The following is a 111,836-nucleotide window of genomic DNA, read 5'->3' on the forward strand; positions in this document are numbered from 1 at the left end:
CGCGGCCCGGCTTTGGTCCCACGCCTTTGTTTTATTCAATCGCTAAATCATGGGCGGGCGGGGGGCCTATCTGGCCCCGGGGGGGCGCCCGGGCGGCCCCAAATTTTGGGGCGGGGCCGCTTTGGCCGGCCCCCCCACCGCCGATGAGGAAGGTCAGTGTCTTGCGATCAGGCAAAGCTGTCGCGCAGGCTGGTCGCGGTGCCGGTGAAGCGGCCACGCACCACACCGACGACCGCGCCGAGCACCAGCCAGAACACCAGATTGGTCACGGTCACCGCCACCACGAACTGGTGATGCAGCCCTTCCGGAATGGCCGTCTCGTAACTGCCGGGCTGCGGCGCACCGACAATATGCGGCGCGACGATCAAAAGGACGGCAAGGATCGCCAGCGGCAGCGACTTGCGGAACGCGATCAGGCCGAGACCGGCGGCGGTCGCCGCCACCGTTGCCCACCACCAGATCTGGCGCTGGGTGAGATCGGCGGCCGGCATGGCCGGCAGTTCCGGCGGCAGGCCGAGGCCAGGCGCCAGCGTGAACACGGCGAAGCCGGCCAGGCCCCAGAACACGCCCTGGCGCCAGCCACCGATGCCGCCGGCGAATTCGGAGACCGCGACCAGGATCAAGGCGAAGCCGATGCCGGTGACGATGTTGGCAAGCACGCTGAAGGCGAAACGCTCGAAACCATCTGCCGGCGCCCAGCCTTCGTCTGCCGGAGCGGCTTCCGCAGCCGGGGCAGCAGAGCTCATGGCATCTCCCGCCGGTGCAGTTGTGCTCATGGCATTGCTATCCGTTGCGGCCGGAGCGGCATGGTCATGGTGATGCCCGCCGCCCGCCTGTTCGTAGACTTCCGCCTTCAGGATCAGCGGCACGGTGGCATAGGCTTGCAGGCAGGCGAGGACGACGCCGGCCACGAGCCCTGCGATCGCCGCGATGAACACGACGTTGCGAAACAGGTTCATGATGTCAGCCCCTCGTCAGTGGCAGGGAAACGCCATCGAATGGCGATAGTCGTGAGCCGCATTGTGGACCGCATCGATATGCGAGAAGCCGACAAAGCCCATCACGAAAACGCCGAGCAGCGCGGCAAGAGCGAGCTGCATGAAGCGCGACTGCGAGGAGACGGAGGTGCCGAGGGAGACGGAAGCGGTAGTCATGTCTTGTCCTTTCGCCCTCCACCCGAGGGCATCGAAGTCAGTTTCCTGTCGCCGGCAGGTCTCCTGGCTCACGGATCAGCGTCCTTCCCCACCTTCCCGAAGAAAAATCTTCAGTGGTTTATGGAGAGGACTACCGCACACAGTTGCGGGGGCAGCCACGGCATTGGGCGAAATTCGCCCTCACCGCATTCCCTCTTGGCTCCAAAATGGAACCGGCGACACCGGTGACTATAGGCAGAATCCTCGCTTCCGGCAAACCAAATTCCGCCGGTGACCATTGCGAATGCGCCATGAAGGTCAAAGTGATTTCGGCAGATAGCGCCACGTCACAAAGCCGCAGACCGCCGCCAGCAGGCCGAGCGTGACGAACACCGAGCCCAGGCCGAAGAAGGCCAGCGCCACCGAATAGACCAGCGGCGGCGTCAGCTCGGAAAAATCGAGATAGGTGCGGTAGACCGCTGCCATCTGCGGTCTTTCATAGGAGCGCACCGAGCGCATGAAGGCGGTCGAGCCGAGGGCGTCGAGCGCAATGGTGAAGAAGGCACCGCAGAGCAGGAAGGCGCCGGTAAGCAGCGGCACGGTTTCGCCGACGAAGCCCGCCGCCAAAAGCGCGGCCGACATGGCGAAATAAGCGAATGTCATGGTCCCGCGGCCACCAAAGCGCTTTCCTGCCTTGCCCCAGAAAATCGCCATGAACAACAGCGCGTTGCCGGCCGAAACCAGCAGGCCGCCGGCCAGCTTGCCCTCACCTGTGATGACCATGAACAGCGGCCCATAGACGAAGAACGTCGTCCAGAAGCAGGAGCGCCCAAAGGCGATCAGCCAAGCCAGCCTGAGCCTGGGCTGCGCCACGAAGCGGCCGATATTGGCGAGCGGATTGACGGGGCGCGTCTTGCCCGGACGGATAGACTGGTTGTCGCCGAGGCGGTAGGTCCAGAACAGCGCCAGCAGGCCAAACGCGAACACCGCGACCGTACCATGCGCGGCATAGATGCCGAAGCGCGTGTAGAGGAAGATGCCGAGCGTCGGCCCACCGGTCCAGGCCAGCATCGACCACGCCATGCGCAGCGATTCGGCCTGCATGAAGTCGGTCTTGCGGATGTGGTCCATGATGTAGAGGTTGAGCGTGATCGACAGCGCGCTGGCGCCCATCACCCGGCACAGCATGCCGGCCAGTTGCCCGGCAAGCGTGTCGGTGACGAAGAACAGCGAGCCGACGGCCAGCAGGCAGGCGCCTGCCGTGTAGACCCAGCGCCGGGCAAAACGGCGGATCAGCATCGGCATGAACAATGTCACCGACAGCCCGAGCATCGCCACCACTGTGTAGAGCATCGACACGATCTGCTCGTTGTGCAGGATCTCGTAGGCCTGGATCGGGATGACGCTCGACACCGTGGCGCGGGCGAAGGATTCGACCGCATAGAGCGACGCGAAGGTGCGCGCGTCCGCGGCCTTGAGAGCCGGCAGCCAGATCGGATGGCGCACATGGGTGGACATTGCTTTCCCCGAAGCAGATTCACCGGGTCAAATCTGACGTGGCGATCCCAGCGCCAATAAGAGGAAACCGACGCGCATCCGGCAAAAGCGAAGCCGGCCAAAGGCTTCCCTGCACTGGCCCAATGCCGCGGCTGATCCGGGTTGTCGGCAGAGTTGCCGGTCTTCTTTTGTGCCGGGCAACCGTGATAGTCCTCCAGCGGGGCTGAATCAGAATGCGAGACCATGAGCATCCAAACGCCGACCGCACCCGTTCCGGATCGACCAAAGCGCATCGTCGCCATCGACATCGTGCGCGGCATCGCGCTGATCGCCATGGCGAGCTACCATTTCACCTGGGATCTGGAGTTCTTCGGCTACACCGATCCCGGCCTGACCGCCTTCGGCTGGTGGAAGATGTACGCGCGCTGCATCGCCTCGACCTTCCTGTTCCTGGTCGGCGTCAGTCTGTACCTCGCCCATGGCCGACAAATCCGCTGGAACGGCTTCTGGAAGCGGTTCGCCATGGTCGCGGGAGCCGCGATCGCGATATCGGTCGTCACCCGTATCGCCACGCCGGATGGATTCATCTTCTTCGGCATCTTGCACGAGATCGCGCTGGCCAGCCTGCTCGGCCTCGCCTTCCTGCGCCTGCCGGCTTTGTTGACGCTGGTCGTCGCCGGGCTCGTCATCGCGGCGCCTGTCTATCTGCGCCTCGAGGCGTTCGATCACCCATGGCTGTGGTGGGTAGGCCTGTCGGCGAACAATCCACGCTCCAACGACTACGTTCCGTTGTTTCCATGGTTCGGCGCCGTGCTTGCGGGCATCGCGGTGACGAAACTCGCCGCCGGTTCAGGCGTACTTGCCCGGCTTGCCGAATTAGCGCCCGGTCGCTGGGCCAACCCGCTGGTCTTTATCGGCCGGCACAGCCTGGCGTTCTACCTGATCCACCAGCCATTGCTGATCGGCTGCATGTGGCTGTTCTCGCAGATCATGCCGGCACAGGTCGAAACCCCGCAGGTGAATTTCCTCAAAACCTGCCAGCTGTCCTGCGAGCAGTCGCGCGACACCGAGTTCTGTACGAGCTACTGTGTCTGCATGCTCGAAACGCTCGAGGGCGAGGCAACGCTTGATCGGCTCTACAACAACGACCAGACTGCGGAATGGAAGACGCATCTGTCCGATCTCGCCGGCATGTGTACCGCCAAGACCGACAGCAAGTTGATGGAGGAAGGGGTCAAATGACCGAGAACCAGCCTAAGCCGGGGCTCATACCGTGGCCGCCGCTGATCTACACCGCCGCCATCGCCATCAGCATCGCGCTGGGCCTGCTCTATCCCCTGCCCTGGATCGGTGACCTCCTGGGCGATATTCTTTTCGCCACCGGCTGGGTGGCGCTGTTTGCCGTCGCCGCGCTCTGGGTCACCGCGATCCGCACCATGGTCCGCGCCAAGACCACGCTGAACCCGAACGCTGTGCCCGATCACCTGGTCACCACGGGTCCCTTCGGCATCACCCGCAATCCGATGTATCTGGCCAACACCCTGCTGTTGATCGGCGTCGCCTTTGTCTCGGGCATCGTGTGGTTCCTGCCGCTCGCATTCATCGCCGCCTATGCCACGCAGAAAATGGCGATCGAAGGCGAGGAAAAGGTGCTGGCGGCAAAATTCGGCAAGAAGTACCGCGACTACGCCAAACGCGTGCGCCGCTGGATCTGAGCTGGCGCCCCTGGTTTCCATCGCGGAGAGGTTTGACAGGTGCACACTTCGGCGATTAGCCTAAGTCTTGCGAACTTCGTCATCCTAGGGCGAAGCAGGAGCGCAGCTCCGTCGCGGAGACCCTAGGATGACGAAGGAATAGACGTCTCCGCTAATTCCGAACGCTAACGCGCGACAGAATCCAGTCCGCTCAGGTATTCACGCCAAGCTCAACCAGCCGCTCCACACAAGATTCCTCGGCCTGGTCGAGTTCAGCCAGCGTCTCCTCGAGATCGCGGCGCTTCTGCCGGAGATCCTCGCGCTTTTCCTCGATGCGCTTGATCATCAGGTTGAGCTGGCCGACTTCGCCGGGCGGCTCCTTGTACATCTGGATGATTTCGCGGATTTCGTTGATCGAGAAGCCAAGCCTCTTGCCGCGCATGATCTGACGGATGAGGTGCCGGTCGGAGGGGCGAAACAGCCGCGTGCGGCCACGCCGCACCGGCTGCACCAGCCCTTCGTCCTCGTAAAAGCGAAGCGTCCGCGTCGACACGTCGAACTCGCGGGTCAACTCGGTGATCGAATAATATTCTCGCATTGCCACTCCCGCACGCCGAAACCAAGGGGCGATCGCCATGCCGGCGTCACCCTTATGTCCCGAACCAAAACCCGTGCCATGCCGGAATCGACATGGCGCCCCGCGCAAGCCTCGCACGGCATTTACGTAAAAGTCAATTAAGCCAAAAGGCGTGCCTTCAGGGCACACCGAACCACCAGGTGGCAATGCCGAGAAATGCAAAGAAGCCGACGACGTCGGTAACCGTGGTGACAAAAACTGCCGAAGCGACCGCCGGATCGATCTTGAAACGATCGAGCAGCAGCGGGATCAGGATGCCGGCCAGAGCGGCCACGAACATGTTGATGATCATCGCCGCCGCGATGATGCCGCCCAGATTGGGGTCACGGAACCAGGCTGCCGCAACGATGCCGATCAGGATGGCGAAGACGATGCCGTTGATGAAGCCGACACCCATCTCGCGGCGAATGATGCGGCCGGCATTGTAGATGTCGAGATCCCTGGTCGCCAACGCCCGCACGGTGACGGTCATGGTTTGCGAGCCGGCATTGCCGCCCATGCCGGCGACGATCGGCATCAGCACCGCCAGTGCGACGATATGTTCGATCGTGCGGTCGAACAGACTGATCACCGACGCCGCCAGGAACGCGGTCAGAAGGTTGATCAGCAACCACGGAACGCGTGAGCGCGAGGTCGAAAAGATGCTGTCGGAAAGCTCCTCGTCGCCGACGCCGCCCATGCGCATCAAGTCTTCTTCGGCCTCCTGCTGTATGACGTCGACAACATCGTCGATGGTCAGAACGCCAACCAGCCGTTCGTTCTCGTCGACGACTGCGGCCGACAAAAGATCGTACTGCTCGAATTCCCGTGCAGCCTCTTCCTGGTCCATGGTGGCCGGAATGGCGTGCCGCGTCTCGTGCATCACTTCCTCGACCTTGACCGAACGCTTGGTGCGCAGGATCTGGTCGAGGTCGATGGCGCCGAGCAGCTTGAAGCTCGGATCGATGACGAAGATCTGGCTGAAGCGCTCGGGCAGATTCTGGTCGTCGCGCATGTAGTCGATGGTCTGGCCGATCGTCCAGAACGGCGGCACCGCGACGAACTCGGTCTGCATGCGGCGGCCGGCCGTCTCTTCGGGATAGTCGAGCGAGCGGCGCAGCCTGATCCGCTCGGTGAACGGCAGCTGCGACAGGATCTCGTCCTGATCCTCCTTCTCGAGGTCTTCGAGAATGTAGACGGCGTCGTCGGAATCGAGCTCCTGTACCGCCTGCGCGATCTGCGCATTGGGCAGACTGTCGACGATCTCCATACGGATCGCCTCGTCGACCTCGGTCAGCGAGGAGAAGTCGAAATCGGCGCCCAGGAGCTCGACCAGCGCGTGGCGCTGTTCGGGATGCAGCGCCTCGAGCAGGTCGCCGAGTTCCGACTGGTGCAGGTCGTCGACTTCATGCTTGAGGGTCAGCGTGTCGCGGTCGGCGATCGCCGCGCCAATCCGCGCCAGGAAGGACGAAAGCACGGCGCCGTCCTCGCCATAGATGTCGGCGTGGTGCTCCTCGGCGGCCCTGGCGCCAATCGTCCGTTCGTGCTCGCCTTCCACCAGCGCCTCCCGCCACAAGAATCCCGGAAAAGGTGCAAATCAGGTCTAGAGCATCGGACCCAAAGGGGAAACCGGTTTTGGGAGAATCCGACGCTCAAAAAGAAAGTGGCGTAAAGCGCGGGAATATCAAACGAAATGCGCCCGGCCCGCAGCGGGCGGAGCTTGCACAATCGGGATCTGGGAAGGAAAATGGTGCGGTCGAGAAGACTCGAACTTCCACGGGTTGCCCCACAGCGACCTCAACGCTGCGCGTCTACCAATTCCGCCACGACCGCACGTGGTAGAGCCGGAACCGACCGGCTCGCGGCGTGTAGCAAATCGTTTCCGGCGAAACAAGTGCACGGCAAGCAATAATGTCAGGCGATTGGCATAATGCTCCACAGGGTCCGAACGCAGCGCCGGAACTGGACGTTTGCGCCTGATATCGCCATATGGAAGGCAAGTTGATGTCACCCAAAGGTGCGAGGCGGTTTTGGGACGCGACATGCATAAGCGAAAAGACGATACGCCATGCCCGAACGCAGCCAGATCGCCACGTCGTTCCTGCCGCTCCCCGGTTCAGCACCGGTCGAATGGCTGATCGAGCCCGGCCTTACCGCCTATCCCGAAGCACTTGCCTTCATGGAGGCGCGCGCCGAGGCGATCCGCAGCGGCGCTGCCGGCGAAATGGTCTGGCTGGTCGAACACCCGCCGCTCTACACGGCCGGCACCAGCGCCCGCGGCGAGGATCTGATCGACGCCAGCCGCTTCCCGGTATTTGCGGCCGGCCGCGGCGGCGAATACACCTATCATGGGCCGGGCCAGCGGGTCGCCTATGTCATGCTTGATCTGAAGCGGCGGCGTGAGGACGTCCGCGCCTTCGTCGCGGCGCTCGAACAGTGGATCATCGGCACGCTCGCCGCCTTCAACGTGCAGGGCGAACGCCGCGAGGACCGGGTCGGCGTCTGGGTCGTGCGGCCGGATCGCCCTGCCCTGCCGGACGGCTCGCCGGCCGAGGACAAGATCGCGGCCATAGGCATCCGGCTGCGGCGCTGGGTGAGTTTTCATGGCATCGCCATCAATGTCGAGCCCGATCTCGACCATTTCAGCGGCATCGTGCCTTGCGGCGTGCAGGACCACGGCGTCACCAGCCTCGTCGACCTAGGCCTTCCCCTGGGAATGGCCGACCTTGATCTCGCGTTGAAATCCGCCTTCGAGGATGTGTTCGGTCCCGCCACGGTCTTGCCTGTCGAAGCCGAGCGCAAGGCGGGCTGATCCTTCCGGATCCGGTACGGCTCAAATCAGTTGGGCGGAGGCCCACAACACGCCATAGCCATGGATGGCGAATACCGCCAGCAACGCCGCGGCCATGGCGAGGCGGTCGATGGTGCGGATCGGCTTCAGCTCGTAACGCGGCTTGACCCCGCTGCTCATCGTCAGCAGGCTGAGGATCGAAAACACCGCTCCCGTCGCGAGCAGGAAATTGGAGGAAAAGCCGGCCTGCCAACCGACAGCCAGGAAAGCCGAGAGCAGGAAGAAGGAAGCCAGCGCCAGTGCGACCGGTCCCGGACAGATCTGGCGCAGCACCTGACCGCCGTCGAACTTCCACACCGGCACCAGATTGGCGATGTTGAACAGTGCGGCGAAGCCCGCCAGGGTCGCCAGCAGGGCCGCCGCCAGCCGGTGACCTTCCGCGCCGGCAAAGGTGCTGGCAGCGATCACAACCGGCACCAGGAATGCGGAGAAGCCGGCGCCCATCAGCGCCACGAAAGCGACCTCGAAACGGCTGTCATAGGGCCGCCCGCCAATGGCGATGCCGCCGAGCAGCGGAATAAAGATCATCCGTGCCCGGTTGTGGCCCATAAGCCGGAACGCCGCCATATGGCCAAGCTCATGCAGGGCGACCACCGATGTGAGGATCGCGGCCAGTGCCAGGCCGCCGAAATGAAGGCCGAAGAATGGCCACAGGATCAGCGCCGAAAGCCCGGCGAAACCGACCTGGCTGAGCGGATGCTCGAACCAACCGCCCTTGCGATACTGCCCGGTCCGCGCCCAGCGCTGCAGCTTGGAGAGTTCGCGGCGCAGGGCGAAATAGCGGAACACCAGGAAGGCGACGCCGCGATAGCGATCCGTCTGGCTGAGCGTCACCCGCGTGCCGTTGCCCTCGGAAACGAGTTCGGCGGTTTCGGAAAAGTCCTTCCAGAACGAAGCATCGAGCGCGGTGTCCTCGATGACACGCATCGAGAAGCTGATACCTTCGACGACGTCTTCAAACCGCGACTTGCGTTCGATCGGCTTGCCGTCGCGACCTTCCCACGACAGCGTGATGCGGGCCACGCCCTCGCCGTCCGGCGCCTCGGCGGAAAGGATCTCACCGGACCAGCCGGCATCGCTGCCGAGCGGCCACAGCGCCTGCCAGAGGCGCTGGCGGTCCATCGCCACCAGACGGGTCAGCCGCACCGTGCGCAAACCAAGCGGCGCGGTCATCAACAGAAAGATCAACCCGAGATTGCTGGCCACCAGAATGGCCGTGACGATGGGCGACACGCGACGCTGCTCCCTGTCTTTCAGGCACCCTAACGTCGCGGCGGCAAGAAAAGCTTAACGGCGGAACGGCCTTCCACCGCGTAGGACCCGCGGCGGCGAACGCCGCCAAATCACATGGCTCCGATCCAGATCGCCATGGAAACAAGGAACGTGCTCATGCAAACCAGTGAGATGACATCCTGAACCAGATCGGTCATAACTCTCTCCTGTTGTTGATATGTTCGCATTTTGTTCTAATTTTGTTTCAAAGTCAACGGGCACGATCCGCCCGCGCCCGGAATTTCCGGGCGATCAAATCGGCAGGGTTAAGGAAAGGTTGATGAGGGCGGGCGGTTGGCCAGCGCCGACCCAGGGCACGGCGAAACTGGGGTCAGGCCGAGCCGAGAATGGTGGATTTCGAGAACCGGAGCGGAGCGTACTTTTGGGTACGTGAGCACCGGAAGCGCAGGAAGCCGCCTTTCGCAGGCCGGCCTCACCCCAGTATCGCCGTGCCCTAAAGCGGCACCACTTTGCCGTCGGCCAGCGTGACGCGCCGGTCCATGCGCGATGCCAATTCGTGATTGTGGGTGGCGATCAGCGCCGCGAGGCCCGATTGCTTGACCAGCGCCGCCAGCGCCTCGAACACATAAGACGCGGTGACCGGGTCGAGATTGCCGGTCGGCTCGTCCGCCAGCAGCACCAGCGGCGCATTGGCGACCGCACGCGCGATGGCGACGCGCTGCTGTTCGCCGCCGGAGAGTTCGGACGGCCGGTGCGACGCGCGCTTGCCGATCTGCATGTAATCGAGCAACTGCGCCGCGCGCTCGGCCGCGTCCTTGCGGCTGAGCCCCTTGATGAGCTGCGGCATCATGATGTTTTCCAGCGCCGAGAATTCCGGCAGCAGATGATGGAACTGGTAGACGAAGCCGACATCGTTGCGGCGGATCGCCGTGCGCTCGTCATCGGAGAGCCGCCCGCAGGCACGGCCGGCCAGGATGACGTCGCCGGCGTCGGGACGCTCCAGCAAGCCGGCAGTGTGCAGCAGGGTCGACTTGCCGGTGCCCGACGGCGCCACCAGCGCCACCATCTCGCCGCGCTTCAGCGAGAAATCGGCACCGTTCAGGATGGTGAGCTTGCGCGGCCCCTGGACATAGTGCCGCTCGACGCTCTTCAGCTCGATAATGACCTCGGCCACTATTCGTACCTCAAGGCTTCGACCGGATCGAGACGCGCGGCGCGCCATGCCGGAAACACGGTTGCCAGGAAGGACAGGCCGAGCGCCATCAGGACGACATAGGTCGTCTCGCGCGGATCCATCTTCGCCGGCAACTGGCTGAGGAAATAGAGCTCCGGATTGAACAGCACCTTGCCGGTCATCCATGAGAAGAACTGGCGGATGGACTCGATGTTGGTGCAGATCAGCACGCCGAGCAGCACACCGGCAAGCGTGCCGGTCACGCCGATCGCCGCACCCGTCATCAGGAAGATACGCAGGATGGCGCCGCGCGACGCCCCCATGGTGCGCAGGATGGCGATGTCGTGGCCCTTGTCCTTCACCAGCATGATCAGGCCGGAGATGATGTTCAGCGCCGCCACCAGCACGATCAGCGTCAGGATCATGAACATGACGTTGCGCTCGACCTGCAGCGCGGAGAAGAAGGTCTCGTTGCGCTGGCGCCAATCGACCATGTCGATCGGCCGCTGCGCCGCCGCCTCCACCTTCGGTTTCAGCGCATCGACATCGTCTGGATTGTCGACATAGATCTCGATCGTTTGCGCCCGCCCGTCCATGTTGAAATAGAGCTGCGCTTCGGAAAACGGCATGTAGACGATGGAGGTGTCATATTCGGACATGCCGACTTCGAAGATCGCCGCGATCTTGTAACCCTTCATGCGCGGCGTGGTGCCGATCGGCGTCACGTCGCCGTCGGGCGAAATCAAGGTGATGGTATCGCCAAGCGTCAGGCCGAGATTCTCGGCCATGCGCTTGCCGATGGCAACGCCGTCGCCAGAGTCGAAATCGGCGATCGAGCCCTGCTTGATGTTGCTGGCAACGATGGCGATCTTGCTCAGATCCTCGCCGCGTATGCCGCGCACCAGCGCTCCGGTTCCACCGCCGACATTGCCTTGCGCGAGCACCTGGCCATCAATCAGCGGGATGGCGTATTTGACGCCTGACACACCGTTGATGCGGCTGGCGACCTGCGCGTAGTCCTCCAGTGGCGAATCGAGCGGCTGCACGATCAGGTGGCCGTTGACGCCGAGGATGCGCGTCAAAAGCTCCGCCCTGAAACCGTTCATCACCGCCATGACCACGATCAGCGTGGCGACGCCCAGCATGATGCCGAGGAACGAGATCGAGGCGATCACCGAGATCACCGTCTCCTTGCGCCGCGAACGCAGATAGCGCCAGGCGACCATGCGCTCGAAGATGGAAAAGGGTCCGGCGCCGACCGGTCTTGCCGCCACCGCCTCGTTCATGCGGCGACACCGAAGCGCTTCTTCGCGTCTGCGATCGGCAGCGTCTCGCGCTCGCCGGTCTTGCGATTCTTGATCTCGATCTCGCCGGCTGCGACACCACGCGGCCCGACGATCACTTGCCAGGGCAGGCCGATCAGGTCGGCGGTGGCGAACTTGCCGCCGGGCCTCTGGTCGGTGTCGTCGTAGAGCACGTCCTTGCCGGCGGCGACGAAAGCGGCATGCAGCTCGTCGCAGACGCGGTCGCACTCGGCGTCGCCCGCTTTCATGTTGATCAGCCCGATGTCGAACGGAGCCACCGCCTCCGGCCAGATGATGCCGTTGTCGTCATGGCTGGCTTCGATGATCGCCGCGACCAGCCGCGACGGACCGATGCCGTAGGAGCCGCCGGAGACGAAATGATCCTTGCCGTCGGGCCCGGTCACCTTGGCGCCCATCGGCTTCGAATATTTGTCGCCGAAATGGAAGATGTGGCCTACCTCGATGCCGCGCGCCGAAACCTTGTCGCTCTCGCCGATCTTCTCCCACGCCGCCTCGTCGTGCATCTCGTCGGTGGCTGCGTAGGGTGTCGTCCAAGTCTTGACTATATCGCCGATCTCGGCGGCATTGGCGAAGTCGGTCTTCTCTCCGGGCACATCGAGCGAAAGATAGTCGCGGTGGCAATAGACCTGGCTCTCGCCGGTGTCGGCCAGGATGATGAATTCATGGCTGAGATCGCCGCCGATCGGCCCGGTGTCGGCCCGCATCGGTATCGCCTGCAGCCCCATGCGCGTAAAAGTCCGGAGATAGGACACGAACATCCTGTTGTAGGCCGCCCTGGCGCCCTCGAAGTCGAGGTCGAAAGAATAGGCGTCCTTCATCAGGAACTCGCGCGAACGCATGACGCCGAAGCGCGGCCGCACTTCATCGCGGAACTTCCACTGGATGTGGTAGAGATTGAGCGGCAGGTCCTTGTAGGACTTCACATAGGCGCGGACGATCTCGGTGACCACTTCCTCATTGGTCGGGCCGTAGAGCATGTCGCGGTCCTGCCGGTCCTTGATGCGCAGCATCTCCTTGCCGTAGTCGTCATAGCGGCCGCTTTCGCGCCACAGATCGGCCGACTGGATGGTCGGCATCAGGATTTCCAGCGCCCCGGCGCGGTTCTGCTCCTCGCGAATGATGCGGCAGACCTTGTCCAGCACCCGCTTGCCGAGCGGCAGCCACGAGAAACTGCCCTGTCCCTGCTGGCGGATCATGCCGGCACGCAGCATCAGCCGGTGCGAGACGATCTCGGCCTCGCGCGGGTTTTCTTTGAGGATCGGCAGGAAATAGCGCGACAAACGCATGGACAGGTCCGTGAGTGAGGAGGGCCGCGCCAGAATCGGCGCGACTTTGGCTTGCTTGACCCGGCTTCATAGCCATTTCAAGGCGGAATGGGAACCCGGACGCTTCGGCCCGAAAAGCGGCAATCGATTTCAGAAAGCACGGGATAGCCGGGATCAGAAGCGTCGCACCGTCCTTCGCCCGCCCAGAAGACCCACGGCGCTGCAAGGCCTCCCGGTCACCGCGCGCGTCTTGATGATCGTTCGCCAAGCAACGCCTGCCACACTATTGTGCAGTGCAGCACGAGAATGCCCGTTTCAAGGCAAAATTCTTCGTGACATTTTCATTCGCCTTAGGCTAATGTACCTCGATAACCGAGAGGGTAGAAAAAAATCTGCTCTCCTACGCGGTCAAAGTCTTGGGAGGATGCGATCTAGGCGCGGTTACTCGCTGCCGCCGGAAACCGGAAACAGATCGGACGCGTTTAAATTGCAAGGCCTCGTGCCTTGCATTTTTTTTGTGCAATCATCTGCTTAGCGCAACGCGTTGCCAAACCACCTTACCCAGCGTCAGCGCTCGTCCGGCCGCAAAACGGCACGGCATTCCTGTCTGGAACCAAGCTGTTCCGAAGGATGAAAACGTCTTTGCCGGACAAATCTTCTTGGGCCGGGGCCGGCTATTTGGCTAAGGTTTGGCTGAATTCCGGCACGATGTGCGGGATGTCGTTGAGGCTGTATCCAAGCCCATGCGTCAGGCCATAGAAAATGCCCATCAGGATCGCGGTGGCGATGGTGGTGCGGATCACGGCGCGCAGCATGTGGGGACCGCGCGGCGCGCTCGGAACCGTGCCCAGCGTCACGTCACGATCGTCGTCCTGCGTCCTCACGCTGAACGGCAGCACGGCGAACAGCACCACCCACCAGGTCGCGAAAAACAAGGCGGTGAACGAAACCCAGCTCATGATTGCTCCAGTTCGATCAGCGTTCCGAAAAAATCTTTCGGATGCAGGAACAGCACCGGCTTGCCGTGCGCGCCGATCTTCGGATTGCCGTCGCCCAGCGCGCGGGCACCGGCGGCCTTGAGCTGATCGCGTGCGGCCAGGATGTCGTCGACCTCATAGCAAAGGTGATGCATGCCGCCGGAAGGGTTCTTCTCCAGGAAGGCGGCGATCGGCGACCCCTCGCCCAATGGCTCCAGAAGTTCGACCTTGGTGTTGCCGACATTGACGAACACCACCGTGACGCCATGCTCCGGCAGCGCCTGCGGCGCCGTCACTTCGGCACCCAGCGTGTTGCGATAGGCGGCGACGGCGGCCGCCAGATCCGGCACGGCAAGCGCGACATGGTTGAGACGTCCGAGCATTGGCACTCCCAAGTAGGGGAATACGGGAGTAGGGGAAAAGACAGATATGTCAGCTGTTTGCTCTTCCTACTCCCCTACTCCCGTACTCCCTTTCGTCATCTTGTGACGAATACAGTCACCAGCGGCTTCTTGCCCCAGGCTTCGTTGGCGGCGCCGCGCACGGCGCGCCGCACTGCTTCTTGCACGAGGTCGAGGTCTTTTCGGCGCTGACGGGGGATCGAGTCCACCGCGCCGATTGCCGCATCGATCATCAGATCTTCCAGCGACTCGCCACGGCCATCGGCCTCGGCGACGCCGATGGCGACCAGGTCGGGGTCGCCGGCAAGCTCATATTTGTCGTCCAGGACGACATTGACCGCCACGTGGCCGGCAAAGGACAGTTTGCGCCGGTCGCGAATGCCCATCGCCTGATCGGTGCCGATCAGTCTGCCATCCTTGTAGATACGGCCGAACGGCACCTGATCCATGATGGTGGCTGGGCCGGGAGCAAGCCTGAGCATGTCGCCGTCGCGCACCTGCGCCACCTGGCCGATGCCCGATGTCGACATCAGCGAGCCCTGCGCCACCAGATGTGCCGCCTCGCCATGCACGGGAACGCCGATCTGCGGGCGCACCCATTCATACATCTTGCGCAATTCGCTGCGCCGCGGATGGCCGGAGACATGCACCAGTGCATCGCCGTCCTCGATGATCTTGACGCCGAGGTCGATGAGGCGGTTCTTGATCTCGAGGATCGCCTTCTCGTTGCCGGGAATGGTACGCGAGGAAAACACCACCGTGTCGCCCGCCGTCAGTGACACCGACTTCATCTCTTCGCGCGACAGCTTGGCCAGTGCGGCCAGTGGCTCGCCCTGGCTGCCGGTGCAGATGATGACCAGGTTCTCGCGCGGGATGAAACCAAAATCCTCCTCGGCGATGAACTCCGGCAGACCGTCCATGTAGCCGAGTTCGCCGGCCACATCGATGACCCGCTTCAGCGAACGGCCAAGCACCAGGCACTGGCGTCCGGCATCGCGCGCCGCTTTGGCGATCGAGACGATGCGTCCGACATTGGAGGAGAATGTGGTGACGGCGACACGGCCCTTGGCAGCCTGGATGACGCCCTTGAGGCCCTCGCCCACAGCCACTTCCGAAGGCGACTCACCTTCGCGCAGCGCATTGGTCGAATCGCAGATCAGCGCCAGAACGCCCTTGTCGCCATAGGCCCGGAAACGCGCCTCGTCGGTCTTCGGCCCGATCGTCGGCTCCGGATCGATCTTCCAGTCACCGGTATGGATGACGGTGCCGGCCGGCGAGGTAATCGCCAGCGACATCGGCTCGGGAATCGAGTGCGCGACCGGAATGGCTTCGATCTCGAACGGGCCGACTGTGAATTTCTCGCCCGCCCGGTAGATCGTCACCGGTATTTTCGGCGCGCCCTGCTCGCCTTGCCGCTTGGCTTCCAGCAGGCCGGCGCTGAACGGCGTCATCCAGACCGGCGCCTTCAGCTTCGGCCATGTGTCGAGCAGCGCGCCATAATGGTCTTCATGCGCATGCGTGATGATGATGCCGCGCAGATTGGCGAGGTTCTCCTCGATGAAGCGCGTGTCGGGCAGCACAAGGTCGACGCCCGGCAGGCTGGCATCGGGGAAGGTCACCCCGACATCGATGACGATCCATTCGCGCGCATTGGGCGGCCCGTAGCCGTAAAGAGCGAAGTTCATGCCGATCTCGCCGACGCCGCCGAGCGGCACGAAGACGAGTTCGGCGGTTTCCGCTTTCGCCATGATTTTTCCCTTCCTGGCCCTCAGGCCAAGCCTAAAAAGCAATTCCGGGAAAAGTGTGTAACGGTTTTCCCACCGGAGTTGCGCAAAAACAAACAGTTAGAACCGTTCATGAACGGCCCTATGCCCTGGCCGAAGCGACCGCGCCGAAATGCACATCGCCGGCGGCGATCGTCCGAACCGAACCTTCATCGTCGCGGATCACGAAACGGCAGTCCTCGTCAATGGTCTCAAACACCCCACGCACCACATTACCGTCAATTCTGACAGCAACTTCGCCGCCGAGCCCCGCAGCACGATCAAGCCAGCGTCGCCTGACGGCGGCAAGTCCGCGCCCCTCGTCCCACAATCGGGCATTCTCGCTCCATGCATCCGACAGCGCCAGGAACAGTGTTTCCGCATCACATGCCGCGCCCAGCGCACTGAGTGATGTTGCGGGATAGGGCAAATCCTCGGGGTATGCCACCACATTGACGCCTATGCCGACCGCCACCGCGAAACGGCCGCCATCCAGGATTGCCGATTCCAGCAGGATGCCGGCCAGCTTGGCGCCGGAGGCAAGCACGTCGTTCGGCCATTTGAGTTCGAAACGGTTCTTTCCTTCGCTGCCACCGTCGGGGCCGATGGCGATCCGGCCCTTCGGCACCACGGCGTCGAGCGCATCGGCCAGCGCCAGTCCGGCGACGAAGCCCAGCGTCGCGGCAAGGCGAAGCTCTGCCTTGGTGATGACGAGCAGCGTCGCCGCCAGGTTGCCTTCGGGGGTCGCCCAGACGCGGCCGCGTCGGCCACGCCCGCTTTCCTGCTTCTTGGAAACGACCCACAATCTGCCGGGGTCGCCTGCCCTTGCGTGGTCCAGTGCCAGCGCATTGGTGGAGCCGACGCTCTCATGCGCCTCGAGCCGGAACCCTTCCGACGCCGAGGTTGGAGCCAGCCGAAATGCCATGCCGACTAGAAAAACGTCTTGGCGGCGGCTTCGGCGTAGGTGCCTATCGGCCCGCCGATCAGCACATAGAACAGCACGAAGGCGCCGGAGACGCCGAGCACGACACGCAACTCCGTCGCCATCGGCACGAAACCGCCGACCGGTTCGTCGAACCACATGATCTTGATGATGCGCAGGTAATAATAGGCGCCCACCACCGAGGCCAGCACGCCGATGATCGCCAGCGCATAGAGATTGGCGTTGATGGCGGCGAGGAAGACGTACCATTTCCCCCAGAAGCCGGCGAGCGGCGGAATGCCGGCCAGGGAGAACATCAGGATGGTCAGGATCGTCGCCATGATAGGATTGGTCGACGACAGGCCGGCCAGGTCGCTGATCTGCTCGACATTGCCTTCCTTGCGCCGCATGGCGAGGATGAAGGCGAAGGTGCCGAGCGTCATCACCAGATAGATCAGCATGTAGATGGCAACGCCGCGCACGCCGGCCTGGCTGTTGGCGGCAAGGCCGACCAGCGCGTAGCCCATATGGCCGATCGAGGAATAGGCCATAAGCCGCTTGATGTTGGTCTGGCCGATGGCGGCGAAAGCACCAAGTGCCATCGAGGCGATCGAGATGAAGACGATGATCTGCTGCCAGTCGGAGGCGATCGGCTTGAACGCACCCATGGTGACGCGCACCATCAGCGCCATCGCCGCCATCTTGGGCGCCGCCGCCAAAAAGGCCGTCACCGGCGTCGGCGCGCCCTCATAGACGTCTGGCGTCCACATGTGGAACGGCACCGCCGAGATCTTGAAGGCCAGGCCGGCCAGCACGAAGACGAGGCCGAAAACGAGGCCAAGCTGGCGCTCGCCGCTGCCGAGCGCAGAAGCGATTTCCTGGAAGCCGGTGTTGCCGGTGTAGCCATAGACCAGGCTGATGCCATAGAGCAGCATGCCCGACGACAGCGCGCCGAGGACGAAATATTTGAGGCCAGCCTCAGTCGAACGCAGATTGTCGCGGTTGATCGCGCACAGCACGTAGATCGCCAGCGATTGCAGTTCGAGGCCGAGATAGAGCCCGATCATGCCATTGGCGGAGATCATCAGCATCATGCCGAGCGTGCACAGCAGGATCAGCACCGGATATTCGAACTTGTCGAAGCGTTCAGCCTTGGCAAAGCGCATCGACATCACCAGCGTCACCGCCGAGCCGACCAGCGCCAGCACCTTCATGAAGCGGGCGAAGGAATCCTGGATGAAGGCATTGCCGTAAGCGCTGCCCTGCCCGGTCCGGAAGATCAGCCAGGCGCCTGCGATCGCCAGCACGGCCACCGCAAGGCCGGTTACCGTGTTGGCCGTGTTGGCGCGCGAATAGGCTCCGACCATCAGCAGCGCCAGCGCGCCGACGGCAAGGATCAGCTCTGGCGTCGAGAGCGACAGGCTGGAGAGAAGGTCCGGCGTCATGGTTCGCAAAACCTCTGGTCAGTTCGCCGCCGCGGTCTGCGCGGCGCCGATGGATGCAGTGACATTGGTGACGAGCGACTTGACCGATTCGGCCGTCGCGTCGAAGACCGGGGCGGGATAGACGCCGAAGAAGATGACCAGAACGACCAGCGGGTAGATGATCACCTTCTCGCGCAGCGACAGGTCGAGCAGGCCCTTCAGGCTGTCCTTGGTCAGCGCACCGAAGATCACCCGGCGGTAGAGCCAGAGCGCGTAGGCGGCCGACAGGATGACGCCGGTGGCGGCGAAGAACGCCACCCAGGTGTTGACCCGGAACACGCCGAGCATGGTCAGGAACTCGCCGACGAAGCCGCTGGTACCGGGCAGGCCGACATTGGCCATGGTGAAGATCAGGAACACCGTGGCGTATTTCGGCATGTTGTTGACCAGGCCGCCATAGGCCGCGATCTCACGTGTGTGCATGCGATCGTAGATGACGCCGACGCACAGGAACAGCGCGCCGGAGACGAGGCCGTGGCTGAGCATCTGGAAGATCGCGCCCTGCACGCCTTCCTGGTTCATGGCGAAGATGCCCATGGTGACGAAGCCCATATGAGCAACCGACGAATAGGCGATCAGCTTCTTCATGTCCTCCTGCATCAGCGCCACCAGCGAGGTGTAGATGATGGCGACGACGGACAGCGCGAAGACCAGCGGCGCGAACATTTCCGACGCCAGCGGGAACATCGGCAAGGAGAACCGCAGGAAACCGTACCCGCCCATCTTCAACAGGATGCCGGCCAGGATGACGGAGCCCGCCGTCGGCGCCTCGACGTGCGCGTCGGGCAGCCAGGTGTGCACCGGCCACATCGGCATCTTCACCGCGAAGGAGGCGAAGAAGGCAAGCCATAGCCATGTCTGCATGTTGGCCGGGAAGTTGTGGGTCAGCAGCGTCGGGATGTCGGTTGTGCCGGACTGGAAGAACATCGCCATGATGGCGAGCAGCATCAGCACCGAGCCGGCGAGCGTGTAGAGGAAGAACTTGAACGAGGCGTAGACGCGCCGCTTGCCGCCCCAGACGCCGATAATGATGAACATCGGGATCAGGCCGGCTTCGAAGAAGACGTAGAACAGCACGATGTCCAGCGCGCAGAACACGCCGATCATCAGCGTTTCGAGCAGCAGGAAGGCGATCATGTAGGCCTTCACGCGCTTCTCGATCGATTCCCACGACGCCAGGATGCAGAGCGGCATCAGGAACGTCGTCAAGATGACGAACAGCATCGAGATGCCGTCGACGCCCATATGGTAGGAAATGCCGGAGTCGAGCCAGGCGACCTTCTCGACGAACTGGAAGCCGGACTGCGAATTGTCAAATCCGGTCCAGATGAACAGCGAGATGATGAACGTGAAAGTCGTCGTCAACAGCGCGATGGCGCGGATGTTGCGGCGTGCATTTTCGCTGTCGTCATTGATGAACAGGATAAGCAGCACACCAACCAGCGGCAGGAAGGTGACCAGCGAGAGGATTGGCCAGGCGGTCATCAGAGCATCATCCAGGTGACGAGTGCGGCAACGCCGATCAGCATGGCGAAGGCGTAGTGGTAGAGATAGCCGGTCTGCAGCTTGACGACGCGGTCGGTGACATCGACGACGCGCGCCGCAATGCCATCCGGGCCAAGGCCGTCGATGATGGTGCCGTCGCCGGTCTTCCACAGGAAATGGCCGAGGCGCTTGGCGGGCCGCACGAACAGGAAGTCGTAGAGCTCGTCGAAATACCACTTGTTGAGCAGGAAGGCGTAGAGCCCGCGATGCTGCGCGGCGAGGTTGACCGGCATTTCCGGCGAGCGGATGTAGAATTTCCAGGCCAGCGCGAAGCCGATCAGCATGGCGATGAAGGGCGACAGTTCGACCCACAGCGGCAATTCGTGGATGTCGTGCAGGATGTGGTTGTCAGGCAGTGTGAACAGCGATGCCTTCCAGAACTCGGCATAGCCCTCGCCGATGAAGGCACCGTGGAAGATGACGCCGGCAAACAGCGCGCCCGCGGCCAGGATGAACAGCGGCACCAGCATCACCGGCGGCGATTCATGGACATGGTGCATCACCTCATGGCTCGCCCGCGGCTTGCCGTGGAAGGTCATGAAGATCAGCCGCCAGGAGTAGAAGGAGGTGAAGCAGGCGGCGATGACCAAAAGCACGAAGGCCATGCCGGCAACCGAATTGTGGCCGGCAAAGGCGCTCTCGATGATGGCGTCCTTGGAGAAGAAGCCGGCGGTGCCGATGACCGTCACCGGAATGCCGACGCCGGTCAGCGCCAGCGTGCCGATCACCATCATCCAGTAGGTGGTCGGGATCAGTTTCCTGAGGCCGCCCATCTTGCGCATGTCCTGCTCGTCGGACACGGCATGGATGACCGAGCCCGAGCCGAGGAACAGCAGCGCCTTGAAGAAGGCATGCGTGAACAGGTGAAAGATCGCCGCGCCATAGGCGCCGACGCCGAGTGCCACGAACATGTAGCCGAGCTGCGAGCAGGTCGAGTAGGCGATGACGCGCTTGATGTCGTTCTGGACGAGACCGACGGTGGCCGCGAAGAAGGCCGTGAAGGCACCGATGAAGGTCACCACAGTCAGCGCCGAATGCGACAGTTCGAACAGCGGAGACAGCCGTGCCAGCATGAACACGCCGGCCGTCACCATGGTGGCGGCATGGATCAGCGCGGAAACCGGTGTCGGGCCTTCCATGGCATCCGGCAGCCAGGTGTGCAGCGGCACTTGCGCCGACTTGCCCATGGCGCCCATGAACAGGAGCAGGCAGACGATCGTCATGGCCGCCTGCTTGTCCAGCGCATAGCCGAGGAAGGTCAGCACCGCGGCGCCGTGCGGGGCGCCTTCGGCCGGAATGAACGTCGCCGCATTGGCGAAGATGGTGCCGAGATTGACCGAGCCGAACAGCACGAACAGGCCGAAAATGCCGAGCGCGAAGCCGAAATCGCCGACGCGGTTGACGACGAAGGCCTTGATTGCCGCGGCATTGGCCGACGGCTTCTTGTACCAGAAGCCGATCAGCAGATAGGAGGCGAGGCCCACCCCTTCCCAGCCGAAGAACATCTGCACCAGATTGTCTGATGTCACCAGCATCAGCATGGCGAAGGTGAACAGCGACAGATAGGCGAAGAAGCGCGGCCGGTTCGGATCGTGGTGCATGTAGCCGATCGAATAGATGTGAACCAGCGCCGACACGGTGTTGACCACCACCAGCATCACCACCGTCAGCGTGTCGATCCTGAGCGCCCAGGCCGCTTCCAGCCCGCCTGACTGGATCCAGCGCATCACCGGCACGGTGAACACCTCGCCATGGCCGAAACCGACGGTGAAGAAAGCGACCCACGACAGCACCGCCGCGATCACCAGGAAACCGGAGGTGATGTATTCGGACGCCTTGGCGCCGAGCGACGTGCCGAACAGGCCGACGATCAGGAAGCCGAGGAGGGGAAGGAAGACGATGGCCTGATACATGGTGGTTCCGTCAACCCTTCATCATGTTCACGTCTTCGACCGCGATCGAGCCGCGGTTGCGGAAGAAGACGACGAGAATGGCAAGCCCGATGGCGGCCTCAGCCGCCGCGACCGTCAGCACGAACAGCGCGAACACCTGGCCGACCAGATCGCCGAGTGCTGCCGAAAAGGCGACGAAATTGATGTTGACCGCCAGCAGGATCAGCTCGACCGACATCAGGATGACGATGACGTTCTTGCGGTTCAGGAAGATGCCGAACACGCCGAGCGTGAACAGAACAGCCGATACGGTCAGATAATGCGCGATGCCGACAACCATCTCAGAGTCCCTCGCCTGTCTTGACCTTGCGGATTTCCATGCCGGTCGCCGGCGTGCGGCCGACCTGGGCCGCGATCGACTGCCGCTTGACGCCTGGCTTATGGCGCAGGGTCAGCACGATGGCGCCGATCATGGCGACCAGCAGCACGAGGCCCGAAATCTGGAAGTAGTAGAGGTAGTCGGTATAGAGGATGTCGCCGAGCGCGGCGGTGTTGGTCCGCGTGGCGAGATCCGGAATGGGCTTGGAGACCGTCGAAGCGAGCTGCGGCGCGAAAGTGTAGCCGCCGAGAACGACGATCAGCTCCGCCGCCAGGATCAGCCCGACCAGCGCGCCGATCGGCGCATATTGCAGAGCGCCTTCCTTCATCTCGGCGAAATCGACGTCGAGCATCATGACGACGAACAGGAACAGCACCATCACCGCGCCGACATAGACGACGAGCAGGATCATCGCCAGGAACTCGGCCCCGGTCAGCATGAACAGGCCGGCGGCGTTGAAAAAGGTCAGGATCAGGAACAGCACCGAATGCACGGGGTTGCGCGACGAAATGACCATGAACGCCGACGCCACCGCGACAAAGGCGAAGAGGTAGAAAAAGGCCGCCTCTAGTCCACTCAACATTGGGGATCCCCCGGGTTCCTGTACGAACAGGACGCTCGTCCTGTTTGTTGTCTCTGGCCTGGTTCCGCCTCCGGTTCCAAAGCCGCGTTGTCCTAGCCCATGTTCCGATCGGGTTGAAAGGCCCGATCGAAAGAAACATGGGCCACTCTGTATTCCGGAGCATGATCTGGTCCGAAAAGTCCGCAACTTTTCGGGATCATCCTCTGGACGAGGCCCCTGCCCCGCCCATGCGTCAAATATCAGCGGTAGGGCGAGTCCAGCGAGATGTTGCGCGCCAGTTCGCGCTCCCACCGGTCGCCATTCGCCAACAGCTTGTCCTTGTCGTAGTAGAGTTCCTCACGCGTCTCCGTCGCGAATTCGAAATTCGGCCCCTCGACGATGGCGTCGACCGGGCAGGCTTCCTGGCAGAAGCCGCAATAGATGCACTTCACCATGTCGATGTCGTAGCGAACCGTGCGGCGCGTGCCGTCATTGCGGCGCGGGCCGGCCTCGATGGTGATGGCCTGCGCCGGGCAGATTGCCTCGCACAGCTTGCAGGCGATGCAGCGTTCCTCGCCATTGGGATAGCGGCGCAGCGCATGCTCGCCGCGGAAGCGCGGACTGGTCGGCCCCTTCTCGTGCGGATAGTTGATCGTCTCCTTCGGCGCGAAGAACTGGCGCATCGACAGGAAGAAGGCGCTGACGAAATCCTGCAGCAGCAGCGATTTGGCGGCTTGGGAAAGAGCGGACATCACGCAAACCCCGTGATCTTGAGGAAGGCGGCGGTGGCGACCACCATGAACAGCGAGATCGGCAGGAACACTTTCCAGCCAAGCCGCATCAGTTGGTCGTAGCGGTAGCGCGGCACGAAGGCCTTCACCATGGAGATGCCGAAGAACACGAAGCAGACTTTCAGCACGAACCAGATGACGCCCGGCACCCAGGTGAACGGCGCGAAGTCGAACGGAGGCAGCCAGCCGCCGAGGAACAGGATGGTGGCCAGCGCGCACATCAGCACGATGGCGACATACTCGCCGAGGAAGAACAAAAGGAACGGCGTCGACGAATATTCGACCATGTGGCCGGCGACCAGTTCCGATTCGGCTTCCACCAGATCGAAGGGCGGCCGGTTCGTCTCGGCCAGCGCCGAGATGAAGAAGATGATGAACATCGGGAACAGCGCCAGCCAGTTCCAGTCGAGGAAGGTGTTGGGCAGGCCAAGCCGCGTACCAATTCCATCATGCTGCGACAAAACGATATCGGTGAGGTTGAGCGAGCCGGCGGTGAGCAGAACGGTGACGATGACGAAGCCGATCGAGACCTCGTAGGACACCATCTGAGCGGCCGAACGCAGCGCGCCGAGGAACGGATATTTCGAGTTGGAGGCCCAGCCGCCCATGATCACGCCATAGACCTCAAGCGAGGAGATGGCGAAGACATAGAGGATGCCGACATTGACGTTGGCGATCGCCCAGCCCTGATTGACCGGAATGACCGCCCAGGCCGAGATCGCCAGCACGGCCGAGACCAGCGGCGCCAGCAGGAACACGCCCTTGTTGGCGCCGGACGGGATGACCGGCTCCTTGAAGACGAATTTCAGCAGATCGGCGAAAGCTTGCAGCGTGCCCCAGGGGCCGACGACGTTCGGGCCACGGCGCAGTTGCACCGCCGCCCAGATCTTGCGGTCGGCGTAGAGGATGTAGGCAACGAAAATCAGCAGGATAACGATCAGCACGACCGATTTCAGCAGAATGATCAGCGCCGGCAGCACGTAGAAGGAGAAGAAAGTGTCCATGCTTATTCCGCCGCCTGCTTGAAGCCGCTCTTGGCCAGTGCCGAGCATTCCGCCATCACGGCCGATGCCCGCGCGATCGGGTTGGTCAGGTAGAAATCCGTCACCGGCGAGGTGAAGGTGCCCTTGTTCAGCCGCCCGCCGAGCTTCGCCACCCCGGCGATGTCCTCGGCATTGCCGGCCGCGACCTGATCGATACGGGCCAGATGCGGGCATTCGCCATAGAGCTTGGCGCGCAGCTGCGGCAGCGAATCAAACGGCAGTTTCTTGCCCAGCACATCTGACAGCGCCCGCAGGATCGCCCAGTCCTCGCGCGCCTCGCCTGGCGCGAAGCCGGCGCGGTTGGTCTGCTGCACGCGGCCTTCGGTGTTGACATAGGTGGCCGACTTTTCCGTGTAGGCGGCCGCCGGCAGGATGACATTGGCGCGGTGCGCGCCCTGGTCGCCATGCGTGCCGATATAGACGACGAAAGCGCCGCCGGTCTTGGCCATGTCGATCTCGTCGGCGCCGAGCAGGAACAGGAGCTCCATTTCGCCCAGCATGCCGGCGACGTTTCTGCCGCCCTCGCCCGGCACGAAGCCGAGGTCGAGGCCGCCGACACGTCCGGCCGCGTTGTGCAGCACGGCAAAGCCGTTCCAGTCAGCGCGGGCAGCGTTTACGGCGGCGGCGAGCTTGGCCGCCTGTCCGAGCACGGCCGCGCCATCGGCACGCGCCAGCGCGCCCTGGCCAACGATGATCAGAGGGCGTGTCGCCTTCTTCAGCGTCTGGAAGAACTTGCCGTTGCCGTCGGCCAAATCCTTCAGCGAATCCGGTCCGGCGCCCAGCTGTTCGTAGTCGTAGCGGGTATCGCCAACATCGCCGATGACGCCGACCGGCAGATTGCCGATCCGCCAGCGCTTGCGGATACGGGCGTTGAGCACCGAGGCTTCATAGCGCGGATTGGCGCCGATGATCAGCACCGCATCGGCCTGCTCGATTCCTTCGATGGTCGGGTTGAAGATATAGCTCGCCCGGCCGAGCGCCGGGTCGAGTGCGGCGCCGTCCTGGCGGCAATCGGTATTCTTCGAGCCGAGCGAAGCCATCAGCAGCTTGAGCGCATAGGTTTCCTCGACGGCGGCGAGATCGCCCGCGATAGCGCCGATCTTTTCGGGCGCCGTCTTCGATACCGCGTCCTTGATCGCGGCGAAGGCCTCGGCCCAGCTGGCGGCAACCAGCCTGCCGTCCTTGCGCACATAGGGGCGGTCGAGACGCTGCGTGCGCAGGCCGTCCCAGATAAATCGGGTCTTGTCGGAGATCCACTCCTCGTTCACCGCCTCGTTGACGCGCGGCAGGATGCGCATCACTTCACGGCCCCGGCTATCGACACGGATCGCCGAGCCGACCGCATCCATCACATCGATGGACTCGGTCTTGGTCAGCTCCCACGGCCGCGCCTGGAAGGCGAATGGCTTCGAGGTCAACGCGCCGACCGGGCACAGGTCGATGACATTGCCCTGCAGCTCCGAGGTCATCGCCTGTTCGAGATAGGTGGTGATCTCTGCATCCTCGCCGCGGCCGATCAGGCCGAGCTCGGAAATGCCGGCGACTTCGGTGGTGAAGCGGACGCAGCGCGTGCAGTGGATGCAGCGGTTCATCACCGTCTTCACCAGCGGCCCGATGTATTTGTCTTCGACCGCGCGCTTGTTCTCGTGATAGCGCGAGGAATCGACGCCGAACGCCATCGCCTGGTCCTGCAGGTCGCATTCGCCGCCCTGGTCGCAGATCGGGCAATCCAGCGGATGGTTGATCAGCAGGAACTCCATCACGCCTTCCCTGGCCTTCTTGACCATCGGCGTGTTGGTGAAGATTTCCGGCGCCTCGCCATTCGGCCCAGGACGCAGGTCGCGCACGTTCATGGCGCAGGAGGCCTGCGGCTTGGGCGGCCCGCCCTTCACCTCGATCAGGCACATGCGGCAATTGCCGGCGATCGAGAGCCGCTCATGGAAGCAGAAGCGCGGCACTTCCGCGCCAGCGTCTTCCGCCGCCTGCAGCAGCGTGTAGTGGTCGGGTACAGTGATCTCTTTCCCGTCGACCTTGAGCTTTGCCATTCGCCTCAAACCCCTGCGGAGTTCCCGCAATCTCTTTGTCCGGACGCGGTCGAGACCACGTCAGGCATTTCATTCACTTGACGGCGAGCGCCGCCGCTTGGGCTGTCCAATCGTCGCGGCCGATACGGCCGCCGAGCGACAGATAATCCTCGACCCAGGCAACCTCTTGCGGCGTCCATGCCGCGATCTGGGCATAGGTCCAGATACCGAGGCCGTTGAGAACCTTTTCCAGCTTCGGCCCGATGCCCGAGATGGCCTTGAGATCTGCCGGAATGGCCGGCTTCTCCATGGCGTTGGGCTGCCTGAAATCATCGGGCATCAGCGCATCGCCGGCGCCGCTTGTCGCCGGAGCGGCGTTTGCGGCCGGCACGGCAGTGGCGGCTTCCTTGGCGGCAATATCGGTGACCTCCCGGGCGAAGGACTGCGCCTCGGCGATCATGGTTTTCGCCGTCGCCCGTGCCTTGGTGGAGGAAGGACTTGGATCTTCGAACTGCGCGACGCGCGCCTCGAAATCATCGACGATCGGCTGCAGCAGCCGCTGCGAGGCTTCTGCTGCGCCTGAAAGCGCGCCCAGCCAGACGCCGAAAGCATGATTGGCGAGCCCGAGGCCAAGCGCCGACATCGCCGCCGCACCCGCCACAGGATGCACGAAAAGGTTGACGGCGCTGGCCATCTCCTTCGGCATCATCCTGGTCAAGTCCTGGTTCATCTTCTCGATCTGGTCCAAATTGGGCATCAGCGGGTTCGAATACGGCGCCATAGAGTTCTCCTGGTCGTTTCTTCGTTCGCCCCGCCCTTCGCTGCGGACTTCCGCCCGCGTAAACATTCTTCTATTCCGCCGCCACCATCACAGGCTCGGCCCGGTGCGCATTGCGCGAAAACTCGTCGATGCGCCGCTCCACTTCGCCGCGGAAATGCCGCATCAGTCCCTGGATCGGCCATGCCGCCGCGTCGCCAAGCGCGCAGATCGTATGGCCCTCGATCTGCTTGGTGACGTCGAGCAGCATATCGATCTCGCGCTTCTGCGCCTCGCCGCGCACCAGCCGTTCCATCACCCGCCACATCCAGCCGGTGCCTTCGCGGCATGGCGTGCACTGGCCGCAGCTCTCGTGCTTGTAGAAGTAGGAAAGCCGCGCGATCGCCTTCACGACATCGGTCGACTTGTCCATGACGATGACAGCCGCGGTTCCAAGGCCGGATTTGAGGTCGCGCAGCGCGTCGAAATCCATCGGCGTGTCGATGATCTGCTCCGCCGGCACCAGCGGCACCGAGGCGCCGCCCGGTATGACCGCCAAAAGATTGTCCCAGCCACCGCGAATGCCGCCGCAATGCGTCTCGATGAGCTCGCGGAACGGGATCGACATCGCCTCTTCGACCGTGCACGGATTGTTGACGTGGCCGGAGATGCAAAACAGCTTGGTGCCGACATTGTTGGGCCGGCCGAAGGACGAGAACCAGGCCGCTCCTCGGCGCAGGATGGTCGGCGCAACCGCGATCGATTCGACATTGTTGACCGTGGTCGGGCAGCCATAGAGGCCGACATTGGCCGGGAATGGCGGCTTCAGCCGCGGCTGGCCCTTCTTGCCTTCGAGGCTTTCGAGGAGTGCAGTCTCCTCGCCGCAGATATAGGCGCCGGCGCCGTGGTGCATGTAGATGTCGAAATCATAGCCGGAGGTGTTGTTCTTGCCGATCAGCTTGGCCTCATAGGCCTCCTCGATCGCGCGCTGCAGCGCCTCGCGCTCGCGGATGAACTCGCCGCGCACATAGATGTAGGCGGCAATCGCGCCCATGGCGAAGCCGGCAAGCAGCGCGCCCTCGACCAGCGTGTGCGGGTCGTTGCGCAGAATGTCGCGGTCCTTGCAGGTGCCGGGCTCGGATTCGTCGGCGTTGATGACGAGATAGCTCGGCCGGCCATCGCTCTGCTTGGGCATGAACGACCATTTGAGACCGGTCGGGAAGCCGGCGCCGCCGCGGCCGCGCAGGCCCGACGCCTTCATCTCGTTGACGATCCATTCGCGCCCCTTGGCAACGATGCCGGGCGTGTTGTCCCAGGCGCCGCGCGCCATCGCGCCGGCCAGCGACTTGTCGAACAGGCCGTAGATATTGGTGAAGATGCGGTCTTTGTCCTGAAGCATTTTTCGTCCCTCAGACCGGCTTCTTGCCGAAGACGCGGATGTATTCGGCGACGCCACCCTTGGCGAGCGCCTTGGCCTGCTTGACCCAGTCGTCGCGATCGATGCGGCCCTGGAAAGAGAGATAGCCATCCACCCACTCGCGTTCGGCCTTCTTCCACGACGCGACCTGCGCGAAGGTGAAAATGCCCAGCGTATGCAGGATGCCCTCGATCTTGGGGCCGACGCCGGAGATCAGCTTGAGGTCGTCGACCTGTGCCGGTTTATCGATTCCGGCCGGACGGTTTTTGTCCCCGAGCGACGGTTTGGCCGGCTTGGCCGCCGGCACCTTGACCTCCGGCGCCTTGAAGGCGGATGCCGGCTCGGCCTTGGTTATCGGACCGCTGCGCTGCTTGGAAACCTGCTCGACCTTGGAGTCCGCCTTGTTGGCGTTGGCGGCCGAATGCAGCGGCGCGGCAACGCTCGCCGCCTTTTCAACCGCCGGCGCGACCTTGGTTTTTGAAGGCGTCTTCAATGCCGGGCTGGTTTCAGGGGCGTCGGTCTTCGGCTTGCTGGTGTTGGACGGTGCGACAGGGGCCGCGGCCGGCCCCGGCACAGGCGCCGCGATGATCGCGTCGGGCGCCGCCCTGGCGGCCTTGGCGGCCTCCCTGGCCTCCCTTTCGCGGGTCGACTTGAGGATCGCCTTTTCGCTCTTCAGCGTGGTGAGGCCGGAGGCCGGCTCGGAGCCGGTGCGGCCGTTCTGCGGCCCCGGTTCCACCGAAGCACCCTTGCCGGCGTCATAGAGATCGATGATTTCAGCCAGGCGTTCCGGCGTCAGATCCTCGAACGTGTCCTTGAAGATCATGACCATCGGCGCGTTGACGCAGGCGCCAAGGCATTCGACCTCTTCCCAGGACAAGGTGCCCTTGTCGTTGGCGTGGAACTGGTCGTGATGGATTTTGGAGCGGCAGACATCCATAAGCGCTTCCGAACCGCGCAGCATGCAGGGCGTGGTGCCGCAGACCTGGATATGCGCACGCGTGCCGACCGGATTCAACTGATACTGCGTGTAGAAGGTCGCGACTTCGAGCCCGCGGATACGCGGCATGCCGAGCATGTCGGAAATCGTCTCGATGGCCGCCTTCGTCACCCAGCCTTCCTGCTCCTGCGCTATCATCAGCAAGGGAATGATGGCCGACTGCTCACGGCCCTTCGGGTACTTCTTGATCCATTGCTTCGCCGCAGCCGCGTTCGCCCGGTTGAAGGCGAAGGATGCTGGCTGGACGCTGGCTTCTGCGAGACGGCGGACTGACATTTAGCGATCGACCTCACCAAACACGATGTCGAGGGAGCCGAGAACGGCGGTGACGTCGGCCAGCATGTGGCCGCGGCAGAGGAAATCCATCGCCTGCAGATGTGCGAAACCCGGCGCGCGCAGCTTGCAGCGGTAGGGCTTGTTGGAGCCGTCGGAAACCAGATAGACGCCGAATTCGCCCTTCGGCGCCTCGACCGCGGCGTAAACCTCGCCGGCCGGCACGCGATAACCCTCGGTGTAGAGCTTGAAGTGATGGATCAGCGCTTCCATCGAGCGCTTCATCGCCTGGCGCTTGGGCGGCACCACCTTGCCGTCGAGGTTCGACACCGGCCCGGTGCTTTCCTTGCCGAGCAGGAGATCGACGCACTGGCGCATGATCTTCGCAGACTGGCGCATTTCTTCCATGCGTACGAGATAGCGGTCGAAGCAGTCGCCGTTCTTGCCGATCGGAATGTCGAAATCCATTTCCGAATAGCATTCATAGGGCTGCGACTTGCGCAGGTCCCAGGCAGCGCCCGAACCGCGCACCATCACGCCCGAAAAACCCCAGGCCCAGGCATCGGCCAGCGAGACGATGCCGATGTCGACATTGCGCTGCTTGAAGATGCGGTTGCCGGTCAGCAGCTGATCGAGGTCGTCGATCGACTTCAGGAACGGGTCGATCCACTTGCCGATGTCCTCGACCAGTTTCTGCGGCAGGTCCTGGTGGACGCCGCCGGGACGGAAATAGGCGGCATGCATGCGCGAACCCGAGGCGCGCTCATAGAACACCATCAGCTTTTCGCGCTCGACGAAGCCCCACAGCGGCGGCGTCAGCGCGCCGACGTCCATCGCCTGCGTCGTCACATTGAGGATGTGCGACATGATGCGGCCGATTTCGCAGTAGAGAACGCGGATCAGCTGGCCGCGCTTCGGCACTTCGATGCCGAGCAGGCGCTCGGCGGCGAGCGCGAAGGCGTGCTCCTGGTTCATCGGCGCGCAATAGTCGAGCCGGTCGAGATAGGGAATCGCCTGCAGGTAGGTTTTGGCCTCGATCAGCTTTTCGGTGCCGCGATGCAAGAGCCCGATATGCGGATCGACGCGATCGACGACTTCGCCGTCCAGCTCCAGCACAAGGCGCAAAACGCCGTGCGCCGCAGGGTGTTGCGGGCCGAAATTGATGTTGAAGTTGCGGACCGAGGTTTCAGCCATTTACTGCTTTACCTTCTCGTCACCCGGCAGCACGTAATCCGTACCTTCCCACGGGGACAAAAAATCGAAATTGCGGAATTCCTGCTTGAGCTCGACCGGCTCATAGATAACGCGCTTGGCCTCGTCGTCGTAGCGCACCTCGACGAAGCCGGTCAGCGGGAAATCCTTGCGCAGCGGATGGCCTTCGAAACCATAGTCGGTCAGCAGGCGGCGCAGATCGGGATGGCCCGAAAACAGCACGCCGTAGAGATCATAGGTCTCGCGCTCGAACCAGTCGGCGCCTGGGAACACGCCGGTGATCGACGGCACCATGGTTTCCTCGTCGGCCTGCACCTTGACGCGGATGCGCACATTCTGCTTCGGCGACAACAGATGATAGACGACGTCGAAACGCTTGGCCCGCGACGGATAGTCGGCGCCGCAGACGTCGATGATCGAGATGAACTGGCAGCGCGCATCGTCGCGCAGGAACGTCATCACCTCGACCAGATCGCGCGGCTCGACATGGATGGTGAGTTCGCCATAGGCGATATCAGCCTCGTCCACGCGGCCGATCAGCTTCTCGCCGAGATAGTTCGACAGTTCGCTCAGGGATGCGGTCATGGATTTACCGTTCGATCGTGCCGGTGCGGCGGATCTTCTTCTGCAAGAGAAGAATGCCGTAGAGCAGCGCTTCGGCGCTCGGCGGGCAGCCGGGCACATAGATATCGACGGGCACGATGCGGTCGCAGCCGCGCACCACCGAATAGGAGTAGTGGTAGTAGCCGCCGCCATTGGCGCAGGAGCCCATCGAGATGACGTAGCGCGGTTCCGGCATCTGGTCGTAGACCTTGCGCAGCGCCGGCGCCATCTTGTTGGTCAGCGTGCCGGCGACGATCATGATGTCGGACTGGCGCGGGGACGCGCGCGGCGCGACGCCGAACCGCTCCGAATCATAGCGCGGCATCGAGGTGTGGATCATCTCGACCGCGCAGCAAGCGAGGCCGAACGTCATGAACATCAGCGACCCGCTGCGCGCCCAGGTGATGAGCGCCTCGGTCGAAGTGACCAAAAAGCCCTTGTCGGCCAACTCATTGTTGATCTCGAGGAAGAAGGGATCGTCCTCCCCCACCGGCCTGCCGGTGTTGGGATCGATAATACCCTTGGGCTTCGGCGCGACGAGGGTGCCTGAACTGTCGTTCAATCCCATTCCAGCGCTCCTTTTTTCCATTCATAGGCAAAGCCGATGGTCAGCACCGCCAAAAACACCATCATCGACCAGAAACCGAGCATGCCGATCTTCGAAAACGACACCGCCCACGGAAACAGGAAGGCCACTTCCAGGTCGAAGATGATGAACAGGATCGACACCAGGTAGAAACGGATGTCGAACTTCATGCGCGCGTCGTCGAACGAGTTGAAACCGCATTCATAGGCGGAAAGCTTTTCGGGATCGGGATTGCGGTAGGCCACCAGGAAGGGCGCGACCAGCAGCGCCAGGCCGACAACCAGCGCCACGCCTATGAACAGGACGATGGGCAGGTATGAGCTCAAGAGTGCGTTCATGCTCGGCTTTCCGTTGGCGCCAATCCACTTTGATTACAGCACCGGACCCTAATGCGGAAGCGTGACAGTTTAACCGCTGAACCGTTTTAAGGGCCTATGCTGCAACGCGGCGAGGGTTAGCGCAGCACTTCCAGCGAAGCAAGTCAAACCTTGTTCAAAACACCGACCTGGACGGCATATCGCGGCAAACTGGTCCGATCCGCTCCTGTTTGATTTCCTTCGCTTTTCACTCCACTTTTCTCTCCTGACATGGATGCCGCCAAAACCCTGCTAGCATGGGTTGGAATCAGCCATTCGACCCTCGGTCAAAACACTTCAAAGTGATGCCTGCATGAAGGAAAAGATCTCGCTCCCCACGGCCCGTCGCATCGCGCTTGCCGCCCAGGGGTTTCTCGATCCCCGCCCGACCGGCACGCCCGACCGCCGGCATTTTGCCCGCACCCTCTCCCGCACCGGCCTGCTGCAGATCGATTCCGTCAGCGCGGTGGTGCGCGCTCATTATATGCCGCTCTATTCGCGCCTTGGTCCCTACCCGTTCTCGCTGCTCGACAACGCGGCCGTGACGCGTAAGCGCACGGTTTTCGAATACTGGGCGCACGAGGCGTCCTTCCTGCCGGTCGAGACCTACCCGCTGATGCGCTGGCGCATGCAGCGCGCCGAGCGCGGCGACGAAATGTATCTGGGCCTCGCCAAATGGGGCCGCGAGCACGCCGCCTATATCGAAGAGATTTACCGCCAGGTCGCCGAGCGCGGCCCGATTGCCGCTTCCGCGCTCGAAGGCCAGAAAGGCTCGGGTGGCTGGTGGGGCTGGAGCCATGCCAAGCACGCATTCGAATGGCTGTTCTGGGCAGGCCGCATCACCACGGCGCATCGTCGCGGGTTCGAGCGCTTCTATGATCTGCCCGAGCGCGTGCTGCCGCAGGCGATCCTCGACCTCCCAGTGCCGACGCCTGAGGACGCGCACCGCGAATTGCTGCGCATTTCCGCCCGCGCCCACGGCGTGGCGACTTCAGGCGATTTGCGCGATTATTTCCGCCTGTCGCCGGCCGACATGAAAGGCCGGCTGGAGGAACTGGTTGAAACCGGCGAGTTGCTGCCGGTGCGTGTCGAAGGCTGGGACAAGCCGGCCTATCTTCACCGGGACGCCCGCCTGCCGCGCAAAATCGGGGCCCGCGCCCTGCTGGCGCCCTTCGATCCGGTTGTCTTCGAACGATCGCGCACCGAGCGGCTGTTCGATTTCCATTACCGCATCGAGATCTACACGCCGGCCGACAAGCGGCAATACGGCTATTATGTCCTGCCGTTCCTGCTCGGCGACAGGATCGTGGCACGCGTCGACCTCAAGGCCGACCGTCCGGCCAGTATACTGCGGGTCCATGCGGCCTATGCCGAGCCGGGTGCGCCGCCTGAAACCGCTGCAGAACTGTTAGAGGAATTGAAGCAGATGCAGGGCTGGCTTGGCCTAGAGCGCATGGAAGTGACCCAGGCCGGCGATTTGGGTCCGGCGCTGGCCGACATCGCCATGTCGTAAGCTCGCGTTGACACCGCCGCTCGCAAAAGCCTAAATCCGGTTCAGATGGTCTCTTGCCCGCAACGGCAAGAGCTAAGAGGGAATGCGGTGAGGGGCAAAATCCCAAATCCGCGGCTGTCCCCGCAACTGTAAGCGAAGAGCCAAGGCCGAAAGCCACTGGGAGTTCCCGGGAAGGCGGCTACCCAAGGCGATGACCCGCGAGCCAGGAGACCTGCCGTCTGCGACTTTAGAATCCGATCGCCCGGCGGGTTTCCGGGCAAGGAGCCCGATCTTTGGACCACGACAGCAGTTTTTCGGCTGGCACAGCGGATATTTCGTCCGGCCATGATGATGCGTTGGCCGGCGTCACCATCATCGTCTGCGCCTCCTGTCGCGACGAGACCGGCTCCGACGCTCATCCCCGCGCCGGCGAATTGCTGGCGGAGGATACGCGCCGCGCCGCATCCGGCGACGACATCCGCATCCGCAGTGTCGAATGCCTTGGCAATTGCAAGCGGCGCCTCAGCGCCGCCATCCTGCGCGACGGCTGCTGGAGCTATGTCTTTGGCGACCTGACCGAGACCAGCGGCGCCGACCTCGTCACGGGCGCCAAGCTTTTCGCCACCTCGACCGACGGTCTCATTCCCTGGCGTGGCCGCCCCGATAGCCTGAAGCGCGGCCTCGTTGCCCGCATCCCTCCCCTCGACCTGCTGAAGGACTGACCATGACTGCCCCAGATTCGTCTGCGAACCTCTCCCGCGTTCCCTGCACCGTCGTCACCGGCTTCCTCGGCGCCGGCAAGACGACGCTGGTCCGCCATCTCCTGGAAAACGCCGGCGGCAAGCGCATTGCCATCATCGTCAACGAATTCGGCGACATCGGCATCGACGGCGAGATTCTCAAGGGCTGCGGCATCGACACCTGCCCGGAGGAAAACATCGTCGAACTGGCCAATGGCTGCATCTGCTGCACCGTCGCCGATGATTTCGTCCCGGCGCTTGACAAGATCCTGTCGCTGACGCCGAGGGTCGACCACATCCTGATCGAGACTTCGGGCCTGGCGCTGCCCAAGCCGCTGGTCCAGGCCTTTCAGTGGCCGAGCGTGAAAAGCCGGGTGACTGTCGATGGCGTCATTGCCGTGGTCGACGGGCCGGCCTTGGCCGAAGGCCGCGTCGCCAACGACATGGATGCCCTGCAGGCGCAGCGCGCCGGGGACGAGACGCTCGACCACGACGACCCGGTGGAAGAACTGTTCGAGGATCAGATCGCCTGCGCCGACCTGATCATCCTGTCGAAGAGCGACCTGATGGACGCCGCCGGCACCGCCCGCGCCAATACCATCATTGGCGAACACTCCGCCCGCGCGGTGAAGATCGTGCCGACATCGCATGGCAAGGTCGATCCCTCGGTGCTGCTCGGGCTCGGTCTCGCCGTCGAGGACGACATCGAGAACCGCAAGTCCCATCATGACGGCGCGTTCGACCACGAGCATGACGACTTCGACACCTTCATCGTCGACATTGCCTCGATCGCCAATCCGGACGAGCTGGCAAAGCGCGTCGCCACCGTCGCAGAAGAAGAGAACGTGCTGCGCGTAAAAGGCTTCGTCGAAGTCGGCGGCAAGCCGATGCGGCTCTTGCTGCAGGCCGTCGGGCCGCGCGTCAATCATTACTATGACCGCGCCTGGACCGCGCAGGACGACCGCCGCTCGCGCCTCGTCGTCATCGGCCTGAAGGGGCTGAACCGCCCGGCGATCGAGCGTATACTCGCCGGCTGATTTCGGACACGGGTCGCGATGCACATCCTCACCACGACATCCGCCTCGCTCGACGACCTCGCCGAGCCGGTCGATCTGCGGCAGACGCCGGCGGATATCGTGGCCCTGTCCTTCACCGACAGCGACCTCGCCGGACTGGCGGCAGCCTGGAAGGCCGATGCCGGCCGCCTGCCCTCGATGCGGCTGGCCGCACTGCGTGACCTGCGCCATCCGATGTCCGTCGACCTCTGGGTCGACAGCGTCGCCCGCCACGCCAAGATCATCCTGGTGCGCATCCTCGGCGGCTACGACTGGTGGCGCTACGGCTGCGACCAGCTCGCCTCGACTGCCCGCGAACGCGGCATAAAACTGGCGCTGCTGCCCGGCGAATGCCGCGACGAGGATTTGCGCCTGATCGAAGCCTCGACGCTGCCGCGCGAAGAGTTGGACGGCCTGCTCGACTATTTCCGCGAGGGCGGCCCGGCGAATATGAGCGCGCTGGTGCGGAGATTGGCGCGGCTGGCGGGACAGGATGCGCCTTTCGTCGAACCGGTCGCCGTGCCCAAAGCTGGCTACTACGAACCCGGCCGCGGCGTCGTCCCCCTCCCCCTCGAGGGGAGGGTCCGGCCGCAGGCCGGGGGTGGGGTCCTCTCCGAGGCGCGCCGGCCTAAAGAAACGCCGCGTCCGGTCGTACCGACCCCACCCGGCCCTGCGGGCCACCCTCCCCTCGAGGGGGAGGGAAAGGTCGTGCCTATCCTGTTCTACCGCTCGATGCTGCTGGCCGCCGATGTCGCGCCGATCGACGCACTTTTTGAAGCTCTGCGACAGCGCGGCATCAACCCAGTCCCCATCTTCGTCTCCAGCCTCAAGGACCCGGCATCCCTGGCGTTCGTGGAAACAGCACTCGCCTCACTGAAACCCGCCGCCATCGTCACCGCTACCGCTTTCGCGTCCGGTGCCGAACCGGGCGTCGAAACCTTGTTCGACCGCGCCGGCGTGCCGGTCTTCCAGGTCATCGTCGCCACCACCCGCCGCGACATCTGGGAGAACAACCAGCGCGGCCTGGCGCCCGCCGACCTTGCCATGCATGTCGTGCTGCCCGAGCTCGACAGCCGCATCCTGGCCGGCGCCATTTCCTTCAAGGGCGAGAGCGAGATCGATCCAGCACTTGGCCACCGCGCTTTCGCCAACCGGCCGGAACCGGATCGCGTGGCGCAAGTGGCTGACCGCGTCGCGGCCTTTATCCGCCTGCAGGAGACGCCCCGCGCCGAGCGCAAGCTGGCGATCCTGATGCCGGATTATCCCAGCGCCCCCGGCCGCACCGGCTATGCCGTCGGCCTCGACGTGCCGTCCAGCGTGCTGGCCATTCTGCAGGACCTGCGGGATCAGGGCTACGGGGTTGAGGGGATTCCGGAGACGCCGCGTGAGTTGCTGGGGCTGCTGGGGCTGCTGGGGTTGAGCGGCGATGGGCTGAGGCTGGACGATTATCTCGCTCTTTCGACAGAATTGCCGACGGGTGCGATTACAGCGGTAGAAGCCGCTTGGGGGACAGCAGAAGATGACTTAGGGCTGTGCGAGGCCCCCTCGCGCGGAAGCTTCCCCTTCCGCGCCGCCACCTTCGGCAACATCACCATCGCCCTCGCCCCGGATCGCGGCCGCTCCGCCGACCGCCGGGCCGACTACCACGACCCGACTTTACCCCCACGCCATGCGCTGATCGCCTTTGGCCTATGGCTGCGCAAGTCGCTCGGCGTCCACGCGCTGGTCCATGTCGGCGCGCATGGCACGCTGGAGTGGCTGCCGGGCAAGACCGTTGCGCTTTCGGAGAACTGCTTTCCCGAGATCGTCACCGGCGCCTTGCCAGTCGTCTATCCCTTCATCGTCTCCAACCCAGGCGAAGCGGCGCAAGCCAAGCGCCGCATCGCCGCCGTCACCCTTGGCCATCTGCCACCGCCGCTGACCGGCGCCGGGCTCGACGAAAACCAACACAAGCTCGAGCGGCTGGTCGATGAATATGCCCAGGCCGACGGGCTAGACCGCCGCCGCCGAGACCGTCTGGCGAAACTGATCGTCGACACCGCGCAAAAGACCGGTCTCGCCTCCGAAGCCGGCGTCGGGAAGACCGACGCCCCGGACGAAGCGCTGCGCCGCATCGACGCCTGGCTCTGCGACCTCAAGGATTTCGCCATCAAGGACGGGCTGCATATCTATGGCCGCGCGCCCGATGACGAGCCCGACGCCATGCGCCGCCAGAGCGCCGACGCCGAGAAGACGGCGCTGCTCGCCGCGCTCGATGGCCGCCACATTAAGGCCGGCCCGGCCGGCGCGCCCGCGCGGAGCCGTTCCGACGTCTTGCCCACCGGCCGCAATCTGTTCACCTCGGACCCGCGGACCATGCCGACGCCGACCGCCTATGACCTGGGCAAGGCGGCGGCGGAGGAAGTCGTGCGCGGCTACATGCAATCGCATGGCGACTGGCCGCGCTCGCTGGTCATCGATCTCTGGGGCTCGGCCTCACTGCGCACCGGCGGCGAGGAAATCGCCCAAGGCCTGGCGCTGATGGGCTGCCGGCCGCAATGGGATTCGGCGACCGGCCGCATCACCGGCATCGAAGTGCTGCCGCCGGCCACGCTCGGCCGGCCGCGCGTCGACGTCACCTGGCGCATTTCGGGCCTGTTCCGCGACATGTTCCCGACCCAGATCGCACTGATCGATGCCGCCGCCAACGCGGTGGCCGCCCGCGACGAGGACGATACGGAAAACCCGCTCGCGGCCAAAACCCGCGCTGACGGCAAGATCAGCCCGCGCATCTTCGGCACCTCACCCGGCACATACGGCGCCGGCGTCGAGGATCTCATGTCCTCCGGCGACTGGAGCGCGCGCGAAGAGATCGGCCGCGCCTATCTCGACGCCACCTCGCATGCCTATGGCGGCGCCGAGGGCGAAGGCGTCTCCGCGCCCGGCGCCTTCGAAACCCGCATCGCCGAGGCCGATCTTCTCGTCCACACCGGCGACGACCCAGGTCGCGACATCCTCGAAGGCTCCGCCGATGTCGCCTTTATCGGCGGCTTTTCCGCAGCCCTTGCAGCGCTTGGCAGGAATGCCGACGTCATCGTGCTCGACACCACGGACCCGCAAAAGCCCAAGCCGCGTTCGCTCAGTGAGGCCGTATCGCGGGTGGTGCGCGCCCGCGCCGTCAATCCACGCTTCATATCGGGACAGATGCGCCACGGCCCGCGCGGCGCCTCCGAATTTGCCGAAACCGTCGACCGGCTGGTCGGCTTCGCCGAAACCACGCATGCCATTTCGGGCACGCTGATCGAGGCAGTGCACGATGCCTATCTCGGCGATCCACTGGTCCGGGCCTTCATCCTGCGCGAGAACCCCGCCGCTGCCAAGGTCATCGCCGAGCGCTTCCTGTCGGCGCGACGGCGTGGCCTGTGGCATCCCCTGCGCAACTCCATCGACGACGATCTCACGGCCATGATTGCCGAGGCCGAGGCGCTTGGCGTGGCGGCATGAACGCCTTCTCTCGTCGCGGCGCCTGCCCGGCTTTGTCGGTGCCAATGCAAACCGGCGACGGGCTTTTGGTGCGGCTCAACCCGGTTGCTGGAGGCCCATCTTCTGGAGGCCCGACTTCTGGAGGCCCGACTTCTGGAGGCCCGACTTCTGGAGGATTGTCGCCGAAGCTTTTGATCGGGTTAGCCGAATCCGCCTTGCGGCATGGCAATGGCATCATGGAAGTCACCGCGCGCGGCAGTCTGCAGATACGTGGGCTGACGACGGACAGCGCCACACGGCTGGCGGCGGAGGTCGATGCGCTTGATATCGCGGTGCGCACCGGCGTGCCGGTCGAGACCGGCCCGCTGGCCGGCATCGACCCGCAGGAGATTGCCGATCCCCGGCCACTGGCTGAACGGATCAGAGCTGCAATCGAAGAAGCTGGGCTTGCGCAACGGTTGGGGCCGAAGGTTTCGGTGATTATCGATGGCGGTGGGCAGTTGACGATGGATTCGGTGACGGCCGATGTGCGGCTTGCTGCAGTGCGGGTCGATGCAGGAGTTCGGTGGCGGGTGTCTGTCGCGGGTGATGGGTGGAATGCGAAGCCGCTAGCGTTTGCTGATGAAGGTGCGGCTCGCGACATCGCCGTCGCGGCTCTAAGAATGATTGCCGAAAAAGGCCGCGAGGCTCATGCGAGGGATTTGACTGAGAGGCAGTTGGTGTCTCTGGCGGGTTGGCTATGCTCGACAAGTTTGCGCGAGGCGCCCCCCTCTGTCCTGCCAGACATCTCCCCCTCAAGGGGGGAGATTACGCTGCCACCGATGGTTTCGCCAATCTCCGGTGTTGGTAAGGAAAAGCCGGCGCCTAAGCTGCCGATCTCCCCCCCTGAGGGGGAGATGTCCGGCAGGACAGAGGGGGGCGCCTCGCGTAAACCTATCGGCCTTTTCCCCTTAGCCGGCGACGCCACCGCCCTCGGCATCGCCCTCCCCTACGGCAGCATGCCAGCAGAGAAGATCATCGCTCTCGCCCAACACGCCCTCGCCCTCGGCACCTCAGAAATCCGCCTAGCCCCCGGCCGCGCCCTGCTCTTCCTCGGTCAGCCACCGGCAGCCAACCAACCCCTCCAACACACCGCTACCGCCCTCGGTTTCGTCACCGCTCCCACCGACCCGCGCACGCGCATAGCCGCTTGCCCCGGCACGCCGGCCTGCGCCTCCGGCCGCATTGCCACGCGCGAGATCGCCGAGACGATTGCCGCTGAAACTGCGGACATCCCGGACTTCACCCTGCACATTTCCGGCTGCGCCAAGGGCTGCGCCCACCCCGGCCTGGCGACGCTGACGATTGTCGGCGGCGAAAACGGAGCCGGACTTGTCGTGAACGCGACGGCAAAGGCCCTTCCTGCGGGCTACAGGCCGGGCTATGACGCCGCGCGCGGCATCGGCCGCGTCGCGGCAATGATCCGCAGCGCACGATATCAAGGCGAGACTGCCGCTGCTTGCCTGACAAGGCTCGGGCCGGCCGGTATCGCCGAGGCTTACCGACAGGCCCAAACTGAAAAACGGAAATGAGCATGGCCGCCTACGACTACATCCATGACGGCACGGCGATCTATGAGCGCTCCTTCGCCATTATCCGCGCCGAGGCTGATCTTTCGCGCTTCTCCGAGGCCGAGGCCGATGTCGCTATCCGCATGATCCATGCCTGCGGCCAGGTCGAAGCCGCCAGGCACTTTGTGTTCTCCACCGATTTCGTTGCCGCTGCTCGCACCGCTTTGGCGGCCGGCGCGCCGATTTTCTGCGACGCGGAAATGGTCTCGCATGGCGTCACCCGCGCCAGGCTGCCGGCCGGCAACGAGGTGATCTGCACCTTGCGCGACCCGCGCACGCACGACATTGCCAAGGAAATCGGCAACACCCGTTCGGCCGCCGCGATCGATTTGTGGGGCGAGCGCATGGCGGGCTCGGTGGTTGCCATCGGCAATGCACCGACCGCGCTGTTCTATCTATTGGAAAAACTGCGCGATGGCGCGCCGAAGCCTGCGGCCATCATCGGCATGCCGGTCGGCTTCGTCGGTGCTGCCGAATCGAAGGACGCGCTGGCCGAGAATTCCTACGGCGTTCCCTATGCCATCGTGCGTGGCCGTCTCGGCGGCAGCGCCATGACCGCCGCAGCGCTCAATTCATTGGCGAGGCCGGGCCTGTGAACGCGCTTCCCAAAGGCCGTCTCGTCGGCGTCGGCACCGGCCCCGGCGACCCCGAACTGCTGACCCTGAAAGCCGCGCGGGCCTTGGCGGAAGCCGATGTCGTGGCCTATTTCGCCAAGCGCGGCAACAACAGCAATGCGCGCGCCATCGTCGAAGCGCAGTTCCGGCCTGAAATGACGGAATTGCCGCTGCTCTATCCCGTCACCACCGAAATCGACAAGGACCACGACGACTACCGCTCGCAGATCACGGCTTTCTACGAGGAGTCCGCCGAGAAGGTCGCCGAGCACCTTCAGGCAGGCAGGATGGTTGCGGTGCTGTCCGAGGGCGACCCGCTTTTCTACGGCTCCTACATGCATCTGCATGTGCGCCTCGCCCATCGCTTCCCGACCGAAGTTATTCCCGGCGTCACCGCCATGTCCGGCTGCTGGTCGCAGACTGGTGTTCCGATCGTCCAGGGCGACGATGTGCTGACGGTGCTGCCCGGCACGATGAGCGAGTTCGAGCTGACGCGCCGGCTGGCTGACACCGATGCCGCCGTCATCATGAAGGTCGGCCGTAACCTGCCAAAGATCAGGCGGGCGCTGGAGGCTACGGCCAAGCTGTCGCGCGCCGTCTATGTCGAGCGCGGCACCATGGCCGGCAGCGTGTCGATGAAGCTGGCCGACAAGCCGGACGACAAGGCGCCCTATTTCGCCATCGTGCTGGTCGCCGGCTGGTCCGGCCGCCCCGGCGCCGTGGGAGCGCAGGCATGAGCGGCCGTCTCACTGTCATCGGCCTTGGGCCCGGCAATGCCGATCAAGTCACTCCGGAAGCCAGCCGCGCCGTCGCCGAGGCGAAATTCTTTTACGGCTACAAACCGTATCTCGACCGGCTGGAATTGCGCCCGGAACAGACCCGCGTCGCTTCCGACAATCGCGAGGAACTCGCCCGCTCCAAGGACGCACTGATCAAAGCCGCCGAGGGCCACGACGTCGCGGTGGTTTCCGGTGGCGATCCCGGCGTGTTCGCCATGGCGGCGGCCGTCTGCGAGGCGATCGAGGCCGGCCCGGCCGAATGGCGCGCGGTCGATGTCGCTGTGGTGCCCGGCATCACCGCCATGCTGGCGGTCGCCGCCCGCATCGGCGCGCCGCTCGGCCATGATTTCTGCGCCATCTCGCTGTCCGACAATCTGAAGCCATGGGAGCTGATCGAACTGCGCCTGCTGGCGGCAGCCGGCGCCGGCTTCGTCATCGCGCTCTATAACCCGATCAGCAAGGCGCGCCCCTGGCAGCTCGGCCGCGCCTTCGAGTGCCTCACCGCGATCCTGCCCGGCACCACACCGGTGATTTTCGGCCGCGCCGCCGGCCGCCCGGATGAGCGCATCGAGGTCTACCTGCTGGCCGATGTCGAGGCTGAAAAAGCCGATATGGCGACCTGCATCATCATCGGCTCACCGGAAACCAGGATCATCAAGCGCGCGGAGAAGCCGGCGCTGGTCTACACACCGCGCTCGTCCACGGGGCGGACAAAATGATCGACCATCATGGTCAGCGCTTCAACGCTTTCAGCCGCTGGAACATCCGGCAAGACTGGCCGTTGGATCATGACCACCTCGAGGCCAAGCGCCCGCGCCGCGGCGATCTTGCCATAAGTCGCTTCGCCGCCGCTGTTCTTGGACACGACGACATCTATGCGTTGCTTTTCGAGCAGCGCGCGTTCCTCCGCCTCACGAAACGGGCCACGGGCCAGAAGATAGCTCGCATCCGGCACGGCAAGCTTGGGCTCGATCGCGTCGACGCTGCGGACGAGATAATGATGCTGGGGCGCAGCTTCGAAAGCAGCGACCTCTTGCCGGCCCAGCGCCAGGAAAACACGGCGCGGCGCCAGTCCAAGCGCTCGCGCGGCATCGCCGAATGTAATGACCTCAGTCCAGCGGTCGCCTTCGACAGGCTCCCAGCCGGGGCGTCGCAGCGCAAGGATCGGCACACCGGCCACGCGGGCGGCTTGCGCCGCATTGGCGGAGATCTGCGCCGCATAGGGGTGCGTCGCGTCGATCAGCAGGTCGATAGGCTCTTTCCGCAAATAATCGGCCAATCCATCGGCACCGCCAAAGCCCCCCGTTCGCACCGGCACGCCTTGCGCGACGGGGCTTTCAGTGCGGCCAGCCAGCGACAGCGTGACCGAGGCGCGCGCCGCCAGTTTTCCGGCCAGTTGCCGGGCTTCGGTGGTGCCGCCGAGGATCAGAATACGGTGGGTCATCATGCCTGCTGAAGGTCCGCGCGGTGCCAAGCTCACCCCAAAATGGCTCACAATCGTCGGCATCGGCGAGGACGGTTTAGCGGGTCTCGGCGACGAGGCCAAGCAGCGGATTGCCGAGGCGGAGATCATCTTCGGCGGCAAGCGGCACCTGGCGCTGGTCGCTTCCTTCGCCAAGGGCGAGGCGCGCGCCTGGCCGGTTCCTTTCGATGCCGAGATGGCTGACGTGCTGGCGCTTGCCGACAGGCGCGTCTGCGTGCTCGCTTCGGGCGATCCGTTCTTCCACGGCGTCGGTGCCACCCTCGCGCGCAAGGTCAAGCCACAGGAGATGCATGTCATCCCCGCGCCGTCGGCCGTTTCGCTGGCGGCCGCGCGCCTTGGCTGGGCGCTGCAGGACATCGAGACCGTCTCGCTGCACGGCCGGCCGCTCGACCTGATCCGGCCGCTGCTGCAGCCACGCGCGCGCATTTTGGCACTGACGTCGGATAGCGATGCGCCGGCGGCAATAGCGCGCCTGCTCACCGAACTCGACTTCGGCGCATCGCGGCTGACGATCCTGGAGGCGTTGGGTGGGCCAAGCGAGGACCACCGCACGATCCGCGCCGATGCCTTCGATCTCGAAAACATCAATCCACTCAACGTTCTGGCGATCGAAGTTGAATCCGGTCCGGACGCGCGCGTCCTGCCGCTCACATCAGGCCTTGCCGATCATCTGTTCGACCATGACGGCCAGATCACCAAGCGCGAAGTCCGCGCCATCACACTGTCGGCGCTGGCGCCGCGGCGCGGCGAATTGCTGTGGGACATCGGCGCCGGTTCCGGTTCCATCGGCATCGAATGGATGCTGGCCCACCCTTCCATGCGCACCATTGCCATCGAGGCCGATCCGATCCGCGCCGCCCGCATTGGCCGCAACGCGGCCGTCTGCGGCGTTCCCGGCCTTGTCGTGGTGGAAGGCAGCGCGCCCAGGGCACTTGCCAGGCTGGACACGCCGGACGCGATCTTCATCGGCGGCGGCGGCAGCGATGCCGGCGTGCTGAATGCTGCCATCAAGGCGCTGCGCCCGGGCGGCCGTCTCGTGGCAAATGCGGTGACGCTGGAGATGGAAGCCTTGCTCCTCGCCCAGCATACCAAGCTCGGCGGCGATCTCACCCGCATCGCCATCTCTCGCGCATCGCCGGTCGGCGCGATGCAGGCCTGGCGGCCGGCCATGCCAGTGACCCAATGGAGCTGGGTCAAGCCATGATGGTCGCGGGCATCGGCAGCCGAAAAGGCGTGAGCGTCGAAGACGTGCTTGCCGCGATCGAAACCGCGCTGGAGACTCATGGCCTGACGATGACGGCGCTTTCGGCACTGGCGACTGCCGAGTTCAAGAAGGATGAAGAAGCGATCGCCGCCGCTGGCCGCGTGCTGAGTCTTCCGGTCATCGTCGTCGATGACGCCACGCTTCAGGCCGCCTCGTCGGACACGCTCAGCCATTCCGACCTCTCGCAGGATGTTGCCGGAACCCCATCGGTTTCCGAGGCATCCGCCCTTGCCGTCGTCGGCAAAGGCGCCAGACTGCTTGGCCCGCGCACGGTGCTCGGCCCGGTCACCTGCGCCATCGCCATCAGTGGAGATGCGCCATGACCGTCCATTTCATCGGCGCCGGTCCCGGTGCCGCCGACCTCATCACGCTGCGCGGCGCGAGGCTGCTGGCAAGCTGCCCGGTCTGCCTGCATGCCGGCTCGATCGTCGCGCCCGAATTGCTGCAGCACTGCGCGCCGGGAACAAAGCTGATCGACACCGCGCCGATGTCGCTCGACGAGATCGAGGCCGAGTATGTCGCGGCCCACAAATCGGGCCATGATGTCGCCCGCCTGCATTCCGGCGACCTGTCGGTGTGGAGCGCCGTCGCCGAGCAGATCCGCCGGCTGGAAAAGCATGGCATTCCCTACACGCTGACGCCGGGCGTCCCCTCCTTCGCCGCTGCCGCCGCCGCATTGCGCCGCGAACTGACCATTCCTGAAGTCGCGCAAAGCCTGGTGCTGACCCGCATCTCCGGACGCGCATCAAAAATGCCGCCCGGCGAAACGCTGGCCGGCTTCGGCCGCACCGGCGCCACGCTGGCCATTCATCTGGCCATCCACGCCATCGACCGCGTCGTCGCCGAACTGACGCCGCACTATGGCGGCGATTGCCCAGTGGCGATCGTCTTCCGCGCCTCCTGGCCGGACGAGCGCGTGCTGACCGGCACGCTGGCGACCATTGAGGCGCTGTTGGCCGCCGATCCGATGGAGCGCACGGCGATCATCTTCGTCGGCCGCTCGCTGGCGGCGCAAGGTTTTGGCGAGAGTTCATTATACGACGCCCACTATCAGCGGCGTTTTCGCGGACGGGACGGATTGTGAGCGGCAGCACCAAAAACACCGGCGAAAACGCCACGCTCGAAAAAGCCTTGTCCCGGCTGAATTTCAAGCCGCGCCGGCTGGAATCGGGTCACGTCTGGCTGGCCGGCGCCGGCCCCGGCGACTCCGGCTGCCTGACGCTCGAAGTGTTGGCGGCGCTGGCCGACGCGGATGCACTGGTCTACGACGCGCTGGTCTCATCGGATGTCGTCGCCGTTGCCGAAAATGCCGAGCTTTTCTTTGCTGGCAAGCGCGGCGGCAAACCGTCGATGAAACAGGATGACATCACCGCCCTTTTGGTGCGGCTGGCGCGCGACGGCCGCCGCGTCGTCAGGCTGAAGGGCGGCGATCCCTATATTTTCGGCCGCGGCGGCGAAGAAGCCCTGGCGCTGGCGCATGAAAACATCCCGTTCCGCGTGCTGCCAGGCCTGACCTCGGGCCTCAGCGCTCTGGCCGCGACCGGCATCCCGGCCACCATGCGCGGCATCAACAAGGCGGTGATCCTGGCCACCGGCCACGCCGCCGGCACCGATGACGATCTCGATTGGGCGGCAATCGCCCGCACCGGCCAGCCTGTCGTCGTCTATATGGGCATGGCCAACCTGCCTTTGATCGCGGCGGCACTGCTCGACGGCGGGCTGGCGCCGTCGACACCGGCGGCAGTGATCGTCGCGGCGACCACGCCGCAGGAACGAACCGTCGTCGCCACGCTCGCCACCATTGCCGAGGAAGCCGCGGCCGCCGGTCTTGCCTCGCCGGCGCTGATCGTCGTTGGCGGCATCGTTGCCATGCGCGCGGCACTGGCGGGACAAGCATGACGGCCCGCGCCATCATCGTCGGCGCGCCGCGCTCCGGCTCCGGCAAGACCAGCGTCACCATCGGCATTTTACGCGCGCTCACCCGGCGTGGGTTGAAGGTGCGAGGCGCCAAATCCGGCCCCGATTATATCGACCCCGGCTTCCACACCGCCGCCACGGGACTGTCGGGCGTCAATCTGGACAGCTGGGCGATGCCGCCATCGCTGCTCAACGCACTCGCCGCGCAAGCCGCCGACGTCACCGATTTCGTCATCCTCGAAAGCGCCATGGGCCTGTTCGACGGCATTCCGGCCTCGCCGGGGCGCACCGGGTCAGCCGCAGACTTGGCTCGGCTCTACGGCCTGCCGGTATTGCTGGTGCTCGACGTCTCCGGCCAGTCGACCACCGCGGCCGCCGTCGCCAAGGGCTTTGCCACCTACGATCCGGATGTACGCATGGCCGGTGTAGTGCTCAACCGGTTGGGCAGCGAGCGGCACCGCCGGCTGTCGGGCGACGCCATCGAGGCGATCGGCCTGCCGGTCGTCGGCGCCATCCTGCGCGATCCCACGCTGAACCTGCCCGAACGCCATCTCGGCCTCGTCCAGGCCGGCGAATATGACGACCTGATGGCGCATCTCGACCGGCTGGCCGACATGGCGGAGAAATCGCTCGACCTCGATGCGATCATGGCCCTGGCGACACCCCTCACCCCGGCGTCTGGCGGCTTCACCGACGCACTGGCGCCGCCCGGCCAGCGGATCGCGTTGGCCGAGGATGCCGCCTTCACCTTCCTCTATCCGCATGTCGCCGCCTACTGGCGCAAGGCGGGTGCCGAAATCGTCCCGTTCTCGCCGCTCGCCGATGAAGCGCCCGACGAGGCTTGCGATGTCTGCTGGCTGCCGGGCGGCTATCCCGAGCTTCACGCCGGCAAGCTCGCCGCCGCCGCGAATTTCCGCGCCGGGATGGCGCGTTTTGCCACGACAAAGCCCATCCATGGCGAGTGCGGTGGCTTCATGGTGCTGGGCGAAGCGCTGGAGGACGCATCGGGCGACACGCATGCGATGCTCGGCCTGCTCGGCCATTCCACCAGCTTCGCCAAACGCAAGATGAATCTCGGCTACCGCGAGGCGCGGTTGCGCGCCGACTGCCCGCTGGGCTCACAAGGTGCGCTGATCCGCGGCCACGAATTCCACTATGCGCAGATGACCTCTACCGGCAATGACGACCCCTTGGCCGACCTTGCCGACGGTCTGGGCAATCCGATCGGCGCCTCGGGCTACCGGCGCGGCCATGTCAGCGGCACCTTCTTCCATGCGATTGCGAGGGGCTAGAGCATGAAGTTCAGGAATCTGGCCCTTTCACCGCGGCAGGTCGTCGACGACATCGCGCTATGCCTGGTCTTCTTCACCCGTCTGCCGCTACCCGTCTTCGATTTTCGCGGCCGCAGCCTTGCCGCCGCAATCTGGGCAGCCCCCATCGCCGGACTTGTCGTCGGCCTGATCGGCGCTATCGTCTTTGCCACGGCCGAACGGTTTGGCCTGGCCATGGGGCCAGCGGCGGCCCTTGCTCTCGTGGCAACCGTGCTCACCACCGGCTGCCTGCATGAGGACGGGCTATCCGACGTCGCCGACGGCTTTGGCGGCGGCAAATCACGCGGCCGCAAACTTGAGATCATGCGCGACAGCCGCATCGGCGCCTATGGTGCCATGGCGCTGGGCCTGTCGCTGCTGATCCGCTGGAGCGCGCTGTCGGAGTTCGTCGATCCCACTCAGGCCCTCTTCGCCCTCATAGCCGCACATGCGGCCTCGCGCGGCCTGCTTGGCGCCTTCATGCATCTCTTGCCTCCAGCGCGCGTCGACGGCCTCTCGGCCGATGCCGGCACCGTCTCGCAGGAAACCGCCGTGGCCGGCGCCGTGCTCGGCGCGATCCCGCTGCTCCTGCTTGGACTGGGCGGAGCCATCTTCGCGCTGATCCTGCTTGGCCTGCTGTTTGCCGCTTTCCGCGCCCTTTGCCTCAACCAGATCGATGGCCAGACCGGCGACACGATCGGGGCCTTGCAGCAAGCGAGCGAGATCGCGGTGCTGCTCGTCGCTTCCATAGCGCTTTCCTGATCCCTTGGCCTGATTCTCTTGGCCTGATTCCTTTTCGGAGACTTTGCCCCCATGCCCTTCAAATCCCTTAGTGAATTGCGCGCCGCCTGCCTCGACCTGACGGCCGGCAGCGATGCCGCGGCCAATGCGGTCGCCCGCCGCCAGGATACGCTGACCAAGCCGCAAGGCAGCCTTGGCCGGCTGGAGACGATCGCTGCCTGGCTGGCGCGCTGGCAGGGCCGCGACATGCCGAAACTCGACCGCGTAAAAGTCTTCGTCTTCGTCGGCAACCACGGCGTCACCGCCCAAGGCGTGTCAGCCTATCCCTCGGAAGTCACCGTGCAGATGGTGGCGAACTTCGCCGGCGGCGGTGCCGCCATCAACCAGCTTGCCCGCATGGCCGGCGCCGAACTCGACGTCATCCCGCTCGATCTCGACCATCCGACCGGCGACTTCACACAAGGGCCGGCAATGGACGAAGCGGCCTTTCTGGCGGCGGTCTCGGCCGGCTATGATGCGGTGACGAAGGATCTCGACCTGATCTGCTTCGGCGAAATGGGCATCGGCAACACAACGCCGGCGGCTGCCATCTCAGCAGCCCTGTTCGGCGGCGGCGCGGAAAAATGGACCGGGCGCGGCACCGGTGTCGACGACGCCGGCCTCAAGCGCAAGGTGGTTGCCATCGAGGCCGGCCTGAAGCGCCATGCCGCCGCCCTTGCCGATCCCCTTGCTATCGCTGCCGCACTCGGCGGCCGCGAACTCGCCGCCATCTTCGGCGCGACGCTGGCGGCCCGCCATCTCGGCGTACCCGTGCTGCTCGACGGCTTCGTCTGCACCGCCGCCGCGGCCCCGCTGGCAAAGCTGCACCCGACCGGCCTCGCCCACACCATCGCTGCGCACGTTTCGGCTGAGTCAGGTCATCGCGGCCTGCTCGAAGCGCTCGGCCTGCCGCCCCTGCTCGATCTCGGCATGCGGCTCGGCGAAGGTTCTGGCGCTTGCCTGGCCGTCAACATCGTCCGCTCGGCGCTGGAGTGCCATGTAAGGATGGCGAGTTTTGCAGAGGCTGGCGTTTCGGAGAAGTAGTTATTCATTCCCCGTGTCGGGCCGACAAAGATGCCGTTGTCACGACAAAGGACGCATCTTCCCGTAACGGCGATTCTCAAATAGATTTTGCAGATGAAGAAATTTCATCCTGCCGCGGCTGCGGTGTTTATCGCCGGGGCGGTCGCTGTTGTGTTCCGTCACAGCAGCTATTCAAGTCATGGCCCGATCGACACCGGCATTTTCGTTGTCTTCCTGGTCTTCTTCTGGTGGCTCATCAGCGATTTCTCCGGGGGAAAAGACGGAATTGGCGCCAGCGATGCTGCAGCCGGGGAAAAGAGCCATGCTTTTCGATTCGGCCGGTTTCTGAGCCGCATTTTCCAACGCGACTGAATCGCCACGAGATCCGGATAGCGCGGTAAAGAATCACAGTCAGACAGCCTGCCCGAGACGCGCCAAACGCGTCTCGCTTTCAGGGTCTTTCCACCAACTCTTCTAGGAATTTGGTGGGTGCGCACAGGATTGAACTGTGGACCCGCTGATTAAGAGTCAGCTGCTCTACCAACTGAGCTACGCACCCACTCGGCCGGCAAAAACCGGCGTTGGCGGGCATATAGCCGCCACCACCGGTCCTGTCCAGCCCTGCCGGAATCATTTCCCGACAAATCGACCGAGCATGCGTTCGATCAGATGAACAGCTTGCCCTCCGCCACCTTGATCGCGTTGCCGCCAATGCGCGCCGAGGCCAGTTTTCCGCCTTGCACGGTCAGTTCGAGGCGGATGCGCGAAGGCCGGCCCATCTCCAGCCCCTGCTCGATCCACAGCTGCGAAATGCCGTCGGTCGGCGCGTCGAAATGCATGATGGCGCCGGCAAAGGCCGCTGCCGCCGAGCCGGTTGCCGGATCCTCATAGGAAGGCGTGCCGGGCACGATCATGCGCACATGGAAGGCGCTTTCGTGGTTCACCGTCTCGCGGCAGTAGACATAGGGGCTGGCGAAGGCCCACTCGCTCTTGCGCGGCGCCAGTTCCGACCAGGCCTGGTTGTCCAGCCTGATCCGGCCCGCCGCTTCGAGATTGGCAACCGGGATGGTGACGTAGGGCACACCCGCCGACCAGAACGCGACGCGGTGATTCTCGAAGCCGATCTCGTGCGGCGTCAACCCAAGGGCGGCACCGATCGCCTCCGGATGGGCCTCGAGCTTCAGCGGCTCCGGCAGCTTGGCCAGGTCGAACTCGGCAAAAGTGTTGCCGTCATGCTTGCTGACGGCGCACCGCACCGGGCCGATGTTTTCCTCCAGCACGAAGATGCCGGCGCCGCCCTCCTCAGCCAGTTCGGCCAGCGCGATCGCGGCGCCAACGGTCGGATGGCCGGCGAACGGCATTTCATAGTCGGGGGTGAAGATGCGGATGCGGTTTTTGTGCTTGGGATTGTCCGGCGGCAGCACGAAAACCGATTCCGACAGATTGAACTCACGCGCGATGGCCTGCATCGCCGCCGTGTCCAATCCCTTGCTGTCCAGCACGACGGCCAAGGGATTGCCGGCCAGTCGCTCGGTCGTAAACACATCGTAGAGCAAGTAATTCCGTGTTTTCATTCCTGCCTCAATCCCAACATGGGCGAAATTTAATTTGATATTTGAACCAGTAAGCCTGATCTGTGCACAGATAGGGACATTGCGCATTATAGGGGTCCAGCGTGGACCAGATTGTCAATCTGCCAAAGACGGAATCGGATTCCGCCATCGAGACGGCGCTCGGGCTCGACACGACGGGTCGGCGCAATTCGCGCCGGCGCGGCTGGATCTATGCGCTGCTGGCGCTGATCGTGGTCGTCGCCGGGCTTGGCGTCTATCAGTGGTATGCCGGCTCGCCGGCCAGGATCGACTACACCACCGTGCCTGCCGCCAAGGCCGACCTCACCGTCGCGGTATCGGCAACCGGCACGCTGCAGCCCCTGACCCAGGTCGACATTTCAAGCGAACTGTCCGGCATCATCCGCTCGGTCTCGGCCGAGGAGAACCAGCAGGTCAAGAAGGGTGACGTGCTGGCGACCCTCGACACGGTGAAACTCGAAGTCCAGATCGAGCGCGCCGAAGCTTCGGCCAAGGCCGCCGCCGCCAATGTCGAGGACGCCACGGTTACGCTGGCCGAAAACGAGAAGGCGCTTGTACGCGCCGCGGAACTGACCAGGCGCGGCATGGCGACCGACCAGTCGCTTGAAGCAGCAACCGCCACGCGCGACCGTTCCAAGGCAGCGCTGGACAGCGCGCAGGCCAACCTCGCCATCGCCCAGGCCGACCTCAAGGCGCAGCAGACCGACCTTGCCAAGAGCACCATCTATGCGCCGATCGACGGCATCGTGCTGACGCGCTCGGTCGATCCCGGCCAGACGGTCGCCTCTTCGCTGCAGGCGCCGGTGCTGTTCATCATCGCCGCCGATCTCAGGAACATGGAACTGGTGGCGGCCGTCGACGAGGCCGACATCGGCGCGGTCAAGTCAGGCCAGCATGCCCGCTTCACCGTGGATGCGTTCCCCGAGCGGCCGTTCGATGCCGAGATCCGCGACATCTCCTATGCCTCGGTCACCACCGACGGCGTCGTCACCTACAATGCGCGGCTCGAGGTCGACAACAACGAGCTGTTGCTGCGGCCCGGCATGACCGCCACCGTTTCGGTCGTCACAAAACAGGCCAAGGGCGTGCTCACCGTACCCGCCACCGCCTTCCGCTATCGCCCGGCGCAGCAGGCCGCCCGCGGCTGGAGCCTGAGCGACCTGTTCACCGGCCGCATGGGGCGCCCCGGCGGCAATCGCCAGCGCCAGGCCGCCACAGTCCCCACCGACGGCTCGCGCACGCTCTACGTGCTGGAGAACGGGCGTCCGCACCCGGTCAATGTCAAGATCGGCTCCACCGACGGCGAACTGACCGAGATCATCTCTGGCCTGGACGAAGGCGCTCAAATCATCACCGCGTCGCAGCAGCGGAGCTGATGCCGTGGCTGCGGGCGCGACCCTCATCACCTTCGACAAGGTCTGGAAGAGCTACGGCCAGGGCGAGGCCAAGGTGCATGCGCTGGCCGGCGTCGACCTTGCCATCCGGCGTGGCGAATTCGTCGCCATCATGGGTCCGTCCGGCTCCGGCAAGTCGACGGCGATGAACATCATCGGCTGCCTCGACACGCCGACGGCCGGAACCTATTCCTTCATGGGCATCGACGCCGGCCGGCTCGACCGCAACCGCCGCGCCATGCTGCGCAACCTTTATGTCGGCTTCGTCTTCCAGGGCTACAATCTGCTGGCCCGCACCACGGCAGCCGAAAATGTCGAACTGCCGCTGATCTATCGCGGTGTTGCCGCGCGCGAGCGCCGAGACCTTGCCATGCAGGCGCTGGCGGAGGTCGGCCTTGTCGGCCGCGAGCACCACACGCCGGCCGAGCTGTCCGGCGGCCAGCAGCAGCGCGTGGCGATCGCGCGCGCCATCGTCACCCGCCCGACACTCCTCGTCGCCGACGAGCCGACCGGCAATCTCGACACCGCCCGCACGCACGAGATCATGGAGCTTCTCACCCGGCTCAACACCGAGCTTGGCCTGACCATCGCCATGGTCACGCATGAGGCCGACGTCGCCGACTATGCCGAACGCACCATCCGCTTCCTCGACGGCCATGTCGCTTCGGATTCCAGGAAGCTGGAGATCGCACAGCCATGATCTGGGAAACCGTCCGCCTCTCGCTGCGCTCGATCCGCCGCAATGTGCTGCGCTCGTTCCTGACGCTGCTCGGCATCGTCATCGGCGTTGCCGCCGTCATCGCCATGCTGACCATCGGCTCGGGCACCACAGCAAAGGTCAAGGCCGACATCTCCAAGCTCGGCAGCAATCTGCTGGTCGTCCGCTCCGGCCGCCCGGCCGGCCCCGGCGGACCGGGCGGGCTCGACCAGGTGGTGCGTCCGCTGGCCGAGAAGGACCTGGCGGCGCTGGTGGCGCATCTCAGCGGCGCGCGCGCGATTTCGCCTGCCTCCCAAAAGCAGGTGCGTGTCATCTTCGGCACCGAGAGCCTGACCTCGGGCGTCACCGGCACCGACAGCGCCTATCTCGATGCGCGCGACTGGAAGCTGGTGTCGGGCCGCCCGTTCAGCGATTCCGAAACCCGCTCGGGCACAGGCGTGTGCCTGATCGGCGAGACCGTGCGCCAGCAGTTCTTCGGCGCCGGCGATCCCGAGGGCGAGATCATCCGCGTCAACCGCACCTCCTGCAAGATCATCGGCCTGCTCGAGCCCAAGGGCTATACCGGCTTCGGCCAGGACCAGGACAATGTCGTGCTGATGCCGCTGCATGCCTATCAGCGCCGCATCGCCGGCAACCGCGACATCGACAACATCTACATCGCCGCCGACGACCGCACGCCGACCAGCGAGTTGCAGCCGCGCGTCGAGGACATCTTGCGAGACGCGCGCCGCATCACGCCCGACCGCGAGAGCGATTTCGCCATCCGCGACATGACCCAGATCGCCGACGCCATGGCCAGCGCCACAACCACCATGACCGGCATGCTGGGCGCGGTGGCCGGCGTCAGCCTTTTGGTCGGCGGCATCGGCATCATGAACATCATGCTGGTGTCGGTCACCGAACGCACCCGCGAGATCGGCATCAGGCTGGCCATCGGCGCGCATGAAAAGCACATCCTCATCCAGTTCCTGGTCGAGGCCACGGTGCTGTCGCTGCTCGGCGGCATTATCGGCATCCTGATCGGGCTGGCGCTGGCCGGCCTCGCCGCGGTGACGCTGACCATCCCGTTCGCGCCGAGCCCGGCGGTGATCCTGCTCGCCGTCGGCTTTTCCGCCCTGATCGGCATGGTGTTCGGCTTCTTCCCTGCGCTGCGCGGCGCCAGGCTCGACCCGATCGACGCGCTGCGGCACGAGTAGGATGGCGGCCTCGGTCGCATCCGGCACTCTGTCCGGATTTGCACAACCTTTGCTTGTTCGTCCCGCGCCGGCACTGTCATTGCGAGGTTCGCGATGGTAGGGCAATTCACCTTGGGCGGAGGAATGGCGGATGAGCAAGAAGGCGCGACTGGTCCTGGCGATGGTGATCATCGAGGCAGGTCTTGCAGGCATCTGGTGGTATCTCGCCCGCTTCGGCATGGCCAATCCCGATCGCGTCACCGCTGACTTCCAGGCAGTCGTCGGCCAGACCATGGGAATGGCGATGGGCGGCTTGCTCGGCATCGGCTTTATCCTGTTCCTCGTCGCCGCACGCAACGATCGCAACGCGGCACAGAATAAGACGCGCCCTTAATTCCCGTTTGCGAAATGCCACTCGATCAGCGGCTTCATGTGCGGTGACAGCCCGACCGGCAGGTCGGCGGCATGGCGGATGATCACCGGTCCCTCGATCTCCGGCTCGGTCTCGGTGGCGACGAAGGCTGAGATGCGCCTGGCGATCTCGTCGGCAGGCGCCGCCGCGTGGTAGCGGCGAAAGATCACCGTGCCGCTGCTGGTCGACATGGCATGGTAGCGCTTGCCGCGTTCCGCACCTGACAGGTCGAGCCCGGTTTCCTCGCGCACCTCACGGATCATGTTGAAATCGACGTCGACCAGCCCATCGCGAAAATCGATCGGCTCGAACGAGCCGGCGGCGAAATAGACGCGGCCGGCGTTGACTGTGTGAGGACCCATGCGGATCGCCACCAGCGCATTGTCGCCGGCCACCAGCATGGCATGGGCATAGGCATGCTCGGCGCCCGAATTCTCGCGCCGTTTCCGCCACAGCATGAACGTCGAGTAATTGACCGCATGGCAGCGGCCGATGAGACGGCTGTCGCGGTAGGCAAGTTGCGACAGCAGCACCACCATGCCGTCGAACAGCGCCGGATTGGCGGCGATTTCGTGCTGCCAGTTCTCGGCGATCGCCTCTGCATTGTCCCTTGCGAAAGGGTGCGGACCGGGATCGAGCCGGACGTCGATGTCGTCGACCGGCAGGATGACGTTGCGCGGGAGGTCGAAACTCATGCGTCAGGTCATGTCCAGCGTGATCGCCACTGGGCAATGGTCCGATGCCTTCGGCCGGTCCCAGCCGGCGCGCGGAAACCGCTCGACCTCCTGCCCCGGCGGAAAGATGGTGCGCCAGGGCTGGCCGTTGCGGATGATGTCGGGAACGGCCGTTGCGTTGCTGGCGGCAAGCCCCTTCGACAACAGGATGTAGTCGAGCTGGCACAGATGCCGCTCTTCGGGTCCTCGCGTGTGGTAGAAGCTCCAGCGGTTCATCTCCGGCCGCCTCTCGACGACATTTTCGCAAAAGCCGCCTGCCGTCAGCACGTTGATGCAGGACAGGGCTTCGTCGACCACCTCGAAGCGATAGCCGTCGATCGCATCGCCGGCCACCTTCACGCGCTGGCGATAATCATTCATGTCGCCGCAGATCGCCCAGCTCTTGTCGGCGGCATAGTCCTTGCCGAAGCGCTCCTCGATGATGCGGCGCACGGCCTGCGCTTCGGCGATGCGCACCGGCATCGTCGCCTCGCGCCCGTCGAGCCCGTTGCGCGGCGAGCCCATCGACTTGAAATGCACGAGATAGAGCGTCAGCGGCACGCCGCCCACGGTGATGTCGATCTCCAGGCAGTCGCGCCGGAAAATGCGCTCATTGGCCTGATTGCCCAGTGCCTCGAGTTCCGGCGTGTGCAGCCCGAACTGCTCGTAGGTGACATAGGCGTGGCTGGTCATGCGCACGAATTCGATCGGCTGGCCCTGCGCGGTTTCGTTGCGCATCATCACGGCCACGTCGATGCCGCGCGAATCATTGCCCGATGTGGTGTATTTCTGCCGGTAGCCCTGCCCCACCATTTTGAACAAATAGCCGTATTCGAACGCCTTTAACGCCTCGATATTGTCGACTTCCTGCATGCAGATGATGTCGGCGCGGGTGGCAGCGATCGCCAGCGCCGTCAGTTGGCGCGTGTCGTCGGACTGGGCGATGGCGCGGGCCTGCTCCAGGATCCTGTATTCCGCCTCGCTCTGGATATCGAACAGCGCCAGCGTTCGATCCTCGTTGAGCTGGTTGCGATAGCCGGAAAAATCGAACCTGTTCATCAGGTTCTCGACATTGAAGGTGGCAAGGCGCAGCGACATGCCATGACCTTTGCCCGCAAGTGCTTCGGAAAACAAGCGCGCAAGACCACCATCTGAGATCGATTGGTCCTGGGTGCGTTCGCGTCATGGTTGACGGAACCTTTCCGTTCATCCGCCGTTCAGATGCAAACATCCATTGTTGCCCCATTCCTCGGGTGGGCGCGGGGCCTGTAACTCTTGGAGAGTGCAATGAATTCGCTCTTTTCTTCCGCGGTCAAATCGGGGCTGATAGCCCTCGGTATCCTTTCCGGCGTCACGGCACCGTCCGCCGCCGGACCGATCATGCAGCCGGATCTGTCGATACCCACCAGCACGGCGGCGCCGAATGTCACGCCTGTCCGCGACAGCTGGGCGGGCGGCAACAACCGTCAGTTCAACAATGATTGGAGATGGCGCCGGTCGGGCAACTGGAACGGCGGCCGTCGACACTGGCAGGGCGGCGGCGGTCACTGGAATGGCGGAGACAACTGGCGTTGGCGCCATGGTCGCCATCACTATCGCGGCGGCCGTTATTACGATGATGGCGCGAGTGCCGCGATCCTTGGCCTTGGCCTGGGGCTCGGCCTCGGCAGCATGTACAACAATTACGACTACTACGATCGGCCGGCGCCGCGCCGCTACTACCGCGCGGGACGGCTTTCGAGCGCCCATGTCCAATGGTGCTACAACCGCTACCGGTCGTACCGGGCCTACGACAACACCTTCCAGCCCTACAACGGCCCGCGCCAGCAGTGCTACTCACCCTATTGAGCTGACCTGTAGCTGAGCTGACCGACAGAATGAAAAACGGCGCCACTTGGCGCCGTTTTTGTTCATGGAAGCCGCTGTTTTCGAGCGCTTGTGGATTTCGCTCAGTTCTTGGCCTTGTCGACCAGCTTGTTCTTGGAAATCCAGGGCATCATCGCGCGCAGCTTGGCGCCGACTTCCTCGATCTGGTGGCTGTCATTGTTGCGGCGGATGCCCTTGAAGCGGGACATGCCGGCGCGGTATTCCTGCATCCACTCCGAGGTGAATTTTCCCGTCTGGATGTCCTTCAGCACGCGCTTCATCTCGGCCTTGGTCTCGGCGGTGATGATGCGCGGGCCCGAGACATATTCGCCCCATTCGGCGGTGTTCGAGATCGAGTAGTTCATGTTGGCGATGCCGCCTTCATAGATCAGGTCGACGATCAGCTTGACCTCGTGCAGGCACTCGAAATAGGCCATCTCAGGCGCGTAGCCGGCTTCCACCAGCGTCTCGAAGCCGGCACGGATCAGTTCGACCAGACCGCCGCACAGCACGACCTGCTCGCCGAACAGATCGGTCTCGCATTCCTCGCGGAAATTGGTCTCGATGATGCCCGAACGGCCGCCGCCGACGCCGCAGGCGTAGGACAGGGCCAGGTCGAGCGCATTGCCCGAGGCGTCCTGGTTGACGGCGACCAGGCACGGCACGCCGCCGCCCTTCTGGTATTCGCCGCGCACCGTGTGGCCGGGACCCTTCGGCGCGATCATGACGACGTCGACCGTCGACTTCGGCTCGATCAGGCCGAAATGCACGTTGAGGCCGTGCGCGAAGGCGATAGCGGCGCCGTCACGGATGTTCGGCGCGATCTCGTTCTTGTAGATGTCGGCCTGCAGTTCGTCCGGCGTTGCCATCATCATCAGGTCGGCCCATTTGGCGGCGTCCGCCACGCTCATCACCTTGAGCCCGTCGGCCTCGACTTTGTTGGCGGTCGCCGAGCCGGCCTTGAGACCGATGGCGATTTCCTTGGCGCCGGAATCCTTGAGGTTGAGCGCATGCGCCCTGCCTTGGCTGCCATAGCCGATGATGGCGACCTTCTTGCCCTTGATCAGATTGAGATCGGCATCACGATCGTAATAGACGCGCATTTTGTCTTCCTTCCCGTTTTACAAATCAGAGGGCCTTGCGGCCGGTTGTTGCTCCATGAAGAGCGAGAAACTGCTGCGTCGCGCGCGCGGCATCGCCGCCGATCGCCGCCTCAGTCAATTCCAGCCGGTCGCCGAGCAGCAGACGGATCTGCACGTCGCGGGCGACCAGCCCGAAAAAGGTGCGGAACGCCGTCTCGGCATCCGCGAAGTCCAAAAGCCCGGTCCGTCGGCCGGCCTCAAGCACCGGCTTCAGCCGTTTGGCCAATGCGAAGCGGCCGTTCTCCAGCACGACGGCGCCGAGATTGTCCTTACCGGAACCGGCATGGCTGACCGCCACCCGATTGAGCGCGATCGACGTGTCGCTGGAAATCACCTTGAGCCAATCCGAGGCGAAGCGCTCGAGGCTCGCGGTCAGCGAGGCAAGATCGAGCCCCTTGCCGTCAACCGGCGCCACCCGCACTTTGGAGGCCTGCCATTGCACCGTCGCCGTCAGCAGCCCGTCGCGGTCGCCGAACCATTTGTAGAGCGTTTCCTTGGAGCAGCTGGCGCGGCGCGCCACGGCGGTCATGGTCAGATGATCGCCCTCTTCGACCAGCAGCCGCAACGCTGCGTCGAGCACGGCCTTCTGCCGCTCTGTCAGCGCTTCGCTGGTGTCGATCTCGGGCACGCTGTGCAACACGCTCTTCTCTCGAAAGGTCGGGCCACCGGTCATTCCGATATGCCGTACCGTACGTTACGGTTCGGCATATTGCGCAATCCAAGGCCGCGCGCAAGAGGGCGGGCGCAAAATATCTGCCAAGTGATGCGTTGCCGCGCGACAAGCCTCGCTAATCGGAGGCTGGCGGATGGCGCAATCGTCCAAGCAGTGCGGAGACCCTGGTCAATTCATCCGCCGACAGTTTGACGCCAACCAGTTCGGTGATCGACCGTCCGTAGACAGCCCACATCTGGCGGCGTGTCTCGCGGCCCTTGGCGGTGATGCGGATGGTCTGGCCGCGACCATCATCGGCCACCGTCAGTTTCTCGACGAGCCCATCGGCCTCGAGCCGGGCCAGCAGCCGCGAAATGTTGTATTGCGCGAACAGAGTGCGCTCGATGAGCTGGAACGGCCGCAGCCCGCCCTCGCCCGCCTCAGCGAGCTCATGCAGCACGTCGTACCAGGCAAGCGGCGGCAGGCCGGCGGCCTTCAACGCTTCTTCAGCGCTTTCCATCAGTTGGCGCGAAACGCGCATCAGGCGAGCCCAGGCCTTGATGGCTTCTGGCGAAGGCGTGGCTTTCTCGGTCATGGCCAAGCATAGGCAGTAGATGCATATGCATCAAGCTTGACGATCGATGCATATGCATCCATATAGATGCAAATGCATTAACTTTGGAAAACCCATGAACCACAAGCTTATCCTCGTCAGCCATCACCTCTGCCCCTATGTGCAGCGCGCCGCGATTTCGCTGGCCGAAAAGGGCGTGCCGTTCGAGCGCGTCGATATCGACCTCGCCAACAAGCCGGACTGGTTCAAGGCGATCTCGCCGCTCGGCAAGGTGCCGCTGCTGCGCGTACAGCGAAATGGCGAGGAAACAGCGATCTTCGAATCGGCCGTCATCCTCGAATTCCTTGAAGAGACGCAAGCCAATCCCCTCCACCCTGCCGACCCCTATGCCCGCGCCCGTCATCGCGCCTGGATCGAGTTCGGTTCGGCAACCCTCAACGCCATCGGCCGGTTCTATTCAGCCTCGACCGAAGCTGGCTTCCTGGCCGAATCCAGCGCGCTGTCCGCCATGTTCGATCGCCTCGAAGCCGAGCTGGCGGACGAGCCCGGCGGACCCTGGTTCGCCAGCAAGCACTTTTCGCTGGTCGACGCCGTTTACGGTCCGGTCTTCCGCTACCTCGATGTCTTCGACCGCATCGGTGATTTCGGCATTCTGGACGGCAAGCCGCTCGTTCGGGCCTGGCGCAAAGCGTTGAGTGAGCGCCCGTCGATCAGGCAAGCCGTGGCGCCGGACTATCCGCAGCGCCTGCATGCTTTCCTGCAAGCGAAGGGATCACACCTTTCAGGGCTCATCCGGCAAAACAATCCGGCCACCGCGCTTCGGCCAGCCCGATCCGCTTGAACGGATCGATCGCGGGCAAGCGTTGGCTCGCGGCCGTCAGTTTTCGAACATGACGAAGGCGGCCCACACCCGAGGGTCCTGCGCGCCTGATATCTCGCCGTCGCGGCATCGCGACGGGCCTGGCGCAGCGCTTCCGGATAAGTCCGCCCGGCGGCGAGATGGCCGTAGAAGCTCACCATGAAGGCAGCGGTTCCCGCATCGTCCACAGGCCAAAGGGCTAGCAACGAGCGCTTCGCACCGGCAATGTTGATTGCCGTCGGCAGGCCGCGCAAACCGCCGACGAATGTCTCCTGGCCACGGGCCGTCTCGCAGGCGGAGAGCACAAGCAGGTCGAGATTCGACAGGTCCCACATCATCAGCTCCATGCCATAGAGCCGGCCGTCATCATCATCGCGCTTCATCGATTGCCGGTTTCCCGACCGGGACAGCACGACCTCACTCTGCCACAGCGCATTCACGGCGCCGACGCCGCCTTCTTTCTCGTTGCGGTAGGCACCGTGTGTGGCGAGATGCGCAACCGTGGCCTGCTCCATGTCTTTGCGCAGCGCCCGTTCGCCGGCAGTGGTTCCGGTAAGGGTCTCGACCGAATAATGATCGCCGTGCAGGATCGAAGCGATCGCGTCGACCTCCTTGCGGGTACCCGGTAGCGGTTCGGCACCCTTCTCCGCACCCCGTGCGTAATCCAGGCCGCCGGCCAGCAAGGCCTTGCCGGACTTGGGAAAACTCTGATCGACGCCTGCGTTCAACAGCGATTCCGGTCGGGTCAGCATGCGCACCAGGAAGCGATCATCGAGCGACGCGCCCTTGCTGTCCTGCAGCAAGGGGAATGGCACCGAAAACAGCTTGCCGTCCGGCACCACGAAAAGCGTGTCGGCGCCGCCAAGCGACGGCTCCAGAGGTGCGATCAGACCGGCGTAAAGCCTGTGAATGTCGCGTTCAGATCGACCAGGGTCACAGCGCCACGCTCCTGCGCGGAGCGGGTCGACCTGAGGTTTGCCATGCGGGTTTCCCGGGCGGCTGGGATGAGCCGGCGCGGATCGCCGAGGTCATAGAGCGACGGCTGCTGGTCCTTGCGCGTGACGATCGCGTAGAGCCGTTCGTCTTCCAGCGGATCGGCGCTCTCGCGGTCCGCCCGCCACTTGCGAGTGATGAAATAATCGATCAGCGCCTCGTTGGGCTTCAGCAGCGTGTTGGCCGTCGGCAGAGGCTTGTCCACCACGCTTTGGTCGAAGCTGTACTTGGTCGTAACTCTCGTGATCGCCTTTTCGTACGCCGCCTGAGCCTGGTCGGGCTGTACCGCACCTGGATCGTCGGCACTGTCGCCACTGGAAGCAGCCTCCTGGTAGGCCAGGGACAGCCGTATCCCGGCCTGGATCAAATGCCGTGTCTCCATATCGTTCGGATCGATCAAACGCGACAGTCTGCGCAACTGATCCCGTTTGTCGTTTTCGAGTGTCGGCCAGCGACGCACCGCTTCAGCGAATGCCGGCACTGCCGATGCGTTGTTTTTTGCCAGCCGCGCATAGTCGTAGAGCATGTCATCGGCCAAGGCGCGGCTGGCTTCAGCGACGACCGGGTTGGCGGCCGTGCTCACCTGGAACCAATTCCAACGCAACATGTCATCGTTGAGAGCCGCAAAATCGGTGGCTGCAGCCTCGGGATTCGACTTCGCCTTGAGGTTGGCCATGGCCTGCCGCGCGGCAAAGGTCAGCGGGTGCACCGAGCCGTATGTCGATCCGGCGATGCTATAGGCCCGATCGAGTTGGTTCATGCTGTTTTCGGTATCGCCCATCGCGGCGAAATACGCGGCGAGCAGGTTGGCGATCTTGATTGCCAATATCTCGGGATAACTCGCGTCGTTGGTCAGCGGCAGCAAGCGTGCGAGCGTCGGCGCGTCGAGCGGCTGTGCACCGGAAAGAGCCCTGGTGTAGAGCAGCCACGCATCGGCCTGCTCAATCAAATTGCCTTCCTGCTTGAGAACGACGGCGATATCCCGGTCCTGCTGAAAATAGCGCAAGGCCTCGTCGTACTTGGCGAGGTCGAGATAATCCTGAGCCGTGTTGTTGGCGCTGACCAGAACGTTGAAGTGATTTGGCCCGTAGTAGCCGATGCGTTTCTCGAGCACATTCAGGTCGTACTGTAAGGCGCGTGTCGGTGACCCGATCTGACGCAGCATGTCGGCCAGATTGTTCTGCAGCTTCCAGGTGAAGCGATCATCCTGGCCAAGCACCCGCCCCGCAATCTCCAGATTGCGCTGGTCGACGTTGATCGCCGCAGCGATTTGACCGAATGCAGCGATCCCTGTCGCCAGCACATCGTTGGCATACATGAGTTCCAGGGATTCCGTGCCTTGGTAGTGGGCGTAGAGATTGGTTGCCGTAGCGCACATGGAAACGAAGCCCTGATAGTCTTTCTCGGCCTGTTTCAGCATTGCGTAATTGAGATAGAAATCGGCACGCTTCGCGACATCCTGCTGCATCGCCCTGGTTTTCAGGCCTTCGGCAAAAATCTCCTCGGCGTTGTCGAGGATCTGGTTGTTGAGAAATGTCGCGCCGGCGTTCGAGTAACTCTCGACCGTAAATTCATAGAGGTCGCTCCTGGCCGCATCGAGCAGCGCTGCCCGCAACTGCACGTAACCGTCGTCGAAACGCGCCACCTCCATCATCAGCTTGTAGGCCGCATCGATCCGAACTTTCAGCGCCTCTTCACTGCCTGCTGGAGCCTGCTGACCGGCTTGGCCCGGCGTCTGAGCTTGCGCCGTCGGCAAGGGCGGCGCCACGACCGACGTGGCCAGGACAGATGCAACGACCTGCATCAGGCTTAGCGATTTTCGGACTATGGACATGACAACGTTCATGCGGATCGGTCTGAGGCGAAAACTCTAGGATGCGGTCGTATCATGACCCGGATTTTGTTCGAAATCCCACCGTGTTTCCTTGAGTCCGATCCGCTTGAAGGGATTGGTCACGGTTCCAGCCACCATCGAGGCAAGGAATTGCGGCGCCGGCGGGATTTTTGCCACCGTCGCCACCAGCCTGTCGCGGATGAAGGGCAGCGCCACCGAATCCGACTGGTAGAACGGCGTGAATGCCAGCGACAGCGCCTGGAAGATGCGGACATGCCAGCGCCGCGCCTTCGCATAGGCCTCCAGTGCTGCCTCGACACTCGTTGTCCGCACCAGCGCATGGCTGAGCGCCGCCGCGTCGAGCAGCGCCATGTTGCCCCCTTGCCCGAGTTGCGGACTGGTGGAATGCGCCGCGTCGCCGATGACGGCCAATCGCCTACCGGCCGGAAGCTTCATCGTGTGGTGGCCGTAGCGGGCCAGCGAGAGCTGGTCGAAACTGTCGATCTGGCTGGTGTATGCCTCGCTCTGCGGCCACAGCCGGACCACCCTCTCCTTCCAGGCGTTCAGGCCGCGAACGCGCACCTCATCGGCATCCGACGGCTTCAGGCTCCAGAAGAAGGCCGCCATCTTTTCAGCGCCCGGCTGCGGCCGGCCGATCGGCAGCACGCCGATCATCACGCTCGCTTTGTCGTAGCGTTGCAGCAGCGCGTGCTCGTCGAAACCATCGCCGCGCCAGCCGAGCGAGGCCCAGAACGCGCCATAGGTGAGTGGCCGCGGCTCGCCTGGAGCGCTTTCGCGGCGCAGTTTCGAGCGCGAACCGCTGGCGTCGACGACCAGATCGAATGGCCCTGCCCTCCGCCCGTTGCCACAGATCAGCGTCGCCCGTTCGCCGGTCTCCAGGGCCTCGATCTCGACGCCGGTCTCGATGGCGATCGCCTCGCTCTGCGCGGCGCGGAAAAGCACGCCGAACAAAGCCGCCCGGTGCACCGCCAGCCCGAAGCGGCCACCGCGTTGCGCATCGTAGCGGACATCGAGCACGGTACGGCCAGTGGAAGCATCGGCGCCATGCAGGCGGTCGATGCGGCTGCCCAGCGCCAGTATGTCGGGAAGCAGGCCAAGATCGGCCAGCACCGTCAGCCCTGTCGGCTGCAGGATCAGCCCGGAGCCGACCGGCTTCGGTTCATCGAAGCGCTCGAAGACCGTGACCCGATGCCCGGCACGCTTGAGATAGAGCGCCACGGCCAGTCCCGCCGGCCCGGCGCCTGCAATTGCGATATCATAGGAAATGCCAGTGCCCCCAAAGCCGGATTGGCCGGACAATCCTTCAGCGGCGGGACGAAATCAAGCCGTCACCAACGGCTTTGCGCCGCAGGTCAGCCCTGGGCGGCATCAAAATCGGCGCGTGCGCCGCGCACCGCATCATGATTGAGCTCGGCCCACAGGATCAGCTGATGCAAGGCGCCGAACATCGAATGCCCGAGATCGGTCAGGCTGTACTCGACGCTCGGCGGCTTGGTCGGGAACACCTCACGATGCACATAGCCGTCGCGCTGCAAATCGTAGAGCGTCTGCGTCAGCATGCGCTGGGAAATGTCAGGCACCAGCCGCCGCAACTCGCCGAAGCGATAGGGCTGCTCGGCCAAAGCCATCATCAGCAGCGAGCTCCATTTGCCGCTCACGCCCTGTATGACCTCGCGGACCGGACAATTGGAGAAGTTGCCGCCGCCGGAGACCGCCTTGTAGACCTCCAACTTCGATCTCAGATTGACAATCTTGCTGTCCACCGCTGGTTCCCTGCGCGTGCCTACCTCCCGAAAACCTGCCTTCTTTACGGCTCTGGGTCAATTCCTATTTTAGTGCTGGTCTCTTTTTGAGACCACCACTCGAACCGCCTTAGCGGCGCAACGTCAGGATCTTCCATGACCCAAACCCTTCTCGTCACCGGCGCTTCCGGCCAGCTCGGCCGCGGCGTCATCAACCACCTGCTGGACACGTTCAAGGTCCCCGCGGGCCGGATCATCGCCGCCACCCGCAATCCGGACAACCTCGCCGAGTTGGCGGCGCGAGGCGTCATCACAAGGGCGGCTGACTTCGACGACACACTATCGTTGGAGGCTGCTTTCAAGGGCGCCGACAGGGTGCTGATCATCTCGACCGGCGAGATCGACCTGCTACACGGCAAGCGCCTGAGGCAGCACCAGAACGCGGTTGCCGCCGCTAAAAAGGCCGGTGTTTCCCACCTTCTCTACACCTCGATGCCCAACCCGGAACCGGTTTCGCCGGTGCTGTTTGCCAATGATCACTACGGCACCGAGCAGGCGATCAAAGCGAGCGGCATCCCCTACACGATCTCCCGCAACGGCTGGTACCAGGAGAACCTGTTCATGGCCCTGCCGCACGCGATCGCTTCGGGAAAATGGTACACGTCCGCCGGCGACGGCCGCATGGCGCACGGTGCGCGCGACGACATGGCGGCAGCGATCGCCGCCGGCCTCGCTGACGCATCAAGCGAAAGCGAGACCTACACCTTGACCGGCCCGCAGGCCTACACGACGGCCGAGATCGCCGCCCTGGTAAGCGAGGTCACCGGCAAGCCGCTCGATGTCGTCCAGGTTTCGGATGAAGCCTTGACCGAAGGCGTGAAGGCGGCTGGCGTTCCCGAGGACTTTGCCCGCATCATCGTGTCGTTCGACGCCAACACGCGTTCCGGCCGCATCGCCATGGTGACGGACGCGGTCGAGACGCTTTCCGGCCGCAAGTCGAAGACGCTGAAGCAGTTCCTCGAGGCAAACAAGGCCGCGCTGGCCGGCTGAAGCGGAGTGACATGGACTGTGCCGGACGGCACAGTCCATTCGCCGATCCGGCAGGTGCCTAGATCGCCACCTGCGTGCCGATCTCGACCACGCGCCCGGTCGGGATCTGAAAGTACTCCGTCGCGTCGGCCGCAGTGCGGGCCAGGCCGATGAACAGCCGGTCCTGCCACACCGGCATGCCGGAATTGGGCGAGGCCTTGAGCGAACGCCGCGACAGGAAGAACGAGGTCGTCATGATGTCGAACTTCCAGCCCTGCTTGCGGCAGATCGCCAGTGCGCGCGGGATGTTGGGCTGCTCCATGTAGCCGAAGGTCAGCGTCACCCGCATGAACAGCTCGTTGACCGTCTCCATCTTGACCCGATCGCTGTCGGGCACCACCGGCTGCGGCGCGGTCACCACCGAAAGGATGACGTTCTGCTCATGCAGCACCTTGTAGTGCTTCAGGCTGTGCATCAGCGCGGTTGGCGCGCTTAGCGGATCGCTGGTGAGGAAGACGGCGGTGCCGGAGACCAGCTGCGGCTTCTTCTTCAACAAATTGCCGGCAAGGAAGTCGAGCGGGATCTCGTTGCGGCGGGTCTTGTCGAACAGATAGCGGCTGCCGCGCACCCAGGTCCACATGGCCAGCACGACGGTGAAGGCCACGGCCAGCGAGGCCCAGCCGCCCTCGAAAACCTTGACGATGTTGGAAGCAAAGAAGCCGACATCGATGAAGCCGAACAGCGCCGTAAGCGAGATTGCCACCCACAGCCGCCATTTCCAGATGCGCGTCATGACGACATAGAGCAGCACCGTCGTCACCAGCATGTTGCCGGTCACCGAAATACCGTAGGCCGACGCCAGCCTGCTGGACTCGCCGAAGCCGACCACCAGCATCATCACCACCAGCGCCAGCAGAAGATTGACGCGCGGCATGTAGATCTGGCCGGACTGTTTCTCCGACGTGTGCAGGATTTCGAGCCGCGGCAGCATGTTAAGCTGCACCGCCTGCCTGGTCAGCGAGAACGCGCCTGATATCACCGCCTGGCTGGCGATGACGGTAGCGGCGGTCGCCAGCACGACCATCGGGATCAGCGTCCAGCCTTCGTTCATCTCGAAGAACGGATGGCCGACGACGCCATTCTTGGCCAGCACGAAGGCACCCTGCCCGGCATAATTGAGCAGCAGGCAGGGAAACACGATCGCCAGCCAGGCCAGCACGATCGGCTTGCGGCCGAAATGGCCGAGATCGGCATAGAGCGCTTCGGCGCCGGTCACGGCGAGAAAGATGGCGCCGATGGTCACGAAGGCGACATCGGGCGAATTGATCAGGAAGGCGACGATATAGTGCGGGCTCACCGCCCACAGGATTTCCGGATCGGCGATGATGTGGTTGAGGCCGGAAAGGCCGATGGCCAGGAACCATACCGCGGTCACCGGGCCGAACACCAATCCCACCCCGCCCGTGCCAAAGCGCTGCACCGCGAACACCATGGCAAGGATGACCAATGTCAGCGGCACGACATAGGGCTGGAAGGTCGGCGTGACGACATTCATGCCCTCAACCGCCGACAGCACCGAAATCGCCGGTGTGATGACGGCGTCACCGAAGAAAAGCGATGCCCCGACGATGCCGATAGCGAGCATCAATGCTGAACGCTTGGGGAAACTGCCGCGCGCCAGCGCCATCAGCGACAGCACGCCGCCCTCGCCGCGGTTGTCGGCGCGCAGCACGAACATGATGTATTTGATGGTGACGATGATCGTCAGCGACCAGATGATCAGCGACAGCACGCCGAGAATATCGCCGCGCTGGGCGACATTGCCGCCCGACGACGCCACCAGCGCCTCGCGAAAGGCGTAGATCGGGCTGGTGCCGATATCCCCATAGACGACACCGAGCGCGCCCAGCATCAGAACCTTGGTGCTGTGCTGTTCGACTTCCGAATGGCTCGATTGTTCGACGGGTTCTGCCTCACTACCAGTGTTGGTAAGGGCCATGGACGACACTCCGATAAGCGCGCGGTGCTCTACGCTTGCTGCGATGCAATATCAAGTGCCGTCGCGTAATGGCTGCCATGCCTGCCGCGCCAGGCTGCCCATCGCTACCATCCGCAGGCCTTGAGGAACCGACCCACCGTGCCGGCCATGCCATACTCCAACGCGTCGGCTGTCAACCCATGTCCGATCGACACTTCGGCCAATGCCGGAATGCGCTTGACCAGCGCCGGCAGATTGCCGACCACCAGATCGTGCCCGGCATTGACCTGCAGCCCGGCGGCAAGCGCAGCGTCAGCGGTTTTTCCCAATCTTTCCAGCTCTTTGGCCGCTTTGGCGGAATCTGTGTGATAGCTGCCATATGGACCAGTATAGAGCTCGATGCGATCGGCACCGGTGTCGCGTGCGGCCGCCACCCAATCGGGATCAGGGTCGGAAAACAGCGACACGCGAAAGCCCCCTTTTTTCAAGCGTTTGACGATCGGTGTAAGGAACGCGGCCTGGGTGGCGAAGTTCCAGCCATGGTCCGATGTCGCCTGGGCTGGATCGTCCGGCACCAAAGTCACCTGTTCAGGCTGATGCTTTTCCACAAGCAACAGGAAATCCTCGGTCGGATAGCCCTCTATGTTGAATTCCGCGCGCGGAAACTCGTCGTCGATCAGCGACCGGATCTCAGGCAGATCGGAGTTTCTTGTGTGCCGCTCGTCGGGGCGCGGATGCACCGTCAGCCCATGCGCGCCGGCCGCCAGCGCAATGCGGCCGAGGCCGGTCACGCTTGGCCACGGCAGGTCGCGCCGGTTGCGCAGCATGGCGATGGCATTGAGGTTGACGGAGAGCTTTGCAGGCATGCGGGCGGCCTCGGAAATCATTCAACGCGCCCACCTATAATGCCTTTGACGGGAACAGTAATGCCTTTGGTGGGAACAGACTGGGGGTTTCGGGTGTTCCAAGCCTGATGAACGAGCCGGGAAAGGAAAGCGCCGATGAATTTTCTCGATGAGGTTCCGGCAATTCGCCGTATCGAGACCAGCCGCGACGACCTTTTCGCCATCGATGTCGTCGGGCACGTTTCCGCGGCCGACGGTGAAAATCTTTTCGGGCTGCTGGAGGCAGCCTATGCCCTGCATCCGCGCATCGATGTGCTGGTGCGCCTCGTCGACCACGATGGCGTCGACTGGGCCGACATCGCGGACGAGACCCTGAAGCAGGGCGCCATCCATGCATTAGAACATGTCGGCCGTTGCGCAACCATCGGCGAACCGGACTGGATAGCGGACGCACAACGCTTTCTGCCGTCCTCACCGCCCGTTGAAATCAGGCACTTCAAGGCGGAGGACGAGGCCGCCGCCTGGCAATGGCTTACCGCGCAGCCTATCGGGGCAACAGCCTCCGGCGCCCCTACCTGACGATCGTCAGCCGCTCGGCCGCCCGCGTGATAGCGGTGTAGAGCCAGCGCTGGCGGGTTTCCTTGAAGGCCCAGCTTTCATCGAACAGCACAATCTCGTTCCACTGCGAGCCCTGCGCCTTGTGCACGGTCAGCGCGTAGCCATAGTCGAAATCGTCGAAGCGCTTCTTCTGCTGCCACGGGATGTCGGCATCGGGATCCTCGAACGCCGCCTTGAGCAGCTTGATCTTGGCGACGCCGCGATCCGGATCGTCCTCTTCCGGCGACACCAGAAGGTTGATGCCCGGCTTCACCGTCTCGCGCGACGAGGTCATCACCTTCCACAGCGAGCCGTTGAGCAGGCCCTTGGCCGGATCGTTGCGCAGGCAGACGAGCTTGTCGCCGGCCTGCGGATAATCGGCGTTGAAGCCCTTGAGCTCGCGCAGCCGATGATTGTAGCGGCGACGCGTGCGGTTGGTGCCGACCAGCACCTGGTCCGCCTTCAGCACCAGCTCCTGGGTAACGTCTTCCTTGCCGATCACCTGCGCCGTGCCATAGTCGCCACGCATGAATTCACGGCCCTCGCGCACATCGAGCGCCAGCCGCAGGATCGGGTTGTCGCGCGCCTGCCGGTGGATTTCGGTCAGCAAAAAATCCGGCTCGTGGTCGGTGAAGAAGCCGCCACCCGAGATCGGCGGCAGCTGGCCGGGGTCGCCCAGCACCAGGATCGGCGTGCCGAAACTCATCAGGTCGCGGCCGAGCTGCTCGTCGACCATCGAGCATTCGTCGATGACGACCAGTTTCGCCCGCGTAATCGGGCTCTGGCGGTTAAGCGAGAAGGTCGGCGACATCGAGGTCTTGCCGGTGACCTCGTCCGATACCGATTCCTCGCCCTTCGGCCGATAGATCAGCGAATGAATGGTGCGCGCATTGACCGCGCCCTTGGAGCGCAGCACCTGCGCCGCCTTGCCGGTGAAGGCGGCGAACTGCACCTGGCCGTCGACATGTTCGGCGAAATAGCGCGCCAGCGTCGTCTTGCCGGTGCCGGCATAGCCGAACAGCCGGAACAGCTGCGGCTGGCCGGTCTTCAGCCATTGGGCGACCGCCTTCAGCGCGTCGTCCTGTTGGGGAGAGAATTCCATCAGCGCGAGAGACCGGATTCGCAAGGGAAAGACAAGACAGCCGCCACCATCATCGATGCGCCGGGACGCTTCAATGCCGCCGACGGGTCAGGCTATCAGGCGCAGACAAGAACGTAAAGGGAACATACAAGCTCACCCCACACCTTATCGAATCGGCTGGGGATCGTTTTCCAGCAGGATCGGCTTGCCGTGCGGCGTAGCATGCGCGGCGCGCTCCCAGGCCTCAGCCATGGCGTCGACGTCGGACTTGGCTGCCAGCCCTTTGGTGGCAAGCAGGCTTTCCAGCGCCGCCAGCCAATGTTCGTAATAATCATGGCCGTCCGCTGCGGCGCCCGGTCTCTTCACTTCTTCCGACAGTGCCTGCGCCCACTCGCTCCACGAAAACAGGCCCTTGTCGTGCAGCGCCACCGTCATGGCGAAGGCTTCGGCCTGCCATGGCTCGGCAAACACCGGCGCATCGACGCCCGGCGGCAGCTCGGGCAGATCCGTATCACGCCGGCTCAAGATAGTTCTCCCAGGCGTCTATCGACACGCTTAGCGTCGGGTCGGCGCCCTCGCCCCAGATTTCCGGCCCTTCGAAAACCACGGTGTAGACCCATTGCGGATTTTCGCCGTGTCCATGCGCGTTGCTGTCGGGGAACACGAAACCGTCGTGCACCGTCTCAATCACCCCCTGCTTGGCGCGCGCATAGCGCGGCAGCCGCGTGTGGCCGGTCGGGTTGAGGTTTTTGGTCCGTACGGGGTCGCCGGCCTTGAACCGCGCCGGCCGCGCCACCGGCCGGTCGCAAGGACCACCCTTGGCCAGCACTGCGGGCACGTTTTCCGCCTTCAGCACCCTCTTGGGGGTCGCTGCCGGATCGACTGCCTTGCCCGCTTCGAGATCGCGCTCGCTGACGAAGCCATGGCGGTTCAACAGCACCTCCAGCGCCTTGATCCATATCTGGTAGTAGCTCGATGAATAGTAGACAGCCGGATGCAGCGATTCCCGTGCGTGCCGGCTCTCGTCGATGTTCCACGCGCCCATGGCGCCGGCAGTCAGCGTCACGCCGAGCGCCCGCCTTTCCCAGGCGGCATGGAAATACGGCTCGTCCTTTTCGGGCGCGACGGGGCCGAACCCCATCTGCCCGCCGAGATCGTGCGGCCCGTTCATGCCGGCTGCCCCTCTATTTCAGGTCTTTGGGCCAGGCCGGTCCCGATCATCGCGTCACGGCTGACCAGCTCCGCCAGCCGCTCCTCGCTCCAGCCCTCGGTGCACTCAGGCCGCATCGGCACGACGAGATAGCGCAGCTCCGCGGTCGAATCCCAGACGCGTATTTTTGTCCCGGCCGGCAGCGTCAGTCCAAATTCTTCCAGCACGCCGCGCGGATCGATCACCGCGCGCGAACGATAGGGCGGCGCCTTGTACCAGACCGGCGGCAGGCCGAGCACCGACCACGGATAGCAGGAGCACAGCGTGCAGACGACGAGATTGTGCGTCTCCTCGGTGTTGAACACCGCCTGCATGTGCTCGCCTTGGCGGCCGGTATAGCCCAGCGATTCGATCGCCGCCGTCGCGTCGAGCTTCAGCCAGTCGGCAAAGCCAGGATCGCTCCAGGCTTTCGCCACCACCCTGGCGCCATTGCGCGGGCCGATCTTCGTCTCGTAGGTGTCGACGATGACGTCGATCGCGGCCGGATCGATCAGCCCCTTCTGAGTGAGGATGGTTTCCAGCGCGCGCACGCGGGCGGCAAACGGATCGAGTTCGTTGTCGTGGTCATGATCGTGTGACATGGCCGCAAACTACGTTTCCAGTGATGCCGCCGCAAGCGCAACGGCTTGGGCCAACGGCACATGGCGCTGGCCCTGTCACATCATTCGGCCGCCGCCTGCTGCGGTTCTGGCAGCATGTCTTCCCTAGGCTTGAACAGCGAGGGCTGATCCCCCGCTTCGACCGGGCCCGTCTCGCCCTTGCGCTTCGACCAGAGCCCGACCAGCCAGCCCGAGAAATTCTCCATGTAGACATAGATCACCGGCGTCACGAACAGGGTCAGTGCCTGCGAGGCAAGCAGGCCGCCGACAACGGCAACGCCCAGCGGCTGGCGCAGTTCGGCGCTGGCCCCGGTGCCGAGCGCAATCGGGAACGTGCCCATCAGCGCCGCCAGCGTCGTCATCATGATCGGCCTGAACCGCATCAGGCAGGCCTTGTGGATGGACTCGGTCGCGGACATGCCTTCTCGTCGCAGTTCAAGCGCGACGTCGACCATCATGATGCCGTTCTTCTTGACGATGCCGATCAGCATCAGGATGCCGATCACCGCGATAACAGACAGATCCATGCCGGCGAAGCGCAGCGCAACGACCGCTCCCAGCACGGCCGATGGCAGGCCGGTAAGGATGGTCAGCGGGTGGATGAAGCTCTCGTAGAGGATGCCGAGCACGATATAGATGGTCAGGATTGCGCCGCCGACCAGAAAACCCTGGTTGGCAAGAGAATCCTGGAAGGTCTTGGCCGTGCCGGCAAAGGTCGTCGAGATCACCGTCGGCATGCCGATCTGCTCCTTGAGCGCATTGATGCGCGTCACGCTGTCGCCCAGCGCCACGCCCTGCGGCAGATTGTAGGAGATGGTCACGGCTGGAAGCTGGCCGAGTTGGTTGACCGTCAGGGCGCCGGCAGTGCGATCGACCCGGGCGAAGGCGCCGAGCGGAACAAGACTGCCGCTCGCCGTCCTCATCTGGATGGCCAGCATCCGCTCGGGCGACCACTCGATTTTGGGGTCGAGCTCGGTGATGACTTCGTAGCTGTCGGCCGAACCGAAGATTGTCGAAACCTGGTCGGTGCCGAACCCGCCATAGAGGGCGGAGCGCAACGTGTCGGTGTCGATACCGAGCTGGGCGGCCTTGTCGCGATCCACCACCAGCGTAGCCTGCAGCGCATTGTTCTGCAGGTCGCTGGTGACGTCGGTGAAGTTCGCATGATCGGCGGCCATCGCGTCGTTCAGTTTCTGCGCCCAGATATCGGTCAGGCCGGTATCAAGGCCCTGAACCACGAGCTGGTAGGCGCTGGCCGACGACCGCGAGCCCAGCCTCAAATTCTGCACCGGCTGCATGTAGGTCTCGATGCCCGCCACGCCGGCCAGTTGCTTGCGCAGGTCCGAAAGCACCTTCTCGATATCGGGGCGCTGGTCCTTGCCCTTAAGCTGGACGAAAAGCTGCCCCTGGTTGAGCGCATTGTTGCCGCTGCCCGCCGACCACGCCACATGGTCGACATAGGGCGAATGCGAGAAGACACTGGCGACCTGTCCTTGCAGCCTGGACATGGCGTCGAAAGAGATGTCCTGACGTGCGATGGTGGTCACCGATATCTGGCCGATGTCCTCCTGCGGGAAGAAACCCTTCGGCGAAGTCTGGATCAGCCACACCGACGCTGCCGCGGTGCCGACGAAGACGAGGAACACCAGGAAGGTGTGCCGCAGGCAGAAGCTCAAGACCTTGTCGTAGCCGCGGGTGACGAGGTCCGGCTTGTGGCCGGGGCCATGCTTGTCGCGGTCGGCTTTGGTCACCGACAGCAGCCGCGAGCACAGCATCGGCGTCAGCGTCAGCGACACGAACATCGACGCCAGGATGGCGACTGTCACCACGACGGCGAACTCGTTGAAGATGCGCCCGATGACGCCACCCATCAGCAGCACGGGGATGAACACCGCCACCAGCGAGATCGAGATCGAGATGATGGTGAAGCCGATTTCGCGCGCGCCCTTCAGCGATGCGTCGAAGGCCGACAGCCCGTCCTCCTCCATATGGCGGAAGATGTTTTCAAGCATCACGATGGCGTCGTCGACGACGAGGCCGACCGCCAGCGTCAGGCCCATCAGCGATATGTTGTCGATGGAAAAGCCGAACAGGAACATCGCGCCGAGCGTGGCGATGAGCGAGATCGGCACCGCCACGGCCGGGATGATGGTCGCCGTCACCCGGCGCAGGAACACGAAGATCACCATGACCACCAGCGCGATGGTCAACAGCAGCGTGAACTGGACGTCATCGACGGCCTGACGGATCGAACTGGAGCGGTCGTTAAGCAGCTTGATGTCGGCGGCGGCCGGCATCTGGTCCTTGAAGGACGGCAGCATGGCCTTGACCTTGTCGACGACGTCGACGGTGTTGGCGTCGGGCTGGCGCTGCACCGCCATGATGATCGCGCGCGTACCGTCATACCAGCTCGCCGTCGTCGTCGTCTGCACCGAATCGACCACACGGGTCACCTCGCCCAACCGCACGGGGTGACCGTTTTTGGTGGCGATGATGATGTTGGAGAAGCCGGCGGCGTCAGTCAGCTGCGTGTTGGCGGTGATGGTAAGCTGCTGCTTGTCGTTCTGCAGCACGCCGAGCGGCGTGTTGCTGTTGGCCGAGGCGACCGCCGCCTGCAGCTGATCGATCGAGATGCCGCGCGCGGCAAGCGCGGTCGGGTCGATCTGGATGCGCACCGCGTATTTCTGTTGGCCGAAGATCGAGACCTGCGCCACGCCGTCTATGGTCGACAGCGACGGCGAGATGACATTTTCCGCGAAAGCATCGAGATCGGTCAGCGGAACCGTGTCGCTGACCAGCGACATCAAAAGGATCGGCGCGTCGGCCGGATTGACCTTGCGATAGCTCGGCGGCGCCGTCATCTGCGGCGGCAATGATTTCTGCGTGCGCGCGATCGCCGCCTGCACGTCGGCTGCTGCCGCGTCGATGTCGCGGTTGAGCACGAACTGGATGGCGATCGAGGTCTGGCCAAGCGAGTTCGTGGTCGAGATCGAATCGATACCGGCGATGGTTGCGAACTGCTTGATCAGCGGGGTCGCCACCGAAGTGGCCATGGTTTCCGGCGAGGCGCCGGGCAGCGAAGCCGAGACGTTGACCACCGGGAATTCGGCGCTCGGCAGTGCCGCCACCGGCAGGAATTTGTAGGCGAACAGTCCGCCCAGCACGAGGGCGAACGACATCAGAAGGGTGGCGACAGGCCTGCGTATGCAGAATTCGGAGATCATTGGGCCGCCTCGCCGGCTTTGCTCGCCTCGGCCACCTTCGGCGCGGCATCGGCCGTGGCCTTGCCCTCATGCACCGCGGCGCCGTCCTTCAGCCTCGTCTGGCCCTCAGTGACAACTTTCTCGCCGCTATTCAGCCCCTGGCTGATGGCGCTGTTCTCGCCTTCGGTCAGCGCCACCTGCACCGGCCGCATCTCGACCGTGTTGTCCGGCTTGACGACATAGACGAACGGCCCCTTCTGGCTTGGCTGCACCGCGACCGTGGGAACCGATGTCATCTGCGGCATGATGCCGGCGTCGAGCACGACATTCACATACTGGCCCGGCCATAGCGAAAGGTCCGCATTGGGAATGCTTGCCCGCGTGGCAATCGTGCCCGACGCGGTGTCGACGCTGGAGTCGACGAAATCGAGCGTGCCCTTGCCGATCGGCGTCGGGTCGCCGTCCTTGGTCAGTGTCACCGCGCCCTGCTGCGGGTTGGCAAGCGCCTTGTGCAGCAGGGCCAGGTTACTCTCGGGAAGATTGAAGTTGACCTGCAGCGGGTCCATCTGGGTGATGGTCACCAGCGGGGTCGCCGTACTGCTGTTGCCATTGCTGACGGTGACGAGATCGCCGACGGCGACGCTGACAGCACCCAGCCTGCCGGAAATCGGCGCCGTGATCGTGGCGAAGCCAAGCTGGACATTGTCGGCGTCGATTGTCGACTTGTCGGCATCGACAGTCGCTGCGGCAGCCTTCTGCGCGGCGACGGCCTGGTCGTAGGTCTGCTGCGTTCCGGCCTGCTTGGCGACCAGATCCTTGGCGCGCTGGAGATCGGACTGCGAGCTGGCGAGCATCGCCTGATCCTTGGCCAGCGCCGCCTGGTCCTTGGCCAGCTGCGCCTTCAGCGCCCGGTCATCGAGCGAAAACAGCAGATCGCCGGTCTTGACCATCTGCCCGTCCTTGACGTCGATGGACACGATCTGGCTGGACACCCGCGCGTTGATGTTGACGACGGCGGGAGAGGAGACGAAGCCGATCGCATAACGCCGGATCGGGAAATCGGCTGTCGAGGCGACGGCCGAGAGGATGGAGGCCGAGCGCCCGGCATTGTCGGCCTTCTTGTCCGAAGCCGCAGCCTGTTTGTCCGGCGCGGCAACCTGCTTTGCGCCGATGACCTGCTGGACCCTGCCAAGCGCGTCAGGCGAAAGATAGAGCCACCCGGCCGCACCCAGGCAGGCGACGGCCAGCAACGAAAGAACGACTTTTCCACGCATGGTCAAAGGCCCTCTCCACCCGACACGTCGTGGTCCGATGGTTCTATTCTAGCGCACGGCCCGTTGCCGCGATTTCGGCGAATAGATAGGACACGCCTTTGTCGGAAAAGGGCCAAAAGGCGGCATTACGAAGATTTAATGTGCACTGCACAATGGATGTGCAAAACGTGGCGGCTCCCGATCCGCACGGTCCGCCGAGAGTGCGAATCCCGTCCCCCTACGATCGGATGGTGGCGCCCCACGGCCTATTTAAGCATCGGCCAAAGCGTCGCCGCCAGCAGCACGCCCATGGCGATGTTGAACCATTTCAGCCGCACCGGGTCCGACAGGAAACCGCGCAGTGCGGTGCCGAACCCTGCCCATACCGAGACGCTCGGCAAATTGACGATGGTGAAAGCCACGGCGATCAACACCACCGACAGGAACGGGTGCTCGGCATTGGCATAGACGGCCATGGCGGTGATCGCCATCACCCACGCCTTGGGATTGACCCACTGGAATGCGGCCGCCTCGATGAAGCGCATGGGCCGCGCGTTCGTCTCGCCCTTGCCGGTCAGCGTGCGCGACATGGCGATCTTCCACGCAAGATAGAGCAGGTAGGCACCGCCTGCGATCTTCAATCCGGTGTGCAGCGCCGGAAACGCCGTCAACACAGCGCCGAGGCCAAGACCGACGGCAAGCAGCAGCACGAGGAAACCCATGCTGATGCCCAGCATGTGCGGAACGGTTCTGACGAGGCCGAAATTCACGCCCGATGCCAGAAGCATGAGATTGTTCGGCCCCGGCGTGATCGAGGTCACGAAGGCGTAGACAAGCAGGGCAAGGAATGCGTCGAGCGACATGGATATCCTCCCTGACAAGTCAGCACCGGAAGCCTCACTATGGAAGCTGGCTGGCGCGTTCGGCGCCAGCCTCGCCGAAGTCCTACATCGCCTGCGGGCCGCGGTTCAACGCCGCCACGCCGGTGCGGCAGATTTCAACCAGGCCGAGCGGTTTCATGATGGCGATGAACTGGTCGATCTTGGAGCCCTTGCCGGTGATCTCGAAGATGAAATGCTCGGTGTTGGCGTCGATGACGCTGGCGCGGAACGCATCGGCCAGCCGCAACGCCTCGACCCGGGCCTCGCCGGTGCCGGCGACCTTGACCAGCGCCAGTTCGCGCTCCAGCGGCCGCTCCTGGCCGGATTCATGCGAACGCACGGTCAGGTCGACGACGCGGTGAACCGGCACGATGCGCTCGAGCTGGTGCTTGATCTGCTCCAGCACATGCGGCGTGCCGCGCGTCACGATGGTTATGCGCGACAAATGCTTCTCATGCTCGGTCTCGGAGACAGTCAGGCTCTCGATGTTGTAGCCACGCCCGGAAAACAGGCCGATGACCCTGGCAAGCACGCCCGGCTCATTGTCGACCAGCACGGAAAGCGTGTGGTTTTCCGGCTTTTCCGTCTCCTTGGCGATGAAATAGGCGGAGCCGGTCGGTTGTAGCTGTGCGTTCATGACATGAATCTCGATTTCAAGCTCTTGAGCTAATTCTCTGTTTGCGCAGGGCTTCTCGCGACAGCCCTGCCTTGGTTCTGCCGGCTACACCAGTTCCCTGCCCTTGGCGTCGATGGCGTTGGCCACCGCCTCGTCGGTCGCCTCGTCGGGCAAGAGCATCTCATTGTGCGCCTTGCCCGATGGGATCATCGGGAAGCAGTTGGCGAGCGTCGCCACGCGGCAGTCGAACAGCACCGGCTTCCTGACCGAGATCATCTCCTTGATCGCGTCGTCCAGTTCGTCCGGCTTCTCGCAGCGAATGCCGTGTCCGCCATAGGCCTCGGCCAGCTTGACGAAGTCAGGCATCGCTTCGGTGTAGGAATGCGACAGCCGGTTGCCGTGCAGCAGCTGCTGCCACTGCCGCACCATGCCCATATACTGGTTGTTCAGGATGAAGATCTTGATCGGCGCATCGTGCTGCACGGCAGCGCTCATCTCCTGCATCGTCATCTGCACGGAGGCGTCGCCGGCGATGTCGATGACCAGCGCGTCGGGATGCGCGATCTGCACGCCGAGCGCCGCCGGCAGGCCGTAACCCATCGTGCCCAGCCCGCCTGACGTCATCCAGCGGTTCGGCTTCTCGAAATGATAGTGCTGCGCCGCCCACATCTGGTGCTGGCCGACCTCGGTGGTGATGTAGGTGTCCAGCCCCTTGGTCAGTTCGTAGAGCCGCTCGATCGCGTATTGCGGCATGATCACGTCGTTGTTCATCTTGTAGGCGAGCGAGTCGCGCGCACGCCATTTGGCGATCTGCTCCCACCACGGGTAGAGCGCCTTCTTGTCGGCCTTGGCGCTCGCGCGCCACAGCCGCACCATATCCTCCAGCACCCGGCCGACATCGCCGATGATCGGCACCTCGGTGTGAACGTTCTTGTTGATCGACGATGGATCGATGTCGATGTGGATCTTCTTCGAATTCGGCGAGAACGCGGTCAGCCGACCGGTGATGCGGTCGTCGAAACGCGCGCCGATGCAGATCATCACGTCGCAGTCATGCATGGCCATGTTGGCTTCATAGGTGCCGTGCATGCCGAGCATGCCCATCCAGTTCTTGCCCGATGCCGGATAGGCACCGAGGCCCATCAGCGTCGAGGTAATCGGGAAACCGGTAAGATCGACCAGTTCGCGCAGCAGATGGCTCGCTTCCGGGCCGGAATTGATGACGCCGCCGCCGCTATAGATGATCGGCTTCTTGGCGCTGGCCATCAGCTCGACCGCCGCCTTGACCTTTTCCAGGTCGCCCTGGACCTTGGGCTGGTAGCTGGTGCGCGGCGCGATCTGCGGCGGGACGTAGAATCCCCTGGCGAACTGCACGTCCTTCGGAATATCGACGACGACCGGACCCGGACGGCCGGTGGTCGCGACATGGAAAGCCTCGTGGATGGTGGCGGCGAGTTCGTTGACGTCCTTCACCAGCCAATTGTGCTTGGTGCAGGGGCGCGTGATGCCGACCGTATCGCATTCCTGAAAAGCGTCGGAGCCGATCAGCGAGGTCGGCACCTGCCCCGTCAGGCAGACCAGCGGGATCGAATCCATCAGCGCGTCCTGCAGCGGCGTCACCGCATTGGTGGCGCCGGGGCCGGAGGTCACCAGCATGACGCCGGCCTTGCCGGTCGAACGCGCATAGCCTTCGGCCGCATGGCCGGCGCCCTGCTCGTGGCGCACCAGTATGTGCTCGACATCGTCCTGCTGGAAGATCTCGTCATAGATCGGAAGGACAGCGCCGCCGGGATAGCCGAAGACATGCTTGACGCCATTGTCCTTCAGCGCCTGCACCACCATTTCGGCACCTGTCATCTCGCGCCGCTCGTTCTGTCCGTTGCTCATCGGTCTGGTCCCGTACTGTCGCCATTGGGCGTTTGCTGGTCGTTTAGTCGTGTTTCAGGCAATAAAAAAGGCCCCCGAGGGAGCCTGTGTCTTGCGCATGGGGGGGTTTCGCCCGGCGGTTACACCGCCTTGCCCACGCGCTTTCCTACGAGAATGAGTGCCGTTTTCATGGTGGCGGACACTAAGGGCGGGAAAGGCGGCCTGTCAACGGGAAAAATCGCGCCGGCGCGCGCAGCGTGCCGACGCGACTGCGGTGTCAGCCCGGCGCCTTGCAGCGGGAAACGCGCGGATCGCATTTGGACGCCTTCCTGGCCTGCATCTTCGCTGGCGGATGGTGGGGTGCCACCCTTGCCGGGGCATGGTGCTGGGGCATGCGCATTGCCAACGCTTGCTGATGCGGCTTTTGTTGCCCGGCTCCGCGTGCAAGACGCTGCCCCGAAACCGGCTTGGGCGAAACCGGCTTGCGCGAAACCAATTTGGGCGAACCCCGGTTGAGCGACGATTTGACAACGATGCGTCCGTCGCCCGCGGTCCTGTCGGCATGCAGCTTAAGCGCATCGGCCTTCGCGCCGTTGCCGGCGGCCATCCGCTTGCTCACCGGCTTCACGACCACCGGATTGCTGGCAGTCACCGCGCCGGGGGAAATGGCCTTGTTGCCGGTCGCAGTCTTGGGACCCGCCAGGATTTGCCCGTTCCCCTTTGTATTGCCGGCAAGCCTCTTGATCTCGGCGCCCCTGGAAACATCGAGCCGTGCACGGGCAAACACGCCTTTGCGAGGCGGAACCAGTTTTGCCGCCTTGATCGATTCGATGACGGGCTTCGGGAGTTGCTGCAGCCGGGGTCCGGCATTGATTGCAACGACCTGATTGCCAAGTCGCACGCGCGGCGCATTGTTGACCACGACCGTCTGGTTGATGATCGTCGTGTTGCGCATGATGACGACGTTCTCCTGCACCGGCCGCACCACCCTGACCAGATCGACCGCGCCGATCGCCGCCACAGGCACGAAACACCACCAGGCGTCGTCGAAGGCGACACCGACGTCGGGCGGCGCTGGAGCCCAGCCGACATCATTGCCGCCCTGACGCCACACCACCCAGGCTGGCGCCCATTGATCGCCGGCGATCCACACCCAGCCGAAATCGGGATCGTAGGCCCAGCGGCCATAGTGATAGACGACATCGCCGAATGGCTCGGTGGACTGCCAGTACCAGCCATCGTCGGTCCAGACCCACCTGCCTTCGGTGTAGGGCCGCCATTCGGTACGGACCGAGGGAACCCAGACATCGCCGAAGCGGCTGGAGGTTCGCCATCCGCCATAGTTCGAAAGCCTTTCGCGGACGGTGACGGCAATTTCCGCCGCATGCGCCTGCGTTCCGGGCAGCACCAGCGGGCCGGTCAGGGTCGCGCTCAAGGCCATGACCGCGGCCATTGCTGCTGCGCGTCCACGCCGGCCAAGGGAGCGACATGAAGACGCTTGGATAAAAGGTATGATGATCATAACGGGCTCCAGAGTTCCGCATCCAGAAAATCCCGGGAACCGCCCTGTTGCCCGCCACCGCTTCCCGGCTTCTCACCGATCGGTTGTCATCGGCCCCGGTGACCGCATTGCGGCATTTGACCATCAATTTTGCGCGACCGGCGCGGCATTCACAAATGGAACGTTCGTTTCCGGCGCCGGAGCGATTCCGAAACCGCCTGGCGATCTCATTTCTAGGATAGACCATTGAAATCGCTGGAAACTATGGTGGGGCGTGACGAGGGCCGCCATCTCTGACGATACTTGATCGTCCGGCGGCAAGCCCGGCGGAGCCACCACCATGACGATCTGGATTTCACGGGAGGAAACCTGATGCTCGACAAGCCCTCTAGCAAGAACACGGCCCCTAGCAAGAAACTGTCCGACCTGCTCGATCAATTCGGCGCCGCGCTTGCTGCCAATGACATCGAGAAGGCGGTCGATTGCTTTCAAGATGATTGCTACTGGCGCGACCTCGTTACCTTCACTTGGAACATCAAGACCATGGAAGGCCGCGACCAGGTCTGCGACATGCTGAAAAGCCAATTGTCGAACACCAGGCCGTCGCACTTCGCCATCGCCAAGGGCGAGGACGCGACCGAGAGCGGCGAACTGATCGAGGGCTGGATCAGCTTCGAGACGGAGGTGGCACGCGGCTTCGGCCATGTCAGGCTGAAGGACGGCAAGATCTGGACGCTGCTGACCACCATGGCCGAACTGAAAGGCCACGAGGAGCCGGCAGGCTTTGCGCGGCCGATGGGCGCCAGGCACGGCTCGGGCAAGAACCGTCCGACATGGAAGGAAGAACGCGAGAGGGAAGCCGCCGAGCTCGGCTTCAAGACCCAGCCCTATACGGTCATCATCGGCGGCGGCCAGGGCGGCATCGCGCTCGGCGCGCGGCTGCGGCAGCTTGGCGTGCCGACGATCATCATCGAGAAAAACGAGCGGGCCGGCGACAGCTGGCGCAAGCGCTACAAGTCGCTCTGCCTGCATGACCCGGTCTGGTACGACCATCTGCCCTACATCGATTTCCCCAAGAACTGGCCGGTCTTCTCGCCCAAGGACAAGATCGGCGACTGGCTGGAAATGTACACCAAGGTGATGGAGCTGAATTACTGGTCCTCGACCGAGGCCAAAAGCGCCTCCTATGACGACAAGACCAAGGAATGGACGGTTGTCGTCCACCGCGACGGCAGGGACATTACGCTGAAGCCCAAGCAGCTGGTGCTGGCGACCGGACAGTCCGGCAAGGCCAATCTGCCGAAATTCAAGGGCATGGAAACCTTCAAGGGTGACCAGCACCACTCGTCGAAGCATCCGGGTCCCGACGCCTATGCCGGCAAAAAGGCCGTTGTCATCGGATCCAACAATTCCGCCCATGACATCGCTGCCGCACTTTGGGAAGCTGGTGCCGACGTGACCATGGTGCAGCGCTCGAGTACCCATATCTCCAGGTCCGACACGTTGATGGAAATCGGACTGGGTTCGCTCTATTCGGAGCAGGCGCTGCAGAATGGCATCACCACCGCCAAGGCCGATCTCATCTTCGCTTCGCTGCCTTACAAGATCCTGCACGAGTTCCAGATCCCGGCCTATGCCGAGATGAAGAAACGCGATGCGGCGTTCTACAAGGGACTGGAAAAGGCCGGTTTCATGCTCGACTGGGGCGACGACGAGTCCGGCCTGTTCATGAAGTACCTAAGGCGCGGCTCTGGCTATTACATCGATGTTGGCGCCTCGCAGCTGGTTATCGATGGTTCGATCAAGCTGAAGAGCGGCGTCGACGTCGAAGAGATCAAGCAGCACTCGGTTCTGCTCAGCGACGGGTCGGAACTGCCTGCGGACCTCATCGTCTACGCCACCGGCTATGGCTCGATGAACGGCTGGGCCGCCGATCTGATATCGCGCGAGACCGCGGACAAGGTCGGCAAATGCTGGGGCCTCGGCTCGAACACCACCAAGGATCCCGGCCCCTGGGAAGGTGAGCTGCGCAACATGTGGAAGCCGACGCAACAGGAGGCGCTGTGGTTCCACGGCGGCAATCTGCACCAATCACGACACTATTCGCAGTTCCTGGCGCTGCAGTTGAAAGCCAGACAGGCCGGCTTGGCGACGCCGGTCTACGGCCTGCAGCAGGTGCACCACAAGGGATAGGCAAGCGCCATTCCGGCGAAGCCGGAAGAAATGAAGGAGGCACGGCTCGCACCCTGCCTCCTTCCCTGAGGCAATTACGCGGGCTTACCCGCGGCGAACTGTGTCACCACCCGCTGCAGCAGCGGCACGTAATCGCGAAACGCCCGTGTCTTCATGTTGGCGATCTTGCCGCTCTCGTCCCAGATGCGGACCCGGACCGCTTCCTCGTGGAACGGGTTCTTGCGGAACTCGGCCACTTCATCGGCGCTCATCGGCCCGCCCTGCAGCGACAGCGTGTGCACCGAGGCCTGCGACAGCCTGCCGAAATAGGTCGGGTCGGTGGCGCAGAGATAGCGCTTGGCCGCGACATGCAGCCTGACGCATTCGACGATGACCGGCGGAAAGAACGGCGCCAGCACCTCGCCACCGGCCTCGTCATGATGCTTGTCCTCGACATCCTCGGGCGAATAGGTGCCGAACTCGCTGGTGTAGTGGCCGATGTCGTGCAGCAGCGCCGCCGCCACCAGCTCGTCCGGCGCGCCGTCCTGCTCGGCGAACCAGGCGCCCTGCAGCATGTGCTCCGACATGGTGACGGGTTCGCCGAGATAGGATTCGGCACCCCGGCGCTCGAAGATGTCGGCGATGAACTCGACGATGGTGTCCGCGTTCAAATCCTGGCCGCTCATTCCGCCGCCTCCTTGAATCCGTGCTCGATTGCAGCCAGCGTCGACAGCAGGCCGTCCTTGTCGGCGTAACAGCCCTGCAGCCAGCGCTTACCGGTCCCGGAAAACGCCTTGCGGGCATGCATGACGCGGGTGTTGTCGACGATGAACGCCTGCCCCGCTTCGAGCTTGAACGTCACCTCGAAGGATGGATCCTCGATCAGTTCCGCAAACCGGCGATAGGCGGCGTAGTACGCTTCCATATCGCTGAACGGCACGTCGACCGTCGGCGCCAGGGAGCGGTTGTTGAAGCGGATGCAAATCAGCTCGCCATCGGGCCCGAGCTCGATCATCGGCCGCTTCGCCTGCAGCCGCACGCCGGAAGAGCCGGCATATTCGAAGCGCGCCGGGCATGAGCTCAGCAGCCGGAAGCCTTCCGGGTTCTCAGCCTGCAGCGCAGCCGCGACGGCAAACCCATCGACGACACTGGACTCGCCGCCCTCAACCGTATTCTCGATGCAGGACAGGATCTGCAGCGTCGGCACAGGGTCGCGATAGGGGTTGTCGGTGTGTGCCTGGAGGCCGAGATTCGTGTAGGCGAGATTGTTCGGATTGACCTCGGCGCGCACTTCGAACCAGCGCCCGTAATTGGTCTCCCTGATGTAGCCGAACAGATCGGATACTTTGCACAGCGCCCCGGATTCGGTCGGCAGATCGTCCATCACCGCGAAGCCATAGGTTTTCACCGCCGACAGCCATTGCCCCAGCACAGCACGATCGCGGCTGGCCGCAACATAGCCGGCGCGCGGTACCGAATTCTGCATCGAGGCCTTGGTCCATCGCACGGTGGCCTCGCCTGTCCAGCCCGGCTGGCGGCCTGCGTCACGATCATAGGCATTGGCGCTCAGCCATGCCGCGGGAAAGCTGACCGTCTTCTGCTCGGGCACGAAGCTGACTTCCAGGGCGCCGCCTTTGATCGACGCGGCGCCGATCCTGGTGTTGGCGGGAATGTCGAGAATGGTGATGAGCCGTTGACCATTGCCGGCGCTGCGCGTCTTGTCGTCCAGCGCATTGTCGCGCAGCCACATGGCATGAAAACGGCTGCGCGACCCGTCCTGCCAGCCAAGGTCGATTGTTCTGCCTTCGTCGCCGATCAGCGCGTGGGTGAGCATGGAGATCCGTTCCTGTTCATTGCGTCCCCCGCAGCCTGATCCGCAGGGTTTCGATTGCATGTTGATCGCGCGACAGGCATAACTCAAATTATCATTTTTTAGCCAATGACCGCAGAATACTAATGGCTCGTACAAATACACCCGTGCCGCCTCTGGACTGGCTGCGCAGTTTCGAGGCGGCGGCGCGGCTGTCGAATTTCACCGCGGCGGCAGCCGAGCTCGGTCTCACCCAGGCAGCCGTCAGCCAGCACATCCGGTTTCTCGAGGAGCGGCTCAAGACACGTTTGTTTTCGCGGCTGGCGCGGGGCGTTGCACTGTCGCCGGAGGGGGCAGCCTACCTGCCTCACATCCAGTCGGCCTTCGCCACCATCGGCAACAGCACCGCGGAACTGTTCGAGCCGCGTGCCGTCCAGACCGTGACCATCCGGGCGCCGATCTCCTTTGCCTTGCTGATGCTGGTTCCGGCGCTGCCCGATCTGGCAAGGGCATTGCCGCGCATCCAGCTCGATCTGGTGACGATCCATCGCCCTGCTGACTACGATCTGCCGGGCTCGGTGCTCGACATCCGCTTCGGCAACGGATCGTTCCCCGGACGCGAAGCCGACAGGCTGACCGCCGAGCGGCTCGTGCCGGTGGCCGCACCTGCGCTCGCCGGCGACGACGACTGGCCTTCCCTGCCGCTGCTTCTGGTCGCCGGCGCGCGCGAGATGTGGGCGGAATGGTTCGCCGCCGCTGGACTGGCTGGCCATCCCAGACGATCGCACCGCTTCGACAGTTTCGTCACCGCCATGGAGGCGGCGAGCGCCGGCGCCGGCGTGCTTTTGGGCTCGCGGCCGCTGGTCGATGCGGCGCTCGACAGCAAGACGCTGGTCAGGCTTTCCGACTATGAACTTTCCAGCACATCGGGGCATTTCCTGACCAAGGCGTCGACAGCACGCCTGACCGCAGCCGAACAGGATTTCCGCCAGTGGCTGCTCCTGCGCCTCTCCGCGCCGGCATGACTGGTTATGAGATTGGCCCGATCCGCTTCCAGTAGATCAACGTGCCGGTCAGCCCGCCATGCGGCTTCAGAGCATAGTCCGGTATCTCACCGGCCAGCGTGAAGCCCAACCGCTCATAGAGGCCTGAGGCGCCCTCCTCGGTCGCCGTGTCCAGAACCAGCAGCGTGCCGGCCCTTCTCCACGGCGAGGCTCTCGGCGGCTCGCATCAGGCGCGTTCCCACACCCCTGCCCCGGTAATCGGCTGATGTCATCAGCTTGGCGATCTCGGCCCGGTGCGGCTGGTTGGGCGGACAATCGAGCAGCAAGGTCACTGTGCCGACCAGGTTTTTGCCGTCCCAGGCGCCAAGCACCGCTCTTTCGCCCCTTGCCGCCGCGGCCAGCGATTTCTCCCAGAACGTCCTCGCCGCCTGCGTCGCCAACGGATGCATGAAGCTGACCGAACCGCCGGCCGCCACCGTTGCGACCAGCAATTCGGTCAGCATGTCCTGCGTCTCGGCAGCCGGGTTCAGGGTTGCGATCTCGATCGAGTTCATGTGCAGGATATCCTGTGATTGCAATAGAAGCGGGCGCATTGCTGTCAGTCCAGACGGTGCGCGCGGCGTCGCTTTCGCGCCGCCTTGATGGCGCTGATGCGGTCGGCGTCTTCGTGCCCGAGATGCCGCCCGCGCTCGAGTATCTCGAGCGTGTACTCCTCATAGGTCAGGCCAAGCCGCTCGGCTCTGTCCATGCGCAGCAGCATCACCTCGTGGCTCGGCGCCTTCCACGCCTTGGCATGGGCGGCCTGCCAGGCAAGAAAGATGTAGGGATCGCCCTTGCCCCATGGCGGGCCCTTGTACTCATCGAGAGGCGGCCCCCCATTGTGGGAGCGCTTTGGTCTTCTTGCCATTGTGTCAGCCCCTGACCAGCGCGACGAGATAGTCGGCGCCGGGCTCGAGGGCATGGAAGGTGCAGTCCGACGGCGCCCCGAGCGCCAGGCAGTCGCCTGATACAAGCTTGTGCACTGTCTCACCTTCGATGAATTCGAGCCGCCCGGAAATCAGCCATATCTGCTGCTTGATGAAGGCGTATGAAGCGGCCGGAAAACTGACCTTGGCGCCCGCCGGCAGATGCACCTTGATCAGTTCCAGCGGCATATCGCCAGCCGGCGAAAGATGCCGCCTGACATAGCCGGTGTCGGGATCGCGCCACACCGGCTGGTCGGCTTCGCGCAATATCCCGCCGCCCTGCAATTCCGCGCGCGCGATCAAGGTCGACAGCGTCATGCCGAAGGCCGACGCGATGCGCACCAGAAGCGCCGCCGTCGGGCTGGTCTTGCCCCGCTCGATCGTGCTGAGCATCGCCTTCGAGACGCCGGAATGCTCCGCGAGTTCGGCCAGGGACCAGTCGCGCACGGTCCTTTCGGCGTGTATCCTGCGGCCGATCGTCGAGGAAATGTCGTTCGCTATATCATCCATATGTCTATTATAGCGAAAAATAGACGCCGGAGAAGAGCCGCCTGGCGACAATTTTCACGAGCCCTTTAATGCTCTCTACACCATCCGACATCATCGGGCCTTAACCCCATTCGGGTAGGATCGATGCTCCAGGGAAATGGGGATTGGCCTGTCCATGTATGTCGAACGCGAAGCCTCCGTTGGAGAACCGACATCGCAGGAGCGCCGCGACGCAGAGCAGAACGACAAGCGCATCCTCGGCAATGTCGTGCAATGCGATGGCGCACGCGCCACCATCAGCGCCTACGCGAACGACGCCGACGGCGCGGTGACCGGCCTGTGGACGGTCGGCAAGATGATTTCCATCAATCTCGGATCGACGCGAACCGTCGGCCTGGTCTACGCAATCGGCAAGTCGGACCGCGCCTGGAGCAATGAGGGTCAGAACGCCATCGAGGTCAGCATCGAGCTGATCGGCGAAGTCCGTGACGGAGCAGAGCCCGGCGCCAAACCGGTCTTCGATCGCGGCATCACCACCTATCCGCATATCGGCGCCGTTGCGCATCGGATCCGCACCCGCGACCTGCAGGCGGTCTATGACCTCGCCGGGCGTCATTCGATCACGATCGGCACGCTCGCGCAGGACGAGACGATCGCCGCCAACATCGCCATCGACGATACGTTGGCGCGTCACTTCGCCATTGTCGGCACGACCGGCGTCGGCAAATCCACCGCCGTCTCGCTGCTGCTGCGCAAGTCGATAGCGGCACGGCCGGATCTGCGCATCCTGATCCTCGATCCGCACAACGAGTTCGCTGCATCGCTGCCCGAATACTGCGTCAGGGTCGATTCCAAAACCTTGGATCTGCCGTTCTGGATGTTCAAGCTCGAGGAATTCGCCGAGGTGCTGTTCCGGGGCCGCGAGACCGAGCCGGAAGAAATCGACGCCTTGCGCGACCTTATCCCGGCCGCCAAGAATCTCTACCGCAACCCGAATTCGGGCTCCTATATCAGGCGCGGCAGCGATGCGTTGACCGCCGATACGCCGGTGCCTTACCGCATCGCCGACCTGCTCAAGCAGATCGATGAGCGCATGGGCATGCTCGAAAGCAAGACCGATCGTCCGACGCTCAAATCGCTGAAGACGCGCATCGAATCGGCGGCCGCCGATCCACGCTACCGCTTCATGTTCAACTCGCGCCTGATCGAGGACACCATCCACGAGACGATCGGCAACATCTTCCGCGTACCGCATCATGGCCGCCCGGTAACCTGCTTCGAGATGGCCGGCATGCCGTCGGAAGTGGTCAATTCGGTCTGCTCGGTGCTGGCGCGCCTGGCCTTCGACCTCGCTCTGTGGAGCGAGGGCAAGCTGCAGCTCCTGTTTTTGTGCGAAGAGGCGCACCGCTATATGCCGGCCGACCCGCGCCTCGGCTTCGCGCCGACAAGGCACGCGCTGTCGCGCATTGCCAAGGAAGGCCGCAAATATGGCTGCTATCTCGGTGTCGTCACCCAGCGCCCGGGCGAGCTCGACCCGACCATCCTTTCGCAATGCTCGACCTTCTTCGCCATGCGGCTTGCAAATGAGCAGGACCAGGCGATCATCCGCTCGGCGATTGCCGACTCTTCCGCCTCGACGCTTGCCTTCCTGTCCTCCATGGGCCAGCGCGAAGCCATCGCCTTCGGCGAAGGCGTGGCGACGACCATGCGGCTGAAGTTCGAAAAACTGCCGAGCGACCTGCTCCCCGGCACCGCAAAACGCGAAGAGGCCACGTCGAAGCCAGGCGACGATGTCGATCTGGTGGCGATCGTGGAACGACTGCGCAACGTGCCTAAATCAACGCAGCAGGCGATGGCCTTCGCCGAGGTCGTCGATTCAGGCCGCCAGGCCGGCGACCCCGACTACCGCAAGCCACCCGCCGCACGCGCGCCATCGGACGACGATTTCGACATGCGCTACGGCCTAAAGCCCGCAACCTTCGGCCTGCGCCCGCAAAACGATTAGGTCAGCAGCGCCAACTCCTCTGCCTTCTGACCGAGAAGCCGCGCCAAGCTTGCGCCCTTGCCCAGCCCGCTCGGATAAATCCCGTCAGGGAATTCGTCAGGCTGAGTCGGGTGGTGCTGTTTTCGAGAACCGAAGCGGAGCGGACGTTTGAGTCCGTGAGCACCGGAAGCGCAGAAAACGGCGCCAGACGGCCAGCCTCACGAATTCAGTGATGCGATTTCAGGCGCAGACGCGGTTGCGGCCTTGCCTCTTCGCTTCGTAAAGCTGGCGGTCGGCGCGGCGATAGAACTCTTCCGCTGTTTCCTTGCGGTCCCAGACGGCGAGCCCGACGCTGGTGGTGATCTTGAGGCGGACATTGCCTGACAGCACCGACATGTTGGCGATCGCCTTGCGGATGCGCTCGGCAAACTTGCCCAGAAGCTCGGCGTCCATGTTGGGCGTGACCACGGCGAACTCCTCGCCGCCCAATCGCGCCACCACATCGTGGTAGCGCGTCATGTCCTTGAGACAGTTCGCGACGGCCTTGAGCACTTCGTCGCCGACGTCATGGCCGTGGGTGTCGTTGACCTGCTTGAAATGGTCGAGATCGAGGATCATCAGCCCGACGGGCTTTTCGATACGCCGGAACTCCTCGAGATACTCCTTCAGCGCATCATCGAAATAGCGCCGGTTCTGCATGCCGGTCAGGCCGTCGGTCAGCGCCGCATGCTCGAATGTTTCCGAGCGCGCGCTGAGCGAGACCGTCATGGCGCGCAGTTTGCCTTCCTCCATCGCCTGTTTGCGGATCAGCGGATAGATGAAGAAGATGCCGAAGAACAGCGCGGTGGCCAGGAGCACGCCGGTCGCGAACAAGAGCTTGTTGAGATAGATGACCTTGTCCAGACCCGAAGCCGTATGCAACTCGTCGGCGAAGGATTGCAGAAGTCCGTAAGCATGCAGCGTCACCAGGCCGGCGGCCAGGATCACGAATATAAAGACGAAAAATGCTGATTCCGCCTTGTGGAAACGCATCTGCTCCCCGTTGGAAAAGTGCCCACTGATCTTATGGCATGGGCGGGCTTACGGAGGGTTAATCTGGACAACCACCACGGGAACGGTTCCTTGCAGGTAAACTTTTCAGGTTGTATCGGAAGCAAGCGCTGAGATCGTGGTTTCCAGATCATCACCGGGGCGCAATCTCAGCCATTCCGGCCCCAATTGATGCCTGAACCAAGTGGTTTGCCGCTTGGAATATTGCCTGGTCGCAATCTTGGCGCGTTCGATTGCCTCGGGGAAGCCAATCTCTCCGGCCATCGCTGCCTGCAGTTCGCGAACGCCGATCGCTTTCATCGCCGGCAATTCGGGATCGAGGCCAAGTGCTGCAAGCCGCTTGACCTCGTCCAGCGCGCCCTTGTCCAGCATCTGGTCGAAGCGTTTGTCGATGCGAGCGACCAACGCCGCCCGATCCGGCTCGATCACGAAGAAACGTGCGCTTTCCCTGTCGATGAGCGGCTGGCCGCGTTCTGCCTGCCATTCCAGGATCGAACGGCCAGACGCATCGAGAACCTCCAATGCCCGCACGATGCGCTGGCTGTCGGTTGGCTTGAGCATCATGGCGGCCGCCGAATCTTCGCGCAGCAGCAGGCTGTGCAGCTTGACGGCGCCCTGCTCCTTCAACTCATAGCGCCAGCGGTCGCGGACCCGCTGCGGAATGTCGGGCATTTCCGAAATGCCCTCGGCCAGCGCGCGAAAGTAGAGCCCGGTGCCGCCGACAAAAATCACTGGCCGTTCGGAGAATGTGCCGTCCTCGATCAGCTTCATCACGTCGCGCAGCCAGGCGCCGGTGGAATAGGCGGTGGCCGGGTGGACATGGCCATAAAGATAATGCGGTGCGCGGGCGAGGTCGGCCGCCTCCGGCCGGGCGGTCAGCACGTCGAGCACCGAATAACCCTGCATGGAATCCGTGTTGACGATCACGCCACCCCTGCGCTCGGCCAGATCGAGCGCAAGCGCCGACTTGCCGCTGGCGGTCGGCCCGGCTATCAGGATCGCGTTCTTCACGCGGCCCTCGCCCGCCTGCCCGCCGGAATGTTTCATGCCGCTGATCGCCACCCTTGTTGCCCGTCCCACTGAGCGCGCTTTGTCGCTGTCGCTTGCGAATATGGCCTCACGGTCGGTCGGCGCAAGCGCTGTTGTCTGGCTGGCCGAAGGTATTGCCTGCGATCTCGTCCTGCCTGAGGCAGCCGACGACGCCGTCACGAGTGCCGTCTTGCGCACGGCACTTGCCAGCGAGGCCGTCGACGTGATCGTCCAGCAGGCGGAAACCCGCCGCAAGAAAATCCTGATCGCCGACATGGATTCAACCATGATCGACCAGGAATGCATCGACGAGCTGGCCGACGAGATCGGCGTCAAGGATCATGTTGCGGCCATCACCGCGCGATCCATGAATGGTGAGATCGCCTTCGAACCGGCTTTGCGTGAACGGGTGGCGTTGCTCAAGGGCCTCGACGCCGCCGTGGTCGATCGCATCGTCGCCAATCGCCTGACGCTGGCAGCGGGCGGCCGTGTTCTGGTCCGGACCATGCGCGCCAACGGCGCCTGGACGGCACTCGTGTCTGGCGGGTTCGAGGTCTTCACGACGCGCATCGCCGCCATGCTCGGTTTCCAGGAGAACCGCGCCAATCGCCTGCTCGAGCAGGACGGCCGCTTCACCGGGCTGGTCGGCGAACCGATCCTCGGCCGCGCCGCCAAGGCCGACGCGCTGATCGAAATTTCAGCGCGCCTCGGCCTGACGCCCGCCGACGCCATCGCCGTCGGCGACGGCGCCAATGATCTCGACATGATCCGCCTGGCCGGTACCGGTGTCGCGCTCCACGCCAAACCGACGGTGGCGGCACAGGCCAAGGTCCGCATCGATCATGGCGACCTGACCGCGCTGCTTTATGTGCAAGGCTACAGGCAGGAGGAGTTTGTGCAATGAAACCAATGCGCACCGAGCGCCTGATCCTGCGCAACTGGGAGGATCGCGACCGCGACCTGTTCCACCGCATAAACTCCGACGACCGGGTGATGGAGTTCTTTCCGTTCCGCCGCGACCGCGCCGAGGCGGATGCCAAGATGGATCAGTTCCGCGCCGCCATCGATCGCGACGGCATTGGCTTTGCGGCCGCAGAAATCGCCGCATCGGGCGAATGTATCGGTTTTGTCGGTATAACCGGAACCGATCACATGGACTTCCTGCCAGCCAGCATGATCGAGATCGGCTGGCGATTGGCGCCTGAATTCTGGGGCAGAGGTTACGTCACCGAGGCGGCTCAGGCATGGCTTGCCTACGGCTTCGAAACACTCGGCCTTGACGAAATCGTCTCCTTCGCCGTCGCGGAAAACCGCCGCTCCACCGCCGTCATGGAGCGCCTCGGCATGAGAGCCGATCCATCGGCCGACTTCGATCATCCCGGCATTCCCGACAGCCATCCCGCGCTCAAGCGCCATGTATTCTACCGGCTGACTGCCCAGAACTGGCGAAAGAACCGTCGCTGATCAATGTCGATCAGGCGGAAGCTCATCGCCAGCTTGCGGAGGTCCGCCAGCAACCCGCTCAAGCATTTTTCCAAAATCGCCGGCGGACGCATCGCCCGCCCGACGACGCAGGAAATCCGCCGCCGTTTCCATTGCTCCAACCTTCTGCGCCACAGCCGAAGCGATCCACTGATTGAGCGACACGCCATCCGCCTTAGCCAAACGCGCGGCCGCCTCCTTTACCGACAGCGGGAGCTTCAAAGGATAAGTCGCTTTGCTCATGTTCGAAGTCCTTCCAGGAATTCAGCCGGGCTTACGACTTGGACGTCGAAACGGCCTGCCGCAGCCGCAAAATCCCGGCGATTGTAGGTCACCAAGGCATCTGCCCTGCCGTTGATCGCGGCTTCAAGCACCATTTCATCCTTCGGATCGCTCAATTGCGGGCGCCAGAGAAAGTGCAGTTCAACCGTTCTGCCAAGGTAGCAAAACCGGCAAGCAAACGATCCAGATCCGCATTCGACAATCCGTGAACCGCCATTTGCTCGGGTCGGGTCAACACGGTTTCATATTCAAGAAACAGCGCTGTCGTCACCAATGGGCGGATGTGCCGATCCGCGATTCGTTGCAAAACGGCAAACGACGCACCATTCCTGCTTCGCAAACCTGCCGTCAGAACGTTTGTGTCCAGTACGATCCGTCTCACAAGTTAAAATAGTACATCCCATGGGATGCTACAATATACCTGTTAGCTGGCGGATCTCAGTCCATCCGGATCGTCACGAACCTGAGTTCGCCGGTCTTCGATGCCAGCATCAGCAGCGCATTCTTGCGCCCTTGTTCCTTCAAGGCGCCGATCCGGTCCATGACATCCTTGGGGGTGGCAACCGATTCCTGTGCGATCTCGGTGATCACCTCGCCGGGCTGGATGCCGCGTTCGGCGGCTGCCGAGTCCTTGGTGACGTCGGTGATGACGACGCCCGAAACATCGGCGGCAATGCTGAACTTCTTGCGTGTCTCGTCGTTCAGTTCGCCGACCGTCATGCCGAGCACCGAAGCAGTGGAAACGGCCGGAGCCTTGTCGCCCTTGTCCTGGTCGGTGTTGCTGCCCTCCTCGCTGCTGGCGAGCTTCTCGCCATCCTCGAGCCGGCCGAGCGTCACTTTCACGGTCTGCTCGACACCCTTGCGCACGATGAGCACATCGACCGCCTTGCCAACCGGGCTTTCGGCGACGACGCGCGGCAGATCGCGCATCTCATGGATGTCCTTGCCGTCGAACTTGATGACGACGTCGCCCGCCTGGATCGTGCCATTGTCGACCGGGCCGCCCTTGATCACGCCGGCAACCAGCGCGCCCCTGGCGGTCGCCATGCCGAGGCTTTCGGCGATGTCGTCGGTCACCGGCTGGATGCGCACGCCGAGCCAGCCGCGCCGCGTCTCGCCGAACTGGCGCAACTGGTCGACGACGCCGGACGCGAGCTGGGCGGGGATGGAAAAGCCGATGCCGATCGAACCGCCGGAAGGCGAAATGATCGCCGTGTTGATGCCGATGACTTCGCCGGCGCTGTTGAACAGCGGTCCGCCGGAATTGCCGCGGTTGATCGCGGCATCGGTCTGGATGAAGTCATCATAGGGGCCGGAATTGATGTCACGGTTGCGGGCAGAGACGATGCCGACCGTCACCGTGCCGCCGAGGCCGAACGGATTGCCGATCGCCATCACCCAGTCGCCGACGCGCATCTTGGTGGAATCGCCGAACTTCACCGCCGTCAGCTTGTGGCCTTTCGGATCGACCTTGAGCACGGCGACATCGGTCTTGGTGTCGGTGCCGACCAGCGTCGCCTTCAAGGTGACACCATCGGAGAAATTGACCTCGATGTCGTCGGCATCGGCAATGACATGGTTGTTGGTGACGACGATGCCTTGCTCGGCATCGATGACGAAGCCGGAGCCCAGCGACTGCACCTTCTGCGAGCCGTTGTCCTTGTCACCGCCGCGGTTCTTGAAGAAATCGTCGAAGAAATCCTGGAAGGGCGACCCCTCGGGCAATTGCGGCATCGGCACCGCGCCCGGGCCTTCGGTGCCCTTGACCGTCTGCGAGGTCGATATGTTGACCACCGCGCCGAGCAGGCCTTGCGCCAGATCGGCGACCGAAGCGGGTCCATCGGCGGCAAATGTCGGCGTCACGAAGGACGGGACAGCGACTGCGCTGACAAGAAGTGCCGCCGCGCCGGCGATGAATGTCCGCCGAGCCGCGCACAGAATTGTATTGGATGTCATCGAGAAGCCTCCCGGTATCCTTGAAAAGAAAAGCGCTTCGACGAAAACGCCGCGTCACGCCATGTTGGCAAAAAATACGGCACGTTTGCGGCTATGACTATCGGCAGAGGATAAATCATCGCCGCCGTCATGCGCCCCGTACCAGCCAGACGATGCCGACGCCGATCACGATCGCCGCCAGTCCGGCGATCCGCAGCGCGTTCTCGGGCAGCGACAGCACTTCGGTGGCAAGTTTCCTGGCCAGGCCGGGAAAACCGCCATAGACCAGACCCTCTATGACAAGGACCAGGCCCATGGCGGCAAGAAAATCCTGCACCGGCCGCTACTGGCCGGTGCTGGGCTGTGCCGCCGGCGCGGCGGGTGCCGTCGCCGGAGCGTTTGGCGCAGGCGAAGCCGGCTTTGCCGGCCCCTCGCTGCCGTCGGGATTGCGGAAGAAGCGGAAGAACTCCGAGTTCGGCGACAGCACCATCGTCGTTCCGGTGTTGTCCAGCGCTGTGCCATAGGCATTCATCGACCGGTAGAAGTCGAAGAAGGCCGGATCGCGCTGATAGGCTCCCGCGAAGGTGGCGCTGCGCTGGGCCTCGCCCTCACCGCGCAGGATTTCCGACTCTTTTTGTGCTTCGGCGACGATCTCGACCACTTCGCGATCGGCGCGGGCGGTGATGCGCTGTGCCGCTTCATTGCCGCGTGCCCTCAGCCGCGCAGCTTCCGCCAGGCGTTCCGCCTTCATGCGGTCGAAGGTCTGCTGCGAGACTTCGGCCGTGAGATCCGTGCGGCGGATACGGACATCCTCGATCTGCAGGCCGAGCGAGGTGGCGTCGGGCCTGAGCTGGTCGCGGACTTCGCGCATCATCACGGTGCGCTGTTCGGAAAGTGCGGCCTCGAAATCACGCAGACCGTAGACACGGCGCAAGGCAGCGTCGAGACGCGTCCTGAGCCGGGCTTCTGCCAGTTCGATCTGACCCGACACGGTGGAGCGGAAGACCCGCGGATCCGAGATGCGGTAGGCGATGAAGGCGTCGACCTCATAGAACTTGCCGCCTGACACCTGGACGCGGATGTTGTCGAGGTCGAAGCGCAGCACCCGGTTCTCGATCAGTTGCACGGTGTCGGCGTCGAAGAACGAGAACGGCGCCTTGAAGTAGATGCCGGGTTCGCTCTTGACGTCGACGATCTCGCCGAACCTGAGCACCAGCGCCTGCTGACGCGCATTGACCACGAAGACCGACGAATAGAGCAGGAACAGGATAACCGCTGCTGCGACGACGATGATGGGAAGACGGTTGGCCATCACTGGTTACCTCCCGTAACGCCACTGGGCGCAGCGGGCGCCGGCGCTTTCGGTTGCAATGCCGGCAGCGGCAGATAGGGAACGACCCCTTGCCCGTTGCCCTGCTCGACGATGACCTTGCTCGAATCCTTCAGAACCTTCTCCATGGTTTCCAGGTAGAGGCGCTTGCGCGTTACATCGGGCGCCTTGGCATATTCGTCATAGACCGAGATGAAGCGCTGCGCCTCACCCTCGGCTTCCTGCACGACCCGGTTCTTGTAGGCGGCCGCGTCTTCGCGGATCTGTGCGGCCTCGCCGCGCGCCTGCCCGAGCTTCTGGTTGGAGTACTGGTTGGCCTGCTCGACGAACTTGTCCTCGTCCTGCTCGGCGCGCTGCACCTCGTCGAACGCATCGGCCACTTCGCGTGGCGGTGCCGCATCCTCGATCGAGACGGCGTTGACGTTGAGACCGGCCTTGTAGCCGTCCAGCGTCGTCTGGATGATTTCACGCACCGAGGCGGCAATGCCCTGGCGGTCGTCGCGGAAGATGTCCTGCGCCGGCCGGCGACCGACGGCTTCACGCATGGCGCTTTCGGCTACCTGCCGCAGCATACCGTCGGGATCGGACACATCGAACAGATACGCGCTCGGGTCAGAGACCTGATAGGCGACCGAGAACTGGACGTTGACGATGTTCTGGTCGCCGGTAAGCATCAGCCCGGACGTGTTGCCACTTGTCGCGCCGCCGCCGCCGATATCGACGAGCTGCTCGGAAATCTTGGCCGTCTCGACCGTTTCGAGCGGCCACCAATGGAAATGCAGGCCAGGCTGCGACAGTTCGGTCTTCGGCTTGCCGAAGCGCAATTCGACCGCGACCTCGTCGGGCTGCACGGTATAAACCGCCTTGAACGCCCACAGCACCACAAGTGCAGCCGCGATCAGCGCGAAGATAGCCGGGCTCGCGCCGCCGCCACCCGGAAGCGCGCGCCGCAGCCGGTCCTGGCCGCGGCGGATGATGTCTTCGAGATCGGGAGGCGAGCCCTGTGGCCCGCTGGGTCCCTTTGGACCCTGCCCCCAGGGTCCTTGATTGTTGCCGCCGCCACCCCATGGGCCGCCGCCACCGCCGCTTTTGTCGTTCCAGGGCATGAATGTCCTTTCGCTTGGAATTCCCTCAAGCGCCGGTATTACGGCGCAAAATCCAGTATTGTTCTTCTATAGGGACGCAACGAGGCGCTTTCAACGCGATGCGCTGCCGACTTCGTCCGATTTGTCCGGTCGCGACCCTTTGTCTTCCTTCAATGCCCCTTTTTTCATTCAATGTCTCTCTCGACGCCGCTCGTAGACCGAATAACGCGTCGGGTGGCTGTCCTTTTCCCCGGCTGGGACGTCGTGCGAGCTGACAATGTGCCAGGAATCAGGATCGATCGGCGGGAAATGCGCGTCGCCGTCGACCGCTGCCAGCACATGGGTGACATGCAGGCGATCGGCCAGCAGCATGGCCTGGGCATAGATTTCGCCGCCGCCGATGACGCACACCTCGTCCACATCGGCCATGCGGCGCCCGCGCTCCGTCGCCAGTTGGATCGCGGCCTCGAGCGAATGTGCCGCCTCGACGCCCTCGGCGCGCCAGGTCTTGTCGCGGGTGACGACGATGTTCAACCTGCCCGGCAGCGGCCGGCCGATGCCCTCATAGGTCTTGCGGCCCATGATGATGGGCTTGCCCATCGTATCGGCTCTGAAGCGCTTGAGATCGGTGGAGAGCCGCCACGGGAGCCCGCCGTCCCGCCCGATCACGCCGTTCTCGGCGATGGCAACGTAGATTGCGACGTGCATCAATTGCCGTCCGTTGGCTCGAGGATCAGGATGTCGATGTCGCGCTCGGGGTAGAAATCATCCGCCGTCATCTCGAATGTCGTCGGTCCGGTCTTTTTGACATTGTCGCCGCAGAACGAGACCAGGGCTTTCGGATTGCCCTTGTCGATCGTCAGCTTGAACTTGCCGATCGTGCCGGTGGCCCAGTTGCCGCCGGTGGTCAGGATATAGGCGATGCGGTTCTCGAAATATTTGGGGTAGCCGTCAGGGTCGTCTTTGGCAGCCTTGCGCACCGCATTTTCGAATGTGCCATCCATGCAATAGCGGGCCTTGTAGGCCGCATACTGTCCCTGGAATTTGCCGTCGTAGAAGAAGCTGACTGAAGACGTGCCGCCGACGCTCGGCTTATAGTGGTGGGAAACATGGACGTCCTTGTTGGCCGGAAAGGTCGAGCGCCACCAGTAGGTCGAACGCAGTTGCCAGAACGGCGTGTAGACCTTGGTCGTCTCGGTGCCGTCGCTGCCGGTGTCCTCGATGATGATGCCGCGGTTGACCCAGTCATCGACAACCGCTTGCGGCAGCTTAGCCAGCGCCGCCTTCGCCGCATCGCCGAATGGATAGAATGGCACGTTTTGCGCCTTCAACTCGGCGCTGATGTCGATGCCGAGCGCAAACACCTTCTGCTCCAGCTGCGGCTTGACGGCAACGCCGTCGATCGTCACCTCGAAGCCGAGGAAATTGTCGCTCTGGTTTTCAGGGATCGCCGGGATTTCTTCGGGATTGCCCGATATTTCGGGCATCGGAAAGGCGACAATGGCCTCGACATCCCTGTCGGTGTTGTTATGGAAGACATAGTCGACCGTGACCTTTTCCGGCGAGATGAAGAGGTCCTCGCTTTGCATCGACACGGCGTCGCTGCGCGACAGGATCAGGCCACCGGTGCCAAGTTCGGCAACCGAATCGTTGGCGTAGGCGGGCGCGGGCGACAGGGCCAGCACGGCGGTCAGAATATATCGCAACATGGAAACCACCTCGGCCAGAATGCTTGCAGGACCCTAGCGGTTTCAATGTGCCGTTCAAAGCCCTTCCGTATCCGCGGACACGCGCCAGCGCGGTCTGGACTAACAGGTTCCGATCGGGCAGGAGTTCGCCCATGCGCAAGCTTCTCGTCATCGGCATCGGCGCCGGCAATCCCGACCACATGACCGTTCAGGCCATATCAGGCTTGAACCAGGCGGATGTGCTGTTCATTCCCGACAAGGGTGCGAAAAAAAATGAGCTGGCCGAACTGCGCCGCCGGATATGCGACCGCTTCGTCACCAATCCGAAGTCGCGCCGCGTCGAATTCGACGTGCCGCTGCGCGACATGCCGGTAGAAGATGGGCCGGAGCCCTCCTACCGCGCGACCGTCGATGACTGGCACGAAGCCATCGCCGCCATTTACGAAGGCCTGATCCGCGACGAGATTGCCGGCGACGGCTGCGGCGCCTTCCTGATCTGGGGCGATCCTTCGCTCTACGACAGCGCGTTGCGCATCCTCGAGCGCGTGCGCCAGCGAGGCAATGTGGCGTTCGAGCTTGAGGTGATCCCCGGCATCACCGCTGTCCAGGCGCTTGCCGCCAGCCACAAGATGGCGCTGAACCGCATCGGCGATTCCGTCCTCATCACCACAGGCCGCCGCCTGACCGAGGAAGGCATGCCGGACAATGCCGGCAGCGCGGTCGTCCTGCTGGACGGCAAATGCGCCTTCAACACGCTTGTCGACAAGGATGTCGTCATCCACTGGGGCGCCTATCTCGGAACGGAAGACGAGATCACTCTCTCCGGCAGGATCGGTGACATCGGCGCAAAGATCGAAAAGGTTCGAGAGGAAGCCCGTCGGCGGAAGGGCTGGATCATGGACAGCTATTTGCTGCGCAAGCCCGATTAGGAAGGCAATAGGGGAGTAAGGCAGTAGGTGAATGACGTTTTGTGTTGGAAGACAGCACGCGAATGCCTCCCTACTGCCCTACTGCCCTACTGCCCTACTGCCCTACTGCCCTACTGCCCTACTCCCCTCACCCAGCATCAATCTCCGCCTGCAATGCCTCCATATGCGCCGCCGCCGCAGCAGAAGCCGCGCGCTCGATGGCGCGGAAGCGGCTGACCACTGCCAGGCCGACCGCCGTCAACTGTGCGCCGCCGCCCTTGCGGCCGCCGGTCTGTGCCGCCACCAGCGGCTTGCCGAATACCCGGTTCATGTCCTCGACCAGGTCCCAGGCGTGCTTATAGGACATCTCCATGCCGCGCGCGGCGGCCGAGATGGAGCCGAAGGCGGCGATCTGTTCCAGGAGTTCGATCTTGCCCGGCCCGACGCGCCCGTCGGGATCGAGATTTATCCGCAAGCTCAGCGACGGCATCTTTGCTCTCCGCGGTCACAACCCAACCCCATACTAGAAGCTCCCCGGCGAAACCGCTATTCCAAAAAGACATAGCGGGATCATCCATCCGCCTCGGCGGGCAGGCCGGCGCCGGTGTTCGCCCGATCGAAGCTCACCGTCTTGATCACCGCGAAAACCTTGCCGCCAAGATGAAGCTTCAGCGCCTGCCGCGACTGTTCGGTGATGCGGGCAAGCACGGTTGCGCCATTGCAGTCGATACCGACCTCGACCGCGGGCCCTTCGCCCGGGCTCATCGCGGTAATGGTCCCCGGCAGGATGTTGAGCGCGCTGAGGCCCGTCGGCTTTTCGGTGGCGATCATCACATCGCGGGCGCGAATACGGATGCGCACCGGCGTACCTGCCTTCATCGCCAGCTGTGGCACCCGGAGCTCGCCCGCGGCCGAGCCGAGCACGGTCATGCCGAAAGTCTCGTCGTGATGCAGCACCCTGGTGTCCAGCACGGCGCCCCCCTCGCCGCGCTCCTCCGCCGGCAACAGGTCGAGCCTTTGCATCACCGCCTCGGTCGGCCCGCTGGCAACGACATTGCCCTGCGCCAGCATCACCACATCGCTGGCCAGCCTCGCCACTTCGGCGACCGAATGACTGACATAGACGATCGGGATTTTCGTCTCGTCGCGCAGCCTTTCGACATAGGGCAGGATTTCGGCCTTGCGCGCTTCGTCGAGCGAGGCCAGCGGTTCGTCCATGAGCAGCAGTCTGGGGCTGGCAAGCAATGCCCGGCCGATCGCCACGCGCTGTTTCTCGCCGCCAGAGAGCTTTGCCGGCCGCCTGTTCATGAGCGGCCCGATGCCGAGCAGGTCGACGACGGCATCGATATCGGCGTAGCGCTCCGCCGGCGGCGTGAACCAGCGGCCGTAGCGAAGATTGCCGGCAACGCTCAAATGCGGAAACAGCCGTGCGTCCTGGAACACCATGCCGATGCGGCGCTTGTGCTTCGGCACGAAAATGCCGGCATCGGTATCGACCAGCACACGGCCGTCGACCTCGATGCGTCCCCTGTCGGGCCGGATCAGCCCGGCAATCATGTCGATCAGCGTCGTCTTGCCCGAACCAGACGCTCCGAACAGCGCCGTCAGCCGCCCGGCGCTTTCGAAGCGGGCGTCGATGGCGAAACCACCCAGCCGATGACTGATGTCGACGAGAACGCTCATTCGATGTCCAGTCGCCGGCCGACACGCCGCGCCAGCACCTCCGAAGCCACAAGTGCTGCCATGGAGATGACGATGGAGATCAGCGTCAGGCGGAGCGCCCCTTCATCGCCACCCGGCACCTGCGTGAAGGTGTAGATCGCCGACGGCAATGTCTGCGTCTCATTGGGAATGTTGGAGACGAAGGTGATGGTGGCGCCGAACTCGCCCATCGCTTTGGCGAAGGCCAGGATGGCGCCGGCGATCAGCCCGGGCAGGATCAGGGGCAGCGTGATGGTGGCGAACACCCACAGCGGATTGGCGCCGAGCGTTCCCGCCGCCGCTTCCATCTTGCGGTCCACCGCCTCGATGGACAGCCGGATCGCCCGCACCATCAGGGGAAACCCCATGACGCCGCAGGCCAGCGCCGCACCTGTCCAGCGGAAGGAGAAGACAATGCCGAAATGCTCGGCCAGGAAGGCGCCGGCCGGGCCGCGCCGGCCGAAGGTCAGCAGCAGCAGGTAGCCGGTCACCACGGGCGGCAGGATCAGCGGGAGATGCACCAGCCCGTTGAGAACGGTCTTGCCCCAGAATTGTCCCCGGGCAAGCAGCAGCGCGATCAAGATGCCCGGCGGCAGGCTGGCAAGCATCGCCACCATTGCCACCTTGATGGACAGCCGGACCGCATTCCATTCGTCGGGAGTGAGGTCCAGCAGCCAGTTCATTGTGCCCCTTGGAACTCAGTTGCTCGGCGCGAGCACGGTAAATCCCTGATCCTTGAACAGCGCGGCCGCCTTGGCCGACTGCAGGCATTTCAGGAAAGCCCGCGTATCCTTGTCCTTCGAATCGGCGGTCTGGGCAACCGGATAGATGATCGGCGGATGCGAATCCTCCGGGAAGGTGCCGACCACCTTGACGCCCTTTTCGGCATGCGCGTCGGTGGCATAGACAATGCCCAGGGCGGCTTCGCCCGTCGAAACCAGCTTCAGCGCCGCGCGCACGTTTTCGGCCTGCGCCACCTTGCCCTCGACCGAGGACCAGACGCCGAGCGTTTCAAGTGCGGCCTTGCCGTATTTGCCGGCCGGCACCGCCTTGAAATCGCCCATGGCGAGCTTGCCGTCGCCGATCAGCTTGGCGAGGTCGAAGCCCTTCTCGATCCTGGTTTCGACCGCCGAGTCCTTCGGCGCCACCAGCACGATCTCATTGCCGAGCAGCTTCACTTCGGTGTCCGGCTTGGTCAGCTTCTTGTCGGAGAGATATTTCATCCAGTCGAGGTCGGCCGAGATGAAGACGTCGGCAGGCGCCCCGCCCTCGATCTGCTTGGCCAGCGCCGAGCTCGCGGCATAAGAGACGGTCGCCGCCTCGCCGACATCGGCCTCGCAGGCCTTGTTCACGGCGTCGAGCGCATCCTTGAGGCTGGCCGCGGCAAACACCACCACCTTGTCTTCCGCATGTGCTGCCGGCACCGCCGCCATCAACATCGCCGCAACCCCCCCAATGGTGATCGCCCTCGATCCAAAGCCTATGCGCGTCATGGAAAACTCTCCCTGATTGAATTCCGGTCGGCCCGAAGCCTCCCAACCGATATATCCGCATGAATATAACAAGGGAAGGTCTGGCGCCTCCTGAAAGCGTCTGTACGACACCGATTGTTCGGTAGGACCGGCAAAGAAACCTTGGAAGGGAGCCACCACCTCGCATGTCATGATCGGCGTTGGCGGTGGCCATCGTCACGGCCTCGATCACCAATGAGGCCGTCGCCGATCTCAAGCTCGAAAAGGGCAAGCAGGCCTATGCCGTGGTCAAGGCCTCGGACGTGATGGTCGGCATCGACTGAAATTTGCGGCCTTAAACCGCGATCGGCGCCTTGATCGACGCGTCGGCGACGTAGTTTTCCAGCTGGAAGTCTTCGAAGCGGAAGGCGAACAAGTCCTTCACCTCCGGATTGATCCACATCGTCGGCAGCACCTTCGGCGTGCGCCGCAACTGTTCGCGCGCCTGCTCGAAATGGTTCGAGTAGAGATGCGCATCGCCAAGCGTGTGGACGAAATCGCCGGGTTTCAGCCCGGTGACCTGCGCCACCATCAGCGTCAGCAAGGCGTAGGAAGCGATGTTGAACGGCACGCCGAGAAAGATATCGGCCGAACGCTGGTAGAGCTGACAGGAAAGCCGGCCTTCCGAAACATAGAATTGGAACAGGCAGTGGCAGGGCGGCAGCGCCATCGCTTCCACTTCGGCCGGATTCCACGCCGAAACGATCAGCCGCCGCGATTGAGGATTTTTGCGTATCTCCTTGAGAAGATTCGCGATCTGGTCGATCGAGCCGCCATGGCCATCCGGCCAGGAGCGCCATTGCCTGCCGTAGACCGGGCCGAGATCGCCATTCTCGTCGGCCCATTCGTCCCAGATCGAAACGCCGTTATCGGTGAGGTATTTGATGTTGGTGTCGCCGGCCAGGAACCACAGAAGCTCATGGATGATCGACTTGAGATGCAGCTTCTTGGTCGTGGTGACGGGAAAGCCGCGCGCCAGGTCGAAACGCATCTGGTAGCCGAAGACGGAGCGCGTTCCGGTGCCGGTGCGGTCGCCGCGATCGGCGCCGTTGTCCAACACATGCTGCAAGAGGTCGAGATACTGGCGCATCGGTTCCGGCTCGATTCGAGAGTGCAGGCATTATAGCTGCCGGACAGGCGGCCGAACACAGCAAAATGGCAAAAAGCTTTGCTCTCCACCACGCTTTCCGGCCGTTTGCGCCGCCCCTCATTGCCCTGCCGGGCATTTCTCCCCGTATAGTGACGGGGAGAAAGGTGCTGGCCGCAACGCAGGCACCCTCTTTGCAACGTTGGTGATTGGCGAAGTCGGTGACGACAGCGCCCCTCTCCCCGTCACTATACGGGGAGAGGATGCCGGCAGGCAGGTGAGGGGCAGCGCTGACGCCAGGTGAACTGCCGATTCAAGCCTGAAGCGGTTGCTCGCAGCACCGATCTTCACAACCTGAGTTATGACGGATCAGAGGGAGCCGAGCTTGCCCAGGTCTTTGGCGACGAGGTAGTAGAAAGTCACACGGCTCTTGGTGTTGTCGGCAGCCATTGCCTTGCAAGTCTTCTCGATGGATGCATCGGCCTTCGCTGCATCGCTGATGCCGAGCTTCTTAGCGACCCAGTTGTCCCTGACACGCCCGAGTTCCTTCGGGTCGGTGCAGGACACCAGCGAGGAATCGCGGTTCCTGAGCGCGATGCCCAGGTGCTTGACGATCTTTTCAACCGCATCGGCACTGGCGCCGGCATCGTATTTCTTCACGTCTGCAAGATAGTCGGCCATCGAAATTCCCCTCGTCGGCGCCACGGATCCGATCGATGAGGGCTGTGGCGCGCTGCTGCAACATGTGCGCTAGGTCGGTAACTCCTCACCGGGGCAAAGCTTCGGTTGAGACCGCGCCCAAGTCAACCCTTTGGACTTGCGGTTTTGTCAGAGGGACAAAGTGCCATTGCGGCCTTCCATTTCTTGCGATGGCCCCCTATATTCAATCTGTCGGCTTGACCGACTATGGCGATAAATGGGCGATGAAATAAGCCGTTCGGACCCGGGGGCGGTACCCGGCGCCTCCACCAAAAGCCGCTGCTGATGACAGAGCGGTTTTTGCTGGGGGCGAAATAGGATCGACGAAGGTGTAAAGATCGTACTTTTGCCCGGCATGGTACCACCGTCATCGGGCTAAACCTGTAGTTGCAAATGACAACTATGCGGAAGCACGTCTCGCCGCGTAAGCGGTGCGATAGCTTCAAATCAAGCCCTAGAGGTTCGCACTTCTAGGCGGGGTTCGGAGGTACCTGGCAACAGAAACCTCCACTTCTCCCCTCCTCCTTAACATGCGTTACGCACAACGGCAGCTCCCGCCGGCCAACTTCGCACCCCCTCGGGCCGCGAAGCCGCCCTGCCGCGTGCCACCTCTCCACGGACAAAACATGCAAAACGATTCCGATCGATTCTTCGTGCTGACCGGGGGCCCCAGCTCCGGCAAGACCACCTTGATTGAAGCCCTGCGCCGGGCAGGCTTTGCCACCTCGATCGAAGCCGGCCGCGGCATCATCCGCCACCAGTCCGATATAGGCGGACCCGCTTTGCCCTGGCATGATCGCGCCCTGTTCGCCGAGTTGATGCTGTCATGGGAGATGCGCTCGTATCAAATCGCGCAAGAACAGACCGGGCGTCCTGTTTTCTTCGATCGGGGCGTTCCGGACACGCTCGGCTATCTCGGGCTGAGCGGCCTGCCGGTACCCGAACACGCCAACGCTGCCGCCGGGCGCTTCCGCTACCATCAGCGCGTCTTCGTCGCCCCGCTATGGCCGGAGATCTTCGCGCAGGATGAAGAGCGCAAGCAGACGCTCGACGAGGCCGAGCGTACCCACCATGCGCTGGTCGGCATCTACACGGAACTGGGCTATGAGATGATTCCGTTGCCGCTGGCACCCGTCGAGGCGCGGCTGCGCTTCGTGCTGGCCGAGACAGGATTGGCGTGAAAAAGGCCGGGATGAACCCCGGCCTTTTTCATTTGTTTTGGTTGCTTATTCCGCCGGCGCCTCGACGGCCTCGCGCGAGCGGCCGAGCGTGACCTTGGCCAGCGTGAAGGAAATCACCGCACAGAGCGTGATGCCGGCCACCATCGGCAGCGGCGTGCCGTCGAAGAACACGCCGGCAACACCCATGGCGAGTGCGCCGATGGCGAAATGCAGCGTGCCCATCAGCGCCGACGCCGTGCCGGCGATCTCGCCATGCTCTTCCATGGCCAGCACCGAGGTGGTCGGGATGACCAGGCCGAGGAAGCCGTAGCCGACGAACAGCAGGGCCGCCATCACGTCGAGCCGGTCGACGCCCGTCGCCATGATCGCCAACAGCACCACCATCGTCGAGGCATAGCCGGCCACCGCGACACGCACCACGCGGCGCAGCCCAAAACGCTCGGCCAGCAGCCCGGTCAGCTGCGACATGCCGATGAAAGCCACCGCATTGATCGAGAAGAACACGCTGTAGACCGAAGGCGACAGCCCGTAATGGTCGATCAGAATGAAGGACGAGCTCGACAGATAGACGAAGAAGCTCGCAATGCCGAAGCCGGCGATCGCCACCAGGCCAAGGAAATTGCGGTCGCCCATCAGGAAGCGATAGCCGGCAAGCGCGGTTCCGAAGGAGGAACCGACGCGTTCTTCAGCCGGCCGCGTCTCCTTGAGCGAGGTTGCGAGCAGCACCGTGGCAAGGGCGGCCGCGCCCGTCACCGTCCAGAACACGGCGCGCCAGCCGAAACTCTCGATGATCACGCTGCCGGTCAGCGGCGCCAGGATAGGCGACACCGAGAACACCAGCATCAGCAAGGACATCAGCTTGGCGGCCTCATTGCCGGTGTGCAGGTCGCGCACAATGGCGCGCGGAACGGCCATGCCGGCGCTGGCGCCAAGCCCTTGCAGGAAACGGAAAGCGATCAGCCATTCGATGGTCGGCGCCATTGCCGAACCGATGCCGCCAACCATGAACAGCGCAAGGCCGCCATAAAGCGGCAGCTTGCGGCCGACCATGTCGGAGATCGGCCCGACGACGATCTGGCCAAAACCCATCGACAGGAAGAAGATCAACAGGCTCATCTGCACGGCAGCGGTGCTGGCATGCAGATCCGCGCCGATCGACGGCAACGCGGGTAGATACATGTCGATGGCGAACGGGCCGATGGCGGACAACAAGCCGAGCACGACCGCGATGCGGAGGAATTTGGGACTCATGATAAAGGCTTCTTTCAAATCTGGTTGCCGCCGCCAGGCGACGTCTAACCTAGGACGTTCCATCCCGTGAGATTCCGACACCTCAAGAGCGAATCCTATTCGTCTCTCTCACGCGAAATCTCTTTATCTTGTGTCCACAAATTTAGACACTCTTGTCTAAATCGTCAATCACCTCTATATAGTTTTTTATGAAGCTGCACGTTTCTCCTGACATTTTCCCGCCACGCGGCCATGAGGCCAAGCGCCTCTCGATCGTCGACTCCGCCGCCACCGTGTTTTGCCGCGAAGGTTTCGCCGGCGCCAACATCGATCTGATCGCGGCCGAAGCCGGCGTTTCGCGTCAGACGATCTACAACCATCATGGCGACAAGGAGAGACTGTTCGTCGCTGTGGTCCGCGACCTCACCGAACGCTGCAATGCCGGCATCTTCGCCACCATTGCCACCTTCCCCGACCAGCCGGGGGATCTCGAAGCCGACCTGATCGGCTTTGCCGTGCGCCTGAACCAGAACTGCATCTGCAACCGCGACGGGAAATTCCTGCGCAAGCTGATCCAGACCGAAGGCGAGCGCTATCCCGAACTGTTTGCCGAATGGCGCGAACAGGGTCCGGGCAGGACATGGCCGGCAATCGCCGCCCGCTTCGCCCGCCTCGCCTATGGCGGCTATCTCACGATCGAGGACCCGGACGTGGCGGCACGCCAGTTCCTTGGCCTCGTCAATGCCGAACTGCAGACCACCTTCATGCTTGGCGGCTCGCCGCGCGAGGACGAGGTGCTGCAGTCCGCGACCAATGGCGTGCGCACCTTCCTGCGCGCCTTCGGCAAGCGCCGGTCCGCGGCATCGTCCGAAAAGCAAAGCGCGCTCACCAGCGCCTGAGCGATCAAATCGCTGGCAATAGTCTTCGCTTCCGCGCGAGGGTGATCTATATGCGGTTTACGCCGCCCTCAAGCTTGATTACAGCTATGCGGACGATTCAACGGAACCCGACCGCCACATGGCCGACGACCACATCCGCTACGACATTCTGGCCCAGGAGGCGTTGCGCGGCGTCATGCGCAAGGTCCTGGCCGAAGTCGCGCGCACCGGCCTCCCCGGCAACCACCACTTCTTCATCACCTTCCTGACCGGCGCGCCGGGCGTACGCGTGTCTTCGCGGCTGCGCGAGCGCTATCCCGAGCAGATGACCATCGTCATCCAGTTCCAGTATTGGGACCTGAAGGTGACCGATACCGGCTTCGAGGTTGGCCTGTCCTTCTCCGATGTTCCGGAAAAACTCGAAATCCCGTTCTCGGCCGTGCGCGGCTTCTATGATCCCTCGGTCAATTTCGAGCTCGAATTCGACGTCAAGACGGATGGCGCGGCAGCCGAGGAACCGGCTGCGCCAACTCCGGAGCCGCTGACCATCGTCTCCGAGAAAAAGCCGAAGGCCGAGAAGAAGGCCGCCGCCGAGGCGGAGAAGAAGCCCGCGGCCGCGGACGCCGCCACCAAGGGCGCCGAAGTGGTCTCGCTCGACGCCTTCCGCAAGAAATAGGCCGGCGACTTACGCCGTGGCCGAAATCGTCAATCTCCGCCAGGCCCGCAAGCAAAAGGCGCGGGACGAAAAGCTGCGCGCCGCCGAACAGAATCGCGCGCTGCACGGCCGCTCCAAGGCCGAAAAAGAACGCGACCGCATCGCTGCCGACAAGAGCGAAAAATTCGTTGCCGGGCATCGTCGTGAAAAGCCCGGCGACCCTGACCACCTATGAGCCCGGTCGAAAAGCGTTCGGTGACCATTCGCGGCCACCGCACCAGCTACTCGCTCGAAAAACCCTTCTATGACGACCTCGTCGCGATCGCGGCGACCAGAAAGCTGACGCTTGCCGCGCTTGTCGCCGAAGTCGACGAGACAAGGCCCCGCGACACCAACCTGTCCTCTGCGTTGAGGCTCCATGTCCTGGAGTGGGCGAAGCGCGGAACGGATTTCTAGAGGCCCTCGACCGCCGCTTCCTTCTTCCTGCGTCTGGTGCCGAAGCCAAGCAAGGTCGAACGTTCGCGCTCCTCGGCCTGTTTCCTGGACCGCACGCGCATCAAATCCTTCCAGCCGACATAGCCGACCAGCAAGGAGCCTTCGCGAGTGACGACGGGCAGATGAGAGATGTTGGCCGTCAGCAGCTTGTCGGAGAGGCCTTCGAGATATTCGTCCGGATAGGCCAGCGTCACCTTGCTGCCGGCCAGCAGTTCGCCAAGCGTGGTGGTGCGGTGCGTGCCGGCGCGTCTCCAGCGCAATATCGCCGGCGGATCGATGAGGCCCAGCACATGGCCGTGCTCATCGACCACCGGGAAACTCGGATGCCGTGTTTCCGGCGCTGTCAGGAATGCCGCAGCGCCATGCAGCGTCATCGTCGCCGGCACGCTTTCGACCTGTGGGGTCATCACCTCGCGCACCCTGGTCAGGGCGAAAGGGTCGACTCGGTATTCGCGAACCAGATGATGTCCCCTTCTGGCGATCTTTTCGGTCAGGATCGACCGCTTCATCAGAAGCACGGTGACGGCGTGCGCCGCGGC

Annotated in this window: 112 protein-coding genes, 2 tRNA genes, 1 other RNA gene, 2 pseudogenes and 2 riboswitches (1 of these 119 running past the window's edge); of the genes and pseudogenes, 40 read left to right on the top strand and 77 right to left on the bottom strand. The window is 63.7% G+C overall.

Annotation, left to right across the window (positions count from 1 at the left end):
* Positions 1–167: 167 nt before the first annotated feature.
* The 3 genes from AC0L3E_RS13085 to AC0L3E_RS13095 form a co-directional block, all read right to left on the bottom strand.
* On the bottom strand, positions 168–959 hold the full coding sequence (locus tag AC0L3E_RS13085; protein ID WP_128308479.1) for a CbtA family protein: 792 nt from the start codon (positions 957–959) through the stop codon (positions 168–170).
* A gap of 15 nt (positions 960–974) precedes the next feature.
* Positions 975–1,154: a CbtB domain-containing protein gene (locus tag AC0L3E_RS13090; protein WP_127267996.1), complete on the bottom strand. Its 180-nt coding sequence runs from the start codon at positions 1,152–1,154 to the stop codon at positions 975–977.
* A 36-nt stretch (positions 1,155–1,190) separates the two neighbouring features.
* A riboswitch (cobalamin riboswitch) is annotated at positions 1,191–1,386 on the bottom strand.
* 65 nt (positions 1,387–1,451) lie between these two features.
* Complete coding sequence (locus AC0L3E_RS13095; RefSeq protein ID WP_127331458.1) at positions 1,452–2,651, bottom strand: MFS transporter; 1,200 nt, start codon at positions 2,649–2,651, stop codon at positions 1,452–1,454.
* 222 nt (positions 2,652–2,873) lie between these two features.
* On the opposite strand from AC0L3E_RS13095, the gene AC0L3E_RS13100 reads away from it, so the two are divergent.
* Positions 2,874–3,872: a heparan-alpha-glucosaminide N-acetyltransferase gene (locus AC0L3E_RS13100; protein WP_128308480.1), complete on the top strand. Its 999-nt coding sequence runs from the start codon at positions 2,874–2,876 to the stop codon at positions 3,870–3,872.
* Complete coding sequence (locus AC0L3E_RS13105) at positions 3,869–4,345, top strand: methyltransferase family protein (RefSeq protein WP_127267999.1); 477 nt, start codon at positions 3,869–3,871, stop codon at positions 4,343–4,345. The genes AC0L3E_RS13100 and AC0L3E_RS13105 overlap by 4 nt, the downstream gene beginning before the upstream one ends.
* A gap of 190 nt (positions 4,346–4,535) precedes the next feature.
* On the opposite strand, the gene AC0L3E_RS13110 is transcribed toward AC0L3E_RS13105, so the two are convergent.
* The 3 genes from AC0L3E_RS13110 to AC0L3E_RS13120 all read right to left on the bottom strand — a co-directional run bounded on the left by AC0L3E_RS13110 (position 4,536) and on the right by AC0L3E_RS13120 (position 6,773).
* Positions 4,536–4,922 carry a MerR family transcriptional regulator gene (locus AC0L3E_RS13110; RefSeq protein ID WP_023685221.1) on the bottom strand — a complete coding sequence of 129 codons (387 nt, stop codon included), beginning with the start codon at positions 4,920–4,922 and terminating at the stop codon, positions 4,536–4,538.
* Positions 4,923–5,079: 157 nt separating this feature from the next.
* The gene (gene mgtE / locus AC0L3E_RS13115) at positions 5,080–6,498 is read right to left on the bottom strand and encodes a magnesium transporter (RefSeq protein ID WP_127268000.1); all 1,419 of its coding nucleotides are present in this window, start codon (positions 6,496–6,498) and stop codon (positions 5,080–5,082) included.
* A 190-nt stretch (positions 6,499–6,688) separates the two neighbouring features.
* Positions 6,689–6,773 (bottom strand) — tRNA-Leu (locus AC0L3E_RS13120).
* 235 nt (positions 6,774–7,008) lie between these two features.
* On the opposite strand from AC0L3E_RS13120, the gene lipB reads away from it, so the two are divergent.
* On the top strand, positions 7,009–7,752 hold the full coding sequence (gene lipB / locus AC0L3E_RS13125; protein ID WP_128308481.1) for a lipoyl(octanoyl) transferase LipB: 744 nt from the start codon (positions 7,009–7,011) through the stop codon (positions 7,750–7,752).
* Positions 7,753–7,773: 21 nt separating this feature from the next.
* Here the strand turns inward: lipB and AC0L3E_RS13130 are convergent, their stop codons facing one another.
* The 23 genes from AC0L3E_RS13130 to AC0L3E_RS13240 all read right to left on the bottom strand — a co-directional run bounded on the left by AC0L3E_RS13130 (position 7,774) and on the right by AC0L3E_RS13240 (position 32,754).
* Positions 7,774–9,024, bottom strand: coding sequence for a site-2 protease family protein (locus AC0L3E_RS13130; protein WP_352585411.1), 1,251 nt, complete (start codon positions 9,022–9,024; stop codon positions 7,774–7,776).
* Positions 9,025–9,517: 493 nt separating this feature from the next.
* The gene (locus AC0L3E_RS13135; RefSeq protein WP_174800360.1) at positions 9,518–10,201 is read right to left on the bottom strand and encodes an ABC transporter ATP-binding protein; all 684 of its coding nucleotides are present in this window, start codon (positions 10,199–10,201) and stop codon (positions 9,518–9,520) included.
* A complete protein-coding gene (locus AC0L3E_RS13140) occupies positions 10,198–11,484 on the bottom strand; it encodes a lipoprotein-releasing ABC transporter permease subunit (RefSeq protein ID WP_127810084.1) in 1,287 nt (428 codons plus the stop codon). The genes AC0L3E_RS13135 and AC0L3E_RS13140 overlap by 4 nt, the downstream gene beginning before the upstream one ends.
* The gene (gene proS / locus AC0L3E_RS13145; protein WP_256747669.1) at positions 11,481–12,809 is read right to left on the bottom strand and encodes a proline--tRNA ligase; all 1,329 of its coding nucleotides are present in this window, start codon (positions 12,807–12,809) and stop codon (positions 11,481–11,483) included. The genes AC0L3E_RS13140 and proS overlap by 4 nt, the downstream gene beginning before the upstream one ends.
* Positions 12,810–13,462: 653 nt before the next feature.
* On the bottom strand, positions 13,463–13,747 hold the full coding sequence (locus tag AC0L3E_RS13150) for a DUF1467 family protein (protein ID WP_127267197.1): 285 nt from the start codon (positions 13,745–13,747) through the stop codon (positions 13,463–13,465).
* Positions 13,744–14,148, bottom strand: coding sequence for a methylmalonyl-CoA epimerase (gene mce / locus AC0L3E_RS13155; protein ID WP_127810082.1), 405 nt, complete (start codon positions 14,146–14,148; stop codon positions 13,744–13,746). Before mce ends, AC0L3E_RS13150 begins: the two co-directional genes overlap by 4 nt.
* A 95-nt stretch (positions 14,149–14,243) precedes the next feature.
* Positions 14,244–15,914: a ribonuclease J gene (locus tag AC0L3E_RS13160; RefSeq protein ID WP_127267199.1), complete on the bottom strand. Its 1,671-nt coding sequence runs from the start codon at positions 15,912–15,914 to the stop codon at positions 14,244–14,246.
* 118 nt (positions 15,915–16,032) lie between these two features.
* On the bottom strand, positions 16,033–16,854 hold the full coding sequence (locus AC0L3E_RS13165) for a biotin--[acetyl-CoA-carboxylase] ligase (RefSeq protein ID WP_473604916.1): 822 nt from the start codon (positions 16,852–16,854) through the stop codon (positions 16,033–16,035).
* Between the two features lie 5 nt (positions 16,855–16,859).
* Complete coding sequence (gene nuoN / locus AC0L3E_RS13170; RefSeq protein ID WP_473604917.1) at positions 16,860–18,296, bottom strand: NADH-quinone oxidoreductase subunit NuoN; 1,437 nt, start codon at positions 18,294–18,296, stop codon at positions 16,860–16,862.
* Between the two features lie 18 nt (positions 18,297–18,314).
* Positions 18,315–19,820 (bottom strand): NADH-quinone oxidoreductase subunit M, encoded by a 1,506-nt coding sequence (locus AC0L3E_RS13175; RefSeq protein WP_127331476.1) that lies wholly within the window; start codon positions 19,818–19,820, stop codon positions 18,315–18,317.
* Positions 19,820–21,793 (bottom strand): NADH-quinone oxidoreductase subunit L, encoded by a 1,974-nt coding sequence (nuoL, locus tag AC0L3E_RS13180; protein ID WP_127267203.1) that lies wholly within the window; start codon positions 21,791–21,793, stop codon positions 19,820–19,822. The genes AC0L3E_RS13175 and nuoL overlap by 1 nt, the downstream gene beginning before the upstream one ends.
* Before the next feature lie 10 nt (positions 21,794–21,803).
* Positions 21,804–22,112, bottom strand: coding sequence for an NADH-quinone oxidoreductase subunit NuoK (gene nuoK, locus AC0L3E_RS13185; protein WP_010910101.1), 309 nt, complete (start codon positions 22,110–22,112; stop codon positions 21,804–21,806).
* 1 nt (position 22,113) lies between these two features.
* Positions 22,114–22,734 (bottom strand): NADH-quinone oxidoreductase subunit J, encoded by a 621-nt coding sequence (locus tag AC0L3E_RS13190; protein WP_127267204.1) that lies wholly within the window; start codon positions 22,732–22,734, stop codon positions 22,114–22,116.
* A gap of 239 nt (positions 22,735–22,973) precedes the next feature.
* The gene (nuoI, locus tag AC0L3E_RS13195) at positions 22,974–23,465 is read right to left on the bottom strand and encodes an NADH-quinone oxidoreductase subunit NuoI (protein WP_023812382.1); all 492 of its coding nucleotides are present in this window, start codon (positions 23,463–23,465) and stop codon (positions 22,974–22,976) included.
* The gene (gene nuoH / locus AC0L3E_RS13200) at positions 23,465–24,508 is read right to left on the bottom strand and encodes an NADH-quinone oxidoreductase subunit NuoH (protein ID WP_027034808.1); all 1,044 of its coding nucleotides are present in this window, start codon (positions 24,506–24,508) and stop codon (positions 23,465–23,467) included. Before nuoH ends, nuoI begins: the two co-directional genes overlap by 1 nt.
* A 2-nt stretch (positions 24,509–24,510) precedes the next feature.
* A complete protein-coding gene (gene nuoG / locus AC0L3E_RS13205; RefSeq protein WP_473604918.1) occupies positions 24,511–26,592 on the bottom strand; it encodes an NADH-quinone oxidoreductase subunit NuoG in 2,082 nt (693 codons plus the stop codon).
* 73 nt (positions 26,593–26,665) lie between these two features.
* Complete coding sequence (locus AC0L3E_RS13210; RefSeq protein ID WP_128308289.1) at positions 26,666–27,352, bottom strand: NADH-ubiquinone dehydrogenase; 687 nt, start codon at positions 27,350–27,352, stop codon at positions 26,666–26,668.
* Positions 27,353–27,422: 70 nt separating this feature from the next.
* The gene (gene nuoF / locus AC0L3E_RS13215) at positions 27,423–28,727 is read right to left on the bottom strand and encodes an NADH-quinone oxidoreductase subunit NuoF (protein WP_127268495.1); all 1,305 of its coding nucleotides are present in this window, start codon (positions 28,725–28,727) and stop codon (positions 27,423–27,425) included.
* A gap of 10 nt (positions 28,728–28,737) precedes the next feature.
* Complete coding sequence (locus tag AC0L3E_RS13220) at positions 28,738–30,018, bottom strand: NADH-quinone oxidoreductase subunit E (RefSeq protein WP_127268494.1); 1,281 nt, start codon at positions 30,016–30,018, stop codon at positions 28,738–28,740.
* Positions 30,019–31,209: an NADH-quinone oxidoreductase subunit D gene (locus tag AC0L3E_RS13225; RefSeq protein WP_127260745.1), complete on the bottom strand. Its 1,191-nt coding sequence runs from the start codon at positions 31,207–31,209 to the stop codon at positions 30,019–30,021.
* On the bottom strand, positions 31,210–31,812 hold the full coding sequence (locus AC0L3E_RS13230; protein WP_473604919.1) for an NADH-quinone oxidoreductase subunit C: 603 nt from the start codon (positions 31,810–31,812) through the stop codon (positions 31,210–31,212). It lies immediately after the preceding gene.
* A 4-nt stretch (positions 31,813–31,816) separates the two neighbouring features.
* Entirely contained in the window at positions 31,817–32,398 is a 582-nt protein-coding gene (locus AC0L3E_RS13235; RefSeq protein ID WP_013531090.1) for a NuoB/complex I 20 kDa subunit family protein, read from the bottom strand.
* Positions 32,389–32,754 (bottom strand): NADH-quinone oxidoreductase subunit A, encoded by a 366-nt coding sequence (locus tag AC0L3E_RS13240; protein WP_006335683.1) that lies wholly within the window; start codon positions 32,752–32,754, stop codon positions 32,389–32,391. The genes AC0L3E_RS13235 and AC0L3E_RS13240 overlap by 10 nt, the downstream gene beginning before the upstream one ends.
* 331 nt (positions 32,755–33,085) lie before the next feature.
* Between AC0L3E_RS13240 and AC0L3E_RS13245 the strand changes: the two genes are divergently transcribed.
* The 8 genes from AC0L3E_RS13245 to AC0L3E_RS13280 all read left to right on the top strand — a co-directional run bounded on the left by AC0L3E_RS13245 (position 33,086) and on the right by AC0L3E_RS13280 (position 43,243).
* Positions 33,086–34,285, top strand: a complete 1,200-nt coding sequence (locus AC0L3E_RS13245; protein ID WP_473604920.1) for a winged helix-turn-helix domain-containing protein — start codon at positions 33,086–33,088, stop codon at positions 34,283–34,285.
* A gap of 29 nt (positions 34,286–34,314) precedes the next feature.
* A riboswitch (cobalamin riboswitch) is annotated at positions 34,315–34,518 on the top strand.
* Between the two features lie 39 nt (positions 34,519–34,557).
* Positions 34,558–34,986 carry a DUF1636 family protein gene (locus tag AC0L3E_RS13250; protein WP_127322371.1) on the top strand — a complete coding sequence of 143 codons (429 nt, stop codon included), beginning with the start codon at positions 34,558–34,560 and terminating at the stop codon, positions 34,984–34,986.
* A gap of 2 nt (positions 34,987–34,988) precedes the next feature.
* The gene (gene cobW / locus AC0L3E_RS13255) at positions 34,989–36,041 is read left to right on the top strand and encodes a cobalamin biosynthesis protein CobW (RefSeq protein WP_473604921.1); all 1,053 of its coding nucleotides are present in this window, start codon (positions 34,989–34,991) and stop codon (positions 36,039–36,041) included.
* An 18-nt stretch (positions 36,042–36,059) separates the two neighbouring features.
* Positions 36,060–39,542: a cobaltochelatase subunit CobN gene (gene cobN / locus AC0L3E_RS13260; protein ID WP_473604922.1), complete on the top strand. Its 3,483-nt coding sequence runs from the start codon at positions 36,060–36,062 to the stop codon at positions 39,540–39,542.
* Entirely contained in the window at positions 39,539–41,092 is a 1,554-nt protein-coding gene (gene cobG / locus AC0L3E_RS13265) for a precorrin-3B synthase (RefSeq protein WP_473604923.1), read from the top strand. The genes cobN and cobG overlap by 4 nt, the downstream gene beginning before the upstream one ends.
* 2 nt (positions 41,093–41,094) lie before the next feature.
* A complete protein-coding gene (locus AC0L3E_RS13270) occupies positions 41,095–41,727 on the top strand; it encodes a precorrin-8X methylmutase (protein WP_128310113.1) in 633 nt (210 codons plus the stop codon).
* On the top strand, positions 41,724–42,482 hold the full coding sequence (locus AC0L3E_RS13275; protein WP_127328962.1) for a precorrin-2 C(20)-methyltransferase: 759 nt from the start codon (positions 41,724–41,726) through the stop codon (positions 42,480–42,482). The genes AC0L3E_RS13270 and AC0L3E_RS13275 overlap by 4 nt, the downstream gene beginning before the upstream one ends.
* Positions 42,479–43,243, top strand: a complete 765-nt coding sequence (locus AC0L3E_RS13280; protein ID WP_127271898.1) for a precorrin-3B C(17)-methyltransferase — start codon at positions 42,479–42,481, stop codon at positions 43,241–43,243. The genes AC0L3E_RS13275 and AC0L3E_RS13280 overlap by 4 nt, the downstream gene beginning before the upstream one ends.
* Here the strand turns inward: AC0L3E_RS13280 and AC0L3E_RS13285 are convergent.
* Positions 43,207–43,968, bottom strand: coding sequence for a cobalt-precorrin-6A reductase (locus AC0L3E_RS13285; RefSeq protein ID WP_473604924.1), 762 nt, complete (start codon positions 43,966–43,968; stop codon positions 43,207–43,209). The two genes, AC0L3E_RS13280 and AC0L3E_RS13285, sit on opposite strands and share 37 nt — an antisense overlap.
* A 1-nt stretch (position 43,969) precedes the next feature.
* Here AC0L3E_RS13285 and cbiE point away from each other — a divergent pair, with 1 nt between their 5' ends.
* From cbiE to AC0L3E_RS13325, 8 genes are all read left to right on the top strand, one after another.
* Entirely contained in the window at positions 43,970–45,211 is a 1,242-nt protein-coding gene (cbiE, locus tag AC0L3E_RS13290) for a precorrin-6y C5,15-methyltransferase (decarboxylating) subunit CbiE (protein ID WP_473604926.1), read from the top strand.
* A complete protein-coding gene (locus AC0L3E_RS13295) occupies positions 45,208–45,594 on the top strand; it encodes a cobalamin biosynthesis protein (RefSeq protein ID WP_256747683.1) in 387 nt (128 codons plus the stop codon). The genes cbiE and AC0L3E_RS13295 overlap by 4 nt, the downstream gene beginning before the upstream one ends.
* Entirely contained in the window at positions 45,591–46,355 is a 765-nt protein-coding gene (gene cobM, locus AC0L3E_RS13300) for a precorrin-4 C(11)-methyltransferase (protein WP_292458469.1), read from the top strand. The genes AC0L3E_RS13295 and cobM overlap by 4 nt, the downstream gene beginning before the upstream one ends.
* A complete protein-coding gene (gene cobA / locus AC0L3E_RS13305) occupies positions 46,352–47,170 on the top strand; it encodes a uroporphyrinogen-III C-methyltransferase (RefSeq protein WP_473604927.1) in 819 nt (272 codons plus the stop codon). The genes cobM and cobA overlap by 4 nt, the downstream gene beginning before the upstream one ends.
* On the top strand, positions 47,167–48,480 hold the full coding sequence (locus tag AC0L3E_RS13310; RefSeq protein WP_473604928.1) for a cobyrinate a,c-diamide synthase: 1,314 nt from the start codon (positions 47,167–47,169) through the stop codon (positions 48,478–48,480). The genes cobA and AC0L3E_RS13310 overlap by 4 nt, the downstream gene beginning before the upstream one ends.
* A 3-nt stretch (positions 48,481–48,483) precedes the next feature.
* Positions 48,484–49,260 (top strand): adenosylcobinamide-GDP ribazoletransferase, encoded by a 777-nt coding sequence (gene cobS, locus AC0L3E_RS13315; protein ID WP_473604929.1) that lies wholly within the window; start codon positions 48,484–48,486, stop codon positions 49,258–49,260.
* Between the two features lie 51 nt (positions 49,261–49,311).
* A complete protein-coding gene (cobT, locus tag AC0L3E_RS13320) occupies positions 49,312–50,322 on the top strand; it encodes a nicotinate-nucleotide--dimethylbenzimidazole phosphoribosyltransferase (RefSeq protein WP_473604931.1) in 1,011 nt (336 codons plus the stop codon).
* Positions 50,323–50,415: 93 nt separating this feature from the next.
* A complete protein-coding gene (locus tag AC0L3E_RS13325; protein ID WP_128309714.1) occupies positions 50,416–50,673 on the top strand; it encodes a hypothetical protein in 258 nt (85 codons plus the stop codon).
* 111 nt (positions 50,674–50,784) lie between these two features.
* Here AC0L3E_RS13325 and AC0L3E_RS13330 read toward each other — a convergent pair.
* Together AC0L3E_RS13330 and AC0L3E_RS13335 are read right to left on the bottom strand one after the other, a co-directional pair.
* Positions 50,785–50,860 (bottom strand) — tRNA-Lys (locus AC0L3E_RS13330).
* A 106-nt stretch (positions 50,861–50,966) separates the two neighbouring features.
* A complete protein-coding gene (locus tag AC0L3E_RS13335; protein ID WP_127409114.1) occupies positions 50,967–51,875 on the bottom strand; it encodes a PhzF family phenazine biosynthesis protein in 909 nt (302 codons plus the stop codon).
* 101 nt (positions 51,876–51,976) lie between these two features.
* Here AC0L3E_RS13335 and AC0L3E_RS13340 point away from each other — a divergent pair, with 101 nt between their 5' ends.
* From AC0L3E_RS13340 to AC0L3E_RS13355, 4 genes are all read left to right on the top strand, one after another.
* Complete coding sequence (locus AC0L3E_RS13340; RefSeq protein WP_128309716.1) at positions 51,977–53,269, top strand: efflux RND transporter periplasmic adaptor subunit; 1,293 nt, start codon at positions 51,977–51,979, stop codon at positions 53,267–53,269.
* A 4-nt stretch (positions 53,270–53,273) separates the two neighbouring features.
* Complete coding sequence (locus tag AC0L3E_RS13345) at positions 53,274–53,987, top strand: ABC transporter ATP-binding protein (RefSeq protein ID WP_027034834.1); 714 nt, start codon at positions 53,274–53,276, stop codon at positions 53,985–53,987.
* A complete protein-coding gene (locus AC0L3E_RS13350) occupies positions 53,984–55,201 on the top strand; it encodes an ABC transporter permease (protein WP_023812410.1) in 1,218 nt (405 codons plus the stop codon). Before AC0L3E_RS13345 ends, AC0L3E_RS13350 begins: the two co-directional genes overlap by 4 nt.
* A gap of 130 nt (positions 55,202–55,331) precedes the next feature.
* Positions 55,332–55,574: a hypothetical protein gene (locus AC0L3E_RS13355; protein ID WP_128289849.1), complete on the top strand. Its 243-nt coding sequence runs from the start codon at positions 55,332–55,334 to the stop codon at positions 55,572–55,574.
* Here the strand turns inward: AC0L3E_RS13355 and AC0L3E_RS13360 are convergent.
* The gene (locus AC0L3E_RS13360) at positions 55,571–56,287 is read right to left on the bottom strand and encodes a hypothetical protein (protein ID WP_473604932.1); all 717 of its coding nucleotides are present in this window, start codon (positions 56,285–56,287) and stop codon (positions 55,571–55,573) included. The genes AC0L3E_RS13355 and AC0L3E_RS13360 overlap by 4 nt on opposite strands.
* 3 nt (positions 56,288–56,290) lie before the next feature.
* Entirely contained in the window at positions 56,291–57,403 is a 1,113-nt protein-coding gene (locus AC0L3E_RS13365) for an endonuclease/exonuclease/phosphatase family protein (protein WP_127270700.1), read from the bottom strand.
* 189 nt (positions 57,404–57,592) lie between these two features.
* Here AC0L3E_RS13365 and AC0L3E_RS13370 point away from each other — a divergent pair, with 189 nt between their 5' ends.
* Positions 57,593–58,153 carry a BA14K family protein gene (locus AC0L3E_RS13370; protein WP_473604933.1) on the top strand — a complete coding sequence of 187 codons (561 nt, stop codon included), beginning with the start codon at positions 57,593–57,595 and terminating at the stop codon, positions 58,151–58,153.
* Positions 58,154–58,254: 101 nt separating this feature from the next.
* On the opposite strand, the gene ilvC is transcribed toward AC0L3E_RS13370, so the two are convergent.
* The 3 genes from ilvC to AC0L3E_RS13385 form a co-directional block, all read right to left on the bottom strand.
* Positions 58,255–59,274, bottom strand: coding sequence for a ketol-acid reductoisomerase (gene ilvC, locus AC0L3E_RS13375; RefSeq protein WP_127322642.1), 1,020 nt, complete (start codon positions 59,272–59,274; stop codon positions 58,255–58,257).
* Positions 59,275–59,299: 25 nt separating this feature from the next.
* Positions 59,300–59,986, bottom strand: a complete 687-nt coding sequence (locus AC0L3E_RS13380; protein ID WP_473604934.1) for a TetR/AcrR family transcriptional regulator — start codon at positions 59,984–59,986, stop codon at positions 59,300–59,302.
* A gap of 115 nt (positions 59,987–60,101) precedes the next feature.
* On the bottom strand, positions 60,102–60,560 hold the full coding sequence (locus AC0L3E_RS13385) for a MarR family winged helix-turn-helix transcriptional regulator (protein WP_128308245.1): 459 nt from the start codon (positions 60,558–60,560) through the stop codon (positions 60,102–60,104).
* Between the two features lie 94 nt (positions 60,561–60,654).
* Here AC0L3E_RS13385 and AC0L3E_RS13390 point away from each other — a divergent pair, with 94 nt between their 5' ends.
* On the top strand, positions 60,655–61,380 hold the full coding sequence (locus AC0L3E_RS13390) for a glutathione S-transferase family protein (RefSeq protein WP_473604935.1): 726 nt from the start codon (positions 60,655–60,657) through the stop codon (positions 61,378–61,380).
* Here the strand turns inward: AC0L3E_RS13390 and AC0L3E_RS13395 are convergent.
* The 4 genes from AC0L3E_RS13395 to AC0L3E_RS13410 form a co-directional block, all read right to left on the bottom strand.
* A complete protein-coding gene (locus AC0L3E_RS13395) occupies positions 61,272–62,309 on the bottom strand; it encodes a CHAT domain-containing protein (RefSeq protein WP_473605095.1) in 1,038 nt (345 codons plus the stop codon). The genes AC0L3E_RS13390 and AC0L3E_RS13395 overlap by 109 nt on opposite strands.
* Positions 62,285–63,859: a tetratricopeptide repeat protein gene (locus tag AC0L3E_RS13400; RefSeq protein ID WP_473604936.1), complete on the bottom strand. Its 1,575-nt coding sequence runs from the start codon at positions 63,857–63,859 to the stop codon at positions 62,285–62,287. Before AC0L3E_RS13400 ends, AC0L3E_RS13395 begins: the two co-directional genes overlap by 25 nt.
* A 402-nt stretch (positions 63,860–64,261) precedes the next feature.
* Entirely contained in the window at positions 64,262–65,545 is a 1,284-nt protein-coding gene (locus AC0L3E_RS13405; RefSeq protein WP_473604937.1) for an FAD-dependent oxidoreductase, read from the bottom strand.
* Positions 65,546–65,598: 53 nt separating this feature from the next.
* Complete coding sequence (locus AC0L3E_RS13410; RefSeq protein ID WP_127320517.1) at positions 65,599–66,009, bottom strand: winged helix-turn-helix transcriptional regulator; 411 nt, start codon at positions 66,007–66,009, stop codon at positions 65,599–65,601.
* Between the two features lie 135 nt (positions 66,010–66,144).
* On the opposite strand from AC0L3E_RS13410, the gene AC0L3E_RS13415 reads away from it, so the two are divergent.
* Positions 66,145–67,038 carry an SDR family oxidoreductase gene (locus AC0L3E_RS13415; RefSeq protein ID WP_473604938.1) on the top strand — a complete coding sequence of 298 codons (894 nt, stop codon included), beginning with the start codon at positions 66,145–66,147 and terminating at the stop codon, positions 67,036–67,038.
* 58 nt (positions 67,039–67,096) lie between these two features.
* Here AC0L3E_RS13415 and AC0L3E_RS13420 read toward each other — a convergent pair whose 3' ends face one another.
* Together AC0L3E_RS13420 and AC0L3E_RS13425 are read right to left on the bottom strand one after the other, a co-directional pair.
* A complete protein-coding gene (locus tag AC0L3E_RS13420) occupies positions 67,097–69,016 on the bottom strand; it encodes a potassium transporter Kup (protein WP_127272417.1) in 1,920 nt (639 codons plus the stop codon).
* Positions 69,017–69,120: 104 nt separating this feature from the next.
* Positions 69,121–69,861, bottom strand: coding sequence for a pyridoxine 5'-phosphate synthase (locus AC0L3E_RS13425; RefSeq protein WP_473605096.1), 741 nt, complete (start codon positions 69,859–69,861; stop codon positions 69,121–69,123).
* A gap of 135 nt (positions 69,862–69,996) precedes the next feature.
* On the opposite strand from AC0L3E_RS13425, the gene AC0L3E_RS13430 reads away from it, so the two are divergent.
* Positions 69,997–70,419 (top strand): SpoIIAA family protein, encoded by a 423-nt coding sequence (locus AC0L3E_RS13430; protein ID WP_473604939.1) that lies wholly within the window; start codon positions 69,997–69,999, stop codon positions 70,417–70,419.
* Here the strand turns inward: AC0L3E_RS13430 and AC0L3E_RS13435 are convergent.
* The 10 genes from AC0L3E_RS13435 to AC0L3E_RS13480 all read right to left on the bottom strand — a co-directional run bounded on the left by AC0L3E_RS13435 (position 70,412) and on the right by AC0L3E_RS13480 (position 82,599).
* Positions 70,412–71,539, bottom strand: a complete 1,128-nt coding sequence (locus tag AC0L3E_RS13435; RefSeq protein WP_473604940.1) for an ATP-dependent DNA helicase — start codon at positions 71,537–71,539, stop codon at positions 70,412–70,414. The genes AC0L3E_RS13430 and AC0L3E_RS13435 overlap by 8 nt on opposite strands.
* Before the next feature lie 144 nt (positions 71,540–71,683).
* The gene (locus AC0L3E_RS13440; protein WP_473604942.1) at positions 71,684–72,043 is read right to left on the bottom strand and encodes a nitrile hydratase accessory protein; all 360 of its coding nucleotides are present in this window, start codon (positions 72,041–72,043) and stop codon (positions 71,684–71,686) included.
* Positions 72,030–72,689: a nitrile hydratase subunit beta gene (gene nthB, locus AC0L3E_RS13445; RefSeq protein WP_473604943.1), complete on the bottom strand. Its 660-nt coding sequence runs from the start codon at positions 72,687–72,689 to the stop codon at positions 72,030–72,032. Before nthB ends, AC0L3E_RS13440 begins: the two co-directional genes overlap by 14 nt.
* A complete protein-coding gene (gene nthA / locus AC0L3E_RS13450; RefSeq protein ID WP_128310053.1) occupies positions 72,686–73,309 on the bottom strand; it encodes a nitrile hydratase subunit alpha in 624 nt (207 codons plus the stop codon). The genes nthB and nthA overlap by 4 nt, the downstream gene beginning before the upstream one ends.
* Before the next feature lie 80 nt (positions 73,310–73,389).
* Complete coding sequence (locus AC0L3E_RS13455; RefSeq protein ID WP_127408670.1) at positions 73,390–76,551, bottom strand: efflux RND transporter permease subunit; 3,162 nt, start codon at positions 76,549–76,551, stop codon at positions 73,390–73,392.
* A complete protein-coding gene (locus AC0L3E_RS13460) occupies positions 76,548–77,804 on the bottom strand; it encodes an efflux RND transporter periplasmic adaptor subunit (RefSeq protein ID WP_473604945.1) in 1,257 nt (418 codons plus the stop codon). Before AC0L3E_RS13460 ends, AC0L3E_RS13455 begins: the two co-directional genes overlap by 4 nt.
* A gap of 245 nt (positions 77,805–78,049) precedes the next feature.
* Complete coding sequence (locus AC0L3E_RS13465; protein ID WP_127321268.1) at positions 78,050–78,646, bottom strand: LysE family translocator; 597 nt, start codon at positions 78,644–78,646, stop codon at positions 78,050–78,052.
* 82 nt (positions 78,647–78,728) lie between these two features.
* Complete coding sequence (ilvN, locus tag AC0L3E_RS13470) at positions 78,729–79,301, bottom strand: acetolactate synthase small subunit (RefSeq protein ID WP_023757090.1); 573 nt, start codon at positions 79,299–79,301, stop codon at positions 78,729–78,731.
* Positions 79,302–79,385: 84 nt separating this feature from the next.
* Positions 79,386–81,167: an acetolactate synthase 3 large subunit gene (locus AC0L3E_RS13475; protein WP_127328932.1), complete on the bottom strand. Its 1,782-nt coding sequence runs from the start codon at positions 81,165–81,167 to the stop codon at positions 79,386–79,388.
* Positions 81,168–81,423: 256 nt separating this feature from the next.
* A complete protein-coding gene (locus AC0L3E_RS13480) occupies positions 81,424–82,599 on the bottom strand; it encodes a DUF6600 domain-containing protein (RefSeq protein ID WP_473604947.1) in 1,176 nt (391 codons plus the stop codon).
* 420 nt (positions 82,600–83,019) lie between these two features.
* Here AC0L3E_RS13480 and AC0L3E_RS13485 point away from each other — a divergent pair, with 420 nt between their 5' ends.
* Complete coding sequence (locus tag AC0L3E_RS13485; protein WP_473604948.1) at positions 83,020–84,840, top strand: NAD(P)-binding domain-containing protein; 1,821 nt, start codon at positions 83,020–83,022, stop codon at positions 84,838–84,840.
* Between the two features lie 74 nt (positions 84,841–84,914).
* Here AC0L3E_RS13485 and tmpB read toward each other — a convergent pair whose 3' ends face one another.
* Together tmpB and tmpA are read right to left on the bottom strand one after the other, a co-directional pair.
* Positions 84,915–85,505 (bottom strand): (R)-1-hydroxy-2-trimethylaminoethylphosphonate oxygenase, encoded by a 591-nt coding sequence (gene tmpB / locus AC0L3E_RS13490; RefSeq protein ID WP_127268622.1) that lies wholly within the window; start codon positions 85,503–85,505, stop codon positions 84,915–84,917.
* Entirely contained in the window at positions 85,502–86,653 is a 1,152-nt protein-coding gene (gene tmpA / locus AC0L3E_RS13495) for a 2-trimethylaminoethylphosphonate dioxygenase (RefSeq protein WP_127268621.1), read from the bottom strand. The genes tmpB and tmpA overlap by 4 nt, the downstream gene beginning before the upstream one ends.
* Before the next feature lie 122 nt (positions 86,654–86,775).
* Between tmpA and AC0L3E_RS13500 the strand changes: the two genes are divergently transcribed.
* Positions 86,776–87,654, top strand: a complete 879-nt coding sequence (locus tag AC0L3E_RS13500; RefSeq protein ID WP_473604949.1) for a LysR family transcriptional regulator — start codon at positions 86,776–86,778, stop codon at positions 87,652–87,654.
* Positions 87,655–87,658: 4 nt separating this feature from the next.
* Here AC0L3E_RS13500 and AC0L3E_RS13505 read toward each other — a convergent pair.
* The 3 genes and pseudogenes from AC0L3E_RS13505 to AC0L3E_RS13515 form a co-directional block, all read right to left on the bottom strand.
* Positions 87,659–88,187 (bottom strand): annotated as a pseudogene (locus tag AC0L3E_RS13505) (GNAT family N-acetyltransferase).
* Positions 88,188–88,231: 44 nt separating this feature from the next.
* Complete coding sequence (locus AC0L3E_RS13510) at positions 88,232–88,540, bottom strand: hypothetical protein (protein ID WP_127268618.1); 309 nt, start codon at positions 88,538–88,540, stop codon at positions 88,232–88,234.
* Positions 88,541–88,544: 4 nt separating this feature from the next.
* The gene (locus AC0L3E_RS13515; protein WP_127272678.1) at positions 88,545–89,108 is read right to left on the bottom strand and encodes a helix-turn-helix domain-containing protein; all 564 of its coding nucleotides are present in this window, start codon (positions 89,106–89,108) and stop codon (positions 88,545–88,547) included.
* 154 nt (positions 89,109–89,262) lie between these two features.
* Between AC0L3E_RS13515 and AC0L3E_RS13520 the strand changes: the two genes are divergently transcribed.
* Positions 89,263–91,092 (top strand): ATP-binding protein, encoded by a 1,830-nt coding sequence (locus AC0L3E_RS13520; RefSeq protein WP_127328926.1) that lies wholly within the window; start codon positions 89,263–89,265, stop codon positions 91,090–91,092.
* A 219-nt stretch (positions 91,093–91,311) separates the two neighbouring features.
* Here the strand turns inward: AC0L3E_RS13520 and AC0L3E_RS13525 are convergent, their stop codons facing one another.
* The gene (locus AC0L3E_RS13525) at positions 91,312–92,103 is read right to left on the bottom strand and encodes a GGDEF domain-containing protein (protein WP_127271965.1); all 792 of its coding nucleotides are present in this window, start codon (positions 92,101–92,103) and stop codon (positions 91,312–91,314) included.
* Positions 92,104–92,208: 105 nt separating this feature from the next.
* The gene (gene miaA / locus AC0L3E_RS13530) at positions 92,209–93,168 is read right to left on the bottom strand and encodes a tRNA (adenosine(37)-N6)-dimethylallyltransferase MiaA (RefSeq protein ID WP_473604950.1); all 960 of its coding nucleotides are present in this window, start codon (positions 93,166–93,168) and stop codon (positions 92,209–92,211) included.
* Here miaA and serB point away from each other — a divergent pair.
* Both serB and AC0L3E_RS13540 read left to right on the top strand, forming a co-directional pair.
* Positions 93,167–94,054, top strand: coding sequence for a phosphoserine phosphatase SerB (gene serB / locus AC0L3E_RS13535; protein WP_128307650.1), 888 nt, complete (start codon positions 93,167–93,169; stop codon positions 94,052–94,054). The genes miaA and serB overlap by 2 nt on opposite strands.
* Positions 94,051–94,614: a GNAT family N-acetyltransferase gene (locus tag AC0L3E_RS13540; protein ID WP_292562139.1), complete on the top strand. Its 564-nt coding sequence runs from the start codon at positions 94,051–94,053 to the stop codon at positions 94,612–94,614. The genes serB and AC0L3E_RS13540 overlap by 4 nt, the downstream gene beginning before the upstream one ends.
* Here the strand turns inward: AC0L3E_RS13540 and AC0L3E_RS13545 are convergent, their stop codons facing one another.
* The 9 genes from AC0L3E_RS13545 to AC0L3E_RS13585 form a co-directional block, all read right to left on the bottom strand.
* Positions 94,615–94,875, bottom strand: a complete 261-nt coding sequence (locus AC0L3E_RS13545) for a pilus assembly protein HicB (protein ID WP_127328922.1) — start codon at positions 94,873–94,875, stop codon at positions 94,615–94,617.
* Positions 94,872–95,030: a PIN domain-containing protein gene (locus AC0L3E_RS13550; protein WP_281062044.1), complete on the bottom strand. Its 159-nt coding sequence runs from the start codon at positions 95,028–95,030 to the stop codon at positions 94,872–94,874. The genes AC0L3E_RS13545 and AC0L3E_RS13550 overlap by 4 nt, the downstream gene beginning before the upstream one ends.
* Positions 95,027–95,296: a PIN domain-containing protein gene (locus AC0L3E_RS13555; protein ID WP_281062043.1), complete on the bottom strand. Its 270-nt coding sequence runs from the start codon at positions 95,294–95,296 to the stop codon at positions 95,027–95,029. Before AC0L3E_RS13555 ends, AC0L3E_RS13550 begins: the two co-directional genes overlap by 4 nt.
* 56 nt (positions 95,297–95,352) lie before the next feature.
* Positions 95,353–96,870, bottom strand: coding sequence for a DegQ family serine endoprotease (locus AC0L3E_RS13560; RefSeq protein WP_127271780.1), 1,518 nt, complete (start codon positions 96,868–96,870; stop codon positions 95,353–95,355).
* A 127-nt stretch (positions 96,871–96,997) separates the two neighbouring features.
* Positions 96,998–97,186 carry a DUF2065 domain-containing protein gene (locus tag AC0L3E_RS13565; protein WP_023813072.1) on the bottom strand — a complete coding sequence of 63 codons (189 nt, stop codon included), beginning with the start codon at positions 97,184–97,186 and terminating at the stop codon, positions 96,998–97,000.
* A gap of 6 nt (positions 97,187–97,192) precedes the next feature.
* Positions 97,193–98,161 (bottom strand): protease modulator HflC, encoded by a 969-nt coding sequence (hflC, locus tag AC0L3E_RS13570; RefSeq protein ID WP_127271782.1) that lies wholly within the window; start codon positions 98,159–98,161, stop codon positions 97,193–97,195.
* Entirely contained in the window at positions 98,161–99,285 is a 1,125-nt protein-coding gene (gene hflK, locus AC0L3E_RS13575; RefSeq protein ID WP_023813074.1) for an FtsH protease activity modulator HflK, read from the bottom strand. Before hflK ends, hflC begins: the two co-directional genes overlap by 1 nt.
* 168 nt (positions 99,286–99,453) lie before the next feature.
* Positions 99,454–99,972 carry a dihydrofolate reductase gene (locus AC0L3E_RS13580; RefSeq protein WP_127271784.1) on the bottom strand — a complete coding sequence of 173 codons (519 nt, stop codon included), beginning with the start codon at positions 99,970–99,972 and terminating at the stop codon, positions 99,454–99,456.
* Positions 99,972–100,973: a DUF4424 domain-containing protein gene (locus AC0L3E_RS13585; RefSeq protein WP_473604951.1), complete on the bottom strand. Its 1,002-nt coding sequence runs from the start codon at positions 100,971–100,973 to the stop codon at positions 99,972–99,974. The genes AC0L3E_RS13580 and AC0L3E_RS13585 overlap by 1 nt, the downstream gene beginning before the upstream one ends.
* Positions 100,974–101,104: 131 nt before the next feature.
* Here AC0L3E_RS13585 and cobF point away from each other — a divergent pair, with 131 nt between their 5' ends.
* Positions 101,105–101,881 (top strand): precorrin-6A synthase (deacetylating), encoded by a 777-nt coding sequence (cobF, locus tag AC0L3E_RS13590; RefSeq protein WP_473604952.1) that lies wholly within the window; start codon positions 101,105–101,107, stop codon positions 101,879–101,881.
* Positions 101,882–102,008: 127 nt separating this feature from the next.
* Here the strand turns inward: cobF and AC0L3E_RS13595 are convergent, their stop codons facing one another.
* From AC0L3E_RS13595 to modA, 4 genes are all read right to left on the bottom strand, one after another.
* Positions 102,009–102,350 carry a winged helix-turn-helix domain-containing protein gene (locus AC0L3E_RS13595; protein WP_127271788.1) on the bottom strand — a complete coding sequence of 114 codons (342 nt, stop codon included), beginning with the start codon at positions 102,348–102,350 and terminating at the stop codon, positions 102,009–102,011.
* A gap of 80 nt (positions 102,351–102,430) precedes the next feature.
* Positions 102,431–103,543, bottom strand: coding sequence for a molybdenum ABC transporter ATP-binding protein (gene modC / locus AC0L3E_RS13600; RefSeq protein ID WP_127322543.1), 1,113 nt, complete (start codon positions 103,541–103,543; stop codon positions 102,431–102,433).
* On the bottom strand, positions 103,540–104,244 hold the full coding sequence (modB, locus tag AC0L3E_RS13605) for a molybdate ABC transporter permease subunit (RefSeq protein WP_127328916.1): 705 nt from the start codon (positions 104,242–104,244) through the stop codon (positions 103,540–103,542). Before modB ends, modC begins: the two co-directional genes overlap by 4 nt.
* 15 nt (positions 104,245–104,259) lie before the next feature.
* On the bottom strand, positions 104,260–105,054 hold the full coding sequence (gene modA / locus AC0L3E_RS13610) for a molybdate ABC transporter substrate-binding protein (protein WP_473604953.1): 795 nt from the start codon (positions 105,052–105,054) through the stop codon (positions 104,260–104,262).
* A gap of 100 nt (positions 105,055–105,154) precedes the next feature.
* Between modA and AC0L3E_RS13615 the strand changes: the two are divergent.
* Positions 105,155–105,356, top strand: a pseudogene (locus tag AC0L3E_RS13615) (TOBE domain-containing protein).
* 11 nt (positions 105,357–105,367) lie between these two features.
* On the opposite strand, the gene AC0L3E_RS13620 reads toward AC0L3E_RS13615, so the two are convergent.
* Together AC0L3E_RS13620 and AC0L3E_RS13625 are read right to left on the bottom strand one after the other, a co-directional pair.
* On the bottom strand, positions 105,368–106,162 hold the full coding sequence (locus tag AC0L3E_RS13620) for a thymidylate synthase (protein ID WP_473604954.1): 795 nt from the start codon (positions 106,160–106,162) through the stop codon (positions 105,368–105,370).
* A gap of 366 nt (positions 106,163–106,528) precedes the next feature.
* Positions 106,529–106,840, bottom strand: coding sequence for a DUF2853 family protein (locus tag AC0L3E_RS13625; protein WP_023813086.1), 312 nt, complete (start codon positions 106,838–106,840; stop codon positions 106,529–106,531).
* A gap of 170 nt (positions 106,841–107,010) precedes the next feature.
* On the opposite strand from AC0L3E_RS13625, the gene ssrA reads away from it, so the two are divergent.
* Together ssrA and AC0L3E_RS13635 are read left to right on the top strand one after the other, a co-directional pair.
* Positions 107,011–107,370, top strand: a transfer-messenger RNA (tmRNA) gene (gene ssrA / locus AC0L3E_RS13630).
* A 114-nt stretch (positions 107,371–107,484) separates the two neighbouring features.
* Entirely contained in the window at positions 107,485–108,039 is a 555-nt protein-coding gene (locus AC0L3E_RS13635; RefSeq protein ID WP_473604955.1) for an AAA family ATPase, read from the top strand.
* A 45-nt stretch (positions 108,040–108,084) separates the two neighbouring features.
* On the opposite strand, the gene AC0L3E_RS13640 is transcribed toward AC0L3E_RS13635, so the two are convergent.
* Complete coding sequence (locus AC0L3E_RS13640; protein ID WP_473604956.1) at positions 108,085–109,290, bottom strand: multidrug effflux MFS transporter; 1,206 nt, start codon at positions 109,288–109,290, stop codon at positions 108,085–108,087.
* A gap of 188 nt (positions 109,291–109,478) precedes the next feature.
* On the opposite strand from AC0L3E_RS13640, the gene AC0L3E_RS13645 reads away from it, so the two are divergent.
* The 4 genes from AC0L3E_RS13645 to AC0L3E_RS13660 all read left to right on the top strand — a co-directional run bounded on the left by AC0L3E_RS13645 (position 109,479) and on the right by AC0L3E_RS13660 (position 111,258).
* Positions 109,479–110,168 carry a TetR/AcrR family transcriptional regulator gene (locus tag AC0L3E_RS13645; RefSeq protein ID WP_127328909.1) on the top strand — a complete coding sequence of 230 codons (690 nt, stop codon included), beginning with the start codon at positions 109,479–109,481 and terminating at the stop codon, positions 110,166–110,168.
* Positions 110,169–110,286: 118 nt separating this feature from the next.
* Entirely contained in the window at positions 110,287–110,823 is a 537-nt protein-coding gene (locus tag AC0L3E_RS13650; RefSeq protein WP_027160604.1) for an SspB family protein, read from the top strand.
* Positions 110,824–110,839: 16 nt separating this feature from the next.
* Positions 110,840–111,037, top strand: a complete 198-nt coding sequence (locus tag AC0L3E_RS13655; protein ID WP_127271798.1) for a DUF4169 family protein — start codon at positions 110,840–110,842, stop codon at positions 111,035–111,037.
* Positions 111,034–111,258 (top strand): ribbon-helix-helix domain-containing protein, encoded by a 225-nt coding sequence (locus tag AC0L3E_RS13660; RefSeq protein WP_127328907.1) that lies wholly within the window; start codon positions 111,034–111,036, stop codon positions 111,256–111,258. Before AC0L3E_RS13655 ends, AC0L3E_RS13660 begins: the two co-directional genes overlap by 4 nt.
* On the opposite strand, the gene AC0L3E_RS13665 is transcribed toward AC0L3E_RS13660, so the two are convergent.
* Positions 111,255–111,836 carry the final stretch of a chloride channel protein gene (locus tag AC0L3E_RS13665; RefSeq protein WP_473604957.1) on the bottom strand. Its footprint extends 1,221 nt past the window's final position, so only the last 582 of its 1,803 coding nucleotides appear in the window; its start codon lies off the right edge, out of view; the stop codon is at positions 111,255–111,257. The genes AC0L3E_RS13660 and AC0L3E_RS13665 overlap by 4 nt on opposite strands.

It is taken from the genome of Mesorhizobium sp. WSM4822 (assembly GCF_055811155.1).

Coding starts and splice junctions, on each gene's coding strand:
- AC0L3E_RS13580 (WP_127271784.1), bottom strand. CDS start 99,972: ATGCACGTCGCAATCTACGTTGCCATCGCCGAGAACGGCGTGATCGGG.
- AC0L3E_RS13160 (WP_127267199.1), bottom strand. CDS start 15,914: ATGGCGAAAGCGGAAACCGCCGAACTCGTCTTCGTGCCGCTCGGCGGC.
- hflK (WP_023813074.1), bottom strand. CDS start 99,285: ATGCCCTGGAACGACAAAAGCGGCGGTGGCGGCGGCCCATGGGGTGGC.
- AC0L3E_RS13245 (WP_473604920.1), top strand. CDS start 33,086: ATGAAGGAAAAGATCTCGCTCCCCACGGCCCGTCGCATCGCGCTTGCC.
- AC0L3E_RS13430 (WP_473604939.1), top strand. CDS start 69,997: ATGAATTTTCTCGATGAGGTTCCGGCAATTCGCCGTATCGAGACCAGC.
- tmpA (WP_127268621.1), bottom strand. CDS start 86,653: ATGCTCACCCACGCGCTGATCGGCGACGAAGGCAGAACAATCGACCTT.
- AC0L3E_RS13400 (WP_473604936.1), bottom strand. CDS start 63,859: ATGCAGCAGGATGTCGCGAAGCGTGCCGATTTCTATCTCAATTACGCA.
- AC0L3E_RS13420 (WP_127272417.1), bottom strand. CDS start 69,016: ATGGCCCTTACCAACACTGGTAGTGAGGCAGAACCCGTCGAACAATCG.
- modB (WP_127328916.1), bottom strand. CDS start 104,244: ATGAACTGGCTGCTGGACCTCACTCCCGACGAATGGAATGCGGTCCGG.
- AC0L3E_RS13640 (WP_473604956.1), bottom strand. CDS start 109,290: ATGAGTCCCAAATTCCTCCGCATCGCGGTCGTGCTCGGCTTGTTGTCC.
- AC0L3E_RS13220 (WP_127268494.1), bottom strand. CDS start 30,018: ATGTCAGTCCGCCGTCTCGCAGAAGCCAGCGTCCAGCCAGCATCCTTC.
- AC0L3E_RS13370 (WP_473604933.1), top strand. CDS start 57,593: ATGAATTCGCTCTTTTCTTCCGCGGTCAAATCGGGGCTGATAGCCCTC.
- AC0L3E_RS13085 (WP_128308479.1), bottom strand. CDS start 959: ATGAACCTGTTTCGCAACGTCGTGTTCATCGCGGCGATCGCAGGGCTC.
- AC0L3E_RS13310 (WP_473604928.1), top strand. CDS start 47,167: ATGACGGCCCGCGCCATCATCGTCGGCGCGCCGCGCTCCGGCTCCGGC.
- AC0L3E_RS13660 (WP_127328907.1), top strand. CDS start 111,034: ATGAGCCCGGTCGAAAAGCGTTCGGTGACCATTCGCGGCCACCGCACC.
- AC0L3E_RS13500 (WP_473604949.1), top strand. CDS start 86,776: ATGGCTCGTACAAATACACCCGTGCCGCCTCTGGACTGGCTGCGCAGT.
- modA (WP_473604953.1), bottom strand. CDS start 105,054: ATGACGCGCATAGGCTTTGGATCGAGGGCGATCACCATTGGGGGGGTT.
- AC0L3E_RS13140 (WP_127810084.1), bottom strand. CDS start 11,484: ATGAACGAGGCGGTGGCGGCAAGACCGGTCGGCGCCGGACCCTTTTCC.
- AC0L3E_RS13645 (WP_127328909.1), top strand. CDS start 109,479: ATGAAGCTGCACGTTTCTCCTGACATTTTCCCGCCACGCGGCCATGAG.
- AC0L3E_RS13335 (WP_127409114.1), bottom strand. CDS start 51,875: ATGAAAACACGGAATTACTTGCTCTACGATGTGTTTACGACCGAGCGA.
- AC0L3E_RS13230 (WP_473604919.1), bottom strand. CDS start 31,812: ATGACCGCATCCCTGAGCGAACTGTCGAACTATCTCGGCGAGAAGCTG.
- AC0L3E_RS13385 (WP_128308245.1), bottom strand. CDS start 60,560: ATGACCGAGAAAGCCACGCCTTCGCCAGAAGCCATCAAGGCCTGGGCT.
- nthB (WP_473604943.1), bottom strand. CDS start 72,689: ATGAACGGGCCGCACGATCTCGGCGGGCAGATGGGGTTCGGCCCCGTC.
- AC0L3E_RS13650 (WP_027160604.1), top strand. CDS start 110,287: ATGGCCGACGACCACATCCGCTACGACATTCTGGCCCAGGAGGCGTTG.
- cobG (WP_473604923.1), top strand. CDS start 39,539: ATGAACGCCTTCTCTCGTCGCGGCGCCTGCCCGGCTTTGTCGGTGCCA.
- cobN (WP_473604922.1), top strand. CDS start 36,060: ATGCACATCCTCACCACGACATCCGCCTCGCTCGACGACCTCGCCGAG.
- AC0L3E_RS13350 (WP_023812410.1), top strand. CDS start 53,984: ATGATCTGGGAAACCGTCCGCCTCTCGCTGCGCTCGATCCGCCGCAAT.
- AC0L3E_RS13360 (WP_473604932.1), bottom strand. CDS start 56,287: ATGAGTTTCGACCTCCCGCGCAACGTCATCCTGCCGGTCGACGACATC.
- AC0L3E_RS13525 (WP_127271965.1), bottom strand. CDS start 92,103: ATGCGTTTCCACAAGGCGGAATCAGCATTTTTCGTCTTTATATTCGTG.
- AC0L3E_RS13520 (WP_127328926.1), top strand. CDS start 89,263: ATGTATGTCGAACGCGAAGCCTCCGTTGGAGAACCGACATCGCAGGAG.
- ilvN (WP_023757090.1), bottom strand. CDS start 79,301: ATGAACGCACAGCTACAACCGACCGGCTCCGCCTATTTCATCGCCAAG.
- AC0L3E_RS13595 (WP_127271788.1), bottom strand. CDS start 102,350: ATGCCGTCGCTGAGCTTGCGGATAAATCTCGATCCCGACGGGCGCGTC.
- serB (WP_128307650.1), top strand. CDS start 93,167: ATGCCGCTGATCGCCACCCTTGTTGCCCGTCCCACTGAGCGCGCTTTG.
- cobM (WP_292458469.1), top strand. CDS start 45,591: ATGACCGTCCATTTCATCGGCGCCGGTCCCGGTGCCGCCGACCTCATC.
- cbiE (WP_473604926.1), top strand. CDS start 43,970: ATGCCTGCTGAAGGTCCGCGCGGTGCCAAGCTCACCCCAAAATGGCTC.
- AC0L3E_RS13540 (WP_292562139.1), top strand. CDS start 94,051: ATGAAACCAATGCGCACCGAGCGCCTGATCCTGCGCAACTGGGAGGAT.
- AC0L3E_RS13150 (WP_127267197.1), bottom strand. CDS start 13,747: ATGAGCTGGGTTTCGTTCACCGCCTTGTTTTTCGCGACCTGGTGGGTG.
- AC0L3E_RS13175 (WP_127331476.1), bottom strand. CDS start 19,820: ATGACCGCCTGGCCAATCCTCTCGCTGGTCACCTTCCTGCCGCTGGTT.
- AC0L3E_RS13635 (WP_473604955.1), top strand. CDS start 107,485: ATGCAAAACGATTCCGATCGATTCTTCGTGCTGACCGGGGGCCCCAGC.
- AC0L3E_RS13465 (WP_127321268.1), bottom strand. CDS start 78,646: ATGTCGCTCGACGCATTCCTTGCCCTGCTTGTCTACGCCTTCGTGACC.
- nthA (WP_128310053.1), bottom strand. CDS start 73,309: ATGTCACACGATCATGACCACGACAACGAACTCGATCCGTTTGCCGCC.
- AC0L3E_RS13285 (WP_473604924.1), bottom strand. CDS start 43,968: ATGACCCACCGTATTCTGATCCTCGGCGGCACCACCGAAGCCCGGCAA.
- AC0L3E_RS13235 (WP_013531090.1), bottom strand. CDS start 32,398: ATGGGATTGAACGACAGTTCAGGCACCCTCGTCGCGCCGAAGCCCAAG.
- AC0L3E_RS13435 (WP_473604940.1), bottom strand. CDS start 71,539: ATGGAATTCTCTCCCCAACAGGACGACGCGCTGAAGGCGGTCGCCCAA.
- AC0L3E_RS13325 (WP_128309714.1), top strand. CDS start 50,416: ATGAAGAAATTTCATCCTGCCGCGGCTGCGGTGTTTATCGCCGGGGCG.
- ilvC (WP_127322642.1), bottom strand. CDS start 59,274: ATGCGCGTCTATTACGATCGTGATGCCGATCTCAATCTGATCAAGGGC.
- cobT (WP_473604931.1), top strand. CDS start 49,312: ATGCCCTTCAAATCCCTTAGTGAATTGCGCGCCGCCTGCCTCGACCTG.
- AC0L3E_RS13380 (WP_473604934.1), bottom strand. CDS start 59,986: ATGACCGGTGGCCCGACCTTTCGAGAGAAGAGCGTGTTGCACAGCGTG.
- AC0L3E_RS13545 (WP_127328922.1), bottom strand. CDS start 94,875: ATGAGCAAAGCGACTTATCCTTTGAAGCTCCCGCTGTCGGTAAAGGAG.
- AC0L3E_RS13515 (WP_127272678.1), bottom strand. CDS start 89,108: ATGGATGATATAGCGAACGACATTTCCTCGACGATCGGCCGCAGGATA.
- nuoN (WP_473604917.1), bottom strand. CDS start 18,296: ATGACGCCGGACCTTCTCTCCAGCCTGTCGCTCTCGACGCCAGAGCTG.
- AC0L3E_RS13480 (WP_473604947.1), bottom strand. CDS start 82,599: ATGGCCGCGGTCATGGCCTTGAGCGCGACCCTGACCGGCCCGCTGGTG.
- AC0L3E_RS13090 (WP_127267996.1), bottom strand. CDS start 1,154: ATGACTACCGCTTCCGTCTCCCTCGGCACCTCCGTCTCCTCGCAGTCG.
- nuoI (WP_023812382.1), bottom strand. CDS start 23,465: ATGTCCGCTCTTTCCCAAGCCGCCAAATCGCTGCTGCTGCAGGATTTC.
- hflC (WP_127271782.1), bottom strand. CDS start 98,161: ATGGCCAACCGTCTTCCCATCATCGTCGTCGCAGCAGCGGTTATCCTG.
- AC0L3E_RS13620 (WP_473604954.1), bottom strand. CDS start 106,162: ATGCGCCAGTATCTCGACCTCTTGCAGCATGTGTTGGACAACGGCGCC.
- AC0L3E_RS13625 (WP_023813086.1), bottom strand. CDS start 106,840: ATGGCCGACTATCTTGCAGACGTGAAGAAATACGATGCCGGCGCCAGT.
- AC0L3E_RS13270 (WP_128310113.1), top strand. CDS start 41,095: ATGGCCGCCTACGACTACATCCATGACGGCACGGCGATCTATGAGCGC.
- AC0L3E_RS13110 (WP_023685221.1), bottom strand. CDS start 4,922: ATGCGAGAATATTATTCGATCACCGAGTTGACCCGCGAGTTCGACGTG.
- AC0L3E_RS13225 (WP_127260745.1), bottom strand. CDS start 31,209: ATGGCTGAAACCTCGGTCCGCAACTTCAACATCAATTTCGGCCCGCAA.
- nuoG (WP_473604918.1), bottom strand. CDS start 26,592: ATGGCAAAGCTCAAGGTCGACGGGAAAGAGATCACTGTACCCGACCAC.
- AC0L3E_RS13095 (WP_127331458.1), bottom strand. CDS start 2,651: ATGTCCACCCATGTGCGCCATCCGATCTGGCTGCCGGCTCTCAAGGCC.
- miaA (WP_473604950.1), bottom strand. CDS start 93,168: ATGAAACATTCCGGCGGGCAGGCGGGCGAGGGCCGCGTGAAGAACGCG.
- tmpB (WP_127268622.1), bottom strand. CDS start 85,505: ATGAGCGGCCAGGATTTGAACGCGGACACCATCGTCGAGTTCATCGCC.
- AC0L3E_RS13560 (WP_127271780.1), bottom strand. CDS start 96,870: ATGACATCCAATACAATTCTGTGCGCGGCTCGGCGGACATTCATCGCC.
- AC0L3E_RS13390 (WP_473604935.1), top strand. CDS start 60,655: ATGAACCACAAGCTTATCCTCGTCAGCCATCACCTCTGCCCCTATGTG.
- AC0L3E_RS13460 (WP_473604945.1), bottom strand. CDS start 77,804: ATGCGTGGAAAAGTCGTTCTTTCGTTGCTGGCCGTCGCCTGCCTGGGT.
- mce (WP_127810082.1), bottom strand. CDS start 14,148: ATGCTCGGACGTCTCAACCATGTCGCGCTTGCCGTGCCGGATCTGGCG.
- AC0L3E_RS13585 (WP_473604951.1), bottom strand. CDS start 100,973: ATGTTGCGATATATTCTGACCGCCGTGCTGGCCCTGTCGCCCGCGCCC.
- modC (WP_127322543.1), bottom strand. CDS start 103,543: ATGAGCGTTCTCGTCGACATCAGTCATCGGCTGGGTGGTTTCGCCATC.
- cobS (WP_473604929.1), top strand. CDS start 48,484: ATGAAGTTCAGGAATCTGGCCCTTTCACCGCGGCAGGTCGTCGACGAC.
- AC0L3E_RS13510 (WP_127268618.1), bottom strand. CDS start 88,540: ATGGCAAGAAGACCAAAGCGCTCCCACAATGGGGGGCCGCCTCTCGAT.
- AC0L3E_RS13425 (WP_473605096.1), bottom strand. CDS start 69,861: ATGCCTGCAAAGCTCTCCGTCAACCTCAATGCCATCGCCATGCTGCGC.
- nuoK (WP_010910101.1), bottom strand. CDS start 22,112: ATGGTTGTCGGCATCGCGCATTATCTGACCGTATCGGCTGTTCTGTTC.
- AC0L3E_RS13210 (WP_128308289.1), bottom strand. CDS start 27,352: ATGGCGCCGTATTCGAACCCGCTGATGCCCAATTTGGACCAGATCGAG.
- AC0L3E_RS13475 (WP_127328932.1), bottom strand. CDS start 81,167: ATGAGCAACGGACAGAACGAGCGGCGCGAGATGACAGGTGCCGAAATG.
- AC0L3E_RS13295 (WP_256747683.1), top strand. CDS start 45,208: ATGATGGTCGCGGGCATCGGCAGCCGAAAAGGCGTGAGCGTCGAAGAC.
- AC0L3E_RS13455 (WP_127408670.1), bottom strand. CDS start 76,551: ATGATCTCCGAATTCTGCATACGCAGGCCTGTCGCCACCCTTCTGATG.
- AC0L3E_RS13485 (WP_473604948.1), top strand. CDS start 83,020: ATGCTCGACAAGCCCTCTAGCAAGAACACGGCCCCTAGCAAGAAACTG.
- AC0L3E_RS13280 (WP_127271898.1), top strand. CDS start 42,479: ATGAGCGGCCGTCTCACTGTCATCGGCCTTGGGCCCGGCAATGCCGAT.
- AC0L3E_RS13100 (WP_128308480.1), top strand. CDS start 2,874: ATGAGCATCCAAACGCCGACCGCACCCGTTCCGGATCGACCAAAGCGC.
- cobF (WP_473604952.1), top strand. CDS start 101,105: ATGCGCAAGCTTCTCGTCATCGGCATCGGCGCCGGCAATCCCGACCAC.
- AC0L3E_RS13165 (WP_473604916.1), bottom strand. CDS start 16,854: ATGGCATTTCGGCTGGCTCCAACCTCGGCGTCGGAAGGGTTCCGGCTC.
- proS (WP_256747669.1), bottom strand. CDS start 12,809: ATGCGTTTGTCGCGCTATTTCCTGCCGATCCTCAAAGAAAACCCGCGC.
- nuoF (WP_127268495.1), bottom strand. CDS start 28,727: ATGCTTCAGGACAAAGACCGCATCTTCACCAATATCTACGGCCTGTTC.
- AC0L3E_RS13415 (WP_473604938.1), top strand. CDS start 66,145: ATGACCCAAACCCTTCTCGTCACCGGCGCTTCCGGCCAGCTCGGCCGC.
- AC0L3E_RS13365 (WP_127270700.1), bottom strand. CDS start 57,403: ATGTCGCTGCGCCTTGCCACCTTCAATGTCGAGAACCTGATGAACAGG.
- AC0L3E_RS13355 (WP_128289849.1), top strand. CDS start 55,332: ATGAGCAAGAAGGCGCGACTGGTCCTGGCGATGGTGATCATCGAGGCA.
- nuoH (WP_027034808.1), bottom strand. CDS start 24,508: ATGGACACTTTCTTCTCCTTCTACGTGCTGCCGGCGCTGATCATTCTG.
- AC0L3E_RS13105 (WP_127267999.1), top strand. CDS start 3,869: ATGACCGAGAACCAGCCTAAGCCGGGGCTCATACCGTGGCCGCCGCTG.
- cobW (WP_473604921.1), top strand. CDS start 34,989: ATGACTGCCCCAGATTCGTCTGCGAACCTCTCCCGCGTTCCCTGCACC.
- nuoL (WP_127267203.1), bottom strand. CDS start 21,793: ATGTATCAGGCCATCGTCTTCCTTCCCCTCCTCGGCTTCCTGATCGTC.
- AC0L3E_RS13190 (WP_127267204.1), bottom strand. CDS start 22,734: ATGTTGAGTGGACTAGAGGCGGCCTTTTTCTACCTCTTCGCCTTTGTC.
- lipB (WP_128308481.1), top strand. CDS start 7,009: ATGCCCGAACGCAGCCAGATCGCCACGTCGTTCCTGCCGCTCCCCGGT.
- AC0L3E_RS13240 (WP_006335683.1), bottom strand. CDS start 32,754: ATGAACGCACTCTTGAGCTCATACCTGCCCATCGTCCTGTTCATAGGC.